Genomic DNA, 114,029 nt, shown 5'->3' on the forward strand with positions numbered 1-114,029 from the left:
CTGGATGGAGTCGCCGGGTTCGGTGACGATGGAAGTGGCGGACACCGATGCCATCGTCGCCGCCGCGCAGGCGCATGGCGTGCTGACGGCGATCGACAACACCTGGTCGGGCGGCGTCTACTTCCGCCCGTTCGACAAGGGCATCGATATCTCGGTGCAGGCGCTGACCAAGTACCAGTCCGGCGGCAGCGATGTGCTGATGGGTGCGGTGATGACGCGCGACGATGCGCTGCACGACCGCCTGCGGCGCACCCGCATGCTGATGGGTTGGGGCGTGTCCGCCGATGACTGCCACCTGGTGCTGCGCGGGCTGCCCAGCCTGCCGGTGCGGCTGGCGGCGCACGACCGCGGCGCGCGCGAAGTCGCCGAATGGCTGTGCCAGCGGCCCGAGGTGGCGCGCGTGCTGCATCCCGCGCTGCCCGACTGCCCGGGCCATGCCAACTGGCGGCGCGACTTCACCGGCGCCACCGGCCTGTTCGCCATCATCCTGCGCGCGCGCTACTCGCGCCAGCAGGTGGATGCCTTTGTCGAGGCGCTGCAGTTGTTCGCGATCGGCTGGTCGTGGGGCGGCGCGCACAGCCTGGCCGTGCCCTATCACGTGCAGGGCATGCGCCCGGCAGGCACCTGGCCGCCGGCCGGCTGGCAGGACACCGGCGAACTGGTGCGGCTCTATATCGGCCTGGAAGACCCGCGCGACCTGATCGCCGACCTGCGCCAGGCGATGGAGGCGAAGCTGGGTGCGGGATAAGGGATGCAGCAGGAAGGAGGCGGGGCGCGCAGGCGCCCCGCGCCGCTTCAGGCAGGCTTGCGCAGCGCCAGGTTGAGCTGGTCGACCACTTCGGCCCAGTCGGCGTCGTCGAGAAGTTCGTCGCGCAGCAGTGCTGACTGCGCCGGCGTCCAGAACGGCGCCTCCGCCAGTTCGACATCGTCTGGCAGCGGCGCGTGCTGGCCGATAAAGCTGCGGATGCCGGCTTCATCGGAAGCCAGGCCGAGTTGCGCGAACAGTTCGGAAAACTGGTGGAAGGTCGGTTCCATGGCGGTCGGGTCGGTTGGTTGGGGGCTCATGTAGTGTAGGCGAGCCCCCGTTCAGGCGCCGGCGCTCAGCGGGCGTCGGCGCCGGACATCGGCTTGGCGCCGGCCGTGGCCGTGGCGGCGGCACGCGGCATCGCCCACACCGACTCTGCCGGTCCGCTGCGCGCACGCCGCCGGGTGGCGCGGGCAACGGCGACGAACCCGGCCGCCAGCGCGATGGCGCCGATATCGAAGCCGGCGATGATCCAGTGCCCGCTGGGGATGCTGTGCAGCAGGTGGTCGCCGGTCAGGATGGCGTTGGACAGCGGCACGGTCAGCGCGGCCAGTGCCGCCACGTACAGCAGTTCGATTGCCCCGCATACCGGCGGGCGCAGCAGCGCCCATGCACAGGCAATGCCGAACACCGTGAAGTAGGTGTAGCTCACCGCGCGTTCGGGCCACAGCAGCGCTGCCGGAAAACACAGCGCCACGCCGATGCAGCAGCCGATGCAGACGCCGACGGTGGCCTGCGCCAGCAGGCGGTGCACGCGCGGCTGTTCGGCCTGGCGCAGCTTGCGCCGCGACTCGATCCACAGCAGGTTGCCCGAGTAGAACAGGAACGCGCCCGCCAGGCCAGCCACAAGGTAGACCAGCCGCACCGGCAGCTCGCCGAAGGTGCCGAAGTGCAGTGCATACAGTGAGCTGTACAGCCCGTGATTGCTGTCGCGCGCGCCGGCAGTCTGGTTGGCGGTGAGCTGGCCCGCGTCGGGTTCGCCCTGCGCGGCGTGGATGCCGACCGAGCCGAGATTGCCGAGCGCCCTGGTGCTGGTGCCGCGCACTTCGACCACGGCATTGGCGTCGCCGAAGCGCTGGAAGCGGAACGATTCCGGCGTGAAGCGTTCGCCGCCATGCTGTTGCGCGATCCGCACCAGGGTCTCGGTGGGCATCGTCGGCACCGCGCGGCCGGCGGCAGCCACCTCCGGTACCGCGGTGGTGGCGCGTGGCACCGCTTCGAACAGGCGGCCGTCGAAGGTCAGCGTGTTGAACACCATCATCAGCACCAGCGACAGGCAGAACAGCGCGCCGGTGATGGCAAAGACCAGGTGGAAGGGCAGGCTGAACAGTCCCAGCACGTTGTGCGCATCCATCCAGAAGCGCTTGAGGTTGCGTCCCGGGCGCACCGCGAACAGATCCTTCCTGAGGCGCGGCAGGTGCAGCAGCACGCCCGACACCAGCGCCAGGCCGTACAGCACCGAGATCGCGCCCATGAAGTAAATCCCGCCGACCGGGATGCCGAGCGAATAGTGCAGGCTGTTCAGGAACGCCGAGAGTTCACCGATTACCTGGTCGCGCGAGGTGTCGCGCCGCATCGCGGCGTCGCCGGCCAGGCGTGCGTCGGTGGTCATCTGCCATTCGCCGGCCTTGTCCTGCCAGTAGGCGGCGATATTGGGCTCGCCTTCGGACGGCATGATCACGTAGGCGCTGGCGGCGGCCTCAGGGTGGATCGCGACCAGCTTGTGCATGAAGCGGTCGACCGCCGCCGGGTCGGCGCTGGCCTCGACCGGCGCACTGCCTTTCAGGCGCGTGGGCGACTGCCACACATGCAGTTCGTGGTGGAACACGGTCACGGCGCCGGCAAAGAAGGCGATAAACAGGGCCCAGCCGGCCATCAGGCCGACCCAGGTATGCAGCGTCTGGTACAGGCGCAGGGTTGCGGTTTTCATGGTTGGCGTTCTCAGGAGACGGGCAGGGCGGCCGGGGCGAGGCCCGCCAGGCGCAGCGCCCACAGCGCGCCGAAACAGAGCAGGTTGGCGCCTCCCAGCCACAGCCAGGCCGAGCGGCTGGTGCGGAACAGCAGGCTGCAGCTGATGATGGTCACCCACACTGGCAGGCAGGCGACGAGAGCCGCGACGATGCCGGTTTCCCAGCCACCTGGCAGCCACAGGATCGACAGCGTGCACAGCGCCACGGCGAGGGGCAGGCCAAGCAGGGCGCCTGCCAGCCACTTCGTACCCATGGTATCGGTGGCGGCGTTCATGCCCGTTGCCCCTTCTGCCCCTGCGCCGCCACGCGCTTGCGGTGGACATAGGTGCCGATGAAGGGCCAGGCCGACAGTGCGCATGGCACCGTCGCCAGGCTGGCGGCAATCGCCACCGGCCATCCATCGGTCGTACTCCAAAGCCAGGTGCTGGCGATCACCAGCGCCAGGCCCAGCCGGCCGAATACGCGCGGCTGCCGCCCGCGTCCGGGGGGCAGCAGGACCTGGTTAGGCGCGGCCAAGTACAGGCAGGCAGCCGCCGCCAGGCCCAGGAGAACGGCCAGAACTTGCATGAGGGGAAATGTCAGTGAATCAAAACGTTAATGGTAATGATTCGTATTTGACTGAGCAAGCGGAATGTTGGAGGTCAACATCCAGATGTGGTGTGCCCGCCACCACTCCGATCCATCCGACCAACGACGGCCCAACCGGATCCCGCCGGCGGCGGGCAGGACTTTAGTGCGGGAACAGTTCCAGCAGCCCGTCCAGCCCGACGTGGTTGAACGCCACGCTGGCCTGCGCGCGCACCACGGGCTTGGCCCGGAAGGCCACCGACAGGCCGGCCACCGCCATCATCTTGAGATCATTGGAGCCGTCGCCCATGACGATGGCCTGGTCCGGCGTGGCGCCGATCTGCGCGCAGACCTCCTGCACCGTGCGGGCCTTGACGTCGGCGTTGACGATCTCGCCGACCACGTTGCCGGTCAGCTTGCCGTCGACGATTTCCAGCGTATTGGCGCGGGTGAAGTCCAGCGTCAGGCGCGGCTTGAGCTGGTCGGTGAAGTGGACGAAGCCGCCCGACACCAGCAGCGTCTTGATACCCAGTGCCTGCACGGCCTGCAGCATGCGTTCGGCACCCGGCGACAGGCGCAGGCGCTCGGCATAGACGCGGTCGAGCACGCTGGCGTCCAGGCCCTTGAGCAGCGCCACGCGGCGCCGCAGGCTTTCGTTGAAGTCGGTGATCTCGCCACGCATCGCCGCTTCGGTGATGGCGGAGACTTCGGCCTTGAGGCCGCAGAAATCCGCGATCTCGTCGATGCACTCGATGGTGATCAGCGTCGAGTCCATGTCCATCGCCACCAGGCGGAAGTCCGACAGCTTGCGGCCGGCCGGGACCACGGCCCAGTCGATCGCGCGCGGACCGCAGAAATCGTCCAGCGCATCGCGCAGCGCCGGCGTCAGCGGCGCGCAGTCTTCGGCAGCGGCCACGGTGTCGCTGCGCGGCACCAGTTCGGAGGCGCGGGCGAGCGTTCGGGCGGTGCCGAGGTCGGCGGCGGAAAGCGGGGCGGTGCTCTGGAGGATCAGGGGCATGGCAGGTGAGGATCGGGCGCGCGCAGCATGGCGGGCAGGCAGGGCGGCAACGCGGAAAAACCGCTATTGTAGCCGCCCTGGCCGGCTGGCTGAGCACTGCCCGGATGCTCAGCGCCGGCTCGTCCACATAGAACTCGGGCGAGTGGTTGGAGGGCGCCTTGGTCACATCCTGGCCCTTGGGCGGCGCCCCCAGGCGAGCCATTGTCGGTTTGATGCTGGGAGAGTGGCGGGGGTGAGGGCCGGCGTATCGACGCAGTGCGGACGACCAAGCCGCGTCGGACCAGGTCAGGCCGTCACCCGCAAGCTGTCGACCACCTTATGCAAAAACCCCTCGCACGCCGCGAGCTGCTCCAGTGCGACGAACTCGTCCGGCTTGTGCGCCTGCTGGATATCGCCGGGTCCGCACACCACCGCCGGAATGCCCGCGCGCTGGAACAGCCCGGCCTCGGTGCCATAGGCGACCTTGTTGGTGTCGCGATCCGCCGTCAGCGCCCGCACCAGTTGCGTGATCGCGGCCTGCTCGGCAACGTCCAGCGACGGAGCGGCGGCGATCTTGCTCAGCGTCAGGCCGGCATCGGCATGCTCGGCGCGCATCTTCGGCAGCAGCACATCGTTGGCATAGGCATGGATGCGCGCGTAGATCGCTTCCGGATCCACCCCGGGCAAATTGCGGAACTCGAACACGAACTCGCACAGCGCCGGGATGGTGTTGAGCGCGATCCCGCCCTGGATGGTGCCGGTCTGCGCGGTGGTGTAGGGCACGTCGAAGGCCTGGTCGTAGGGGCCGTTGGCCTTGAACTCATCGGCGATATCGCGGATGAAGCAGATCAGCCGCGCCGCGTATTCGATCGCATTGACGCCGCGCGGCGTCAGCGACGAGTGCGCGGCCTGCCCTTTGACACAGCAGCGGTAGGCGTTGATGCCCTTGTGCGCGACGATCACGCGCATGCTGGTCGGCTCGCCGACGATGCAGCCGCCAGGCGTCACGCCGCGCTCGCGCAGTTCGGCCAGCAGGTAGGGCGCGCCCATGCAGCCGATCTCTTCATCGAAGGAGAGGGCGTAGTGCACCGGCTCGCGCAGCTTTGCGTCGAGGATGGTCGGCAGCAGCGACAGGCTGGTGCCGATGAAGCCCTTCATGTCGCAGGTGCCGCGGCCATACAGCTTGCCATCGCGGATCACCGGCCTGAACGGATCGGTGCTCCAGTCCTGGCCGTCCACCGGCACCACGTCGGTGTGGCCGGACAGCACGATGCCGCCGTTGGTGTCGCCGTTGGCCGCGGGCACCGTGACGAAGAGGTTGGCCTTGTCCTGCTGCGGGTTGTAGCTCAGATGCGGCTTCAGGCCCTTGGTCAGGAAGTGGTCGCGTACGGTCTCGATCAGGCCGAGGTTGGAGTGGCGGCTGGTGGTATCGTACGCGACCAGCCGCTGGGTCCATTCGAGCGCGCTGCCGCGCGCGGCGTGGTCATTGGCGGTCTGGCGGGGGGCGGCGGCTTGGGCTGGCATGGGGCGCTATCACTGACCGGTCAGGAATCCGATGCTACACCCGGTCGTGTGCCGAGTCCATGCAAGCGGCGCATGGTGCCGACCCGCCGCCCGCAGCGTTACGCCAGTTGCCGCAGCGTATGCTTGATCGTCTGCGCGCGCACCGCCACGTCCGGCATCTTGGCCTCGATACGCAGCTTGTCCTGCCCCGCCAGCTTGATATGCCGGTTCTTCTGCACGAGGTCGATGATGCGCATGGCATCGATCGGCGGGTTGGGCACGAACTGCACGCTGATGGTGGCCTCGCCCGCGTCGATCTTGCGCACGCCCAGCGGCGCCGCGGCGATGCGCAGCCGGTGCGTTTCCACCAGCGCCTGCGCCTGTGCCGGCAGCCTGCCGAAACGGTCGATCAGTTCTTCCTGGATATCGTCGACACGCTCCGCGGTCTCGCAGTTGGCCAGGCGCTTGTACAGCGACAGGCGCTCGTGCACGTCCCCGCAGTAGTCGTTGGGCAGCAGCGCCGGCGTGCCGAGGTTGATCTCGGTGGTCGCCGCCAGCGGCGCCATCAGGTCGGGCTCCTTGCCGGCCTTCAGCGCCTTGACCGCGTGGTTGAGCATGTCGGTGTAGAGCTGGAAGCCGATCTCGTGGATCTCGCCCGACTGCTTGTCGCCCAGCACCTCGCCGGCGCCGCGGATTTCCAGGTCGTGCATGGCCAGGTAGAAGCCCGAGCCCAGTTCCTCCATCTGCTGGATCGCTTCCAGCCGGCGCTGCGCCTGCTTGGTCAGGCCGTCGACATCATGCACCAGCAGGTAGGCATAGGCCTGGTGGTGCGAGCGTCCGACCCGGCCGCGCAGCTGGTGTAGCTGCGCCAGCCCGAACTTGTCGGCGCGGTGGATCAGGATGGTGTTGGCGGTCGGCACGTCGATGCCGGTCTCGATGATGGTGGTGCACAGCAGGATGTTGTCGCGGCGCGAGACAAAGTCGCGCATCACGCGCTCCAGCTCGCGTTCGTGCATCTGGCCGTGCGCCACCGCGATGCGCGCCTCGGGCACCAGCTCGGCGAGCCTGGCGCGCTTGTTCTCGATGGTCTCGACCTCGTTGTGCAGGAAGTAGATCTGGCCGCCGCGCTTGAGTTCGCGCAGGATGGCCTCGCGGATCACGCCGTCTTCCTCGCGGCGCACGAAGGTCTTGATCGCCAGCCGCTTCTGCGGCGCGGTGGCGATCACCGAAAAATCGCGCAGGCCTTCCAGCGCCATACCCAGCGTGCGCGGGATCGGCGTGGCGGTCAGCGTCAGGATGTCGACCTCGGCGCGCAGCGTCTTCAGCGCTTCCTTCTGGCGCACGCCGAAGCGGTGTTCCTCGTCGATGATGACCAGTCCCAGGCGCTGGAACTTCACCTGGTCGGACAGGATCTTGTGCGTGCCGATGACGATGTCGACGCTGCCTTCGTTGATCTGCCTGATGGCCGCATCGATCTCCTTCTTGGTCTTGAAGCGCGACAGCTCGACGATGCGCACCGGCCATTCGGCAAAGCGGTCCGACAGCGTCTGGAAGTGCTGCTCGGCCAGCAGCGTGGTCGGCGCGAGCATCGCCACCTGCTTGCCGCCCAGCACCGCGACGAACGCCGCGCGCAGCGCGACCTCGGTCTTGCCGAAGCCGACGTCGCCGCACACCAGCCGGTCCATCGGCTTGCCCGAGGTCATGTCGGCGATCACCGCGGCGATGGCGGCGGCCTGGTCCGGCGTTTCCTCGAAGCCGAAGCTTTCGGCAAAGGTCTCGTAGTCCTTCGGCGACAGCGGGAAGGCGAAGCCCTCGCGCGCGGCGCGGCGGGCGTAGAGGTTGAGCAACTCGGCAGCGGTATCGCGGATCTGCTGCGCAGCGCGGCGCTTGGCCTTGTCCCACTGGCCCGAGCCCAGGTGGTGCAGCGGCGCGGTGTCCGGATCGGCGCCCGAGTAGCGAGAGATCACGTGCAGCTGGTGCACCGGCACATAGAGCTTGCTGGCCTTGTCGTATTCGAGGTGCAGGAATTCCTCGTCGCCCTGGCCCATGTCGAGCGACACCAGGCCATGGTAGCGGCCGATGCCGTGCTCGCTGTGCACCACCGGGTCGCCGATCTTCAGCTCGGCCAGGTCGCGCACCATCGAGTCGACCGCGGTCGCCTGTTCCTGCTTGCGGCGGCCGGCGCGGCGTGCGGTGCCGGCGTACAGTTCGGCTTCGGTGACGAAGGCGAGCTGACCCTGCGGCAACGCGAAGCCGCTCTGCAACGGCGCCACCGCGATCGAGAAATGCGCTTCGCTCGCAAGGAACGCGGCAAAGTCGTCCACCGGATGCGGGCGCAGGCCGCTTTCGGCGAACAGCTGCAGCAGCGTCTCGCGCCGGCCGGCGGAATCGGCGCACATCAGCACGCGGGTCTGCTTGTCGAGCAGCAGCGATTCCAGGTTGACCAGCGGATCGTCGGCGCGACGGTTGACCGAGACATCGGGCAGGAGCGCCGAGAACGGCGCCTGGTCCGCGCCGGGCTCCGTCTGCAGCACCAGCCGCGCCATCGGCTTGGCGCCGACGAAGAACTGCTCCTCGGACAGGAACAGGTCGGCCGGCGGCAGCAGCGGGCGCTCGCGGTCGTGCCGCATGAAGTTGTAGCGCTGCGTGGTATCGGCCCAGAAGCGGCGGATGGCTTCATCGATGTTGCCCGCGAAGGCGAGTTGCGTATCCGCCGGCAGGTAGTCGAACAGCGTCGCGCTGTCTTCGAAGAACAGCGGCAGGTAGTACTCGATGCCCGCCGACGGCACGCCGTTGCCGATGTCCTTGTAGATCGGCGACTTGGTCGGGTCGCCCTCGAACACCTCGCGCCAGCGGCCGCGGAACGCGGTGCGCGCGGCTTCGTCGAGCGGGAACTCGCGGCCCGGCAGCAGGCGCACTTCCTTGACCGGATACAGGCTGCGCTGCGTGTCCGGGTCAAAGGCGCGGATGGTCTCGATCTCGTCGCCGAACAGGTCGATCCGGTACGGCAGCGCCGAGCCCATCGGGTACAGGTCGATCAGGCCGCCGCGCACGCTGTACTCGCCCGGGCGCATCACGGCGCTGACGTGCTCATAGCCGGCCAGCGTGAACTGCGCCTTCAGCGCGGCCTCGTCCAGGCGCTCGCCCTGCTTGAAGAAGAAGGTGTAGGCCGCCAGGAAGGAGGGCGGGGCCAGCCGGTACAGCGCGGTGCTGGCCGGCACCAGCATCACGTCGCATTGCCCGCCCTGGATGTCGTGCAGCGTGGCCAGGCGTTCGGAGACCAGGTCCTGGTGCGGCGAGAAGCTGTCGTACGGCAGCGTTTCCCAGTCGGGCAGCAGGCGCACGCGCAGCTCGGGCGCGAACCAGGGGATTTCCTCGGCCAGGCGCTGGGCGTCGACGGCATTGGCGCACACCACTGCCAGCATCGGCACGCGCGCGCGGTGCTGGCGCGCGTAGGCGGCAATGGCCAGTGCATCGGCCGAGCCACGCAGGCCGGCCACGGTGTGGCGCAGGCCGGGCTTGACCAGCGGCAGGTTGACGAAGGGCAGGGAGGGTGTAGCGTCAGGCATGTCGGCAACGGGGCGTTCAAAACGACGACGCCCCGCCGGCATTGCGGGCGGGGGTCGGACAGAATGCTGCGGGCACATGGCGGCACCCGCCCACGCCGCCAGGCATGCATGCGCCATGGCGACGGGCAAGGGCCGTATTATAGAATGCGACCCGGCTGTCCCGCTGGCGCCACGACGCTGGCGCCAGCCACTACAGTTTCACTTCGCCATTCACTTCCTGCCCAAGCCGTGTCCGCTCGCCGCTTTGCCCTGATCCCCTGTGCCGGTACCGGCAGCCGCGCCGGCGGCACCGTTCCCAAGCAATACCAGGCCGTGGCCGGCCGGCCGATGATCTGGTACGCGCTGGCGGCGTTCTCGGCGTGCGATGCGATCAACGCCACCGCGCTGGTGCTGGCGCCCGACGACATGCCGCTGGAATCGCGCTTCGGCGCCGCGGCCTTTGCCGGACTGCGCTTCGACACCGCCTTCGTTGGCGGCGATACGCGGCATGCATCGGTGCTGGCGGGACTGCATCACCTGGCCCAGCTCGGCGCCACCGATACCGACTGGGTGCTGGTGCACGACGCGGCGCGCCCGGGTCTGACCCCGGCGATGATCCACGCGCTGGTGCGCGCGGTCGAAAGCGACGGCGACGACGATCCGGATGCGGCCATCGGCGGCATCCTGGCGGTGCCGGTGCCCGATACCCTCAAGCGCGCGCAGGACGATGCCCGCATCGGCGGCACCGTGCCGCGCGAAGGGCTGTGGCAGGCCCAGACCCCGCAGATGTTCCGCCTGGGCGTGCTGCGCCAGGCGCTGCAGGACGCCATGGCGGCCGGCGCGGTGGTGACCGACGAGGCCAGCGCGATCGAGCGGCTGGGGCTGCATCCGCGGCTGGTCAATGGCTCGCTGCGCAATTTCAAGGTGACATACCCGGAAGACTTCGCGCTCGCCGAAGTGCTGCTGGGTACAGGCGCACCAGGAGCAACAGGAGCAACAGGAGCAACAGGAGCAACAGGAGCAACAGGAGCATAAGGAGCGTAACCGCAATGATGCCTTTCGATATCCGCGTGGGCCAGGGCTATGACGTCCACGCGCTGGTGCCCGGCCGCAAGCTGATCCTTGGTGGCGTGGAGATCCCGCACGACCGCGGCCTGCTGGGCCATTCCGATGCCGACGCGCTGCTGCACGCGGTGACTGACGCGCTGTTCGGCGCGGCCGCGCTGGGCGATATCGGCCGCCATTTCCCCGATACCGACGCGCGCTTTGCCGGCGCCGACAGCCGCGTGCTGCTGCGCGAGGCCGCGCGCCGCGTGCGCGAGGCGGGCTACGAGATCGGCAATGTCGATGCCACCGTGATTGCGCAGGCGCCCAGGCTGGCGCCGCATGTCGGCGCGATGGTGGCCAACCTGGCGCAAGACCTCGGGCTGGCGCCGGGACGCTGCAACGTCAAGGCAAAGACCAACGAAAAGCTGGGCTTCGAAGGCCGCCAGGAAGGCATCGTGGCGCAGGCCGCGGTGCTGGTCTGGCGCGCCTCGGTGACGGGCGCGCAGGACTGAGCGCCCTGTGGCGGGTGCCGTGGGCGGGCGCGGCTAGCTGCGCGGCGCGTCCGCCGGGGCGTTTTCCGGCGGGATGGCGTAGGTGTAGTCGATCAGCCGCGCCATGGCGCCCGAGCGCGCACCGGCCTCGGTGCGCTTGGTGAATCCCATCTGCTGCACCAGCCGGTTGGCCGAGGCCATCTCCGGCATGGTCCTGACCAGCAGCGTGGGCGAGCCGATATCGCGCGCGCGCTGGATGCAGATCTGCATCAGCGTGCGGCCCAGCCCCAGGCCGCGCGCCTGCGGGCTGACCGACAGCAGCCGCGCCTCTGGCTGCGTCAGCGTGATGGTGCTGCCGTCGAGCGCGGGCAGCGTCGCCCCGGGATGGCAGAACAGCACTGCGCCCATGATGCCGTGGTCGGTTTCCGCCACCCACCATTCCATGTCGGGATTGCTGGTTGCCAGCACCGCCTGCATGCCGCGCTGGAACGAGGCCCGGCAGTCCTCCATGATTTCCAGCTCATACTGGCCATAGGCTTGCTGCGTGACGGCAGCGATGTCGCCCCAGTCATGCACCGCGGCAAGGCGGTAGTGGAAACGGGGAGAAGTCGGCGAAGGCAGGGTCATGGCAGGCTGAAAGTGCATATCCTGCCTGGATTGTAGGCCGATCACCGCGCCAGCGCAGTGCCGGCGCGGGGGCGGTTGCAAGATGGGAACAGCCGGCATTTCCCGCTGGGAAGCTGCCGGCTGTTGTGCTACAGGGGCCGTGGAACGGCCCCTTGGGGGGGCGGGGGCGCGCTGTCCGCTTACTGGGCGGCGATCACGTTGGCCGCGGCCACGATCACCGCGGCGATGCGGCCCACGTCGCGCAGCTGCTGCGCAGTCATGCCCTGTTCGTTCTTCAGCAGCTGGTAGTGCGACTTCACGCAGAAGTGGCACTTGCCCACGATCGACGCGGCCAGCGCGTACATCTCGAAGCGGCGCTTGTCCACGCCGCCATGGGTGGCGTAGGCGTTCATGCGCAGGCCGGCCGGCTGGGTCGACAGGTCGGTGTCGTCCGCCATCTCGACGTACGGATACCAGGTGTTGTTCATGCCCATCAGCGCCGCGGCGGTCAGCGCGCCGTTGGTTTCCTCGGGCGACAGCACGCCGGCATTGCGGATGGCATCCACCAGCACCTTGCTCTGCGCCGCGAATGCCGCCGCCAGCGCCACGCCGACCGCATCGTTGCCTTCCAGCGAGGAACGGGCGATGGTGCCGTCCACGTTCAGGCGGATGTCCTTGGCGAAATCTGGGATGAGGTTTTTAATCGTGCTGAGGAATTCCATTTATTTCTCCTATCGATCGGGGCCCAAAAAACCCGCGCAAGCGGGTTTCGGAGCGGAGGGCGGTGCCCTCCGCGGATCGCCACGGTGTCTGGCGAAGAATTGCAGATGACAGTGCAAATTACAGCGTTGCGCCACCAACGGCACGGTTGCACGGGCACAGCTCGTCCGTTTGCAGGCCGTCCAGGATACGCAGGACTTCGTCCGGGTTGCGGCCGACGTTCAGGTTGTTCACCGAAACGTGCTGGATCACGTTGTCCGGATCGACGATGAAGGTCGCGCGCAGGGCCACGCCGGCGGCCTGGTCACGCACGCCCAGCTGGTCGATCAGCGAGCCGGTCACGTCGGCGAATTGCCACTGGTCCAGCTTGTTCAGGTCCTTGTGTTCGCGGCGCCATGCCAGCTTGACGAACTCGTTGTCGGTCGAGCCGCCCAGCACGATCGCGTCGCGGTCAGCGAAGTCGCCGTTCAGCTTGGCGAAGGCAACGATTTCGGTCGGGCACACGAAGGTGAAGTCCTTCGGGTAGAAGTAGATGACCTTCCACTTGCCTTCGAACGACTTTTCGGTGATGTCTTCGAAAGCCGACTGGCCGTTCTCTTCGTGATTGTTGAAACCCGGCTTGACACCGACGACGTGGAAGGCTTCGAGCTTTTCACCAACGGTCTTCATAAGACTATCTCCAGATAACGTTGCAATAAGTACAGTGCCGCCGCTGCGGCCCCGGCGTGGATCCTGCCAGGCACTTTGCTGCGGTGCACCGCGACAAAACGTGATTATGCGTGATCATCCTGCGGGGGGCTAATTGATATTCTCAAAGAGCCCGATAGGCACGGCAGGCCATGGTTCAGTGCCGCCTGCTTCGCGCGGCCGGGGCCGGCGATGCGGAGCGGCAAGCATGCCATGCAAGGCAGGCACGCAAATGGCAAGTTGGTGACGATCCGCCGGGATTCAAGCCGGCTGCATCACGGCGCCGCCGGGCGACCGTCACGCGCGGCGGAAGCAGGCGCTGACCACCAGGCCCGAATCCGGCGCGGCGCGGTTGGCCAGCAGCAGCCGCCCGCCGTTGCGCTGCATGATGCGGTTGACGATGGACATGCCCAGCCCCGCGCCCTTGGCCTCGCTGCGCGCGCTGTCGAGCCGGTAGAACGGCCGCGTCAGCAGCGACAACTGGCCTTCGGGCACGCCATTGCCGCGGTCGGCCACGGTCAGCACCGCTTCCTTGTCGTCGACGCGGGTGGAGATCTCGACCACCGCCATGCCGCTCTGCTCGTCCTTGGCATAGCGGCGCGCGTTCTCGACCAGGTTGTCGAGAATGCGCTGGACTTCCATGCGGTTGGCCACGGCCATCACCGGCTCATTGGCGCGCACATGCACGCGCACATCGTCATGCGCGGCGTAGACGCCCACGGCATCGTGCACCAGCGCCGACAGGTCGACCGGTTCGACGGTTTCCAGCGGCGGCCGCGCGTAGTTGAGGAACTGGCCGATGATCGCGTCCATCTGTTCGATATCGGCGATCATGGCGTCGCGCGTGGGCGTGTCCATCGGCGACATCTCGGTTTCCAGGCGCAGCCGCGTCAGCGGCGTGCGCAGGTCGTGCGAGATGCCGGCCAGCATCACCACGCGGTCGTCGTCGAGCTGGCGCAGGTCGCGCACCATCTGGTTGAAGCTGTGGTTGGCCAGCGCCACTTCGCTGGCGCCGTGCTCGGGCAGCGGCGGCGGGTCGCCGCCGGCGCCGATGGCGCGCGCGGCGTTGGCCAGGCGCTTGAGCGGGTAGTTGACGCGCGCGGTGATAAAGGCCGCGCCGATGATCGACAGCAGCAGCGCGGCGATACTCCACCACAGCCACTGGATGCCGGGCACGCGTTCGAAGCGCTCGGGGCTGATCGCCACCCAGTAGTCGTCGCCCTCGATCTCGAAGCTGACCCACACGCCGGGAATGTCGTTGACGGTGGTGGCCAGCACGGTGTCCTCGCCCAGGCGGCCGCGGATTTCCTGCTGGACCAGCGAGGTCAGGAACGGGTTGGCGGTGGGCGCGGCGAAGTCGTCGTCCTGCTCGCGCGGATAGACCTTGATGCCTTCGTTCTGCACCAGGTCGAGCAGCAGGAAGCGGCGCCGCGCGGGGTCGGAGTAGAGCAGCGCGGCGCGCGTGAGCTTGACCACGCTGACCACCTGCATGGCGATCTGCTGCGCGCGCGGGGCGCGTTCGAACAGCCGGTAGCTCTGGAACCAGATGCCCAGCGAGATCGCCAGCAGCAGGGCGATAAGCATGAAGGTTCGCCAGAACAGCGAACCAAAGAACCGCGTCGCGGTTCTGCCGATAACGGTCGCCACGATAGGAACAGCGGCCGTTATCGGTTATTTCACGCCATCGGGAATGAAGACGTAGCCCAGGCCCCAGACCGTCTGAATAAAGCGCGGGTTGCTCGGGTCGGGCTCGATCAGCTTGCGCAGGCGCGAGATCTGTACGTCCAGGCTGCGGTCGAACACTTCATATTCGCGGCCGCGCGCCATTTCCATCAGCTTCTCGCGCGACAGCGGCTGGCGCGGATGGCGGGCGAACACCTTGAGCACCGAGAACTCGCCGGTGGTCAGCGTGATTTCCTCGTCGTTCTTGGTCAGCGTGCGCGTGGCCAGATTCAGCACGAAATCGCCGAAGGCAAAGGTCTCGGGGGTTTCCGACGGGGCGCCGGGCACTTCGGCCGGGCCCTTGCGGCGCAGCACCGCGTGGATGCGCGCGATCAGCTCGCGCGGATTGAACGGCTTGGGCAGGTAATCGTCGGCGCCCATTTCCAGGCCGACGATGCGGTCCACGTCCTCGCCCTTGGCGGTGAGCATGATGATCGGGGTCTGGTCGTTGGCACCGCGCAGCCGGCGGCAGATCGACAGGCCGTCTTCGCCCGGCATCATCAGGTCCAGCACCAGCAGGTCGAAACGCTCGCGCAGCCAGAGCTTGTTCATCGCGGTGGCGTTTTCCGCCACCAGCACGGTGAAACCCTGTTCGCCCAGATAGCGGCGCAGCAGATCGCGCAGACGCGGGTCATCGTCGACGACAAGAATCTTGTGGCTGGTATTTTCCATGGCGGTATCTTAGCGACTATCGCTTTCGCTCAAAATGGCTTAACAAAACGTTACATACTTTACCCCGTGGTATGGCGGTGTGCATCAATCGTGCGATTACACTGCGCCATCCCGTCTTTTTGCGCCCCTTGCGCGCTGATTTTCCGCGCATTTGCACCGCATGATCCACGGCATCGGCCGCCCCCGCCCGCGGGCCCTGGCCCGATGCTTGCAGAGGACAGCAGCGCCAGACGGGGATCGGACGGGGTAACGAAATTTCCCGGCTTCAGACGGTTTCACCGACCGCTTTTCCCGAAGCCAAGACGCCATTATCAATGAAAGTGAACCAAACCCGGCACGGGCATCCGCAGCATGGTATCGCCGGCGCATGCATTGCGCTTGCGGTTGCGGTTGCCGCATGGCTGCTTGTGCCGGCCGGGCCGGCGCGGGCCCAGTCGGCCGGCGTGGCCAACCTGCTCAAGCGCCATCCGTCGGCGCAGGCGAGCGAGCCAGGCAACGGCCAGCGCGAGGCGCGTGCCCGTGCCGAGCGCCATCGCGCCGAGCAGCGCGAGACCGACCGCCGCCGCGTGGACGAGCGCGAGCGCGGCGGCTCGCGGCTGTCGCCGGACGAGCGGCGGCGCCTGCGCAAGAGCCTCTACGATTTCAGGCGGGAGATGTACGACGGCAGCTGAGCGCTGCGGTCTTCTGTCAGCCTAACGGCTGGAAGTGGCGCAGGAAGTCGACGAAGACTTCGGCCGCCAGCTGCGCGTCCTCGGCGGTGATGGTTTCCAGCGGGTTGTGGCTGATGCCGCCATTGCCGCAGCGTACGAACAGCATCGCCACGTCGGTGATGCGGTGCATCATCATGGCGTCATGGCCTGCGCCGGAAGGCAGCTCGAAAGCCTCCATCCCGCGCTTTTTCAGTACCGCGCCGAACTGGTCCATCAGCCAGCGGGCGCAGGGCGCGTTATTGACCGGCGGCACGCGCTCGACCTGAGCCGACAGCCCGCGCCGTGCGGCGATCCGTTCGATGCCGGCAACGATGTCGGCGATGGCTGCCTCGCGGATGTCGTCGGCGCCTGCGCGGATGTCCATCGAGAAGGTGCAGGCCGCCGGGATCACGTTGCTCGATCCATTCGGCACCTGCAGCTGGCCGACGGTGCCGACCAGCGTGGGCGCGGCGGCGCAGCGCTCTTCCACCAGCAGGATCATCTCGGCCGCACCCGCGGCGGCGTCCTTGCGCATGCCCATCGGCGTCGTTCCGGCATGGCTGGCCTGGCCTTCCACCCGGACCTGGAAGCGGCTGCTGCCGGCAATCTGCGTGACCACGCCCAGCGGCAGGTCGTGGTGCAGCAGCACCGGTCCCTGTTCGATATGCACTTCAACAAAGCCCAGCAGCGTCGCCGGATCGAGCGCCGCCGCGCGCAGCGCTTGCGGGTCGCCCGCACCGGGCAGGCCGGAGATGGCCAGCGCCTCGGCCAGCGTGATGCCGTCCGCGTCGACGCGGGCCAGCAGCGCGGGATCGAAGCGGTCCGCCAGCACGCTGCTGGCCAGGAAGCTGGTCTTGAAGCGCAGCCCTTCCTCCTCGGCGAATCCCACCACCTCGAAGTGGTACGGCAGGCGGATCCCGGCCCGGTTCAGCGCGTCCACCACGGCAATCGGCAGCAGGATGCCGAGGCGCCCGTCATAGCGGCCGCCATTGCGCACCGTATCGAAGTGCGAGCCGGTCATCAGCACGCGGGCATCGGTGACGGCGGGGTCGGCGGCGTAGCGGCCGATGACATTGCCGATGGCGTCGATGCGCACCGCCATGCCCGCGGCTTCCATCCACTGCGCCAGCTGGTCCTGCGCGGCACGGTGCGCCGGTGTCAGGTAGGCGCAGGTCAGGCCGCCTTCCATATCGGAGAAGCGGGCGAGCTGGTCGGCGTGGTCGAGGATGGCCTGGCCGAGGGAAGCGGTGGTCTGGGACATAACGGGTGTCGGCGGTTGTCGGCGGATGTCGGCGGATGTCGTGGCTCGCTGCCTGTTTACTATGTGTCAACTATTGCGGATCCAGGTCTTCCAGGCGATCCACAGCTTGCGCAGCGGCGTCAGCGCGATGCGCTGGCTGAGCACCTGGAACTGGCTGGCTTCCAGCTCATCGAGCAGCGCATGGTAGATCGCCCCCATCAGCAGGCCGGCGCGCTGGGCGCGGCGGTCCTGGCGCGGCAGGGCCGCCAGCGCCTCGCGGTACAGCTTGCGGGCGCGTTCGGCATGGTATTGCATCAGTGCCACGAAGCGCTCGGAATGCTGGCCCTTGAGGATTTCGGAAGCCGGCACCTGGAACTGCTGCAGCGTATTGACGGGCAGGTAGATGCGGCCGCGCCGGGCATCCTCGCCCACGTCGCGCAGGATATTGACCAGTTGCAGCGACAGCCCGAGCTTCTCGGCAAATTCCAGTGTCTTCGGGTCGGTATAGCCGAACAGCCGCGCGCTGAGCGTGCCGACCACGCCGGCCACGCAATGGCAGTAGCGGTTCAGGCCGGCTTCATCCAGGTAGCGCGTCTGCGTCAGGTCCATCTCCATGCCGTCGAGCACTTCGGCCATTTCGGCCTGTGGCAGGCCGGCGCCGGCAACATGCGGCTGCAGCGCCTGGGTGGTCGGGTGCGTGGGCGCGCCGTCGAACAGCCGCCGCAGTTCCGCGCGCCACCAGTCCAGTTGCTGGTGCGCCAGGCCCGTGTCATGCGTTTCGTCGACCACGTCGTCGACTTCGCGGCACCAGGCGTACAGCGCGGTGATGGCGCGCCGGCGTTCGGCCGGCAGGAACAGGAAGCTGTAATAGAAGCTGGAGCCGCTCTGGGCGACTTTCTCTTGGCAATACTGATCGGGCGTCACGCCGGTCTCGGTCTGAAGATGGGGGTGGGGAAGGGTGGCAGAAGCGCGGGGCGCCGATTGTAGCATCGCCGATCCGGGCAGTCGGACGCCGCCGGATGGCCGGGCGGCACACATTTAACCACAGCTCATCCGCGGGCAACGGCACCTGAGCAGGCATTCCAGGCGTTTCGTCGCCTGCCGTTTGACGCACCCCCGTGGGGATCGCTATATTACTGACCGGCCAGTTATTTATTGTTCCGCACTGGTCTCCGCGGCCGACGCCTGCCTGGCCAGCTGTTCCATCCGACTCCTAGCTTACCGATGCCAGTGCTTTGCCCAGTGCCGGAAGTTGCGGCCGCAGCGAATCCTTTTGACACAAAATCGTTACCCAGCGCGCGCTTTGGGCGTTTGGGGCATCTGGCGCGCTTTGCAGTGGCCGCGCTGGTGGCCGCCGCCGCGGTCGCGGGCTGCGGCAGGCAGGCCGAGCCGGCGCCCGAGGTCCGTCCGGTGCGCCTGATGCAGCTCAGCCAGCACAGCGGCAGGACCGCCTTCGAGTTTTCCGGAGACGTGCGCCCGCGTGTCGAATCGAGGCTGGGGTTCCGCGTGGGCGGCAAGATCGCCGCGCGCCTGGTGGATGTGGGCGCCATCGTCACCAGGGGCCAGCCGCTGGCCCGGCTGGATCCGACCGACCTTTCCCTCGCCGAAGCGGGCTCGCGTGCCCAGTTCGAGGCCGCGAAGACCGACCGCGACCTCGCCGCGTCGGACCTGAAGCGCTACAACGACCTGTTCGCCAAGGGCTTTATCAGTGCCGCCGAACAGCACCGGCGCCAGGCCAGTTTCGAGGCGGCCGACTCGCGCCTGCGCCAGGCCCAGGCCGGCCTGCGCAGCCAGTCCAACCAGACCGCCTACGCCGTGCTGCATGCCGACGCCGACGGCGTGGTCACGGCCATCGACGCCGAGGTGGGCCAGGTCGTCACCCCGGGCCAGCCGGTGGTGCGCGTGGCCCAGACCGCGGAGAAGGAAGTGGCGATCGGCCTGCCGGAGGACCAGGTCGACCTGCTGCGCGGCATTGCCGACGTCAGTATCCATACCTGGGCCGAGCCGCAGCGCGCGCTGCCCGGCCGGGTGCGGGAGATTGCCGCGGCTGCCGATCCGGTCACCCGCACCTATGCCACCCGCGTCACCATTCCCGATCCGCCCGCCGACCTCAAGCTCGGCATGACCGCCGTGGTGACTTTCGTGCGGACCGGGGCCACGCCCGCGATCCGCGTGCCGCTGACAGCGCTGCTGCAGGAGCAGGGCCGCAACCAGGTGTGGGTCTACGACGCCGCCGCCGGCACGGTCAAGCCGGTCACGGTGACGCTGGGCGAGGCCGTCGGCAACGAGGTGGAGGTGCGCCAGGGGCTGGCGCCGGGCCAGACCATCGTCACCGCAGGCGTACACCTGCTGCGCCCGGGGCAGAAGGTGCGGCCGCTGCAGGCGGTCGCGCCTGCTTCCGCGCCGACCGCGGCCCCCACCGCGGCGGCCCCTAAGCAGGGCTGAAGCCGGCATGGATCATTCCCGCTTCAACCTGTCGCGCTGGGCGCTCGAGCACCAGCCGCTGACCCGTTACCTGCTGGTGGTGCTGCTGCTCGGCGGCCTGCTGGCATTCTTCCAGCTGGGCCAGGACGAGGACCCGCCCTTTACCTTCCGCGTGATGGTGGTGCAGGCGTTCTGGCCGGGCGCCACCGCCGAGCAGATCGCGGTGCAGGTCACCGACAAGATCGAACGCCAGCTGCAGGAAGTGCCTTACGCCGACAAGATCCGCAGCTTCTCCAAGCCCGGCGAGACCACGGTGATCTTCCAGCTCAAGGACACCTCGCCGGCGAAGGAGACCGCGCAGATCTGGTACACCGTGCGCAAGAAGATCGGCGATATCCAGCAGACGCTGCCCGCGGGCGTGCGCGGGCCATTCTTCAACGACGAGTTCGGCGACGTCTACGGCACCATCTATGCGCTGTCGGCAGACGGCTTCAACTACAAGGAACTGCGCGAGTACGCCGACCTGGTGCGGCAAGAGTTGCTGCGCGTGCCGTCGGTGGCCAAGGTGTCGCTGATCGGGCTGCAGGACGAGAAGGTCTATATCGAGTTCAACCAGGCGCGCTTTGCCCAGCTCGGGCTGGACATCAATGCCATCGCCGACCAGATCTCGCAGCAGAACAATCTGACCGGCAGCGGCGTGCTGGTCACGCCGAGCGACAACCTGCAGGTGCGCCTGTCCGGCCAGTTCGCCAGCGTCGGGGACCTGGAGAACCTGGTGCTGCGCGGGCCCAACGGCATCGCCAATATCCGCCTCGGCGACATCGCGCATGTGTACCGCGGCTATGTCGACCCCACCCAGACACGGATGCGCTTCAACGGCAAGGACGTGATCGGCCTGGGCATCTCGATGCAGAAGGGCGGCGACATCATCCAGCTCGGCAAGGACCTGCGCGCGGCGTTCGAGAAGCTGCGCGGCCAGCTGCCGGTTGGCATCGAGATGGACCAGGTGCAGGACCAGCCCAGGGCGGTCAGGCAATCGGTGGGCGAGTTCGTGCGCGTGCTGATCGAGGCCGTGGTGATCGTGCTGGCGGTCAGCTTCGTCGCGCTGGGCCTGCATACGCGGCCGCTGCGGCTGGACGTGCGGCCCGGGCTGGTGGTGGCGCTGACGATTCCGCTGGTGCTGGCGGTGACCTTCCTGTTCATGCACATCTTCGGCATCGGCCTGCACAAGATCTCGCTGGGCGCGCTGATCGTGGCGCTGGGGCTGCTGGTCGACGACGCCATCATCGCGGTCGAGATGATGGTGCGCAAGCTGGAAGAGGGCTTCTCCAAGATGGAGGCGGCCACTTTTGCCTACACCTCGACGGCGATGCCGATGCTGACCGGCACGCTGATCACGGCGGCGGGCTTCCTGCCGGTGGGGCTGGCGCGCTCGACGGTGGGCGAGTACACCTTCGCCATCTTTGCCGTGACCGCGCTGGCGCTGGTGCTGTCGTGGCTGGCGGCGGTGTATTTCACGCCTTACCTCGGCTACCTGCTGCTCAGGACGCGCGGGCCGGGCGCCGGCGAGCATCATGAAGTGTTCGATACCCCGTTCTACGCGCGCTTCCGCCGGCTGGTGGACTGGTGCGTGACCTGGCGCAAGACGGTGATCGCCATCACGCTGGCGATGTTCGTGCTGGGCATCTACGCGTTCAAGTTCGTCGAGAAGCAGTTCTTCCCCGACTCCAGCCGGCCCGAGCTGATGGTGGAGCTGTGGATGCCGGAAGGCACCAGCTTTGTCCAGATGGAAGCCGAAGCCAGGCGCTTCGAGCGCCTGGTGGGCAAGGACAAGCAGGTGGAGAGCCTGACCACCTTCGTCGGCACCGGCGCGCCGCGCTTCTACCTGCCGCTCGACCAGATCTTCCCGCAGAGCAATGTGGCGCAGGTGATCGTGATGCCGGTCAGCACCGAGGTGCGCGATGCCCTGCGCCGTCGCATCATCGCGCTGCTCGACGCCGAGTTCCCGTACCTGCGCGGCCGCGTCAAGCTGCTGCCGAACGGCCCGCCGGTGGCGTATCCGGTGCAGTTCCGCGTGATCGGCCCGGAGGCGGGCGCGGTGCGCCAGCTGGCCGACCAGGTCAAGGCCATGATGCGCGCGAACCCGAACACGGTTGGCGTCAACGACAACTGGAACGAGAACGTCAAGATGCTGCGCCTGGAGATCGACCAGGACAAGGCGCGCGCGCTGGGCGTGACCACCAGCGCGATCGCGCGCGTGACGCAGACCGTGCTGACCGGCGTGCCGGTGGGCCAGTATCGCGACGGCGACAAGCTGATCGAGATCCTGATGCGCACGCCGCGCAACGAGCGCGATGCGATGTCCGACCTGAACAACGTGCTGGTGCCGACCAATACCGGCCGCACCGTGCCGCTGACCCAGGTGGCACGCGTGGCGTTGAGGTCGGAGCCCGGCGTGGTCTGGCGCGAGAACCGCGACTTCGGCGTGACCGTGCAGGCGGACGTGGTCGACGGCATCCAGGGTCCGACCGTGACCGCGCAGATCAACCCGCAGCTGGACCAGTTGCGCGCGCAGCTGCCGGCGGGTTACCGCATCACCGTGGCCGGGGCGGAAGAAGAAAGCGGCAAGGCCGGCGCGTCGATCGCCGCGCAGCTGCCGCTGTGCATCTTCCTGATCTTCACGCTGCTGATGCTGCAGCTGCACAGCTTCTCGCGCGCGCTGATGGTGTTCCTGACCGGCCCGCTGGGCCTGATCGGCGCCGCCGCGACGCTGTTGCTGCTGCGCGCGCCGATGGGGTTTGTGGCGCAGCTGGGCATTACCGCGCTGCTGGGCATGATCATCCGCAACTCGGTGATCCTGGTCGACCAGATCGAGCAGGACATCAGCGCGGGCGTGCCGCCCTGGACCGCCATCGTCGAAGCGGCGGTACGCCGTTTCCGCCCGATCATCCTGACCGCGGCGGCGGCGGTGCTGGCGATGATCCCGCTGTCGCGCTCGATGTTCTGGGGACCGATGGCGGTGGCGATCATGGGCGGGCTGATCATTGCCACCGTGCTGACGCTGCTGTTCCTGCCGGCGCTGTATGCGGCGTGGTTCCGCATCAAGCGGCCCGAGGCAGGGGTTGGGGCGCTGGCAGGCTGACGATCCGGCGACGCCGGCCTCAGGCCGGCGTCGCGGATGCCGCCGCATCCGCGCGCGCAGCGTCACGCTTTTGCCCCAGCATGGCGACGCGGGCGCCAACGTGCTGCTGCAAGCCATGCGGGCGCGGGCCGCCAGGCCTGCGCGCCTAGTTGCAGATCGTGCCGGGGACCGGCTTGCCGGAATTGGTCAGGCCCTGGCAAGCGTCGCCGATGGTCAGGCTGGTGTCGGAGGCAGAGGCCGGCGACAGCTTGAGCTTGCCTGCCACCGTGCAGCAGCCGCGCGGCGGTGGGGGCATCGGTGTGCGCTTGATGGCAGGAGCCGGAACCGGAACCGGCCCGCCGGCTTCGGCCATTTCTTCTGCATCCGGGAACACGCACTGCCCTTGCTGGCAGATCCGGTCCCCTTTGCACTGCATGTCGTACTGGCATCCGGCAGCCTGGGCGAGCGATGACCAGCCAGCGGCCATCGACGCTGCCAACAGCAAGGCAGAAACTTTCATATGCCCTCCGATAGGGCTGAGGTGAAGACTGGAGTGGCCGGCGAAGTGTCTAACACCGCTCCAACACCTTCAGCATAGATCGCGGTGAGGGGCAGCGAAAGCCATTGGCACTCAGGTGTTCTACCACCTCCCGCGAGGCCCGGCCGCGGTGGCGGTCGCGGTCAGTGTGGGATCGGGCGGGAGATCGCATGCGCGCATTCCTGCGCCAGCGGCGTCAATTTTTTTTTGGTGTCGGTCAGCGGCACAAGCCGCTCGGCCAGGAGCGAATCTCGGCCTCAACGCCGCACCGCACGGGGGAAGCTGCGTGCGAAATTTGTGCGATCCGGATAGAAATTCCAAGGGACTGGAACAGGAATCTTGTGGGATTCGCTTCCGTAAGCCCTTGAATTTCTGGGCCTTTTAACCTTCGGAGAGGTCTGGGATGGTGCGAGGGAGGGGACTCGAACCCCTACACCATTGCTGGCGTCAGGACCTAAACCTGGTGCGTCTACCAATTTCGCCACCCTCGCGGTCCTTGCAGCGCAGCCCGGACGGGCGGCCGCGATGCTCGTTGCCTGCGCGGGACACGAAAGCAAAAAAAGGCGGCTGGAATTGCCCGCCTTTCATCGGTCCGCTGCTGCCGGCGCCTGCCGTGGCAGGTCATGCGCCTGCAGCGCAACGAGGCTGCGGATTGTAGCGCAAGGCGCCGGGGGAATCCAGTCCTGCCCGCCGGCGATATATATTGTCGGCATTGCCGACGCGTGCCGCATGGGGCGGCGCGCTCCCTGTCCCATGCCCCCTGGTTTGACTTCCACCCTGAAGGCGCCGCCATGGCGCCTGCTCTTCTGGGTCTGCGCCTGCGCCGTGCTGGCCCTGTCGCTGATGCCGCCATCCCAGCCCCTGCCAAGCACCGGCTGGGACAAGGGCAACCACCTGCTGGCCTTCGGTGTGCTGGCGCTGCTGGGGCGGCGCGCCTTTGCCGGCCACTGGCTGGCCCTGCTGGTGGCGCTGCTCGCTTATGGCGGCGTCATCGAGCTGCTGCAGGGCATGACTGCCTACCGGGAAGCCGACTGGCTCGACCTGGTGGCGGACACCTGCGGCGTGCTCGCCGGCCTGGCGCTGGACTGGCTGTGGCGCGGCCGCGGCCGGCGCTTGCCGCGCTGACTCGCGCTGACTCGCGCTGACTCGCGCTGACTCGCGCTGACTCGCGCGGCGGCGCCTCGCTCTACCGCTCTTCCGCTTCCAGCGTGAATTTCGCGCCGTCGTCCTGGCCGAGCAGGTCGATCAGCAGCGGCATCGCCTCCTGCAGCATTTCCTTCAGCCGCCACGGCGGGTTGACGATGAACATGCCGCTGCCGTGCAGCCCCAGGCCGCCTTCGGCCGGGTTCCTGACGGTCAGCGTCACGTGCAGCCAGCTCTTCAGCGGCAGGGCCTTCAGTTGCGCCGGCAGCTGCAGCGATTCGCGCCGCTGCACCTGCGGGTACCAGACCGCGTAGACGCCCGTGGCAAAGCGCTCCAGGCCATCGCGCACGGTCTGCACGGTGCGGGCGTAGTCCTGCTTGTCTTCGTAGGACGGGTCCACCAGCACCAGCGCGCGCCGCGGCGGCGGCGGCAGGATCGCCTTGATGCCGCCGAAGCCGTCGCCGTCGTACAGCATCACGCGGCGGCCGGCGCCGCGGAAGTTGTCGCGCAGCACCTGGATCTCGGTGCTGTGCAGCTCGAACAGGCGCAGCCGGTCCTGCTCGCGCAGCATCTGCCAGGCCAGCCATGGTGAGCCGGGATAGTGGCGCAGGTTGCCGTCCTGGTTCAGCGCCCGGACCTGGTCCAGGTACTCGGCCAGCAGCGGCGGCAGCGCGGTGCCGCTGGCGGCGGCGCGCCACAGGGGTGCGATGCCGGTCTCGAACTCGGCCTTCTTCTGCGCCCACTCGTGCTCGAGCGCATAGAGCCCGGCGCCGGCGTGGGTGTCGATGTACCAGAACGCCTTGTCCTTCTGCGCAAGGTGCTCGAGCAGCTGCACCACAACGGCATGTTTGAGGACATCGGCATGGTTGCCGGCATGGAAGGCGTGACGATAGCTGAGCATGGCGAAGCGGGGCGCCGCTGAGGCGCAAGATCGGGAGCAGGGCGGCGCGGCCACTGCGGGGAAGGCCGCTATGCTACCATCCGCGGCGAGTCGCCCCCTCCCCATGTCCGGCACGTCCGCCCGGACCCCTAGTATCCGTATCCCATGCCGCGCGCACTCGAGCCCGCCGAGCCCATCCTGTCTGCCGAAGGCACCCCGTATTCCCCCCGCTACGACGACGTCTACCACAGCACCGAAGGCGGGCTGGCGCAGGCCGCCCATGTCTTCCTGGGCGGCAATGGCCTGCCGCAGGCGTGGGCCGGCCAGCGCCAGTTCGTCATCGTCGAGACCGGCTTCGGCCAGGGGCTGAATTTCCTGGCGACCTGGCAGGCGTGGCGCGACGATCCCCGGCGCTGCGGCACGCTGCATTTCGTCTCGATCGAAAAGCATCCCTTCACGCGCGCGGGCCTGGCCCGGCTGCACGCCGGCCTTGATGGCCTGGGGCCGCTGGCGCAGGCACTGCAGGCGCAATGGCCTGACGCCTTGCCGGGGCTGCACCGGCTGGCGTTCGACGGCGGGCAGGTGGTGCTGACGCTCGCACTGGGCGATGCCGAGCAACTGCTGCCCAGGCTGGCTGTGGGCGCCGATGCCTTCTACCTCGACGGCTTTGCGCCGGCGCGCAATGCGGACATGTGGTCGCCGCCGGTGTTCCGCGGGCTGGCGCGGCTGGCCCGGCCGGGCGCGACGCTGGCCACCTACACCGCCGCCGGGTTCGTCCGGCGCGGGCTGAAGGAAGTCGGTTTCGACGTCAGCAAGGCGCCTGGCTTCGGCGGCAAGCGCGATATGACGGTCGCGCGCTTCCGGCCCCTGTGGAAGTCGCGCCGCCATGCACCGCCGCTGGCGGCGCAATGGCCCGACCGGCATGCCATCGTGATCGGCGCCGGCCTGGCCGGCTGCGCCGTAGCCGAGCGCCTGGCCGCGCGCGGCTGGCGCATTACGCTGTTCGATGCGCATGACGGCCCGGCGCGGCAGACCTCGGCGCATCGCGCGGCGGCCATGCATGCTCACCTGTCTGCCGATGACAGCCTGCTGTCGCGCCTTTCGCGTGCCGGCAACCAATACGCACTGCGCGCGTGGGCCGCGCTGCGCGACGCCGGGCATCCGGTGGACTGGCACGGCTGCGGTGTGCTGCAGATCGGCGAGGACGAGGCCGAGGCCGAGGGCGAGGCCCAGCGCGCCGCGCTCGCAGCCATGGGGCTGCCGGAATCGTTCGTGCGCTGGATGAGCGCTGAGGAAGCGGCGTCCGCCCACCGTGCAGGCGTGCCACGAGGGGGGCTGTGGTTCCCGGCGGGTGGCTGGGTTGCGCCGCCCGATGTCTGCATGGCGCAGCTGGCGCGTGCCGGCGATGCAGTCACCGCGCGCTTCGGTTGCCGCGTGGCAAGCATGGCGCGCGAGGGTGAGCGGTGGCACGCGCTGGGCGCCGGCGGCGCGCTGCTGGCGTCGGCGCCGGTATTGGTGCTGGCCAATGCGCACGAGGCGCAGCAACTGCTGCCGCAGCAGCACTGGACCATGCGGCGCGTGCGCGGCCAGCTGACCACGCTGCCGGCCGCGCAGGTCGATGCGATCGGCGGCTGGCCGGACTGCGTGGTCACGGGCGCCGGCTACCTGCTGCCGCGTGCCGCGGACGGCACGGGCCGCGTCGGCTCCAGCTACGACCCCGACGAAGGGCCGCTGGCCGAGCGTGCGGAAGTGCATGCCGCCAACCTGGCGCGCCTGGCCGGCCTGCTGCCGCAGCAGGCCGGCGCGATGGCCGGCATCGACCCCGCTGCGCTGACCGGCTATGTCGGCGTGCGCACGGTCACGCACAACCGGCTGCCGCTGATCGGGCAGGTCGCCGACGAAGCGGCGGCACGTACGCACGCAAATGCGTTGCGCGGCGCGCACCTGCGCGACCTGCCGCGTGTCCCCGGCCTGTACGCGGCCCTTGCCTATGCGTCGCGCGGCCTCACATGGGCGGCCCTGGGGGCAGAGCTGCTGGCCAGCCAGATCGAAGGCGAGCCGCTGCCGCTCGAGGCCGACCTGGCCGATGCCGTCGATCCGGCACGCCTGCTGCTGCGCGCGCTGCGCCACGGCCAGGCGGGCTAGCGGCGAGGTGCCGGAAAGCGGTTCCCGGCCCGCTTCCGGGTAAAAACGCCGGAACCGAACCAAAACCGTGCGATAATCCCCGTTTTCCGTTTGCGCGGAGCCCTCCGTGCGCCGCCGCGCCGCGGCGGCCCCAGGCGGTGCTGCATATGGCGCAGCGCAAGCGGTAGCGCCAACGAACACAACTACATTTCTGGATTGGATCTACGACCATGTCGAACGTGATTGAGAACCTCGGCAAGCTGGACCGCAAGGTGACCCTGGCCATCCCCAAGGCCGAAGTGGAGAAGGAAAAGCAGGAGCGCCTGGTTCGCCTTTCGAAGACCGTGAAGATGTCGGGCTTCCGTCCGGGCAAGGTGCCGATGAAGATGGTCGAGAAGCAATACGGCCAGCAAGTCGAGTTCGAAGTGCGCTTCGACAAGGCCGCGCGCAAGTTCTTCGACATCACCAAGGAACAGGACGTCAAGGTTGCCGGCCAGCCCAAGTTCGAGATCAAGACCGAAGGCGTGGAAGCTGACCAGGTCGCGTTCGATGCCACCTTCGAGGTGTACCCGGAAGTGAAGATCGGCGACCTGTCGGCCGCCGAAGTCACCCGCACCGGCACCGAGATCACCGACGCCGAAGTCGACAAGACCGTCGACATCCTGCGCAAGCAGCGCGTGCACTACCACACCCGCGGCGAAGCCGGCGAGCATGGCGACGGCGGTGCCGACGTCACCGCCCAGAACGGCGACCGCGTGACGCTGGACTTCGTCGGCAAGATCGACGGCGAAGAGTTCGCCGGCGGCAAGGCCGAGGACTTCCCGTTCGTGCTGGGCGAAGGCCGCATGCTGCCCGAGTTCGAGCAGGCCGCGCTGGGCCTGAAGGTCGGCGAAAGCAAGACCTTCCCGCTGGCCTTCCCGGAGGACTACCACGGCAAGGAAGTGGCCGGCAAGACCGCCGAGTTCACCGTGACGCTGAAGAAGATCGAGTGGGCCCACCTGCCGGAAATCAACGAAGCCTTCGCCAAGTCGCTGGGCATCGCCGACGGCAGCGTCGAGAAGATGCGCGCCGACATCCGCGAGAACCTGGAGCGTGAAGTCAAGCGCCGCACGCATTCCATGCTGAAGGACCAGGTCATGGAAGCCCTGCTGAAGGCGAGCGAGCTGGACGTGCCCAAGGCCCTGATCGAGCAGGACCAGGAGCGCCTGGTCGAGATGGCCCGCCGCGACCTGGAACAGCGTGGCATGCCCAACGCCAAGGACATGCCGATTCCGGCCGAGATGTTCGCGCAGCAGGCAGAGCGCCGCGTCAAGCTGGGCCTGATCCTGGCCGAGATCGTCAAGGCCAACGGCCTGGAAGCCAAGGCCGACCAGATCAAGGCCGAGATCGAGGACTTTGCCAAGAGCTACGAAGACCCGAAGGAAGTGATGCGCTGGTACTACGGCGACCAGCAGCGCCTGGCTGAAATGGAAGCCTACGTGCTCGAAAACAACGTGGTAAATTTCGTGTGCGACAAGGCCAAGGTCACCGACAAGAAGGTGTCCTTCGAGGAACTCACCGCCGAAGGCAACCAGCAGCAGGCCTGAGGTCGGGGATAACCCGCAAGCCCGCTTTTTTCCGCGCCACGGCGCGGGGAGCGGGCTCGGTGTCCCGAGCTACCCGATTGCCTTGCGATCCGATGAATCCATGGAGAACCTGCATGACCCGCAATGATTTGCTTGACCGTCTCGCCACCACGCAGGCGTCGGCACTGGAAACCCAGGGCCTGGGGCTGGTGCCGATGGTCGTCGAGCAGTCCGGCCGGGGCGAGCGCGCCTATGACATCTATTCGCGCCTGCTGAAGGAGCGCGTGGTGTTCATGGTGGGCGAGGTCAACGACCAGACCGCCAACCTGGTGGTGGCGCAGCTGCTGTTCCTGGAGAGCGAGAACCCCGACAAGGACGTGTCGCTCTACATCAACTCGCCGGGCGGTTCCGTCTCGGCGGGGCTGGCGATCTACGACACCATGCAGTTCATCAAGCCGGATGTGTCCACGCTGTGCATGGGCATGGCGGCGAGCATGGGCGCCTTCCTGCTGGCGGCCGGCGCCAAGGGCAAGCGTTTCGCGCTGCCCAACTCGCGCATCATGATCCACCAGCCGCTCGGCGGCGCGCGCGGCCAGGCCTCGGATATCGAGATCCAGGCGCGCGAGATCCTGTACCTGCGCGAACGGCTGAACAGCATCCTGTCGGAAGTGACCGGCCAGCCGGTCGAGAAGATTGCGCGCGATACCGATCGCGACAACTTCATGAGCGGCGACCAGGCGGTGGACTACGGCCTGGTGGACAAGGTCATCGCCCGCCGCGGCTGATGCTACGGGCCGTGGCGGCGCAATCCGCAACGGCGGCCCTGGCGTTCGCTGCGTTCTGCCGGGAAACCCGCATTGCGCGGAACGCCCTGGCGCGGCAGCATTGCTGAAATGGCGAAGGCTACACCGGAACGAGGCCTTGTGCCTCGTTTTTTGCTTTTGCCCCACAGCCCGGGGGAGAGCGCCGGTGAGGCCAATTGTTTTGGCGTATGATGCGTTTAAAGCGTATCGCCGGGGAGCCTTTCGCCCCGCGGTGTGCGCAATGCAAAAGTGACTGATTCCTATGGCGGACAAAAAAGGTTCATCCAGCGAAAAGCTTCTTTACTGCTCCTTCTGCGGCAAGAGCCAGCATGAGGTCAAGAAGCTGATCGCGGGCCCCTCGGTGTTCATTTGCGACGAATGCATCGACCTGTGCAACGAGATCATTCGTGACGAAGCCACCGCAACCGAGAAAGACGCCGCCGCGGCTGCGCGCTCGGACCTGCCCACGCCCCACGAAATCCGCGAAAGCCTGGACCAGTATGTGATCGGCCAGGAACAGGCCAAGAAGATCCTGGCCGTCGCGGTCTACAACCACTACAAGCGCCTGAAGCACCTCGGCAAGAAGGACGATGTCGAGCTGTCCAAGAGCAACATCCTGCTGATCGGGCCGACCGGCTCCGGCAAGACGCTGCTCGCGCAGACGCTGGCGCGCCTGCTCAACGTGCCGTTCGTGATCGCCGACGCGACCACGCTGACCGAAGCCGGCTACGTGGGCGAGGATGTCGAGAACATCATCCAGAAGCTGCTGCAGAACTGCAACTACGAAGTCGAGAAGGCGCAGCGCGGCATCGTCTACATCGATGAGATCGACAAGATCTCGCGCAAGTCCGACAACCCGTCGATCACGCGCGACGTGTCGGGCGAGGGCGTGCAGCAGGCCCTGCTGAAGCTGATCGAGGGCACGATGGCCTCGGTGCCGCCGCAGGGTGGCCGCAAGCATCCGAACCAGGACTTCCTGCAGGTCGACACGACCAACATCCTGTTTATCTGCGGCGGCGCGTTCGACGGGCTGGAAAAGGTCATCATGCAGCGCTCGGACAAGACCGGCATCGGCTTCGCCGCGCAGGTCAAGAGCAAGGAAGAGCGCGACGTCAGCGAAGTCCTGCCGCAGACCGAGCCGGAAGACCTGATCAAGTTCGGCCTGATCCCCGAGCTGATCGGCCGCCTGCCGGTGGTTGCCACGCTGGCCAAGCTGGACGAGGCCGCGCTGGTGCAGATCCTGGTCGAGCCCAAGAACGCGCTGGTCAAGCAATACCAGAAGCTGCTGGCGATGGAAGGCGTCGAGCTGGAAATCCGCCCGGGCGCGCTCACGGCAATCGCGCGCAAGGCGATCCGCCGCAAGACCGGCGCCCGCGGCCTGCGTTCGATCCTGGAGCAGTCGCTGATGGACGTCATGTATGACCTGCCGAATTACAAGGGCGTGCAAAAGGTGGTGATCGATGAAAACACGATCACCGGGGACGCGCCGCCGCTGCTGATGTACGAAGAGCAGCAGCCGAAAGTGGCGGGCTCCAACTGACGCGAGGGCTGCCAACGGTGGTAAGTGTTTGGAACCACACCGGCAGCCAGGCGAGAAAGCCGTTCGCGTAGAAGCGAGCGGCTTTTTTTGTTTATTTCGACCGACGAGAAGGAGAAAACGCGGGTATGCTGTTTCAGAGGGGCCTGCAAGTGCAGGAAGCGGCATCTTCCTGTCTTGGTGAATCGATTGGCACGTATCTTGTAATCGAATCAGGCGGCCCAATTTACGCCTTAAATGACTGACTTGGGGAAAATGATGTCCGGAACACAACTCCTCCCGGCCGAGCCGATTCGCCTCCCATTGTTGCCGCTGCGCGACGTGGTGGTGTTTCCGCACATGGTGATCCCGCTGTTCGTGGGACGCCCGAAGTCCATCAAGGCGCTTGAGACTGCGATGGAGGCGGGCAAGAGCATCATGCTCGTAGCCCAGAAGACGGCGGCCAAGGACGAGCCGACCGCCGACGACCTGTACGAGGTCGGCTGCATCGCCAATATCCTGCAAATGCTGAAGCTGCCCGACGGTACCGTGAAGGTGCTGGTCGAGGGTACGCAGCGTGCCAATATCCGCGAGGTGAGCGAGGACGATTCGCACTTCATGTGCGAAGCCGTGCCCGTGCCGCCAGCACCTGGCGAAAGCGCCGAGACCGAGGCCTTGCGCCGCGCGATCGTGTCGCAGTTCGACCAGTACGTAAAGCTCAACAAGAAGATCCCGCCGGAGATCCTGACCTCGCTGTCGGGCATCGACGAGGCAGGGCGCCTGGCCGACACCATCGCCGCGCACCTGCCGATCAAGCTCGAGCAGAAGCAGAAGATCCTGGAGATGGTCAATGTGACCGAGCGCCTGGAAAGCCTGCTGTCGCAGCTCGAGGGCGAGATTGACATCCTGCAGGTGGAAAAGCGTATCCGCGGCCGCGTCAAGCGCCAGATGGAGAAGAGCCAGCGCGAGTACTACCTGAACGAGCAGGTCAAGGCCATCCAGAAGGAACTGGGCGAGGGCGAAGAAGGCGCCGACCTGGAAGAGCTCGACAAGCGCATCAAGGCCGCGCGCATGCCGAAGGAAGCCAAGAAAAAGGCCGACGCCGAGTTCAAGAAGCTCAAGCTGATGTCGCCGATGTCGGCCGAAGCCACCGTCGTGCGCAACTACATCGACACGCTGGTGAACCTGCCGTGGCGCAAGAAGAGCAAGGTCAACAATGACCTCGCCAACGCCGAGCGCGTGCTGGATGAAGACCACTACGGCCTGGAGAAGGTCAAGGAACGCATTCTCGAGTACCTCGCGGTGCAACAGCGCGTGGATAAGGTGAAGGCGCCGATCCTGTGCCTGGTCGGGCCGCCCGGCGTGGGCAAGACCTCGCTCGGCCAGTCGGTGGCGCGCGCGACGAACCGCAAGTTCGTGCGCATGGCGCTGGGTGGCGTGCGTGACGAGGCCGAGATCCGCGGCCACCGCCGTACCTACATCGGTTCGATGCCGGGCAAGATCCTGCAGAGCCTGTCCAAGGTCGGCGTGCGCAATCCGCTCTTCCTGCTCGACGAGATCGACAAGATGGGCATGGACTTCCGCGGCGATCCGTCGTCGGCGCTGCTCGAGGTGCTGGACCCGGAACAGAATCATACGTTCCAGGACCACTACATCGAGGTCGACTTCGACCTGTCCGACGTGATGTTCGTGGCGACGTCGAACTCGCTGAACATCCCGCCGCCGCTGCTCGACCGTATGGAAGTGATCCGCCTGTCGGGTTACACCGAGGACGAGAAGGTCAACATCGCCCAGCGCTACCTGCTGCCCAAGCAGATCAAGAACAATGGTCTGAAGGCGGGCGAGATCGAGGTTGCCGAAGACGCGATCCGCGACATCATCCGCTACTACACGCGTGAGGCGGGTGTGCGTTCGCTGGAACGCGAGGTGTCCAAGATCGCCCGCAAGGTGGTCAAGCTGCTGCTGCTGAAGAAGGAGTCGGGCACGATCCGGGTCGATTCCGAGAACCTGGACAAGTTCCTGGGCGTGCGCAAGTACGACTTCGGCCTGGCCGGCAAGGAAAACCAGGTTGGCCAGGTGACCGGCCTGGCGTGGACCGAGGTGGGCGGCGACCTGCTGACCATCGAAGCCGCGATCATGCCGGGCAAGGGCAACATCACGCGCACCGGCTCGCTGGGCGATGTGATGAAGGAGTCGGTCGAGGCCGCACGTTCGGTGGTGCGCTCGCGGGCACGCCGGCTGGGCATCACGGATGAGATGTTCGAGAAGCGCGACATCCACATCCACGTGCCGGAGGGTGCCACGCCCAAGGACGGTCCGTCGGCAGGCGGCGCGATGACCACGGCACTGGTGTCGGTGCTGACCGGCATCCCGGTGCGCGCGGATGTCGCCATGACCGGCGAGATCACGCTGCGCGGCGAGGTGCTGCCGATCGGTGGCCTCAAGGAGAAGCTGCTGGCGGCCCACCGTGGCGGCATCAAGCTGGTGCTGATCCCGGAGGAAAACGTCAAGGACCTGGCCGAGATCCCCGACAACGTGAAGAACGCCATCGAGATCGTGCCGGTCCGCTGGATCGACAAGGTGCTGGAACTGGCGCTCGAGCGCAAGCCCGAGCCGTTGCCGGAAGAGGATGCCAAGCCCGCTGACGTGGCGGACAAGGCTACGGCCAAGGTGGAGCGTCTGCACCACTGATCATCCAGGCAGCGTGAAATGAACGCCGCGGGGCAGCGATGCCCGGCGGCGTTTTTTTTATGCGCACAGCCTTGGCAAACTGAAATCTCCTGTATTACACTTGCGCCCTCGCAACGCAAACCACGGCAACTGCCGCGAGGTGCGAAGCGAAAGCAACCTGCAGGCAGCCTGCCTGCGATGGTCGGACGGGTGCTTAGCTCAGCTGGTAGAGCGGCGCCCTTACAAGGCGTAGGTCGGGGGTTCGAACCCCTCAGCACCCACCACGTTCCCCATCGCAAGCGCGGCAAACATGCGGCAGGAAGCAACCGACAAAGGAGTGGTAGTTCAGTCGGTTAGAATACCGGCCTGTCACGCCGGGGGTCGCGGGTTCGAGTCCCGTCCACTCCGCCAAGTTTCATGAAACGCCCGCGTATGCGGGCGTTTTTCATTTTGCGGAGTGGAGGAAGCCGCCTGCGCGGCTTCCGGCGGGAATCGAAGGGCTGCGCTTGCAAGCGCAGCCGCGGCCCGCGGGATGTGGGCGAGTCCCGTCCACTCCGCCAAGTTTCATGAAACGCCCGCGTATGCGGGCGTTTTTCATTTCCGGCTGCAAGTTTCCCGCCCTGCACAAAAGGTCCGCCCCCACCGGCTCCTGCTAGAATCGCGGAGTTTGTCTTTCGTGCCAATCCACTACCCGAATCCGCATGCTTGATTTCGTACGCAACAACCGGCGCCTGATGCTCTTGCTGCTGCTGGTGCTTGTTTTCCCGTCGTTCGTGTTTTTCGGCGTGGAGAGCTACTCGCGCTTCATGGACGGCTCGCACGATGCGGCCAAGGTCGATGGCCGGGCCATCAGCGTGCAGGAAGTCGACAACGTCGTGCGTGACCAGAGCGAGCGTGCGCGCCAGGTCCTGGGCAACAGCTACGATCCGCGCCAGTTCGAGGGCCCGGAAGCCCGCAAGGCGGTCCTGGACCAGCTGATCCTGCAGCGCGTGATGGCCAATACCGTGGCGCGCGAGCACCTGACCGTGTCGGATGCCAGGCTGCTCGAGGAAATCAGCAGCCTGCCGGCGATCGCCCAGCTGCCGCGCACGGCGGATGGCAAGATCGACGACAAGGCCTACCTGCAGCTGCTGCAGTCGCAGGGCATGACGCCCGAGCAGTTCGACGCACGCATGCGCTTCGAACTGGCAACGCAGCAACTGGGCGCCTCGGTGGCCGCAACGGCCTTCATGCCCAAGTCGCTGCTCGACCGCCTGATCGCCGTGCGCGACCAGCAGCGCGATGTGCAGGCGCTGCTGTTCAAGCCCGCCAGCTACACCGCCAGGGTGCAGCCCGATGCCGCCGCGCTGAAGGCTTACTATGACAGCCACCAGTCAGCCTTCTCGGTGCCGGAGCAGGCCAAGGTCGAGTACCTGGTGCTGTCGGGCGAAGCGCTTGCCGCGGCGCAGCCGGTCACGCCGGAAGAACTGAAGTCCTACTACGAGAGCAATATCGCGCGCTTCCGTACCGATGAGCAGCGCCGCGCCAGCCATATCCTGATCGCCGCGCCGAAGGACGCGCCGGCTGCCGAGCGCCAGGCTGCCAAGGACAAGGCCGCCAAGCTGCTGGACGAGCTGCGCAAGCATCCCGAGACCTTTGCCGACGTGGCGAAGAAGCAGTCGCAGGACCCGGGTTCGGCGGCGCAGGGCGGCGACCTCGGCTTCATGGGCCGGGGCGCGCTGGTCAAGCCGTTCGAGGACGCGATGTACGCGCTCAAGGATGGCCAGATCAGCAACGTGGTCGAGACCGACTACGGCTATCACCTCATCAAGCTGACCGGCATCAAGCCGTCGGAGACCAGGCCGCTTGAAGCCGTGCGCACCGAACTGGAAGCCGAGCTGCGCAAGCAGTTCGCCGACAAGAAGTTCGCCGAGCAGGCCGACGCCTTCGGCAACACGGTGTACGAACAGGCTGACAGCCTGAAGCCGGCCGCCGACAAGTACAAGCTGGCGATCCAGACCGCAGACAACGTGACGCGCCAGCCGAACCCGGCACTGGGCGCGCAGAACCCGCTCAACAACGAGAAGTTGCTGAAGGCACTGTTCAGCGAAGAGTCGATCCAGAAGAAGCGCAATACCGAAGCCGTCCAGGTCGCGCCGAACACGCTGGTGGCCGCCCGCATCGTCGACTATCGTCCGGCCACCGTGCGCAAGTACGAGGAAGTGGAAGCCAAGGTGCGCGAGGGCTATATCGCCCAGCAGGCCGCGGAGCTGGCCCGCAAGGATGGCGAGGCGCGCGTCGAGGCGCTGAAGAAGGCCGACAGCGCCGATGGCTTCGGCGCGGTGCAGACCGTGTCGCGCGCCAAGACCGATGGCGTGCCGCCGAAGGCGGTCGAGGCAGTGCTGCGGGCCGATGCCACCAAGCTGCCCGCTGTGGTCGGTGTCGACCTGGGCGCCGAGGGCTATGCCGTCTATCGCATCTCCAAGGTCAGCCAGCCGGCGCAGGCCAACCCGGCGCAACGCCAGGCCGAAGCGCAGCAACTGTCGCAGCTCGCCGGCCAGGCCGACCTGCAGGCCTTCTATGAAAGCCTGAAGGCGCGTTCCAAGGTCAAGCTGCTGGCGCCGGTGGGCACGCAGGCGCAGGGCGCGGAGTAAGGCTGGCACGCGCCACGCCACACGCCGTAAGCAAGAAACCCCTGCCATGGCGGCAGGGGTTTTTGTTTCTGGAAGCTTCGCCGCAGGCGTCTACTTGTCAGCGGTGCGCTTGAGCATCGGCTTGAGTTGCGGCCACACCGTCTCCAGCAGCGCCGGTTGCGCCTCGGCAGTGGGGTGGATGCGGTCCGGCTGGAACCAGTCCTGCCGGGCCATCACCCTGTCGAGGAAGAAGGGCACCAGCCGCACCTTGTATTCGCTGGCCAGCTTCGGATACAGCGAGAAGAACTTTTCGGTGTAGTCCTGGCCATAGTTGGGCGGGATGCGCATGCCGACCAGCAGCACGCCGGCACCGGCCTTCTGCGCGCTGCTGACGATCTGGCGCAGGTTGGACTCCGTGGTCTGCAGCGGCAGGCCGCGCAGGGCGTCGTTGGCACCCAGTTCCACCACCACGATGGCCGGCTTGTGCCGCGACAACAGGTCCGGCAAGCGGGTCTTGCCGCCGATGGTGGTCTCGCCGCTGATGCTGGCATTGACGACGTTATAATCGAAGCGCTCTTGCTTGAGCCGGTCTTGCAGCAGCGTGACCCAGCCGGTGCCGCGCGTGATGCCGTATTCGGCGGACAGGCTGTCGCCCAGCACCAGCAGCGCAGGCGCTGCGGCCTGTGCCGGCTGCATCCCGCCCAACATCGTCAGTGCCACCGCGGCTGCCAGCAGCAGCCTGCGCCTATTGCCCCGGATCACTGGGATCACTGGGATCACTCGGATCACTTTATCCATGTCCTCTTCCATTCTTGCCGTCGAGTCCCTTGGAAAGACCGTAGCCGACACGACAGGTTCGCTGACGATTTTGCACGACGTGTCGTTTTCCGTCACGCCGGGCGAAACGCTGGCCATCGTGGGTGCGTCCGGCTCGGGCAAGTCGACGCTGCTGGGGCTGCTGGCCGGGCTGGACCTGCCCAGCGCGGGCACGGTGCGCCTGCATGGGCAGGACCTGTATGCACTGGACGAGGACCAGCGCGCAGCACTGCGGGGCCGGCATGTCGGCTTTGTGTTCCAGTCATTCCAGCTGGTGGGGCACCTGACCGCGCTGGAAAACGTCATGCTGCCGCTGGAGTTGCGTGGTGAAACGTCGCAGGTGCGCGAGCGTGCGGTGGACATGCTGCAGCGCGTCGGCCTGGGTGCGCGCCTGAGTCACTATCCGCGCACGCTGTCGGGCGGCGAGCAGCAGCGCGTGGCGCTGGCACGCGCGTTCGTCGCGCGGCCTGACCTCCTTTTTGCCGACGAGCCGACCGGCAGCCTCGACACGGCCACCGGCGAGGCGGTGATCGCGCTGATGTTCGCGCTCAACCGCGACGCCGGTTCGACGCTGGTACTGGTGACGCATGACCGCTCGGTGGCGGCACGCTGCGGGCGCATCCTGACCATCGACGCCGGCCGGGTAGCCAGCGACGAATGGATGGGCGCAGAAGTCTGATGCCGATGCCTTAGCTGGCAGCGCCTGCCTTCAGGACCGCGCGGGCGCGCTCGATCAGCGCCGCGGTCGAGGCATCGTGCTGGCCGGTGCCGGTGCCGGTGAGCTCGGCTTCGATCGGCCGGGCCAGGATCTTGCCCAGCTCCACGCCCCACTGGTCGAACGAATTGATCTTCCACACCACGCCCTGTACGAAGGTGCGGTGCTCATAGAGCGCAATCAGCGCGCCCAGCACGTGCGGCGTCAGGTTCTCCATCAGCAGGGTATTGCTGGGGCGGTTGCCGTCGAACACCATATGCGCGATGCGCACTGCGTCGGTCAGGCCGGCGGCGCGCAGTTCGTCGGCGCTGCGGCCGCGCATCAGCGCCTCGGCCTGCGCGAAGCAGTTGGCGAGCAGCTTGGCGTGATGGCCCGGCAGCCGGCGCGGCGGCACCAGCGGCGCGACGAAATCCACCGGCACCACTTGCGAGCCCTGGTGAATCTGCTGGAAGTAGGCATGCTGGCCGTTGGTGCCGGCCGTGCCCCACACTACCGGCGAGGTATGCGTGCGCACGCGCTGCCCGTCGAGTTGCACGGACTTGCCGTTGCTCTCCATCTCCAGCTGCTGCAGGAAGGCGGGAAACAGCTCGAGCGAGGTCGAGTAGGGCGCCATGCAGCTGGTCGGCAGGTGCCAGAAATTGCGGTACCAGATGCCGAGCATCCCCAGGATCACCGGCATGTTGCGCTCCAGCGGCGCGGTGCGGAAGTGCTCGTCCATGGCGTGGCCGCCGGCGAGCAGGTCGGCAAAGGCGTTGAAGCCCACCGCCAGCGTGATCGACAGGCCGACCGATGACCACAGCGAGAAGCGCCCGCCGATCCAGTCCCAGAACTCGAACATGTTGGCGGGATCGATGCCGAACTCGCGCACGGCGTCGGTATTGGTCGAGACCGCGACGAAATGCTTGGCCAGGTCGCTCTCGGCCACCCCGCTGGCGATGAACCAGGCCCGCGCGCTGCGCGCATTGGCCATGGTTTCCAGCGTAGTGAAGGTCTTGGAACAGACGATCACCAGCGTGCGCTGCGGGTCGAGCCGCACCAGTGTTTCGGCGAGGTCGGTGCCGTCGACATTGGAGACGAAGTGCATGCGCGGGCCGGACTGGCCTTGCGTATCGGACAGATGCGACAGTGCGCGGCATACCATGCGCGGCCCGAGGTCGGAACCGCCGATGCCGATATTGATCACGTCCGTGATGCGTTCGCCCGTGGCGCCTTTCCACGCGCCGCTGCGCACCCGCCCGGAGAAGTCGCGCATGCGCACCAACACCTGCTGGATCGCCGGCATCACGCGCTCGCCGTCGACCTTGTAGCCATCGCCGGCGGTGGCGCGCAGCGCGACATGCAGCGCCGCGCGGTCCTCGGTGGTGTTGATATGCTCGCCGGCAAACATCGCGTCGCGCCGCTGCGGCACACCGGACTCGGCTGCCAGTTGCACCAGCAGCCGCATGGTCTCGGGCGTGATGCGGTTCTTCGAATAGTCGAGATAGAGGCCGGCGGCTTCCAGTGAAAACTGCGCGACGCGCTGCGTGCCTTCGGCATCGAACCACTCGCGCATCTGTGCATCGCGAATGGTGTCATGGTGCCGAAGCAGGGCGTTCCAGGCGTGAAGGTCTGTGGGCATGCAGGACAAGTCAGGTTGCAGGGGGCGCGAGCCGCGTCGCAGTCCGGAAGTATAGCGTCAGCGATGTGACTTTCCGGGCAGGCCGCCACGGCATATCGTTACCACTTGCAACATAGCAGCCGGCGTGCCAGCCAGCTATCGGACATTGTCTGACGGCCCGCCGGGACGGCTATCCGGCACTCCCTCCAAGCAACTCCCTCCAAGCAGGCGGTTGAACACGGCGCGCGCGGGCAGATACAGCTCGCTGGCGGTCACGCCCGCCGGTCCGGTGCCCTGCGCGACCAACTCGTCCGCAGCCTGGCCGTGGATCCATACCGCCGCCTGCGCGGCCGGCAGCGGCGGCATGCCTTGCGCCAGCAGTGCGCCGATCATGCCGGCCAGTACGTCGCCGGTGCCGGCGCTGGCCAGCGCGGCGTTGCCGGTCGGGTTCAGTGTGGCGGGACTGCCGTCCGGCGCCGCGATCACCGATCCCGAGCCCTTCAGTACGACCACCGCCTGCCACTGCGTGGCCAGCGCGGTGGCCGCCGCGATGCGGTCGCGCTGCACGTCTGCCACCGAGGTGCCTGTCAGGCGCGCCGCTTCAAGCGGGTGCGGCGTCATCACGCAGGGTGCGCGGGCGGCGGCCAGTGCGCCTGCATGGGCAGGATCGGCAGCGAGCAGGTTGAGCGCATCCGCGTCGAGCACAGTCGGCACCGGCGCCGTGGCAAGTGCCTGCAGCAGCCGCGCGAAGTGGCGCTGCGCCGTGGCGTCGGTGCCCAGTCCGGGGCCGATCACCAGTGCCGACATCGCGCCAGGCGCCAGGCCGTCCAGCGCATGCAGCATCAGTTCCGGATGCACCGGGTCGACCAGCGGCGCCGGCTGCGCAAGAAAGCCGATGTGGACCTTGCCCGCGCCCAGAAACTGCGCCGCGCGGGCGCCGAGCAGGGGCGCGCCCGTCATGCCATGGTTGCCGCCGATCACCGCCAGCGAGCCATGCGTGCCCTTGTTGCTGGCATGGTGCCGTCGCGGCAGCGCTGCGCCGAACAGCGCCGTGCCATTGGCCAGTGCATGCGGCGGTTCCGCGGGAGGGTAGTCGAGGCCGATCGGCGCGATGTCGACGGCGCCGGCGCAATCGCGGCCATCCAGCGTCAGCAGGCCGGGCTTGGCGGCAATGAAGGTCAGCGTGCGGCGGGCGCGGATCGCCGGTGCGCCGGCACCGCTGTCGGCGAACAGTCCGCTGGGAATATCGAGCGCGAATACGGGCAGCCCGCTGCGGTTGACCTGATCGATCCACCACGCCATGGCGCCGTTGGCCGCGCGGTTCAGCCCGATGCCGAGCAGGCCGTCGACAATGGCCGCGGCCTGCGGCGGCCAGTCGGGTGCGGGATCTGCCGCGGATGCCGGCATCGCTCCAGCTTCGCGTATCGGCACGCCTGCCGCCTGCGCCTGCTGCCATGCGATCGCCGCATCGGCCGGCAGCCGGGCCGGGTCCGCCGCGATCCATACCTGCACCGAGCGGCCCGCGCCGTGCAGCAGCGTCGCCGCCACCAGTGCGTCGCCACCGTTGTTGCCCGGCCCGGCAAGGAACAGCAATGGACCCGCTGGCGCATGCCGCGCCAGCCAGTCCGCGGCGGCGGCGCCGGCGCGCGACATCAGCGTGAACGAAGGCAGCCGTGCGAATGCGGTGTTCTCGATGCGGCGAATGGCGGCGACGTCGTACAGCGGGACAGGCAATGGCGAGGCGGCGTCGAACTCAAACCAGCCGTCGCCCTGGTCTTGCGGCGCGGCGGTGGAAGCGGCAGGGTGGCTCATGTGTGGCTATCCGGCAAGGCCAAGGCCATGGCGGTCCGGCAGCAGGCCCTCCATGTCGATGTCGGGCCTGCGTGCCGCGCCGGCGCTGGCGGCGATCTGGTCAGCCCCAATCTTGCCTGATCCGCAGCTCATCGCCCAGCCCGTCGAGCCGTGGCCGAGGTCAAGGAACAGGCCGGCGGCGCCTGGCCCATGCTATCTGACCTCCTGCCGCATGACCAGGTCAGGCAGCCACGTCACCACCTGCGGCCAGATCGTGACGATGGCGATGGCGACCACCATCATCATGAAGAACGGCAGCGAGACCCGGGCGATATAGTTGCTGTCCTTGCCGGTCATGCTCTGCAGCACGAACAGGTTGAACCCGACCGGCGGCGTCACCTCGGCGATCTCCACCAGCAGCACGATGAAGATGCCGAACCAGACCAGGTCGAAGCCGGCGGCCTGCACCATCGGCAGCACCGTGGCGGTGGTCAGCGCGATCATCGAGATGCCGTCCAGCGCGGTGCCGAGCACGATGTAGATCACCGTCAGCACCGCGATCAGCGCCCACGGCGACAGCTGCAGCGCGGCCACCCACTCGGCCAGCGCGCGCGGGATGCCGGTAAAGCTCATCGTCACCGACAGGAACGAGGTGGCGCCGAGCACGAACATGATCATCGCCGTCAGGCGCGTCGCCGACATCAGGCTGTCCCAGAACGCTGCACGCGTCAGCGAGCCACCGGCCCACGCCAGCCCCAGCGACGCCACCACGCCATAGGCCGCGGCTTCGGTCGCGGTGGCGTAGCCGGTGACCATGACCCCCGCGATAAAGGCGATCAGCACGATGCACGGCAGCAGCTGCCGGAGCGATACCAGCCGGGCATGCCAGTCGAAGCGGTCGGGCGCCGGGGTCTTGCCCGGGTTGGCCAGGGCCCAGACAACGATATAGCCGGAGAACAGCAGCATCAGCAGCAGCCCGGGGATAAAGCCTGCCAGGAACACGCGGATGATCGACACGTCCGCCGACACCGCATACACCACCATCGTGATCGACGGCGGGATCAGGATGCCCAGCGTGCCCGCGCACGACAGCGAGCCGAGCGTGGTGCCCTCGTCGTAGCCGCGCCGCGTCAGCTCCGGCAACGCGGATTTGGCGATGGTGGCGCACGTTGCCGCAGACGACCCCGACACCGAGCCGAAGATGCCGCAACCCAGGATGTTGACGTGCATCAGCCGCCCCGGCAGCCAGTTCAGCCATGGCGACAGGCCGCTGAACATCTGCTCGGACAGCCTGGTGCGGAACAGGATCTCGCCCATCCAGACAAAGAGCGGCAGCGAGGCCAGCGTGTATGACGCGCTCGACGACCACCACGCGTTGGCCAGGCTCACCAGCGCCTCGCGGTCGGAAAACACCACCAGCCCGATCCACGACGTGACCGCGATCGCCACCGGGATCCACGCGCCGATCGCCAGGAACACGATCATCACCAGCAGCAGGACCAATGCAACCAGGACTGTGCTCATCAGACCGTCTCCCCGAAATCGCCGGCGGCGAGCTTGGCTTCCTGCGCCAGCTGGTAGCGCGGCTTCTGCCGGCGCAGCACGCGCAGCCATTCATCGGCCACCGCCAGCAGGAAGCCGATGATGCCCAGCACCGCGAAGCTCTGCGGCATCCACAACGGGATCACGATCTGTCCCTGCGAGACATCGCCGATGTCCCAGCTTTGCCAGGCGAAGGTGCCCAGCGCCCAGGCCGCGTAGGCGGCAAAGGCCAGGCAGACTGTCAGCGAGACCACCTCCAGCACCCAGCGCCGGCGTGGCCCGACGGCTTCGAGCAGCATTTCCACGCGCACGATGCCGCCGTGCTGGAACGTCTGGCCGAGCACGAGGAAGGCGGAGGCCGCGCACAGCCAGGCGACGATATCGTCGCCGCCCTTGAAGATCACCGCGGTCTCGCGCGACAGCGACATCAGGATCATGATCACGCACACGGCGAGAATGCAGAGCGCGCCGAGCACGGCGAACAGGTCGAGCAGGCGGTCGAGCCAGCGCTTGGGGAGTGGGGCAGTCGGCATGATGGCAGCCTCAGGAAGGAGGGGGGCCCCCGCCATGCCAGCCTGCACGGCGTGGCGGGAGGCTGCGGTGCTGGGTGACTTGCTTACTTGCCTACTTGCCTACTTGCGATAGGCGTTGAGGATGGCCTTGCCGTCATCACCCGCGGTCTTGGCCCAGTCGTCCACCATGGTCTGGCCGACCTTCTGCATGTCGGCCTTGAGCTGCGGCGTGGGCGGCTGCACCGTCATGCCGTTCTTCGACAAGGTGGCCAGGTACTCCCTGGTCTTCTGCTCCGAGACCTGCCAGCCGCGCTTCTCGGCGTCGGCAACGGCCTTGAGCAGGGCGTCCTGCGTGGGCTTGTCCAGCGCCGCGAAGGCCTTCTTGCTGACCACCAGCATGTTCTTGGGCAGCCACGCATCCACGGTGTAGAAGTACTTCACGCTTTCCCACACCTTGGTATCGACCCCGGTGGCGCCCGACGACATGAACGAGTTGACCGTACCGGTGGCCAATGCCTGCGCCAGGTCCGCCGCCTGGATCGTCACCGGCTGGGCGCTGACCAGTTCGGCGATGCGCGAGGTGGCCGGGTTGTAGGCGCGCCACTTCAGCCCCCTCATGTCGGCGGCCGAGTTGATCGGCTTGTTGGCGTAGATGCCCTGGGGCGGCCATGCCACCGCATAGAGCAGCTTCATGCCCTGCTTGTCGAGCACCTTCTCGGTGACCGGGCGCGATGCCTGCCACAGCTTGTAGGCATCGGTGTAGCTGGTGGCCAGGAACGGCACCGCATCGACGCCGAACACGGGGTTCTCGTTGGCCAGCAACGACATCAGGATCTCGCCCATCTGCACCTGGCCGGTCTGCACGCCGCGCTTGATCTCGTTGGCCTTGAGCAGCGAGCCGTTGGGATGCAGCACGATCTTGAGCTTGCCGCCGGTCGCCTTGTCGACGTCGTTGGCCATCTGCTGCAGGTTTTCCGTATGCAGGTTGCCCGCCGGGTAGCCGGTAGGCAAATCCCACTTGGTATCCGCCTGTGCCGTCATGGCGGCCAGCGCCAGGCCGGCTGCAACGATTGCCTTGACTCGCATCTCGATCTCTCCTGGTGCGCGCGCGGGGGCGCGGTTGTACAGCTGGTCTGCGTACTACCTGGTGCCTTCCGCGGCGGGGGCCGCGGTCAGCGCAAGATCAACGGCGCGGCGGTGGTCTCAGTCGTCGCGCGAAGACGGTTGCACGATCCGTTCCAGCGCAAGGGCCGTGCCCAGCAGTCCGGCATCGCGCATCGGGCCGTGCGACAGCATCAGCCCCACTGGCAGCTCGTCCGGCGCGTGGCAGGGCAGCGAGATCGAGCAGCCGTCGAAGAAGTTGAAGGCCGAGGTGTTGCGCAGCAGCAGGGCATTGACGCGGAAGAACTGCGCGTCGTCGGTGCGCAGCGGCGCGATCTCGGGGGCGACCATCGGCACGGTCGGGCACACCACGGCGTCGAAGCTGGCCAGGCGCGCTTCCATGCGGGCGATCCAGTCGAGGCGGGCGCGGCCCAGGTCGATATAGTCGGCCGCGCTGACCGTTGCGCCGCGGTCGATGCGCGAGGCCACGCGCGGGTCGTACAGCTCACGCTTGCCGGCCAGCACATGGCGGTGAATGGCATAGGCCTCGGGCGCGCTGAAGCCGCCCTGTGCGTTCAGGGCAGCGAGTTCGCCGAGCTCGGGCAGGTCGACATGTTCCAGCTGCACGCCGGCGGCGGACAGGCGGCCGAGCGCACGGTCGAAGGCGCGGGCAACGACGGGATCGAGATCGTCCAGCAGGTACTGGCGGGGAATTGCCAGCCGCGTCGCCGACGGGCCGGTGACGCGCGGCAGCACCGCAAGATCGGCGATCACGGCATCGACCGCGACGCAGTCGCCGACCGTGCGCGCCATGGCGCACGCGGTGTCGAGCGTGTACGACAACGGGAAGGCACCGGTCAGCGGCACGCGCCGGGCAGTCGGCTTGAAGCCGGTGATGCCGCACAGCGCGGCGGGGATGCGGATCGAGCCGCCGGTATCGCTGCCAAGCGCCGCGACCGCCAGCCCGAGCGCCACCGACACCGCCGCGCCCGACGACGAACCGCCGGGAATGCGCGGCGTGCCGGGCTCGCTGGCCGGATTGACCGGCGTGCCGTAGTGGGGGTTGATGCCGACGCCGGAGAAGGCGAACTCCGTCATATTGGTGCGGCCGACGATGGCGGCACCCGCCTGGCGCAGGCGCGCCACCACGGTCGCGTCCGCCGTCGCCGGGGCGGCATCCTGGCGCACGACCGAGGCCGCGCGCGTGACTTCGCCCGCGACGTCATAGAGGTCTTTCACCGAGACCGGCAGGCCGGCCAGCGGGTGCAGCGTCTTGCCGGCGCCGCTGGCGGCATCGGCGGCGCGCGCCACCTGCGCGGCGGCCTCGAAGGTGCTGTGCAGGAACACCGCCTCGGCGGCGGGCCCGGCTGCCGCGGCGGCGGCCTGCTCGAGGATCGCCGCGCGGCTGGTGGCGCCCTCGCGCAGGCGGGTGTTCAGGGTATCGAGATCGGGAAGCATGAATGGCATGGGCGCGGGGTTGCGGTACCGGGGGTGGTGACCATGCTCATAATTCGCGAATCAAGTGTCAAGCTAAAAATGCCGAATGGCGCGCATAAGCGCCGCCTGCCGTGCACGGCAGGGGAGCCTCGGGGAGTCTCGGCTCGACGGTTGTGCATGCCGCTTGAGCGATAAATTGCGCAAAGTGATGCATGAGCATTATCACAATTCCATGTAACACGGCGCCGCCGTGATGGCGCAATGCAAAATCCCCCTCCCGGCAAGGTACAATAGCGGTTTCCCGCCAGCCGGACACCCCATGCAGCGTTGCCGGCCAAGCAGCAGCCATTACCCAGGCTTTCCCAGCCTTACTCCACGCCTCCCGACCGCTACGATCATGGCGCATTTCTCGTGCTTCCCCGGCGCTTTGGCGCTTTCCGCCTTCCGTCAGCAACGCCTGCTCACCGCCCTGCGGCAAATCGATGCCGATATCGAATCGGTGCACGGCCAGTTCCTGCATTTTGTTGACGCGCAGACGCCGCTGTCGGCCGACGAGCAGTCGCGCGTGGCGGCGCTGCTGACCTACGGCGCACCGTTCGCCGAGCAGCCCGAGGGCGACCGCTTCGTGGTGATCCCGCGCTTCGGCACGATCTCGCCGTGGGCCAGCAAGGCGACCGACATTGCCCACAATTGCGGCCTGACGCACATCCACCGCATCGAGCGCGGCATCGAGATCACCGTGGTCTGCAAGAAGGGCCTGCTGCGCGGCCGCAAGTCGCTGGACGCGGACACCCGCGCCGCCGTCGCCGCGCACCTGTTCGACCGCATGACCGAGACCGTGGTGGCCTCGCGTGACGATGCCGCCGCCCTGTTCCAGGAACTGCCGGCCAAGCCGCTGCGCTTTATCGACATCTCCGCCGGCCGCAGCGCGCTGGCCGCGGCCAACGTCGAGATGGGCCTGGCGCTGTCCGAGGACGAGATCGACTACCTGGTCGACGCCTACGCCAAGCTCGAGCGCAACCCGACCGACGTCGAGTTGATGATGTTCGCGCAGGCCAACAGCGAACACTGCCGCCACAAGATCTTCAACGCCACCTGGACCATCGACGGCGTGCAGCAGGACAAGTCGCTGTTCGCGATGATCCGCAATACGCACCAGCTCAATCCGCAGGGCTCGATCGTGGCCTACTCGGACAACTCGGCGGTGATGGAAGGCGACGTGGCCGAGCGCTGGTTCCCGCGCGGCAATGACCACAAGTACGGTCGCCACGAGGCGCTCACGCACACGCTGATGAAGGTGGAGACGCACAACCACCCGACCGCGATCTCGCCGTTCCCGGGCGCCTCCACCGGCGCCGGCGGTGAAATCCGCGACGAAGGCGCGACCGGCCGCGGCGCCAAGCCCAAGGCCGGCCTGACCGGCTTCACGGTGTCCAACCTGATGCTGCCGGATGCCGTCGAATCGTGGGAGAACGACCGCGACGCCGCCCAGCCGGTGGCGCACCGCAATCCCGACGACAAGCCCGGCGTGACCGGCAAGCCCGACCGCATCGCCTCGCCGCTGCAGATCATGATCGATGGCCCGCTGGGCGGCGCCGCGTTCAACAATGAATTCGGCCGCGCCAACCTGGGCGGCTACTTCCGCGTCTACGAGCAGAACGTGGGCGGCACCGTGCGCGGCTACCACAAGCCGATCATGATCGCGGGCGGCATCGGCAATATCGATGCCGGGCACACGCACAAGAACCCGCTGCCGGCCGGCACGCTGCTGATCCAGCTGGGTGGCCCGGGCATGCGCATCGGCATGGGCGGCGGCGCCGCCAGCTCGATGGCGACCGGCACCAATACCGCCGACCTGGACTTCGATTCGGTCCAGCGCGGCAACCCCGAGATGGAGCGCCGCGCGCAGGAAGTGATCAATGCCTGCTGGCAGCTCGGCGACGCCAACCCGATCCTGTCGATCCACGACGTCGGCGCGGGCGGCATCTCCAACGCCTTCCCTGAACTGGTCGACGGCGCCGACCGCGGCGCGCGCTTCGACCTGCGCCAGGTGCACCTGGAAGAATCCGGCCTGTCGCCGGCGGAAATCTGGTGCAACGAGTCGCAGGAGCGCTATGTGCTGGCGATCGCGCCGGACAGCTTCCCGCAGTTCCAGGCCATGTGCGAACGCGAGCGTTCGCCGTTCGCCGTGGTCGGCATCGCCACCGAGGAAAAGCAGCTGCAGCTGGTCGACGCCAGCGTCGACGCCGCGCTCAAGGAACATTACGCGGTCAACATGCCGATGGACGTGCTGCTGGGCAAGCCGCCGCGCATGCACCGCGACGTCAAGCGCGTCGAGCAAGAGCTGCCGGCCGTCGATGTGACCGGCATCAGCCTGGAGCAGGCCGTGCGCGACGTGCTGCGTCATCCGACCGTGGCCAGCAAGTCGTTCCTGATCTCGATCGGCGACCGTACCGTGGGCGGCATGAACGCACGCGATCAGATGGTCGGTCCGTGGCAGGTGCCGGTGGCCGACGTGGCCGTGACCACGCTGGACTACAAGGGCAATGCGGGCGAGGCGATGACCATGGGCGAGCGCACGCCGCTGGCCGTGATCGATGCCCCGGCTTCCGGCCGCATGGCGATCGGCGAGGCGCTGACCAACCTGGCCGCCGCGCCGGTCAAGGACCTGGGCAAGGTCAAGCTGTCGGCCAACTGGATGGCCGCCTGCGGCGTCGAAGGTGAAGACGCCAAGCTGTACGACACCGTGCATGCCGTCGGCATGGAGCTGTGCCCGGCGCTGGGCATCAGCATCCCGGTGGGCAAGGATTCGCTGTCGATGCGCACCAAGTGGCAGGACGAGGGCGTCGACAAGGAAGTGGTGGCGCCGGTATCGCTGATCATCTCGGCCTTTGCCGCGGTGGACGACGTCAACCGCACGCTGACGCCGCAACTGCGCACCGACGCCGGCGACACCGTGCTGATCGCCGTCGACCTGAGCCGCGGCAAGAACCGCATGGGCGGCAGCATCCTGGCGCAGGTCACGCAGCAGGTGGGCGACAGCGCGCCGGACGTCGACAACGCCGAAGACCTGAAGAACTTCTTCAACGTGGTCCAGCGCCTGAACCGCGAGGGCAAGCTGCTGGCCTACCACGACCGTTCCGATGGCGGCTTCATCGCCACGCTGGCCGAGATGGCCTTTGCCGGCCACTGTGGCGTGTCGCTGAACGTCGACATGCTGGCGCTCGATCCGCAGCAGGAGCAGGACTACGGCGACGCCAAGAACTGGGCCCAGCAGATCGCCGAGCGCCGCAACGACCAGACCCTGCGCGCGCTGTTCTCGGAAGAACTGGGCGCGGTGGTGCAGGTGCGCCTGCAGGACCGCGATGCGGTCTTCGCGGTGCTGCGCGAGGCTGGCCTTTCCGCATGCAGCCATGTGGTCGGCAAGCCCAACACCACCGACCAGGTGGAGATCTACCGCGATGCCAAGAAGGTGTTCGGTGCGTCGCGTACTGACCTGCAGCGCAACTGGAGCGAAGTCAGCTGGCGTATCGCGCGCCTGCGCGACAACCCGGCCTGCGCGGACAGCGAGTACGACCGCCTGCTGGATGCTGCCGATCCTGGCATCAGCCCGGTGCTGACGTTCGATCCGGCGGAGGACATCGCCGCGCCGTTCATTGCTACCGGCGCGCGTCCGCGCGTGGCGATCCTGCGGGAGCAGGGCGTCAACTCGCAGATCGAGATGGCCTACAGCATGGATCGGGCGGGTTTTGACACGCATGACGTGCATATGAGCGACCTGATCGCCGGTCGCGCCAACCTGGCTGACTTCAGCGGCTTTGTCGCCTGCGGCGGCTTCAGCTACGGCGACGTGCTGGGCGCGGGCGAGGGTTGGGCCAAGACCATCCTGTTCAATGCGCAGATGGCCGAGCAGTTCGCGGCGTTCTTCAATCGCCAGGACACGTTTGCGCTGGGCGTGTGCAATGGTTGCCAGATGATGAGCAACCTGGCGCCGATCATTCCGGGTGCGGGGGCGTGGCCGCAGTTCACGCGCAACCAGTCGGAGCAGTACGAGGCGCGTTACGTCACGGTGGAGGTGCAGTCGTCGCCGTCGATCTTCTTTGCCGGCATGGAAGGCAGCCGCCTTCCTATCGTGGTTGCACATGGTGAAGGGTTTGCGGACTTCTCGCAGCAGGGGGATATCGGGAATACCAAGGTGGCGCTGCGGTTTGTTGATAACTACGGCGCGGTGACGCAGAGCTATCCGTTGAACCCGAATGGTTCGCCTGATGGCATTACCTCGGTGACTACCGTCGATGGCCGCTTTACCGTGCTGATGCCGCATCCGGAGCGGGTGTTCCGTGCTGCGACGATGAGCTGGGCGCCGGATGCCTGGAAGCAGGTTGGCGATGGTGGTAGCCCGTGGATGCGGATGTTCAGGAATGCGAGGAAGTGGGTGGGGTAAGGCTTGGGGTCTGTCTTACGCCTAGGGACCTCGCTATTGGTGACATGCTGTCGGCCGTTGAAGCGCCTGGTTCCGCCCTCCTGGGCGGGTCACTTTTTGGCCGAGCGCCAAAAAGTAACCAAAAAGCGCGTCGCCTGAGCGGCTGGCTATCAAGTTGGCGGTGTGGGTGGTTCGGGCGGCGGTGATTTCCGTTTGGGCTTCTTGGCCGTTCGAGCCTGCTAACGCCAGGTGATTCAGGGCCTGTGCCTAGCGTTAACCGGCTATTGAACGATCCCCATGCCGGGCGTAGGCCGCCTGCTGCATGCCATATCGGTGGGACGCCTTCGGCTGCGCTACGCGCCGGCCCTAATGTGGCAGCGCGACGATCTCACCCTGGCCATCGCCGTCGCCGCCCCAGCGAGCGAAGCGATGCGGATTCGTGCCGGGGCACCTCACCCGCAAGACTGAGCCGCGCGCAGCGCAGCCGTAGGCGATGATGCGATACCGCAGGTAGCAGGCGGCCTACACCCGTCCTGGGGATGGTTCAAAAGTCGGGATTCGTCAGGCACCCACACTCACTCACCTGGCGTAGCAGGCTGGCATCGCGACCACGCCTCACTGAAACCAAAATCGCAATCTAACCAGAAGCGCCAAATTGGCTCAGCCAGCCGCAGGCGACGCGCTTTTTGGTTACTTTTTGGCGCTCGGCCAAAAAGTGACCCGCCCAGGAGGGCGGAACCAGGCGGTTCAACGGCCGACAGCATGCCACCAACTGCGATAGCAAGCGCTAAAACAGCCGACAGCATGTCACCAGCGGCGAGCGCCGTCGACAATCTACAAAAACCAACTCACCCCAAAACCTACGCCATCAACCTAGAACTCCAAGACGCATACGCATAAGTCAACATCCGCCCCGACTCAAAGCCGGGTGCAGGCTTGATTTCACCCCGAGCCTCCTTGTACGCCACCACGGCATGCAGGATCTTCTCGGGCGCATAACGGTCACGCAGGGGAAGGTAAGGGTGGAGCTGGCGCCAGCCTGGGGCGGCGCCGTCCAAGGTCGCCCAGGCCAGCGCGCAATAACACATGCCCCGGGAAGAGAGATGCCACAGTTGCCAGTAGGGGGTGGTCGTCTCCACACGCTGCATCGTTCAACCTTGCAGAACCGGTGGGGGCGACCGGTCCGTGATTACTGGATCTTCGCCTTGTCCTTCAGCGACTTCATCATGGCCTGGAACTGCTCGCGCTGCCAGTTCTGGTCGCCCATCATCATCTGCATCAGCTGCGGCTTGACCTCTTCGAACGACGGGATCTTGGCGTCGCGCACGTCCACCAGTTCGATGATGTGCCAGCCGAACTGGGTTTTGACCGGTGTATCGGTCATCTGGCCCTTCTTCAGGCCGGTCATCGCCGCCGAGAATTCCGGCACGTAGCTGCTGCTGTTGGCCCAGTCCAGGTCGCCGCCATTGGCGGCCGAGCCCGGGTCCTTCGAGGCGGCCTTGGCCTGGTCTTCGAACTTGGCGCCGCCCTTGATCTTGGCGATGATGGCCTTGGCGTCGGCCTCCTTCTCAACCAGGATATGGCGGGCGTGATATTCCTTGCCATTGCCGAACTGCGACTTGATCTTTTCGTACTGCTTGCGCAGCTCGTCGTCGCTGGCGCCGTGGGTCTTGACGTAGTCCTCGAACACCGCGCCGGCGAGCACGTTCAGGCGTGCCTGCTCCAGTTGCTCCTGCACGTCGTCGCGCTGGGTCAGGCCGCGCTTGTTGGCTTCCTGCACGAGCAGTTCGCGGTCGATCAGCATGTCGCGGCCACGCTTGCGCAGCTCCGGATTGTCGGGCTGGCCGGTGCCGGCGATCAACTTGTCCAGCTTTGTCGACGGAATGGCCTTGCCATTCACGACGGCGGCATTCTGGGCGATGGCCGGCAGGCTGCCAGCTGCAAGCACAGCCGCCAGGCTGAACGAGAGGACGGTGGTCTTCATGGAATCAGGTCTGAGAGTTGCTGGAAGAAGCGCGCTCCTGGGCGCGCGATTGGTACTCTTGGTCGGTGTACGCACTCACGGCCAGGGCGTGGATCTGCGTGGGGAACAGACTGCGCAGCGCATCATACACCATGCGGTGTCGCGCAACCCGGCTGTGACCTGCAAAGCGCTCGCTGACGATTGTCACGTCATAATGTCCGCCGCCGGATGCGGCGCCGGCGTGTCCGGCGTGCAATGCGCTATCGTCGCGCACCGCGAGGTGGCTGGGGGCGAGCGCTTCATGCAGCAGCGCCTCGATCGTGGCGGGATTGGCTGCCATCGGTAGTTTCCTTCTCGGGAATAAGATGGTCGGGGAGCGTCAGTCCTGGCTGTTCTCAGGCATGTGGCGCGACAGCCAGACGCTCTGCGCGACGATGAAGACCAGCATCAGCCCCATGCTGCCGAACAGCTTGAAGTTGACCCAGACATCGGTGGAAAACTGGTAGGCCACGTAGAGATTCAGCACGCCCATGGCGGCGAAGAAACCGGCCCAGGCGGCATTCAGGCGCGTCCATACCGGATCGGGCAGGGTGACCTGCTTTTCCATCATGGCGCGGATCAGGTTCTTGCGCCAGACCATCACCGAGCCCAGCAGCGCCACGGCGAACATCCAGTAGAGCACGGTCGGCTTCCACTTGATGAAGGTCTCGTTGTGCAGCACCAGCGTGGCGCCGCCAAAGACCGCGATGATCAGCAGGCTGACCCACTGCATCGGCTCGACCTTGCGGTGGCGAAACCAGACCCAGCCGATCTGCACCACCGTGGCGGCAATGGCCACGGCGGTGGCGGTGTAGATGTCGGCCAGCTTGAAGGCGGCGAAAAACAGGATGACCGGGAACAGGTCGAACAGGAATTTCATGCGATACCAGGTTGTTGCCGGCGCGATGGCCGGGGCTTGTCAGCGCTGCGGGTCGCGCCGGGGCTCGTTGCCGCTGCCGGCGTCGTGGGCATGATCCGCCTCACGCTGCGCCGGGTCGCGGTCATCGAATTTTAGCGCAGCCGAGTTGATGCAATAGCGCAGGCCGGTCGGGGCCGGTCCGTCCTCGAACACATGGCCCAGATGGCTGCCGCATTCCTTGCAGCGGACTTCCACCCGCACCATGCCATGCGTGTGGTCGGCGTGTTCGGCAATGACCTCGCCGTTGATGGGACGGAAATAGCTGGGCCAGCCGCAGCCCGCGTCGAATTTCGTGGCGGACTCGAACAGCGGCGTGCCGCAGCCGACGCAATTGTAGATGCCGCGCTCCCAGTGGTCCCAGTAGCGGCCGGTGAAGGGGCGCTCGGTGGCGGCTTCGCGCGTCACGCGGTATTCGATGTCGGAGAGCTGGTCGCGCCACTCGGCGTCGGTCTTGGTGGTGGTCATTGTCGTTTCCTCATGGTCTTGCCGGGGATAATGGCCTCGGACATCTGGCCCCGGAACCTTCGTTGGTCGGCGCACTGGCGCGAACCTTACACCGTATGGCGCCGGCGTGCAGGCTCGGACACATGCGCAATCCGGTCATGACGAGCAGCTGACTTCCAGCCCGGCGGCCCAGTCGGGCGGCAGCGCGGCGTAGTGCTCCGCCTCGGGCTGCTCGTCGAAGGGGCGCGACAGCACCGCCAGCAGGCGCCCGGTTTCGCTGAAATCCTTTTCGCGCGCATGCCGGATCGCGGTCTCGGCCAGGTGGTTGCGCAGCACGTATTTGGGGTTCACCGCCAGCATTTCCAGCTCGCGCGCGGCGTCGTCCGATTGCTCCGCACGCAGCCGCGCGCGGTAGTCGGTGGCCCAGGCGTCGAAGGTGGCGCGATCCAGGAACAGGTCGCGCACCGGCGCATCGCGCGAGGCATCCTGCGACGAGATGCCGCACAGCTTGCGCCAGAACAGCGTGTAGTCGACGCGCTGACCGTGCAGCAGCTGGAACAGGCTGGTCAGCAGGGGCTCGTCAACCTTGTCATCGCCGCCGGCCGGCGGACGCAGGCCCAGCTTGGCGCGGTAGTGGCGGAAGAAGGCCGCGGCATAGCGGTCGCGGAACGGGTCGATGGCCGCGCGCGCTGCCTCAATAGCGGCATCGCGGGCGCCTTCCTTCCCGGCATCCTCCGCCGGCAGCCACAGCGGCAGCAGCGCCTGCGCCAGGCAGTGCAGGTTCCAGAACGCGACTTGCGGCTGCTGGCTGTAGGCGTAGCGGCCCTGCGTATCGGAGTGGTTGCAGATATGGTTGGCGTCGAACGCATCGAGGAAGCCAAACGGGCCATAGTCGATGGTCAGGCCCAGGATCGACATATTGTCGGTGTTCATCACGCCGTGGCAGAAGCCGATGGCCTGCCAGTGCGCGACCAGGTCGGCGGTGCGCAGCGAGACTTCGCGCAGCAGCGCCTGGTAGGGCTGGGCCTCGTCGCGCAACGCCGGCATGAAGTTGTCGATGACGAAGTCCGCCAGCTGGCGCAGCGAGGCCACGTCGTCATGCGCGGCGAAATGCTCGAAATGCCCGAAGCGGACAAAGGTCGGCGCCAGGCGCGTGACGACCGCCGAGGTCTCGATGGTTTCGCGCCGCACCGGCGCGTCCGAGCCGACGATGCTGAGTGCGCGCGTGGTCGGCACGCCCAGTGCGGCCATCGCTTCCGAACACAGGTACTCGCGGATCGATGAGCGCAGCACCGCGCGGCCATCGGCCATGCGCGAGTAGGGCGTCAGTCCGGCGCCCTTGAGCTGGATTTCCCAAGGGCCCGTGGCCGTGTCGGCCTGCGCCAGCCGGATCGCGCGGCCGTCGCCGAGTTGCCCGGCCCAGATGCCGAACTGGTGTCCGGAATAGACCGTGGCGATCGGGTCGGCCCAGTGGGGCACCTGGTTGCCGACAAAGGTCTCGACAAAGCCGGGCTCGGCACCGACGCCGGCGTCCCAGCCGAGCAGCGCCGCGGCGGCTGGCGCCACGCCGACCAGGTAGGGCGAGGGCAGGGGCGTTGGCTGCAGGCGCGTAAAGAATTTCTCGCCAAGCGTGGAGAAGCCGGGTGTGGTGGTGAAGGGTACGGCGAGCGCCGCGGCACCGCTGGTATCGGAGTCGTGCAAGGCGTTGGGCAGGGGCGTATGTGGCATCGCGAAAGAGGGCGCACGGCAAGCGCAGTCCGCGGGTCCGGGCGCGGTGCGCAGGGCGCTTCCGGGGCGGTGCAGCGCCGCATGACGCGGGCACGGGAATGCGTGGATGGCTAGGGAAAACGACATGTTGAGGTGCAACATGCCACGCAGTATTGTACGTCCTCAACGGCTCACATCTGGTGAGACCGCCAGGCACCGCGCAGTTATTTCCCTCCTTCAGTGCGCACATGAATCCGGTGCATGGATTTCGCAGAATTGCGGCCCCGATGACCACGGCTTGACTTCGGCTTCACCTCACGGCTTAAACACGGCTTAAACACGGCTTCACCCCCGGCAGTAGGGCAGTGCACAACAGAATCGCAGTAACGCTGTTTCGAGGCACGCGGACAACCGCCCAAAAATAGTACGGTTGTTCGTTTTTTGACGAATCCACCAGACTTCAGGAGGCAGTTTCATGGCATTGATGGGTCAAATGATGAGCGCGCCGCTGCTCATTTCCTCCATCATCAAGCACGCCGCCCGTTATTACGGGTCTACGGAAATCGTTTCGCGCCGCACCGAGGGCGACCTGCACCGCTATACCTACCGCGATTGCGAACTGCGCGCCCGCAAGGTGGCGCAGGCGCTCGGCGCGCTGGGCGTGCAACAGGGCGAGCGCGTCGGCACGCTGGCGTGGAACGGCTACCGCCACCTTGAGGTCTACTATGGCGTGTCGGGCATGGGCGCCGTCTGCCATACCATCAACCCGCGCCTGTTCCCCGAGCAGATCGCCTATATCGTCAACCACGCCGAAGACAGCTACGTCTTCTTCGACCTGACCTTCCTGCCGCTGGTGGAGGGTGTCGCGCCGCATTGCCCCAATGTGAAAGGCTGGGTCGCGATGACCGATCGCGCCCACATGCCGGCCGAGTCCAAGGTGCCGCTGCTGTGCTACGAGGAACTGGTCGAGGCGCAGGACGGCAACTACGAATGGCCGCAGTTCGACGAGCACCTCGCGTCGAGCCTGTGCTACACCTCGGGCACCACCGGCAATCCCAAGGGCGCGCTGTATTCGCACCGCTCCACCGTGCTGCACTCGTACGCATCGGCGCTGCCCGACGCGCTCGGCTGCTCGGCGCGCGACGTGATCCTGCCCGTGGTGCCGATGTTCCACGTCAACGCCTGGGGCCTGCCGTACTCGGTGCCGCTGGTCGGCGCCAAGCTGGTGCTCCCGGGCGCCAAGCTGGATGGCGCCTCGCTCTATGAGTTGTTCGAGCAGGAGAAGGTGACCTTTTCCGCAGGCGTGCCGACGGTGTGGCTTGGCCTGCTGCAATACGTGCAGTCGAACAAGCTGAAGTTCTCCACCTTCCGCCGCACCGTGATCGGCGGCTCGGCCGCGCCGCCGGCGATGATCCGCGCGCTCGAGGCGCTGGACGTGGACGTCATCCACGCCTGGGGCATGACCGAGATGTCGCCGCTGGGCACCTCGTGCAAGCTGCTGGCCAGGCATGAGGAGCTGTCCGATGCCGAGCGCCACAAGATCCAGGAAAAGCAGGGCCGCGTGATCTTCGGCGTCGACATGAAGATCGTCGACGGCGAAGGCAAGGAACTGCCGTGGGACGGCAAGGCCTTCGGCGACCTGATGGTGCGCGGGCCATGGATCATCGACCAGTATTACCGCAACGGCAGCAACCCGCTGGTCGACGGCTGGTTCCCGACCGGCGACGTTGCCACCATCGATGAAGACGGCTTCATGCAGATCACGGACCGCAGCAAGGACGTGATCAAGTCTGGCGGCGAATGGATTTCGTCGATCGACATCGAGAACGTCGCCGCCGCGCACCCCGCGGTGCATATGGCGGCCTGCATCTCGGCCTACCACCCCAAGTGGGACGAGCGCCCGCTGCTGGTGGTGGTGAAGAAGCCCGGCGCCGAGGTCACGCGCGAGGAACTGCTGCAGTTCTTCGAGGGCAAGGTCGCCAAGTGGTGGATCCCGGACGATGTGGCCTTTGTCACCGAGATTCCGCTGACGGCCACCGGCAAGATGCAGAAGCTCAGGCTGCGCGAGCAGTTCAAGGACTACAAGCTGCCGGCGGCCTGAGGCCGGCAGGGCAGCATCCGGTGCGCCGTGCCTGCTTGCGGCACGGCGCTGCCGGGGTCAGGCTGCATGGCGCGAACAGGAGGGCGCCACGCCGCCGGCCGCAATCAACGACTGCAATCAACGACAAGCCAACGACAAGAGTGAAGGAGACAGTATGACCAAGATGCGTCCGCTGGTGGCTGGTGTGGCCATGTTCGCCGCAATGGGTTCTGCGCTGGTTTCGGGTTCGGCACTCGCGGATACGGTGAAGATCGCCTTCATCGATCCGCTTTCGGGGCTGATGGCCCCCGTTGGGCAGAACCAGCTCAAGAGCTGGCAGTACGTGGCCGATGTGGCCAACCAGAAGGGCTGGGCCGGCGCACACAAGTTCGAGGTGGTGGGCTTCGACAACAAGCTGTCGCCGCAGGAAAGCCTGACCATCCTGAAGCAGGCGATCGACCAGAACATCCGCTATATCGTGCAGGGCAACGGCTCGTCGGTCGGGCTGGCGCTGCAGGATGCGGTGGCCAAGCACAACGAGCGCAACCCCGGCAAGGAAATCATCTACCTGAACTACGCCGCGGTGGACCCGGACATGACCAATGCCAAGTGCAACTACTGGCATTTCCGGCTCGATGCCAACTCGGACATGAAGATGGAGGCGCTGACCACCTTCCTGGCCAAGGATCCCAACGTCAAGAAGGTTTACCTGATCAACCAGAACTACTCGTTCGGGCACCAGGTGGCCAAGGCGGCCAAGGACTACCTGAAGCGCAAGCGCCCGGATATCCAGATCGTGGGTGAAGACCTGCACCCGCTGGCGCAGGTGAAGGACTTTGCGCCGTATGCGGCCAAGATCAAGGCCTCGGGCGCCGATACCGTGATCACCGGCAACTGGGGCAGCGACCTGGCGCTGCTGATCAAGGCGGGCAAGGACGCCGGCCTGGCCACCAACTACTACACCTACTACGCCGGCACCACCGGCGTGCCGACTGCCATGGGCGCGGCCGGTGCCGAGCACGTCAAGTACGTGGGCTACTACAACCCCAACAACAAGGGCTTCAAGGGGGCCGACGTCATCGAAGGCTTCAAGAAGAAGTACAACGATGATTTCTACGTGATGGCGTCCTATACCGGCATCGCCATGCTGTCCAAGGCGTTCAAGGACGCCAACTCGACCGACCCGGTCAAGGTGGCCAAGGCGCTGGAGGGCATCAAGGTCGAGAGCATGAACGGCCTGGTCGAGATGCGCAATACCGACCACCAGGCCCAGCAGCCGCTGGTGGTGGCCACCTGGACCAAGATCGACGGCAAGGACATCAAGTACGACCAGGAGAACACCGGGTACGGCTGGAAGACCAACGCGCAGATGGACCAGTACGTGTCCGCGCAGCCGACGTCCTGCCAGATGAAGCGGCCGGGCTGATCCTGTCCATGTCGGGCCGGCCACGGTTGCACGGAACGTGACAACGTGGTCGCCCGGTCTGCATACTCTCGGTCTTTCTGGGGCGCCGCGGTGAGCGTCCGGGGGCGCCATGCGCGCTGCGCCATGTGCAGAGGGACGCTCTACCTTTACCGTCATTCCCGCGCAGGCGGGAATCCAGCGTCTTCAGAAGTCACTGGGTTCCCGCCTGCGCGGGAACGACAAGGGCTCAATCCAACCGGACGGATGCCGGCCAAACGTGACTGTGGCCACTGCGGCGGCACCAGCTTGAAGGACACGCTGTGGAATTCTTTGTCATCTCCCTGCTCAACGGCATCAGCTACGGGCTGCTGCTGTTCATGCTGTCGTCGGGCCTGACCCTGATCTTCAGCATGATGGGCGTGCTCAATTTCGCGCACGCAAGCTTCTACATGCTGGGCGCGTATTTCGCCTACACCATCGCCAGCAAGGTCGGCTTCTGGCCGGCGCTGATCTTCGCGCCGCTGCTGGTCGCGGGCGCGGGCGCGCTGGTAGAGCGCTTCGGCCTGCGCACGGTGCACAAGTACGGACACGTGGCCGAGCTGCTGTTCACCTTCGGCCTGGCCTACCTGATCGAGGAGGGCGTCAAGCTGGTGTGGGGACTGGCCGCGGTGCCATACCGCATCCCGGCCGAGCTGGAAGGGCCGCTGTTCCAGGTGTTCACCTCGACGTTCCCCAAATACCGCGCCTTCATGATGCTGGTGTCGCTGGGCATGCTGGTGGCGATCTACCTGGTGCTGACGCGCACCCGCATCGGCCTGGTGATCCAGGCCGCGCTGACCCATCCGGAGATGGTCGAGGCGCTGGGCCACAACGTGCCGCGCGTGTTCATGATGGTGTTCGGCGGCGGCGCCGCGCTGGCGGGGCTGGCCGGCGTGATCGGCGGCAATGCCTTTGTCACCGAGCCGTCGATGGCGGCGGCGGTGGGGTCGATCGTGTTCGTGGTGGCGGTGGTCGGCGGCATGGGGTCGCTGGTGGGGGCCTTCATTGCGTCGATCCTGATCGGCGTGCTGCAGACCTTTGCGGTCACGATCGACGCTTCGCTCGCGGGGCTGTTGCGCAGCCTTGGCATGGCCGTCGGCGAAGCCACGCCGTTCTACGCCTTGTGGAAGCTCACGGTGGCCCAGGTGGCGCCGGTGCTGCCGTACCTGTTGCTGGTGGTGATGCTGATCTTCCGCCCGCGTGGACTGATGGGAACCCGGGAGAGCTGACACCATGGAACAAGCGATGCAACAACCGCGCGGGCCGGCGGCGACCGGCCGCACCCTGCGCTACCGCCCGCTGAACCTGGCGCGCTGGGTGATCTGGAGCCTGACCATCCTCACCATGCTGGTGCTGCCGCTGGTGTTTACCGGGGGCTTCGCCATCACGCTGATGTCGCAGATGGGCATCATGATCATCTTCGCGCTGTCGTACAACATGCTGCTCGGGCAGACCGGCATGCTGTCGTTCGGCCACGCGGTGTATTCCGGGCTGGGCGCCTTCATTGCCGTGCACGTGCTGAACATGGTCGGCGCCGGCACGGCATGGCTGCCGGTGTCGATGCTGCCGCTGGTGGGCGGGCTGGCCGGCGCGTTCTTCGGCGTGATCTTCGGCTATGTCACCACCAAGAAGGCCGGCACCACCTTTGCCATGATCACCATGGGCATTGGCGAGATGGTGTTCGCCAGCTCGCTGATGTTCCCCGAGTTCTTTGGCGGCGAGGGCGGCATCTCCACCAACCGCGTGGTCGGCGACCCGTTCCTGGGCATCACCTTCGGCCCCGGGCGACAGGTCTACTACCTGATCGCGGTGTGGTGCCTGGTGTCGATGGTGGCCATGTACGCGTGGACGCAGACGCCGCTGGGCCGTATCGCCAACGCGGTGCGCGACAACCCCGAGCGGGTCGAGTTCATCGGCTACAACACCCAGCGCGTGCGCTACCTGGTGCTGGTGCTGTCGGCGTTCTTCGCCGGGATTTCCGGCGCGCTGGCGGCAATCAACTTCGAGATCGTCTCGGCCGAGAACGTCAGCGCGGTGCGCTCCGGTGGCGTGCTGCTGGCGGTATTCATCGGCGGCGCCGGCGTGTTCTTCGGGCCGATTATCGGCGCGGTGGTGTTCATGCTGTTCGCCGTGGCCTTGTCGGACCTGACCAAGGCGTGGCTGCTGTACCTGGGCCTGTTCTTCGTGCTGATGGTGATGTTCGTGCCGGGCGGCCTGGCCAGCCTGCTGCTGATGCAACTGCCGCTGGCGGCGAAGGGCAAGCTGCGCCGCATGCTGCCGTCCTATGCCAAGGCCGGCGCGGCCGGCGTGGTGCTGCTGCTGGCGATGATCGTGACGGTCGAGCTGGTCTACAAGGTGCAGGTCGACAGCGCCAATGGCACGGCCATGAAGCTGTTCGGTGTCGGCTTCGATGCCGCAACGTGGGCGCCATGGCTGGTGGCGGCGGTGCTGTGGGCGGTGGGGCTGGCCGCATGGCGGCTGACGGTGCGCGCGTCGCGCGCCGAATGGGACAAGGTGCAGGCGGAAATCGCGGGAGGCACGGCATGACGGCGGCACTGGAACTGACCGAGGTACGCAAGAAATTCGGCCAGACGGAGATCATCCGCGGCGTGAACCTGAGCATCCCGAAGGGCGAGCGCCACGCGCTGATCGGGCCCAACGGGGCGGGCAAGTCCACCACCTTCAACCTGATCTCGGGCCGCTTTGCGCCCACCAGCGGCACGGTGCGCCTGAACGGGCAGGAGATCGGCGGGCTGCAGCCGTTCGTGATCAACCGCATGGGGCTGTCGCGCAGCTTCCAGATCACCAATATCTTCCACCGGCTGTCGGTGTTCGAGAACCTGCGCTGCGCGGTGCTGTGGTCGCTCGGGTACAAATACTCGTTCTGGCACCGGCTGACGGGCTTGCGCGATGCGCGCGAGCGGGCCGACGAGGTGCTGGAGCTGATCGGCATGCAGCACCGGCGCAATACGCAGGCGGGCCTGCTGACCTATGCCGAGCAGCGCGCACTGGAGATCGGCATCACCATCGCCGGCGGTGCCGAGGTGATCCTGCTGGACGAGCCCACCGCGGGCATGAGCCGCTCCGAGTCCGACCATGCGGTCGAGCTGATCCGCAAGGTCACCGTGGGCAAGACGCTGGTGATGGTGGAGCACGACATGAGCGTGGTATTCGGGCTGGCTGACCGGATTTCGGTGCTGGTCTACGGCGAGGTGATCGCGACCGATACCCCGCAGGCGATCCGCAGCAACCGCAAGGTCAAGGAAGCCTACCTGGGAACCACGCTGGACGAAGACACTACCGAAGGAGTGCACTGATGGGCAAGCGGATGCTGGAAGTCACGGGCCTGCATGCCTACTACGGCAAGAGCCATATCCTGCATGGTGTCGATGCGCATATCGGTGAAGGCGAGATCGTCGCGCTGCTGGGGCGCAATGGCGTCGGGCGCTCGACCATGGCCAAGGCCATCCTCGGCATGGTCAAGGCAGAGGGCTCGGTGAAGTTCCGCGGCGAGGAGATCCTGGGACGGCGCACGTTCGAGATCGCGCACCTCGGCATCGGCTATGTGCCGGAGAACCGGGATATCTTCCCGACGCTGACGGTGCGGCAGAACCTGCTGCTGGGCGAGAAGCGCAATCCGCGGCAGCCCAGGCCGCGCTGGTCGGTGGAGGACATGTTCAACATGTTCCCCCGGCTCAGGGAGCGCGAGAACACCGCCGCGGGCGTGTTGTCCGGCGGCGAGCAGCAGATGCTGACGCTGTGCCGCACGCTGATGGGCGATCCGGACCTGGTGCTGATCGACGAGCCCACCGAAGGACTGGCGCCGATGATCGTGGCGCTGGTGGGGGACTACCTGAAGACGCTGAAGGAGCGGGGCGTTTCCGTGCTGCTGATCGAGCAGAAGCTGGCGATCGCGCTGGATATCTCGCAGCGGGTCTACGTCATGGGCCATGGGCATATCGTGTTCGAGGGGACGCCCGGCGAGCTCAAGGCGAATTCCCAGATCCGGAAGGAGTGGCTGGAGGTATAGCGCTGTCCTTGGCTGCTGGCGGGAGGGGGTGGGCGGCGTCGGCGTCACTTTAAGCTGCTGTAGCACCTCGCGGCGCAGTCGCTGCTTCATGCGCCGCCCCCTTCGCTCGGTTGAATCCTCAACTTCAGGCTGCTGACAAGTCTCTTTGTAACACTGTTGTAAATTTGCCTTAATTCCGAACTAGGAATGATTCGCATTTGTACTTCGATTCCTACATCCCTATAATCGCCCGCCGGGGATGGATGACTTGATTCACGGGCGACAGCGGTAGCGCTCCCTTGGGCTTGTCTTCATTGACCACGCTTGTTCGCGTCAAGAACTACAAGACAACACAGGGAAGGCAAGACCGTGAAAGGAAACCAGAAGTCGTTTGAATTGACCCCGCTCGCCGCTGCACTGGCAGGTGCGGTTGCCGCGTTTGCCATGCAGGGTGCGTCGGCGCAGGAGAGCCAGCCTGCCGCCGCCCCCACCGGCCAGGCTGCGCCGGTGACGCTGGAACGGGTCACCGTGACCGGCAAGCGCGAGGACGGCTACAAGGTGGAAGAGGCGCAGTCGCCCAAGTTCACCGCGCCGCTGCTCGATACGCCCAAGTCCGTGACCGTGGTGCCAGCCGAGGTGATCCAGCAATCCGGGTCCAACTCCCTGCAGGACGCGCTGCGCACCACGCCGGGCATCACCTTCGGCGCCGGCGAAGGCGGCAACCCGATCGGCGACCGTCCTTTCATCCGCGGTTTTGACTCGATGTCGAGCATCTATGTCGACGGCGTGCGCGACACCGCTTCGCAGACCCGCGACACCTTCAACATCGAGAACATCGAAGTCATCAAGGGCCCGAGTTCGGCGTTTGGCGGCAAGGGCTCGGCGGGCGGCATGATCAATATCGTGTCGAAGCTGCCCCAGGCGGAGAACTTCGCGCAGGGCTCGATCGGCGTGGGCACGGATTCTTACTTCCGCGCCACGGCCGACGGCAACTACGTGATCAATGACAATACCGCCGTGCGCCTGAACGCGCTGGGCTATACCGCCAACGTGCCGGGCCGCGACGAAGTCGACCAGAACTCGTGGGGCTTTGCGCCGTCGGTGACGTTCGGCATGAAGTCCGATACGAAGGTCACGCTGTCGTACTACCATCTGCAAGGCAACGGCATGCCGGACTACAGCATTCCGTATTCGCGTCCGGCCAGCCAGTCGACCAAGGCCAACCCGTCGCAGCCCGTAAACGTTGACCGCAACAACTTCTACGGCCTGACCGCTCGCGATTTCCAGAAGACGCAGAGCGATATCGCCACGGCCACGGTCCAGCATGATTTCCGCAACGGCCTGGTGTTCAGCAACACCACGCGCTGGGGCCGCGCGACCAACGACTACGTCGTCACCAACCCCGACGACAGCCGCGGCAATGTGCCGCGCGGCTTTGTCTGGCGCAATACCAAGAACCGCGACTCCGCCACCGAGACGCTGACCAACCAGACCGACCTGACCGCCAAGTTCGAGACCGGCAGCCTCAAGCACAGCGTGCTGTTCGGCTTCGAATTCAGCCGCGACGATACCGACAACACGCCGTACAACGTCGTCTCGGCCAACCCTGCCGCCGCTGCCGGCACCTGCAACGCATCGCTGGTAGCCAGCTTCGACTGTACGCCGCTGGCCAATCCGAACCCGAATGACCCGTGGCGCGGCAGCATCACCAAGATGCCGTTCACCACCACCACCACCACCAACACGCGCTCGGTCTACCTGTTCGATACGGTAGAGATCACCAAGCAGTGGATGGTCAACGGTGGCGTTCGCTACGACAGCTACGACACGCACGCCTTCGCCAACGCCTATACCAACCCGAATACCGGGGCCGCCGTGGCGCAGCTCGATATTCGCAACAAGTCGAATTTCTTCAACTACCAGGCTGGCGTGGTCTACAAGCCGGTCGAGTTCGGCAGCATCTACGTGTCGTACGGCACCTCGTCGACGCCGCCAGGTTCGACCAACGGTGATGGCGCCGACAACATCACGGCGGCGCAGCGCAACCTGGAGCCGGAAACCGCACGCTCGGTGGAAATCGGCACCAAGTGGGATCTGTTGGCCAAGCGCCTGTCGCTGACCGGTGCGATCTTCCAGATCGAGAAGAACAATGCGCGCGTGGCGGTTGATGCCAACACGACGGTCAATGCGGGCAAGCAGCGCGTCAAGGGCTTCGAGCTGGGCTTTGCCGGCAACCTGACCGACAAGTGGGGCCTGTTCGGGGGCTATACGTACCTGAACAGCGAACTGATCGACAACGGCCCGCAGGCTGCCAACGCGGCCAACAACGGCAACCAGTTCCCCAATACGCCCAAGAGCAGCTTCAGCCTGTGGACTACCTACCAGGTGCTGCCGGCGCTGACGGTTGGTGGTGGTGCTTACTACGTCGACAAGGTCTATGCCAACCCGGCCAACTCGCTGTATGTGCCGTCTTACTGGCGCTTTGACCTGATGGCGGCTTACCGCGTCAACAAGAACCTGTCGTTGCAGCTGAACGTGCAGAACCTGTTTGACAAGACCTACTACACCAAGGCGCATAACCACTATGGTGCGCTGGGTGCTGGGCGGTTTGGGATGTTGACGGCTAACTTCAAGTTCTAAGCTGTTTTTTTGTGATTGGCCGTGCGGCCCGTTTTCCCGGGGTGGGGAGGCGGGTCGTTTTTGTTGGCTTGTTGGCTTGTTGGCCGTTGAAGCGTCGCTGTCGCGGTTGGTGACATGCTGTCGGCCGTTGAAGCGCCTGGTTCCGCCCTCCTGGGCGGGTCACTTTTTGGCCGAGCGCCAAAAAGTAACCAAAAAGCGCGTCGCCTGAGCGGCTGGCTATCAAGTTGGCGGTGTGGGTGGTTCGGGCGGTGGTGATTTCCGTTCGATGTGGGTAGTGGTTCGAAGCTGCTACGCCAGGTGAGTTTGGGATCGTGGCTGCGTTAATCCACTATTGGACGATCCCCATGCCGGGCGTAGGCCGCCTGCTGCATGCCATATCGGTGGGACGCCTTCGGCTGCGCTACGCGCCGGCCCGAACGTGGCAGCGCGACCGATCTCGTCCTGGCCATCGCCGTCGCCGCCCAGCGAGCGAAGCGATGCGGGTTCGTGCCGGGGCGCCTCACCCGCGAGACTGAGCCGCGCGTAGCGCAGCCGTAGGCGATGATGCGATACCGCAGGGAGCAGGCGGCCTACGCCCCTCCTGGGGATGGTTCAAAAGTCGGGATTCGCCAGGCACCCACACTCACTCACCTGGCGTAGCAGGCTGGCATCGCGACCACGCCTCACTGAGACCAAAATCGCAATCTAACCAGAAGCGCCAAATTGGCTCAGCCAGCCGCAGGCGACGCGCTTTTTGGTTACTTATATGAACGCGCCCCGGTTTGCAAGGTAACGCCAACATCAGGCTTGGACAGGATTGGCTGCAGACTTATATCCGGCCTTGCGATGCAGGCCATGCCTGCGGGCCCTGATGGATTTCACCGGGAGTGTCCCTATCTTTTTGCCGTGCTTTGAGCACCAGTAACCAATTGAGCTTGCACTCCCGCGGTCCAACCTGTTTTGCCATCACGCTGACATTACCGTCGCAACCTGTGGACGGGTTCCTTCCTTGCTAGCTCAGCCTGCCGTCAGGCAGGCCTGATCGAGACGTAGTCTCGGTCATAGGCCCGATCGTGGGTCAACAGGGCCCAGATGGTACGCACCGTCTTGTTGGCCAAGGCAACCGCCGCGACGTTCTTCGGCCGTCGCTGCGCGAGCAGCAGGCTCCAGCCCGGCTGGTTCTTTCTGCGCAGGTGACTCAGCACGACCCGAGCGCCATGAATCAGCAAGGTGCGCAGGTAGGGGTCGCCGCGTTTGCTGATGCCGCTCAGCCAGACCTTGCCGCCGGTGCCGGTCTGTTTGGGCACCAGGCCAAGATACGCCGCCAGTTGCCGCCCGGACTTGAAGGTGCGCGCGTCGCCAATGGTGGCGACCATGGCCGTGGCGGTCAGCATGCCGATGCCAGGAATGGCCAGAATCGTTTTGCAGGCCCGATTCTGCCGACCCCAGGCATCAATGCGTTGATCCAGGCGAGCTATCTCTCGATCGAGCCCTTCGATGCTTTGCAATTGCTCATGCACGAACTCGAACAGCAGGGGCGGCACGCCCCGTTCGATTTCGTCCATCCCTTGTACGATTTCCTTCAGGCCAGCTCGTAGCCCGGGACGGATCCGGATCCCGAATTCGAACAACATGCCGCGCAGCTGGTTGACCAGCATGGTGCGCATCTTCACGCGCAGTTGGCGCATGGCGTGCAGGCCGAGCACACATTGTTGGGACTCGGTCTTTGCTGCCACGACCGGCATGCCCGGCTGCTGGACTGCGGTCCAGATAGCACGGGCGTCGGCCGCATCGGTCTTGTTCGTCTGCACGAACGGTCGCACGTACCGGGCGTGCAGCAGCACCGGCTCATGACCCAAGGCTCGCACTTGGCGGGCCCACCAGTGCGCACTGCCACACGCCTCCAGCGCGATGCGTCCAGGCTCGCGATTCGCGAGGAACTCCAGCAGCTTGGACCGACTGAAGCGACGATTGAAACACTTGCCCGAAGGCTCGACCCAATAGAGCTGGAAGACAGTCTTTGCAATGTCCAGACCGTAAGTCGTAGTATTCATCTCGGGTCCCTCCATCCTCGCGTGGTTGGTCACACTCCCACTCTGGCACATCGATGCCGTTTCGTGAGGGGGGGGCCCGCCTACCCTGTCACGTTTCCCGGATGCATAACCGACTACCGGCACCTTTGATCGCAGGCCGGGGCGCGTTCATTCCATCTTTTTGGCGCTCGGCCAAAAAGTGACCCGCCCAGGAGGGCGGAACCAGGCGGTTCAACGGCCGACAGCATGTCACCAACAGCGACAGGCCAGCGCTTCAACGGCCAACAGCATGTCACCAACAGCGACAGGCCAACGCTTCAACGGCCAACAGCATGTCACCCGCAGCCCCCCAGCCCCCAACCCCCAAATCCCATCCTAATCTAGAGCCACCCCTCACCCCATTCACCAATGTGCCTGATGCGCCATCAGCAAACGGTCTCCCGCACGCCCAAGCTCCAGCCTCCATGCACCACGCTACAGGCCGAAATTCGCCCCACGCATGCCACACAGAAACCCGTGAAATTGAAATTGAACGACCGTGCTATTTTGTGTATGCTTGTTTCGCCCAAGCCCCGGAAGGCTTGTGGCAAGCGGTAACCGCGGCGGGTTAACCCTGTGCCAATCACCCCTGCACCCAGCAGCAAAACAATAATTCGAGAATTCGAATCCCGAGACAAACTTTTGTAAAAGGAACCAGCATGACAGCGCAGTATCAGGTTCAGGACGGCGTAGCCGTCATCACGCTCGACAATCCCCCTGTCAACGGCCTGGGTCACAGCACCCGTCTTGGCATCGTCGAAGGCATGACCCGTGCGCTGGACGATGCCGCCGTCAAGGCCATCGTCATCACCGGCGCCGGCAAGGCATTCTCGGGCGGCGCCGATATCCGTGAATTCAATACCCCCAAGGCCATGCAGGAGCCGACGCTGCACTCGGTGATCCGCGTGCTGGAAGCGTCGTCCAAGCCGGTGGTCGCCGCCGTGCACTCGGTCGCCATGGGCGGCGGCCTGGAACTGGCGCTGGGCTGCAACTACCGCGTGGCGTCCAAAGGCGCGCAGATCGCGCTGCCGGAAGTGAAGCTGGGCCTGCTGCCCGGCGCCGGCGGCACGCAGCGCCTGCCGCGCGTGATCGGCCTGGAAGCTGCCGCCAACATGATCGTGTCGGGCACGCCGGTGCTGTCTGAAAAGTTTGCCGGCACCAAGCTGTTCGATGAAATCGTCGAGGGTGACGTGCTGCCCGCGGCAGTCAAGTTCGCGCAGAACGTCGGCGCCGCCAGCGGCCCGCACCCGAAGGTGCGCGACCTGAAGGTGCGCCACGAGAACCCCGAAGGCTACCTCGGCTTTGCCCGCAACACCGTGGCCGCGATGGCCAAGAACTTCCCGGCGCCGCTGAAGTGCCTGGAAGCGGTGGCCGGCTCGCTCAAGCCGTTCGAGCAGGGCCTGAAGGAAGAGCGCGAGGGCTTCCTGTTCCTGGTGACCACGCCGGAATCGCGCGCGCTGCGCCATGCCTTCTTTGGCGAGCGTGCCGCCAGCAAGATCCCCGACGTGCCCGAAGGCACCCCGGTGCGCAAGATCGAGAAGGTTGCCGTGATCGGCGCCGGCACCATGGGCGGCGGCATCAGCATGAACTTCCTGAATGCGGGCATTCCGGTCACCATCCTGGAAACCAAGCAGGAAGCGCTGGACCGCGGTGTCGGCATCATCCGCAAGAACTACGAGAACAGCGCCAAGAAGGGCAAGCTCACGCAGGAGAAGGTCGAGCAGCGCATGGGCCTGCTGAGCACCACGCTGTCCTATGACGACATCAAGGACGCCGACATGGTCATCGAGGCCGTGTTCGAGGAAATGGGCGTCAAGGAAATCGTCTTCAAGAAGCTGGACGAAGTGATGAAGCAGGGCGCGATCCTGGCTTCGAACACCTCCACGCTCGACGTGAACAAGATCGCCTCGTTCACCAAGCGTCCGCAGGACGTGGTCGGCATGCACTTCTTCAGCCCGGCCAACGTGATGAAGCTGCTCGAAGTGGTGCGCGGCGAGAAGACCGGCAAGGACGTGCTGGCCACGGTCATGCAGATCGGCAAGAAGATCAAGAAGACCGCGGTGGTGTCGGGCGTGTGCGATGGCTTTATCGGCAACCGCATGATCGAGCAGTACAGCCGCCAGGCCGGCTACCTGCTGGACGAAGGCGCGCTGCCGGAGCAGGTCGACAAGGCCATCGAGAAGTTCGGCTTTGCCATGGGCCCGTTCCGCATGGGCGACCTGGCCGGCAACGACATCGGCTGGGCCATCCGCAAGCGCCGCGCCGTGGACAAGCCGGACATCCAGTACTCCAAGACCGCCGACCTGCTGTGCGAGATGGGCCGTTACGGCCAGAAGACCGGCGCGGGCTGGTACGACTACAAGGCGGGCGACCGCAAGCCGTACCCGAACCAGCAGGTCAACGACATGATCGTGCAGCACTCCAAGGACTTGGGGCTGACGCGCCGCAAGATCTCTGACGAAGAGATCGTCGAGCGCCTGGTGTTCGCCTTGGTCAACGAAGGCGCCAAGATCCTGGAAGAAGGCATTGCTTCCAAGGCCTCGGATATCGACATGGTGTACCTGACCGGTTACGGCTTCCCGCTGTTCCGTGGCGGCCCGATGCTGTACGCCGATCAGGTCGGCCTCTACAACGTGGCGCTGGCCATGAAGAAGTACGCCAAGGGCTACCACGGCGAAGCCTGGCAGGTCGCGCCGCTGCTGCAGAAGCTGGCGGACGAAGGCAAGGGCTTCAACGGTTAATTTGCCAAGAGGGTTCAGCCAGGAGCGGCCATGAACACCATCATCGGACCGGACGATTGCCTGCTGGTGATCGACGTGCAGAACGACTTCATGCCGGGCGGCGCGCTTGCCGTGCCCAACGGCGATGAAGTGGTGCCCGTCATCAACCGGCTGGCGCGCGCGTTCGGGCATGTGGTGGTGACGCAGGACTGGCATCCGGCCGCGCACGTCTCGTTCGCGGCCAACCATGCCGGCACGCAGCCGTTCCAGATGCTCACGCTGCCGTATGGCGAGCAGGTGCTGTGGCCGGTGCACTGCGTGCAGGACACGCCCGGCGCAGCGCTGCATGCGGGCCTGCACGTGCCGCACGCGCGGCTGGTGATCCGCAAGGGCCACCACGCCGACGTGGACAGCTACTCCGCCTTCCTTGAAGCGGACCGCACCACGCGCACCGGGCTGGCCGGCTACCTGCGCGAGCATGGCGTCAGGCGCGTGTTCTGCGCCGGGCTGGCGACGGACTATTGCGTGGCCTGGAGCGCGCTCGATGCGCGCGCTGCGGGCTTCGAGGCCGCGGTGATCGAGGATGCGTGCCGTGCCATCGACCTGCAAGGGTCGCTGGCCAGGGCATGGCAGGACCTCGGCGCCGCCGGCGTCGCGCGCGTGATGTCCGCGGATGTGCTGAACGGCTGAAGGGCCAGGGCTGAACCGAACCACCGAACTGAACGACACAAGATTCCGAGGAGTAACACATGAACGAAGCAGTCATCGTATCCACCGCACGGACCGGCCTGGCCAAGAGCTGGAAGGGCGCCTTCAACATGACTCACGGCGCCACGCTGGGCGGTCACGCCGTGCAGCACGCCATCGCCCGCGCCAAGATCGACGCCGCGGAGGTGGAAGACGTGCTGATGGGCTGCGCCAACCCGGAAGGCGCCACCGGCGCCAATATCGCGCGCCAGATCGCGCTGCGCGCCGGCTGCCCGGTCACCGTGCCCGGTGCCACCGTCAACCGCTTCTGCTCGTCGGGCCTGCAGACCATCGCCATGGCCGCGCAGCGCGTGATCGCCGATGAGGGCGACATCTTCGTCGCCGGCGGCGTGGAGTCCATCTCCTGCGTGCAGCAGGAAATGAACCGCCACATGATCCAGGAAAGCTGGCTGGTCAAGAACAAGCCGGAAATCTACTGGAACATGCTGCAGACCGCCGAGAACGTGGCCAAGCGCTACAACATCTCGAAGGATCGCCAGGACGAATACGGCGTGCGCAGCCAGCAACGCGCCGCCGCCGCGCAGGAAGCCGGCAAGTTCAAGGACGAGATCGTGCCGATCACGGTGCTCGCCGGCGTCGCCGACAAGTCCACCGGTCAGCTGGTGACGAAGGAAGTCACCCTCGACCGTGACGAAGGCATCCGTGCCGACACCACGCTGGAAGGCGTGGCCAAGATCCGCAGCGCGGTGCCGGGTGGCGTGATCACCGCCGGCAATGCCTCGCAGTTCTCGGACGGCGCATCGGCGGCCGTGGTGATGAACGCGCGCGTGGCCGAGGCCAAGGGCCTGCAGCCGCTGGGCGTGTTCCGCGGCTTTGCCGTCGCGGGTTGCGAGCCGGACGAGATGGGCATCGGTCCCGTCTTCGCGGTGCCCAAGCTGCTGAAGAAGGCCGGCCTGAAGGTCGACGACATCGGCCTGTGGGAGCTGAACGAAGCCTTCGCAGTGCAGGTGCTGTACTGCGCCGACAAGCTCGGCATCCCAATGGACCGCCTCAACGTCAACGGCGGTGCCATCGCGGTGGGCCACCCGTACGGCGTGTCGGGCGCGCGCCTGGTCGGCCATGCGCTGATCGAAGGCAAGCGCCGCGGCGTGAAGTACGTGGTGGTGACCATGTGCATCGGCGGCGGCCAGGGCGCGGCTGGGTTGTTCGAGGTGCTGTAATTGCCAGCAACGCCGGCACGCTGCTGGTTTGCTCCCCTCTCCCGCTCGCGGGAGAGGGGCAGGGGGTGAGGGCAGGCGGTGGCATACCGCCGGCCTGGACTTCGTAGTACCTCCCGGCCCTCACCCCAACCCTCTCCCGCAAGCGGGAGAGGGAGCACCCACGCGGTGTATTCCAGGGTTGCGGCGGTTCGGGCAAGAAAGCTACATGAATTCGCGAGCGCCCCACGCAGTGCGCCGCCTGGAGACACCATGTCGATGATCCTTTCCCGTCGCGACCTGAACTTCATTCTGTACGAATGGCTCAAGGTCGACGAGCTGACCCGCATTCCGCGCTACGCTGACCACTCGCGCGAGACCTTCGATGCCGCGCTGGACACCTGCGAGAAGATCGCCACCGACCTGTTCGCGCCGCACAACAAGAAGAACGACCAGCACGAACCCGAATTCGACGGCGAGACCGTCAGCATCATCCCCGAGGTCAGCACCGCGCTGAAGGCCTTTTGCGAGGCCGGCCTGATGGCCGCCGGCCAGGACTACGAGCTGGGCGGCATGCAGCTGCCGGTGGTGGTGGAGAAAGCCGGCTTCGCCTATTTCAAGGGCGCCAACGTCGGCACCAGCTCCTACCCGTTCCTGACCATCGGCAACGCCAATCTGCTGCTGGCGCACGGCACGCCGGCGCAGGTCGAGACCTTCGTCAAGCCGGAGATGGAAGGGCGCTTCTTCGGCACCATGTGCCTGTCGGAGCCGCAGGCCGGCTCGTCGCTGTCGGATATCACGACGCGCGCCGAGTATGAGGGCGAATCGCCGCTGGGCGCGCAATACCGCCTGCGCGGCAACAAGATGTGGATTTCCGCGGGCGAGCACGAGCTGTCGGACAACATCGTCCACCTGGTGCTGGCCAAGATCCCCGGCCCGGACGGCAAGCTGATCCCGGGCGTGAAGGGCATCTCCCTGTTCATCGTGCCCAAGTACCTGGTCAACGACGACGGCTCGCTGGGCGAGCACAACGACGTGGTGCTGGCCGGCCTGAACCACAAGATGGGCTATCGCGGCACCACCAACTGCCTGCTGAATTTCGGCGAGGGCATGAAGTACAAGCCGGGCGGCAGGGCCGGTGCGATCGGCTACCTGGTGGGCGAGCCGCACAAGGGCCTGGCCTGCATGTTCCACATGATGAATGAGGCGCGCATCGGCGTGGGCCTGGGCGCGGTGATGCTCGGCTATACCGGCTACCTGCACGCGCTGGACTATGCGCGCAACCGTCCGCAAGGCCGCCCCGTCGGCCCCGGCGGCAAGGACGCCGCCAGCCCGCAGGTGAAGCTGGTCGAGCACGCCGATATCCGCCGCATGCTGCTGGCTCAGAAGAGCTATGTCGAGGGCGGCCTGGCGCTGAACCTGTATTGCGCGCGGCTGGTGGACGAGGAAGAAGCCGCTGCCGCCGCGGGCGACCAGGAAGCGCATGCGCGCCTGGCGCTGCTGCTCGACATCCTGACCCCGATCGCCAAAAGCTGGCCGTCGCAATGGTGCCTGGAGGCCAACAACCTTGCGATCCAGGTGCATGGCGGCTATGGCTACACCCGCGAATACAACGTCGAGCAGTTCTACCGCGACAACCGCCTGAACCCCATCCATGAAGGCACGCACGGCATCCAGGGCCTGGACCTGCTGGGCCGCAAGGTGGTGATGAAGGATGGCGCCGCGTTCAGGCTGCTTGGCGAGCGCGTGCAGGCCGCCATCGGCCGCGCGCTGGCCGCGGACGACGCCGAACTGGCGCAACAGGCGCGCGCGCTTGGCGCCGCAACCAAGCGCCTGGCCGACGTGACCCAGACGCTGTGGAGCGCCGGCGATTCGAACGTGACGCTGGCCAATGCCTCGGTCTACCTGGAAGCCTTCGGGCACGTGGTGGTCGCGTGGATCTGGCTGGAGCAGGCGCTGCTGGCGCAGGCCGCGCTGGCGCAGGCGAGCGGCAAGGAGGACCAGGACTTCTATCGCGGCAAGCTGGCCGCGGCGGCGTACTTCTTCCGCTTCGAATTGCCCAGGGTCGGCCCTCAGCTCGACCTGCTGGCATCGCTCGACCGCACCACGCTGGACATGCAGGACGCTTGGTTCTGACCGCTGACTACATCATTCAAAGACAACCAAGGAAGAGACAACATGCGCACCATCCAGCAACTGTTTGACCTGAAGGGCAAGACCGCGCTGATCACCGGCGGCTCGCGCGGCCTTGGCCTGCAGATCGCCGAGGCACTGGGCGAGCAGGGCGCGCGTATCGTGCTGTCGGCCCGCAAGGCCGACGAGCTGCGCGCGGCGCAGGAACACCTGAAGGGCCTCGGCATCGAGGCCGACTGGATCGCCGCCGATGGCTCGCAGGAGTCCGAGATTGCCCGCCTGGCCGACGAAGCCATCGCCAGGCTTGGCCACGTCGACATCCTGGTCAACAACGCCGGCGCCACCTGGGGCGCCCCGGCGGAAGACCATCCGGTGGAGGCCTGGGACAAGGTGATGAACCTGAATATCCGCGGCCTGTTCCTGCTGAGCCAGCGCATCGGCAAGCTGTCGATGATTCCGCGCCGCTACGGCCGCATCATCAACGTGGCGTCGATCGCTGGCCTGGCCGGCAACCCGCCGGGCTCGATGGACACCATCGCCTACAACACCTCCAAGGGCGCCGTGGTCAACTTCACCCGCACGCTCGCGGGCGAGTGGGGCGAGCACAATATCACCGTCAACGCGCTGGCGCCGGGCTTCTTCCCGTCGAAGATGACCAAGGGCTCGCTGGAGCGCATGGGTGTCGAAGCGATGTGCGCCGGCGTGCCGCTGCACCGCCTGGGTGACGATGAAGACCTCAAGGGCGCGGCGCTGCTGTTCGCCAGCGATGCCGGCAAGCACATTACCGGGCAGATCCTGGCGGTCGACGGTGGTGTCAGCGCAGTGTGAGCGCGATGTGAGCGCGGTCTGCGCGACAGCCGGCGATTGCGGCAATAATGCGGGATCGGCGCCGGCGGGCTAGCTGCCGCAGGCGCCTCTCCAGCCCCCACTTCGACTCGCATTGCCATGAACCAGTACACCGGCTCCCTGAGCCATATCCCGTTCCTTGCCGACCTCGGCGTGACCTGCACCGTCGCGGAGGGCGGCCGCAGCGAGCTCTCGCTGCCGATCGAAAAGCGCCACCAGAACAGCTGGGACATGGCCCACGGCGGCGTGATCATGACGCTGCTCGACGTGGCCATGGCGGTGGCCGGCCGCAGCAGCGATGCCGATGGCCGCGGCGTGGTCACCATCGAGATGAAGAGCAGCTTCATGGCGCCGGGCCGCGGCCACCTGACCGCGCGCGGCACCACCGTGCACCGCACCACCACCATGGTGTTCTGCGAGGCCGAGATCGTCGATGCCGACGGCAAGACCGTGGCGCGCGGCTCGGGCACGTTCAAGTACATCCGGCGCATGCCGCCGCAGCGCCCGGGCGAGACCGATACCGGCGCCGACGGCTGAGCGCCGGCGCCAGGACAGCGCGGGGCGGCTGGTGCCCCGCATAGCAGCTCCTTGCAGTTTCCACGCAGTTTCCATCTCCCATTGGAAGGAACCCGACCATGTCCAACACGTTCAAGCGCATCGTCCTGGCCTCGCGTCCCGAAGGCGCGGTGACGCCGGCCAATTTCCGGCTGGAAGACGTGCCCGTGCCGCAGATCGCCGACGGCCAGGTGCTGGTGCGCAACCACTACCTGTCGCTCGATCCGTACATGCGCGGCCGCATGAACGACAGCAAGTCGTATGCCGCACCGCAGCCGCTCAACGAGGTGATGATCGGCGGCACCGTCGGCGAAGTGGTGGAAAGCAAGAACAGCAAGTTCAAGCCGGGCGACAAGGTGGTCGGCATGTTCGGCTGGCAGGAGATGGGCGTCAGCGACGGCACCGGCCTGCAGCCGGTCGATACCACGCATATCCCGCTGTCGGCCTATCTCGGCTCGGTCGGCATGCCAGGCGTGACCGCGTGGTATGGGCTGAACAAGATCATCCAGCCCAAGGCGGGCCAGACCATCGCGGTCAGCGCCGCGTCGGGCGCGGTCGGCAGCGTGGTGGGCCAGCTGGCCAAGCTGGCGGGCTGCCGCGCGGTGGGCTTTGCCGGCGGCAAGGACAAGTGCGACTACGTGGTCAATGAGCTGGGCTTCGACGCCTGTATCGACTACAAGGCGGCAAAAGACCCGAAAGAGCTCTACACCATGCTCAAGGAAGCCACGCCCGACGGCATCGACGGCTATTTCGAGAACGTCGGCGGCGAGATCTTCGACGCAGTGCTGTCGCGCATGAACGCCTTCGGCCGCATCGCCCTGTGCGGCATGATCGCCGGCTATGACGGCAACCCGCTGCCGCTGAAGAACCCGCAGCTGATCCTGATCTCGCGCCTGACCATCGAGGGCTTTATCGTCTCCGAGCACATGGAAGTGTGGCCGCAGGCGCTGAAGGAGCTGGGCACCGCGGTCGCGCAGGGCAAGCTGAAGTTCCGCGAGAGCATTGCCGAAGGCCTGGCGAGCGCGCCGGAAGCCTTCATGGGCCTGCTCAAGGGCAAGAACTTCGGCAAGCAGCTGGTCAAGCTGGTCTGAGCCCAGCACCGGGCACGCCGCGACCCCACGGGCGTGCCGCGCAGCGATCGCAGGCAAGACAGTGCAGGCAAGACAGCGCAGGCAAGACAAGAGGAGGAGACACCCATGAATGCCCCGCAAGTTCCGCAAGTCCAGCAAGCCACCGATGACGATATCGGCGCCGGCCTGCCCGAAGAGGTCAGGGCCCGCTACCGCAACCTGCCGCGGCCGCCGCAGTTCGCCACCGTGGGCGAGGAGCGCCTGCACCGCAAGCAGCGCCTCGCCGCCGCCTTCCGGCTGTTCTCGAAATTCGGCTTCGACGAAGGCGTGGCCGGCCATATCACCGCGCGCGATCCCGAGTTCCCCGATACCTTCTGGGTCAATCCCTTCGGCGTGCATTTCAGCCAGGTCCGGGTCTCCAACCTGATTCGCTGCGACCACCACGGCGACGTGGTGGAGGGCGACTACCCGGTCAATGCCGCGGCCTTCGCGATCCATTCGCGCGTGCACCAGACCCGCCCCGACGCGGTCGCCGCCGCGCACTCGCACAGCACCTATGGCCGCGCCTGGTCGACGCTCGGCCGCCCGCTCGATGCGCTGACGCAGGACGTGTGCGCGTTCTACAACGACCATGCGGTCTATGACGATTTCGGCGGCGTGGTGGTGGAGCTGGATGAGGGCCAGCGCATCGCCAATGCGCTCGGGCAGAACAAGGCCGCGATCCTGCAGAACCACGGCCTGCTGACGGTCGGCAAGACCGTGGACGAAGCGGCGTGGTGGTTCATCACCATGGAACGCTCCTGCCAGGTGCAGCTGCTGGCTGAAGCCGCTGCCGCGCGCACGCAGGCGCCGCTGAAGGTGATTGCCGACGCTGCCGCGCGGCAGGCGTATTCGATCGTCGGCACCGCGCAGGCGGGCTGGTTCCAGTTCCAGCCGCTGTATGCGCGTATCGTCAAGGAACAGCCGGACCTGCTGGACTGAGCGGCCGCCGCATGGCGGCCATCCCTGCAGTCGATCCACAACCGTGAGGTGGCCCGCATGGCAGACATCATCCTTCACCAGTACGCAACCTCGCCGTTCTCGGAAAAAGTACGGCTGCTGCTGGGCGCCAAGGGGCTGGCGTGGCAGGCGGTGGAAATCCCCGCCATCCTGCCCAAGCCGGATTTGCTGGCGCTGACCGGCGGCTATCGTCGCACGCCGGTGATGCAGGTCGGCGCCGACATTTATTGCGACACGGCACTGATCTGCGAAGTCATCGACACGCTGGCGCCGTCACCGCCGCTGTATCCACCCGCGCAGGCCGCGGTGGCACGCGTGATGGCGGCCTGGTTCGACAGTGCGTTGTTTACCGCTGCGGCGACCTACGTGTTCCAGCCAGACGGCGTTGCCAGCATGCTGGGCCATCTGTCGCCGGCGCAGGTCCAGGCGTTTGTCGCCGACCGCAAGGCCATGCGCGGCGACACCAACGCGCTGCGCATGCCGCCGCCCGAGGCCACCGCGCAGCTGCACGAAACCTTCGGCAGGCTCGAAACGCAGTTTGCCGCGGGCGTGGAGCATGTCGCCGGGCCCTTGCTGTCCGTGGCGGACTTTTCGCTGTACCACAACCTCTGGTTTATCCGCCGCGCCGGCGCGCTGGCGCAGATGCTGGAGGCCTATCCCAGGCTGCAGGCCTGGTATGCGCGCATGAATACCTTCGGCCACGGGCGTCCGCGCGTGGTCGGCGGCGAGCAGGCCATTGGCGTGGCGCTCAGCGCGGACCCGGTTGCGCTCGATGAAGGCGTGCGCGAGGGCGAAGGCCTGCAGCCGGGCGACGCAGTCACCATCACGCCGACCGACTACGCACGTGATCCCGTGGCCGGCGTGTTGCTGGCACTGGGCCCGCACCGCGTCACGCTGCGCCGGCAGGACCCGCGCGCCGGCGCGCTCAACGTGCATTTCCCGCGGCAGGGCTACCAGGTGCGGCGCGCCGCCTGAACCGGTGCGCCGCCGCGCCGCTGCATGGGGTCATCCTCCTACTGATTTCACGCGACAGGACAGACGACATGAAGGATTTTTCCAACAAGGTAGCCGTCATCACCGGCGGTGCATCGGGGTTTGGCAAGGAATTCGCCCGCATCGGCGCCGATCTCGGCATGAAGCTGGTGCTGGCCGACGTGCAGGAGGACGCGCTGGACGCGACCGTGGCCGAATTCAAGGCGCGCAATGTACCGGTGATCGGGCTGCGCACCGACGTGTCGCGCGCCGAGCAGGTGCAGGCGCTGGCCGATGCGGCAATGGAGGCATTCGGGCAGGTCAACCTGCTCTTCAACAATGCCGGCGTGGGTGCCGGCGGACTGCTCTGGGAAAACTCGCTGCAGGACTGGGAATGGGTGCTCGGCGTCAATCTCTACGGCGTGATCCACGGCGTGCGCATCTTTACGCCGCTGATGCTGGCGGCCGCGGAGAAGGATCCTTCGTACCAGGGCCATATCGTCAACACCGCGTCGATGGCAGGGTTGCTCAACCCGCCCGCGATGGGCGTGTACAACGTGTCCAAGCACGCGGTGGTGTCGCTGTCGGAAACGCTGTACCAGGACCTGGGCCTGGTCACCGGGCAGGTGCGCTGCTCGGTACTGTGCCCGTACTTCGTGCCCACCGGCATCAGCCAGTCGCAGCGCAACCGGCCCGCGGAGCTGGCCAACCAAACGCCGCCGACGCGCTCGCAGCTGGTGTCGCAGGCGCTGTCGGACAAGGCCGTCGGCTCCGGCAAGGTGACTGCCGCCGAGGTCGCGCACAAAACCTTCGATGCCATCCGCGCCGATAGCTTCTATATTTATTCGCATCCGCAGGCGCTGGAACCTGTACGCCAGCGCTTCGAGGACATCGTCGGGCCGCGCAATCCCGGCGATCCCTTTGCCGACAAGCCCGAAGTCCGTGCGGGCCTCGTGGCCGCGCTGCGCGGCTGACACGCCAACGCCACCAACGAGGAGCCACGCACATGGAGACCACCATGGCCGCCCCCGCCGTGATCCGGCACCTGCAGTACGCCAGCCTGTCCAACGGCACCCGGCTGCACTACGCCAGCGCTGGCGAGCGCGGCAAGCCGCTGATGCTGTTCGTGCACGGATTCCCCGAGTTCTGGTACGAATGGGAAGCCCAGCTGGCCGAGTTCGGGCACACGCACTTCGCCGTCGCGCCGGACCTGCGCGGCTTCAACCTGTCGAGCAAGCCCGGCGACGTGGAGTCCTACCGGCCGCGCCATATCGTCGAAGACCTGGTGCAGTTCATCGGTGCGCTGGGCTATGACCAGGCCATCGTTGTCGCGCACGACTGGGGCGGCGCGATCTGCTGGAACCTGGCGATCCAGTTCCCGCAACTCGTGCGCCAGCTCGTCATCATCAACTCGCCGCACCCGTACCTGTTCGCGCGTGCGCTGGCCACCGATCCGGAGCAGCAGGCCGCTTCCGCCTACATGAACTGGCTGCGCAAGTCCGGTTCAGAGAAGGCATTGGCCGCCAACGACTTTGCGCTGCTGGACCGCATGCTGGCCGACGCCGACGGCAAGCCGGCCGCGTGGTACACGCCGCAGACGCGCGAGCGCTATCACGCCGCGTGGTCGCAGCCTGGCGAGGGGGGCGTGCATCCGCTGACCGGCGGCGTCAATTTCTACCGCGCCTCGCCGATGCGGCCGCCGGGCGACGGCGAAGCCGGGCCGGACCTGTCGCAGCTCGATCCGGCCAGGTTCGTGGTCCGCGTGCCGACGCTGGTGATCTGGGGCGAACGCGATCGCGCCTTGCCGAAATCCCTGCTCAATGGCCTGGAGGACTTTGTCACGGACCTGCGCCTGGAGCGCATTCCGGACGGCACCCACTGGGTCATCCACGAGCAGCCGGAGCATGTCAACCTGCTGATCCGCAGCGCATTGCCGGCGGGTTAGCCGCGCCCTGGCGGCATTCAGTTAACCGCTGTCGTTCCCGCCTGCGCGGGAACGACGGTGGAACTTGATCTCTGACTGAACGGCGGCAGGCCCCGGGCGGCCAGCGTCAGGCCAGGCGATCGCGGTACAGGCGATAGTTCTCATCATCGAAGCAGACAAAAGTCACCTGCTCGATCTCGGGCGCTGACGCCAGCGCTTCGCGCACCGCGGCGATGGCGATATCCGCCGCGCGCTCGCGCGGAAAGGCGTAGATGCCCGTGCTGATGTTGGGGAAGGCGAGCGTGCGCAGATGGTGCTGCGCGGCTACACGGATGCTGTTGCGGTAGGCGTTGGCGAGCTGTTCGTCCTCGCCCTGGCCGCCGCCATGCCAGACCGGGCCGACGGCGTGGATCACGTACGGCGCAGGCAGGCGCCCGCCCGTGGTGAGCACCGCCTCGCCGGTGGGGCAGCCGCCCTGCGCGTCGCGGATCGCGCGGCAGGCCTCCATGATGGCGGGGCCGCCGGCCCCGTGGATGGCGCCGTCGACGCCGCCGCCGCCCAGCAGCCCGCTGTTGGCCGCGTTGACGATGGCGTCGACTTCCATCCGGGTGATGTCGCCATGGACTACCTGCAGGTGCTCGCCGGTCATGTCGTCTCCTGGTTTGAGAGCGCGCCCGCCGCGGTGCCGGCGGGCCACCTTGCTGCTATGCACTACATGGATTGCTCAAGCATACGCCGATAATCCGCCGCGCTGGCCTCTTTCGGGTTGGTCTTGTGGCAATGGTCCGCCAGCGCGCCGGCGATCACCTTGTCGAACATGTCCTCGGTGACGCCCATCTGGCGCAGGCCGGTGGGCAGGCCCAGGCGTGCCGTCATGTCGTGCACGGCCTGCGCGATATCGGCGCCGTCGGGCAGATGCATGGCGCGGCGCAGGCGCGCGTAGCGGTCGTCGCGCACCACGGTGGGCGCGTCGGCGTTGAAGCGCAGCACCGCCGGCATCACCACCGCGTTGAGCGTGCCGTGATGCAGGCCGGTGCGGCCGTCGATCTTCAGCCCGCCCAGCGGGTGCGACAGCGAATGCACGCAGCCCAGCCCTTTCTGGAACGCCATCGCACCCTGCATCGATGCGCTCATCATGTTCAGCCGCGCGTCGCGGTCCTGGCTGTCGCGGGTGGCGCGCTCGATATGGGTCCAGCCGCGCTCCAGCCCGTCCAGCGCGATACCGTCGGCGGGCGGGTTGAAGGCGGGGGCGAGGTAGGTCTCGATGCAGTGCGCGATCGCGTCCATGCCGGTGGCCGCGGTCAAGCCGGCCGGCAGGCCCAGCGTCAGGTCCGGATCGCAGATGGCCGACCTGGGCAGCAGGTGCCACGAGTGGAAGCCCAGCTTGCGCCCGTCGTCCAGGATGATGATGGCGCCGCGCGCCACTTCGCTGCCGGTGCCCGAGGTGGTCGGCACGGCGATCAGCGGCGCGGCCTGGTCGGTGATCTTGCCGCTGCCGCCTTCGATGGTGGCATAGGTGGTCAGCTCGCCCGGGTGCGTGGCCAGGATGGCGATGCCCTTGGCCAGGTCGATCGACGATCCGCCGCCCACCGCCACCAGCCCGTCACAGTTGGCCTCGCGGTATTGCGCGGCGGCCTTGCGCACCATCGCCTCGGTCGGGTTCGACGGGGTCTCGTCGAACACCGCCACTGGCAAGCCCTGCATCGCGTCGATGGCGCGCTGTGCCACGCCGGCTGCGACCACGCCCTTGTCGGTGACCAGCAGCGGACGGCGGATGCCGATGCGCTCGCATTCCGACTTGAGCAGGCTGACCGCGCCGAAATCCAGGTGGATGTGGGTCAGATAGTAGATAAACGCCATATTTGCTTGTCTCCTGCAGGGATCTGCCGCGAACCGGGGTCAGGGTAAGGCACTGGCCAGGCGCGCCGCCTTCGGTTTCAATGGGTTGTCGGGGCCCGCGCCGCGCGTCAGCCGATCATCGCGCAAAAACTGGCCGCGTGGCAGGCTGACGTGAGGCTGTCGGGGTTATCTCGTACTGCCTCGTCTCAGAAACATCTGGCATCATACTGAAAACGAACGATCGTTCACTATTCGAACTTCCACCGATGCGGGCGGCGTCCACCACACGCTGGCCGCTGCAGCCGAAGCTCAGATTTAACTGATTTTTCATGTCCGCCGTACCATCCTCCGTCAACCAGGCTCCCGGCCTGCCGTCGGCTCCGCTCGACCCGCAGGTGTCGCAGCTGCTGGAACTGATCGCCCGTGCCAAGCGGCCGCCGATCCACGCACTGGACCCCGAGGACGCCAGGATCGCCTACGAGAAGAGCGCGCCGATCCTCGACATCAGCCCGCCCGCCGTGCACGCGACCGAAGACCTGCACGTGCCCGCGCGTGACGGCCATGCCATCCCGGCGCGGCTGTACACGCCGCGCGAGGCCAGCTGGGCCGAGCCGCTGCCGCTGCTGGCGTACTTCCACGGTGGCGGCTTCACGGTTGGCAGCGTCAATTCGCACGATGCGCTGTGCCGGCTGCTGTGCGGCCAGGCCGATTGCATGGTGCTGTCGGTGGATTACCGCCTTGGGCCGCAATGGCGCTTTCCGACCGCGGTCAACGACGCCTTCGACGCGCTGCACTGGGTCTTTGCCGAAGCCGGAAGGCTGGGTGCCGACCCCGCCCGCATCGCGCTGGGCGGCGATAGCGCCGGCGGCACGCTGGCCGCTGCCAGCGCTGTGGAGGCGCGCAACGCCGGGCTCGCGCCGGTGCTGCAGATGCTGCTGTATCCCGGCACCTGCGCGCGCCAGGACACGCCATCGCACCGCGCGCTGGCCGAGGGCTACCTGCTGACCGCCGAGATGATCCGCTGGTTCTTTGCGCAGTACCTGGACCAGGAAGCCAGCCGCGACGACTGGCGCTTCGCCCCGCTCGACGGCGGCGGCAGCGGCGCCGACGTGCGCAATGTGTGCCCGGCCTGGGTCGCCGTGGCGGGCTATGACCCGCTGCATGACGAAGGCGTCGCCTACGCCGCCAAGCTGCGCGCCGCCGGCGTGCCGGCCACGCTGGCGAACTACCCCGGCATGATCCATGATTTCTTCAAGCTGGGCCGGTTCGTGCCGGCGGTGGCGCAGGCGCATGCCGAGGCCGCCGCCGCGCTGCGTGCCGCGTTCGGCCAATCCTGACAACACGCAGCACCGATTTTTCAGCAGTGACTTGCAGCACAAGGAGACCTAGTCAAATGCAACGCCGCCAATTTATCGCCCGCGCGGGCCTCGCCGCCGCCACCGCCGCCATCGGCCTGGCCGCCATGCCTGCCCAGGCCCAGGCAGACAAGTTTCCGCAGCGTCCGATCCGTCTGGTGATCGGCTATACCGCCGGCGGCTCCACCGACATCCCATTCCGGGTCCTGGCCGAGAACGCGTCCAAGATCCTGGGCCAGCCGGTGATCGTCGAGAACAAGCCCGGCGCGGGCGGCGTGCTGCCCGCGCAGATGATGCAGGCCACCGCGCCCGACGGCTACACGCTGGCGCAGGTCGCCATGCCCGTCTATCGCCTGCCGTACACCACCAAGATCAACTGGGACCCGGTCAAGGACCTGAGCTACATCATCAACCTGGCCGGCTATTCGTTCGGCCTGGTGGTGCCGGCGGATTCGCCGATCAAGACCATGCAGGATTACGTCGCCTACGCCAAGGCCAATCCGGGCAAGCTGACCTACGGCTCGCCGGGCAGCATGACCACGCTGCACCTGACCATGGAAGAGCTGGCGCTGAAGCAGGGCGTGCAGTTCTCGCACATCCCGTACAAGGGCAATGCGGAATCGATGCAGGCGCTGCTGGGCGGGCACGTGATGTCGGTGGCCGATACGCCGGCCTGGGCGCCGTACGTGGAGCAGGGCAAGCTGCGCCTGCTGTCGACATGGGGCGAGAAGCGCTCGGCGCGCTTCCCCAACGTGCCGACGCTGAAGGAACTGGGCATGGGCATCGTGCAGACCTCGCCGTTCGGCCTGGTCGCGCCCAAGGGCACCGACCCGAAGATCGTGCAGAAGCTGCATGACGCCTTCAAGAAGGCGATGGAAATGCCCAACTACCGCGAATCGCTGGCCAAGTTCGACATGGAGCCGTTCTACATGAACAGCCAGCAGTACGCGCAGTTCGCCGCCGAAACCGTCAAGAAGGAAAAGGCGATCATCGAGAAGCTGGGGCTGGCCAAGCCGCAGTAAGCCAGCGCCGATTGCGTTCAACCAGGCCGCCGCGCCTGCCGGCCCTGTGCCGGCGGGGCGGCGGCCTGATGCTTTGCATCGCCCCGACAAACAACCAGGGAGACCATGTCAATGGCCAAAGAAGAGTTCCGCCATACCATCCCGCTGCGCGTGCGCTGGTCCGAAGTCGATCCGCAGTCGATCGTCTTCAATGCGCACTACCTGACTTACTGCGATATCTGCGTGACCGAGTACTGGCGTGCGCTGGGAATCCGCTATCCGGAGGATGTACTGCACGCGCACGGCGTCGATATCTTCGTGGTCAAGTCCACGCTCGAGTATCACGCCTCGGCGCGCTTTGACGACGAGCTGGAACTGCGCGGGCGCATGGCGCGGCTGGGGCGGTCCAGCATGCTGTTCCGGGTCGAGATGTACCGGGGCGACGAACACCTGATCACCGGTGAAATCGTCTATGTGTGCGCGGATCCGGCGACGCAGAAGTCGGCGGCGATCCCGGGGGTGGTGCGGGAGATTATCGAGGGGTATGAGGTGGTGAAGCCGGCGGGGTGACTCGGCCCACGCCTTGGTTTCAATTCTCTGTAAACGTCACTGCAAATAGGACGTTTCCGATTGCTTCTCGTCGTCGATTTCGGCTCACTGATACCTCGGTAAGTCCGATTTCGCACGAGGAGCAATGATGCCAGACACTCGCTATATGATTTTCTTGTTTCCCACCGTTTGCCGGATAGCAAAGGAAGGTATGTCGCACTGCTCGAGGTAACGATGTGAGATGGTTTTTTCTGCTGTGCCTGATTGCCGCCCTTGGAAATGCAAAGGCGTCAGAAGATGCAGCGCCGCCTCTTGGCTGCGGCGACTTCATGCGCCAACTCGGCTTGCAACGCCCAGACGTAAAATTCGTCAGTTGTGAGCAGGTCAAGAGTAGCGATCTGGGTATGGATAGACTGGAGGCAGTGTACCGCGTCGAAGGAAAGGATATTGCGAAGGTGGAGAATTGGCTGATCCATTTCGCTCACGTGACGCCCCTGAAATTCGCATGCTGTGGCTGGGAATCAAGCGAGGGAGATTTCAAGGGCCGCGATGGTGTCATGTATACGATTGGCATGGGCGGAGAAGCGTCCGTGAGCACGCGTAAAGCCTTCGCCAAGATTCCATTCCTGAAATTGCGCATAAAGCGCTATTTCGAGAGGCCATGAGGAGACTCGCGACCTGCGACCCTCCCGCCCTTTACCTAACCCTCTCCCGCAAGGGGAGAGGGAACAGGCTCTCAGTAGCTGAGGAGGCCGTCGTCATAGCGAAGGCGGCAAATTCTTACTTGCCCACCCCCGCATCCTCCATATAAGCCCGGATCACCGCATCAAAGCTGGCATCGCTCTCGAACCCCAGCGACAGCGCCCGTTCCGCATTCCATGCAGCTGGCCAGGTGCCGACGATCTTCTCGACGCGCTCTTCGCGTTCCCACGTGACAAGATCCGCCACCGCATGGCCCGCCACGCGGCGCAGCGCATCGACCATGCCCGCGGCCGTCACCGACAGCCCCGGCAGGTTGATCACGCGGCGGTTGCCCAGCCGTTCGCCGGCCAGTTCGATGCCATTGACCAGCGCGGCCACCGCCGCGCGCGGCGACAGCAGCCACAGTTTGGTCTGCGGCGCCACCGGGCAGTTGGCCGCCACGCCCGACAACGGCTCGCGGATGATGCCGCTGGCGAACGACGAGGCCGCCGCGTTGGGCTTGCCCGGGCGCACGCTGATGGTCGGCAGGCGCAGCACGCGGCCGTCGACGAAGCCGCGGCGGCTGTAGTCCGACAGCAGCAGCTCGCCGATGGCCTTCTGCACGCCGTACGACGATTGCGGGTTCAGCGCGGTGTCGTCCTGCACCACCGGCGGCAGCTCGCCGCCATAGACCGCGACCGAGCTGGTGAACAGCACGCGCGGCTTGTGGCCCAGTTCGCGGCAGGTTTCGAGCAGCGCGCGCGAGGCGTCGAGGTTGACGCGCATGCCCAGCTCGAAATCCGCCTCGGCCTGGCCGCTGACCACGGCGGCGAGGTGGAACACCGCGCCGGTGTCATGGTCGATGGCCTGGCGCAGCACCGCCGGGTCGGACAGGTCGCCGGTCACCACGCGCACGCGCGCATCGTCAAGTCCTTGCGGCGCGACCACGTCGAGCAGCGTCAGGCGGTCGAAGGCAACGGCCTTGCCGTCCAGGTTCAGGGTGCCGCGTTGCAGCAGCAGGCGGGCGAGTTGCAGGCCGAGGAAGCCGGCGCCGCCGGTAATCAGTACGTTCATGGCAAGAGATCAGTGGTTGTTCTGTAATCAGCGGCCGAGGTAAGGCTTGAGCCAGCCCAGTCCTGCGGACGTGCCGGCGCGCGGACGGTATTCGCAGCCGATCCAGCCCTGGTAGCCGAGCGTGTCGATCAGGTCGAACAGGTACGGGTAGTTCAGCTCGCCCAGGTCCGGCTCATGGCGCTCGGGCACGCCGGCGATCTGGATATGGCCGATGCCGGGCATGTCGCGCTTGAGCTTCATCGCGATATCGCCCTCGACGATCTGGCAGTGGTAGCAGTCGAACTGCACCTTCAGGTTGGCCACGCCGACTTCCTTGCAGATCGCCTGCGCGTCGTCCTGGCGGTTCAGGAAATAGCCCGGCATGTCGCGCGTGTTGATCGGCTCCAGCACGATGGTCACGCCTTGCGCGGCGGCCGCCTGCGCGGCAAAAGCGACGTTTTCCAGGTAGGTGGCACGGTAGCGCGCGCGGTCGGCGTCGGCAGGCACCAGGCCTGCCATCACGTGCACGCGGTCATTGCCGATCACGCCGGCGTATTCCAGCGCGCGGCCGACGGCGTCGCGGAATTCCGCCTCGCGCCCCGGCAGCGATGCCAGGCCGCGCTCGCCGGCTGCCCAGTCGCCCGGCGGGGCGTTGAACAGCGCCTGGGTGAGACCGTTCGCGTCGAGGCGGGCGCGCAGCTCGGCGGCGGGGTGCTCGTACGGGAACAGGTACTCCACCGCCTGGAAGCCGTCCGCCGCGGCAGCGGCGAAGCGGTCCAGGAAAGCGTGCTCGTTGTACATCATCGAGAGATTTGCGGCGAAGCGCGGCATGGGGACTCCAGAGCGTAGGACGAAGCCGGCCCGGTCGCGGTCAGCGCGACGGGACCGGCCGGATTTCAGCGGTTGACCAGTTTAGCCGGCGTCAGCCACACCAGCACGGCGCCGAGCACCAGGATCGCGGACAGCACGTACATCGGCAGCTGCGTGCTCTGCGTCAGGTCCTTGAGCGCGCCGACCATGTACGGCGACACGAAGCCGGCCAGGTTGCCGACCGAGTTCACCACGGCGATGCCGGACGCGGCGGCAATGCCCGACAGGAACGCGGTGGGCAGCGACCAGAACAGCGGCGCGCAGGTCAGCACCCCGGCGGCGGCGAGCGACAGCGCAGCGATGGACACGGTCGTATTGTTGGTGAACGAGGCGGCAATGGCAAAGCCCACCGCACCCATCAGCGCCGGCACGATCAGGTGCCAGCGGCGTTCCTGGCGCGCATCGGCGCTGTGGCCGAGGATGTTCATGACGACGATGGCGCAGAGGAACGGGATCGCCGACAGCAGGCCGATCTTCAGGTTGCCGGTGACGCCGCTGGCCTTGACCAGCGTGGGCATCCAGAACGTCAGCGCGTACTGGCCGGTGACGAAGCAGAAGTAGATCAGGCACATCCACCACACGCGGCGGTCGCTGAACACGGCGCCCAGCGAATGGCCGTGCGCCTGGCCGGCGGCGGCGCCGGCCTTCTGCTGGTCTTCCTCGATATTGCGCTTGAGCACGCGCTTTTCATCGGCGCTGAGCCACGGTGCCTTGTCGATGCTGTCGCGCAGCACAAAGATCGTCACCACGCCGATGACCAGCGCGGGCAGGGCTTCCAGCAGGAACATCCACTGCCAGCCGCTCATGCCATGCGTGCCGTTGAAGGCGTCCATGATCCAGCCCGACAGCGGGTTGCCGAACATGCCGGCGACCGGGATGCCCGACATGAACAGCGCGATCATCTTGGCGCGGCGGTTGGCCGGGTACCAGTAGGTCAGGTACAGGATCACGCCGGGGTAGAAGCCCGCCTCGGCCAGGCCGAGCAGGAAGCGCATCACGTAGAACTGCGTCGGCGTCTGCACGAACAGGAACAGCGCCGAGATGATGCCCCACGTGATCATGATGCGCGCGATCCAGATGCGCGCGCCGATCTTGTGCATCAGCAGGTTGCTGGGCACCTCGAACAGGAAGTAGCCGATGAAGAACAGGCCGGCGCCCAGGCCGAACACGGTCTCGGAAAAGGCCAGGTCCTGGCCCATCTGCAGCTTGGCGAAGCCGACGTTGACGCGATCGAGGTAGGCGATCACGTAGCACAGCATCAGGAACGGCATGATGCGCCAGAACACCTTGTTGTAGGCGCGCTTCTCGATCTGGGTGTCGGTGTCGAGCCGGGCGTTGCCGCCCAGGCTGTCGAAGGCGGGCACGCTGGCCGCCGGTTGATTGGATGGCATCGGTGGTCTCCGGGTAGAGTGAGTCTGGTCTAGTAATGTGTGCCGGCCAGGCAAATCGCAGGCATGCGCGTGCCCCGCACGGTGGCCGCAAGGCAACCGCGCCGCTCAAATCCGTATGGCCGTGTCAGTCGGAAAAAACGGGTGGTTGGGCTACCAGCGCGCCTGGAAGGCGTCGCGCAACTCAGCCAGTGCGCCGTCGGGCAGCGCCGCGCGGGCGGCGAAGCCCGGCGTGTCCTTCATCATCATCCATAGCTTGGCGGTTTCCTCCAGTTCTTCCAGCGCGAACGCCGCGCGCGAGACGCTGGACTCCCACACCACCGGGCCGAGGCGTTCCAGCAGCACGCCGCGCACCTGCGCGGCCAGCGTGGCCACGCGCGCGGCGACCGCGGGATCGCCGGGCCGGTGATAGGGAATCAGCGGGATATGGCCGACCTTCATCACGTAGTACGGCGTGAGCGGCGGCAGTACGTCGTCCGGTTGCCAGGCACCGGCCAGCGTCAGGGCCACGAGGTGCGTCGAGTGCGTGTGCACCACGGCGTGCGCCCCGGGATTGTTGTCATAGATCGCGCGATGCAGCGTGAGCGTCTTGGACGGCTTGTCGCCCGACACCCAGGTGCCGTCGGTGGCGACCTTGGCGACCGCGGCCGGGTCCATCATGCCCAGGCAGGCATCGGTCGGGGTGATCAGCCAGCCGTCGTCCAGCCGCGCGCTGATGTTGCCGGCCGAGCCGACGGTATAGCCGCGCTGGTAGAGGCTGGCGCCGATGCGGCAGATCTCTTCGCGCAGCTGGCTTTCGGTGCTCATCATTGGCCTCCGAGCTGGCGCAGCGCTTCGTCAAAGAAGGCCGGGCCGCCGAAGTTGCCCGACTTGAGCGCCAGCGCCAGCGGCGTGGCGCCGAGCGTGACCGTGGCCGGCACGCCGGGGGCGATCTGCGTGCCGATGCGCAGCGCTCGCACGTTCAGCGCCTGCACCACGGCACCAGAGGTTTCGCCGCCGGCGACGACGAAGCGGCGCGTGCCGCGTGCGAGCAGGCCGGCGGCGACGGTGGCCAGGCATTGCTCGACCAGGTGGCCGGCGCGCTCTACGCCCAGTTCGGCCTGCACGGCCTTGACTTCGTCGGGGCTGGAAGTGGCGTAGACCAGCACCGGCTCGTCGTGCGAGGCGGCGAAGTCCAGCGCGGCGTCGGCCACGGCTTCGCCGCGCGCCAGCGCGAGCGGGTCGATGCGCAGCGCCGGGCGGCCTTGCTCCAGCCAGTGCGCCACTTGCCCGTTGGTCGCGCGCGAGGCGCTGCCGGCCAGCACCACGCCCGGGCCGTCGACGGCGGGGACCGCGTCGGCATCGCCACGCTGCGGCAGCAGGCCGGCGCGGCGGAAATTCTCCGGCAGGCCCAGCGCGATGCCGGAGCCGCCGGTGATCAGCGGCAGGCCGGCGCAGGCTTCGCCCAGCGTAAACAGGTCGGCGTCAGACACCGCATCGGCGATCGCCAGCCGAACGCCGTCGTGGCGCAGCGACGCAATGCGGTCGGCCGTGGCCTGCGCGCCGCGCGCGACGGCGTCGTAGCGCAGCAGCCCGACCTTGCTCTGGCTCTGGCGCTGCAGCACGCGCACCAGGCTGGCGTCGGTCATCGGCGTCAGCGGATGGTGCTCCATGCCCGACTCGTTCAGCAGCGCATCGCCCACGAACAGGTGCCCGCGGAAGATGGTGCGGCCGTTCTCGGGGAAGGCGGGGCAGGCGATGGTGAAATCGCTGTCCAGCGCGTTCAGCAGCGCTTCGGCGACCTGGCCGATATTGCCGGCGTCGGTCGAATCGAAGGTCGAGCAGTACTTGAACACGAACTGGCGGCAGCCCTGCGCGCGCAGCCATTGCAGCGCGGCCAGCGACTGCGCCACGGCTTCGGCGGCGGGAATGGTGCGTGACTTCAGCGCGACCACCAGTGCGTCGGCCGCGCCGGTATCGGCCGCGGATTCAGGCACGCCGATGGTCTGCACGGTGCGCATGCCATTGCGCACCAGCGTGTTGGCGAGGTCGGTGGCGCCGGTAAAGTCGTCGGCGATACAGCCCAGGAGCGCGGTCATCGTCGGTGCTCCTTATTCGGCCTTGCCCGGCAGCTCGATGCCCGGGAAGATCTTGATCACGGCCGAATCGTCTTCGCCGCCATGGCCGGCGGTAGAAGCCATCATGAACATCTGGTGCGCGGCGGCCGACAGCGGCAGCGGGAATTTGCTGGTGCGCGCGGTGTCGAGCACCATGCCCAGGTCCTTGACGAAGATGTCGACCGCCGACAGCGGGGTGTAGTCGCCCTTCAGGATATGGGGCACGCGGTTCTCGAACATCCACGAGTTGCCGGCGCTGTGCGTGATCACGTCATAGAGCGCGTCCGGGTCCACGCCTTCGCGCAGGCCGAGCGCCATGGCCTCGGCCGCGGCAGCGATATGCACGCCGGCCAGCAGCTGGTTGATGATCTTCACCTTGGAGCCGGCGCCGTGCGCGGCGCCCAGGCGGTAGACCTTGCCGGCGATGGCGGCCAGCACGTCCTCGGCCAGCGCGTAGGCTTCGGCGGGGCCCGAGGTCATCATGGTCATCTCGCCGCTGGCGGCGCGCGCGGCGCCGCCGGAGACCGGCGCGTCCAGCATCAGCAGGCCCTTTTCAGCAAGGCGGCGGCCCAGGGTCTCGGCAAAGCCCGGCGGCACCGTGGCGCTGGCGATCACCAGCTTGCCCGGCTGCATCCCGGCCACGGCGCCGTTGGCGCCGAACAGCACGGCCTCGGTCTGCTGCGCGTTGACGACCAGCGTCAGCACCACGTCGCAGCGGCTGCCCAGCTCGGCGGGCGACGCGCACGGCACGCCGCCTTCATCGGCAAAGCGCTGCAGCACTTCGGGACGCAGGTCGCAGGCGTGCACGTTGAAACCGGCACGCAGCAGCGACTGCGCGACACCAAAGCCCATGGCACCAAGGCCGATGACGCCGATATTCCTGGACATAGAGAGACTCCTGAATCTGATACGGGAAAGGCTTGAAGGGTGCGGACGGCGTCAGTTCGACACGCCCCGCGTGCCGGCGGCTTCGTCGTCGGCGGCGCCGTTCTCATCGGCGCCCAGCTGGGCCAGCCGGCGGGCGGCGTTGTACATGTGGTTCTGCGCGGCATTGCGCGCGGCCAGCGGGTCGCCGGCGCGGATCGCCGCGACGATGGCCTGGTGTTCCTCGCGCACCTGGCGCGAGAAGTCGGCGCGGCGCGCCTCGTTGGTCCGGGTCACGCGGGTGGCCGTTTCCAGGTACTGGCTGAGGAATTCCAGCGTCTTCAGGAAGTAGGGGTTGCCGGTGGCGCCGGCGATGGCGCGATGGAAGGCCACGTCTGCGGCCACGCCGTCGCCGCCTTGCTCGACTTCCTCGTCGATGCGGGCCAGCGCGGCATCGATGGCGGCCATCGACGCATCGGTGCGGCGGCGCGCGGCCTGCGCGGCCACCTCGGCCTCGATCGCGCGGCGCAGCTCGACGATCTGCAGCACCGATTCCAGCGTGCCGGTGTCGGTGTAGTCGATGCGCAGCGGCCGGATGCCGGCCTGCAGCGTCACGAACACGCCGCTGCCCTGGCGCGACTCGACCACGCCTTCGTACTTCAGCCGGGAAATCGCCTCACGCACCACGGTGCGGCTGACGCCGAATTCTTCGGACAGCACCGCTTCGGTTGGCAGCTTGTCGCCGCGGGCAAAGGCGCCGTTCTGGATCTTGTCCAGCAGTTGTTCGGCGACGTTGTCGGTCAGGGCGCGGGCAGGGACTTTCTGGAACATGCGGATTCCCCGGGTTATTCGGTAATCAGGTCATCATACAAATTTGCTAAGGCGATGCCGACCCCGCGTAAACCCTGATATGGTGCGATAAGAGTTGCGCATGCTCCATTTCGGTGCTTCGCTACTTGCCCGGGGCTGGCGTATCATGGGCGCCCGCCCGGGTCTGGAAGCCGGGACACCTTGCTGCCTAAGACACCAACCACCATGCCAGTCTCCGTCCTGATCTGCCCCTGGTCCGAAGCGCGCGAACGCGCCCGCGCGATCCGCTATACCGTGTTTGTCGAAGAGCAGAACGTGCCGGTGGAACTGGAATGGGACGAATGGGACGAGCCCAGCTGGCACGCGCTGGCGCTGGCCGAGGATGGCACGCCAGTGGCCACCGGCCGGCTGCTGCCCGACGGCCATATCGGCCGCATGGCGGTGCTGAAGGCAGCGCGCGGCACCGGCGTCGGCGCGCAGGTGCTGCAGGCGCTGATGGAGAAGGCGGCGCAGCTCGGCTACCCGGAACTGGTGCTCAATGCCCAGACCCATGCCGCGCCGTTTTACCTGCGTGCGGGGTTTGCCCAGTCAGGGGAGGAATTCGAAGAGGCCGGCATCCCGCATATCGAGATGCGCAAGCGGCTGGCGGGCTGAGGCGTCGTTGTTTGTCGTTCCCGCGGAGGCGGGAACGACGCTTTCGGAAATCAGCGCGGCGCCTGCACGATGCCGGTAGCCCGCGGCAGGTTCAGCTTGCCGTGGTAGGACACCTCGCCGATGCGGCCACTGGCGTCGAAGCTGCGTTCGCTCAGGTCGAAGCGGCCATCGTGCCGCACGCGCAGCACCGTGCTGGCGCGGGTGCCGTATGACGCCGAGCGGATAAATGCCGACGACAGCAGCTTCTCCCACTCCGGCGCGACGCCGGTGGACGGCAGCTCGAAATCCGCCGCCTGGCGCTCGTCGGCCAGCATCTGAAGGTAGGGCTCGGCGCTGGCATCGGCCCGCCCGCTGTCGGCCGCCAGCACCTCGGCAAGCGCGCCCACGCGGCTGCGCACCTTGGGCCAGGGAGTGTCGAGCAGTGCATTGGACAACCCGTACAGTCCCGGGCGCAGCTTCTGCGGCTGGCGCGTGGCCGAGCGGTTGCTGTACCACCAGAGTTCGCGCAGGTCGCAGGCAAGCAGGTTGAAGCCGTTGTAGCAGCCATCCTCGCCGGCCAGCCCGTCGAGATAATCGAACGGCGCGTCATGGCCGCGCAGGAAGCCGGCCACCAGTTCGCCGCGCGAGCGCGCGTCGGTGCGTTTCTCGGAAGGGGCGCGGTAATTGGTGAGCGCGGCAAAGCGCCCGTCGGCGTTGACGCCCATCCAGGTGCCGGCCTCGCCGATGACCTCCGCGAGGTCGCGTCCGGCCAGCACCTGCGGCGCATCCTGCCACCAGTGCACGGCCGCCGCGGGGCGGACATAGAATTCATCGCGGTTGCCGGCGACGACCAGGGCATAGTCCGGGTGGGATTGCCAGGCAACCAGGATCAGGCACATCGTTCGACTTCCTTTGCCGCCGGGGGCGCTGGGGGCGCGGGGATTCCGGCGTACTTCGCGTTTCTGCAGTTCCTGGACGCTACAGCACGTCCAGGTCGATAAAGTGTTCGGCCTGCCGCTCGCCGTCCACCCACTGGTCCAGCCCGCTCTGTCGCCACAGGCCGGCCAGCGTGACATCGAAGGCGGGCGGCACGTCGGCGTAGCATTCCATCCAGGTCTGCACGCCGGCTCGGGTCTCGGGCCTGCGCATCAGCGTACCACCAATTCCGGTCGCCTCGGCAACCGTCTCCATCCAGCGGTGCCAGAGCGGCAGCGCTTCGGCGGCAACGGCCTCGGGCACGCGGAAATAGACGAACAGGTGGTCGCTCATGGCAGGTCCCGGTTCCGAAATGTCAGCCCGCCGCCTGGGCAGCTTCGCCCAGTGGCACGTCGTAGGGCAGGGTGGCGGTCGCCAGCGCAGGGCCTTCGGCGCTGCCCAGCCGCAGCGCGCTGCCGGCGGCGTCGATCTTCAGCTCGGCCAGCCCGGCCCAGCCGCCCTGCGGCGCGGGCGCGGCGTTGACGATCATGCCGCACGGCTGGCCGGGGTCTTCCGGCCGGTAGATCTCCGCCGCGGGCGCCGGCACCTCGCCATCGCCCTGCACCAGCCACATGCGGCGCTTGAGCGTGCCGCGGTACTGGCTGCGCGCGACGATTTCCTGGCCCGGGTAGCAGCCCTTGCGGAAGTTCACGCCGCCGACCAGCTCGAAATTGATCATCTGCGGCACGAACTGTTCCTGCGTCGCGGCGACGATGCGGGGCAGGCCGGACTGCACTTCCAGCCAGTCCCACAGCGCCTGCGGCGACGCTTGCAGCGTGCCGGCCAGCGCCGCGCGCACGGCGTCGGCGCGCTCGGCGGGCAGCACCAGTTGCCAGCGTGGCTGTCCCGCGGCGTCCGGCAGGCGGATCACGGTGACGCCGTCGGCCTCGGCCACGGCAAAGGCCGCTTCCGGCGCCGGCAGGTTCGCGGCGGCCAGTGCGTCGGCGGCACCGGCACCGGCGACGCCGACGATGGCGCTGGCGGGCGTGATATCGGCCAGCTTGGCCTTGGCGCGCAGCACGAACATCGACAGCCGCTTCTGCACCGCGGCCTGGATATCGGCGGACAGCTGCAGCACGATGCCTTCGGCATCGCGCCACATCAGGAAGGAGGCGAGCAGGCGCCCCTTGGGCGAACAGTAGCCGGCCAGGCGCGCGGAGCCCGGCTTCAGGTCCTCGACCGCATTGGTGAGCTGGGTGTGCAGGAAGCTGGCGGCATCGTCGCCGGCCACGCGGATCAGTCCGAGCCCGGCGGGGGCGCAGACGATTCCGCTTGCCTGCAGGGATTCAAGGCTGGCGGCGAGTTCCGGGGCTTGGGCATTCATCACTGGCATTGCGAAATCGTGGCGATCGTCGGGACAGGTGGTCGGGACGGATCGGGTTGGAAAGGCACCGGTGGCGGCGCGCGCGGCCGGGGTACGCAAGAGGCGCCGGAGCCGCCGCGCATGGTCGGTGCGAGGCTGCCGGTTATTATATGGGGCTACGAGATTTTCGGCCGGTGCGCCGCAGTCTCACCCCGACCCTGATACATGAAACGTTTTTTCCTTCGCCTGGGCCTGGCGGTCCTGGTAATCGCGCTGGCGGCCGCCGGCGGCTTTGCGTGGTGGGCCAATCACCCGCTGGCGCTGAACCGTTCGCCGGTCGAAGTGGTGATCAAGCCCAATTCCGGCGTGGCCAGCGTCGGCCGCCAGATCCAGCGCGGCGGCGTCGCCATGGACCCGCGGCTGTTCGCCCTGCTGGTGCGCCTGACCGGCCACGGAGGCGACCTGAAGGCCGGCGGCTATGAATTCGAGACCGGCGCCACGCCGCTGTCGGTGATGGGCAAGCTGGTGCGCGGCGAAGTCACGCACTACGTGGTCACGGTGATCGAGGGTTGGGAATTCCGCAAGATGCGCGCGGCGGTCGACGCCAGCCCGGCGCTGCGCCACGATACGCGCGATATGTCCGACGCGGAACTGATGAAGGCGATCGGCGCCGCCGAGACTTCGCCCGAGGGGCTGTTTTTCCCGGACACCTACCTGTTTGCGCGCGGCAGCAGCGATATCGAGCTGTACAAGCACGCCTATCGCGCCATGCAGCGCCGCCTCAATGAAGCCTGGATCGCACGCGCGCCCGACCTGCCGTACAAGTCCCCATACGAGGCGCTGGTGATGGCATCGATCGTGGAGAAAGAAACCGGGCAGGCCACGGAACGCCCGATGATCGCCGCGGTGTTTATCAACCGCCTGCGCAGGAACATGATGCTGCAGACCGACCCGACCGTGATCTACGGCCTGGGCCAGGCCTTCGACGGCGACCTGCGCAAGCGCGACCTGCAGGCCGACACCCCGTACAATACGTACACCCGCACCGGCCTGCCGCCCACGCCGATCGCGCTGCCGGGCCTGGCCTCGCTGGCGGCGGCCACCGCGCCGGCGCCGTCCGATGCGCTGTACTTCGTCGCCCGCGGCGACGGCAGCAGCCACTTCTCCAACTCGCTACCCGAACACAACCGCGCGGTCGACAAGTACCAGCGCGGCAAATAAGCATTCCATGCGCGGAAAATTCATCACCTTCGAAGGCATCGACGGCGCCGGCAAGAGCACCCATATCGACTGGGTGGCGGCGCGGCTGCGCGCGCGCGCCGGCATTCCCGCCGTGGTCACCACCCGCGAGCCGGGCGGCACGCCGCTGGGCGAAGACCTGCGCCAGCTGCTGCTGCACCGGACAATGCACCTCGAGACCGAGGCGCTGCTGATGTTCGCCGCGCGGCGCGAGCATATCGCCGAGGTCATCGACCCCGCGCTGGCGCGCGGCGAATGGGTGATCTCCGACCGCTTCACGGATGCCACCTTTGCCTATCAGGGCGGGGGCAGGGGCCTGCCGACGCAGCGGCTCGAAGTGCTGGAAGACTGGGTGCAGGCTGGCCTGCAGCCGGACCTGACGCTGCTGTTCGACGTGCCGCTGGAAACCGCCAGCGAGCGGCTGGCCGGGGCGCGTGCGCCGGACAAGTTCGAGGCCGAATCGCGTGCGTTCTTCCAGCGCACCCGCGATGAGTACCTGCGCCGCGCTGCCGCAGCGCCGGGACGCTTCCGCGTGATCGACGCCACGCGCAGCATCGACGCAATTCGAGAAGAACTCGAGCAGATTATCGCAACCCTTTGATCTGACGGCACTATATTCCCTGATTCACATGCTCTATCCCTGGCAGAAGGAAGACTGGCAACGACTCGGCATCCTGCGCGAACGGCTCCCGCATGCGTTGCTGATCCATGGCCAGCAAGGCATCGGCAAGCGCGATCTTGCGCTGCATTTCGCGCAAGGCCTGCTGTGCGAGGCGCCGCTGCCCGATGGCCAGCCATGCGGCCAGTGTTCCGCATGCCACTGGTTCAGCCAGGGCAATCACCCCGACTTCACCGTGGTGCGCCCCGAGGCGCTGGACGCCTCGGCCGAGCCCGATACCGACGAAGGCGGCAAGAAAAAGGCGCCGAGCAAGATCATCCGCATGGAGCAGGTGCGCGCGCTGATCGATGCGGTGGGCGTCGGCACGCACCGCGCGGGCCTGCGCGTGGTGGTCGTGTATCCGCTCGATGCGCTGCAGACCGAGGGCGCCAACGCACTGCTGAAGACGCTGGAGGAACCGCCGCCGTCGACCGTATTCCTGCTGGTGACCGACCGGCTCGACCGTATCCTGCCGACCATCCTGTCGCGCTGCCGCCAGTTCTCCGTGCAACGCCCGACGCCGGAGGCCGCGCTCGCGTGGCTGCAAGGCCAGGGGGTTGCCGATGCCGAGGCCCAGCTGGCGCAGGCGGGGGGGGCGCCGCTGACCGCGCTGCACGCGGCCGAGGCCGAGGAGCAGCCGCTGCAGCGCCTGCTGGTCAGCCAGCTGGGGGCGGGCGCCGCGTTTGACGCCTCCGCCGCCGCCGAACAACTGCAGAAGCTGCCGGTGCCTGCCGTGCTTGGCATCCTGCAGCGCTGGACGTACGATCTGCTGAAGCTGCGGCTGGATGCCGCCGGCAGCACCGCGCCGCACTACTTCCCAAAGGAGCGCGCCGCGCTGGCCCGCTGTGCGGGGGCTACCGACGCGCACCGGCTGCAGGCGTATGCAGCGCGGCTGACCGCGCATCGCCGCAGCGAGAATCATCCGCTGGCGGCAAGGCTGGTGATGGAGGCAGTATTCCTGGAGTACCGGCAGCTGTTCCGATAAAGCAGCGCCATTGCAGCACAAAGCCATAACAACAAGCAGCATCGTCATTCAGGGGGTCAACCATGAACACTGCAGCGACCGGGGCACCACCGACCGCCCCGCTGGGCGCGCCGACCGGCAGCGGCGCGGCATCGCGCCCCAATGTGCTGTCCTTGTCGATCAAGGACCAGGCCGGGCTGTACGCGGCCTATATGCCGTTCCTGGCCCGCGGCGGCATTTTCGTGCCGTCGAACCGGCCGTTCAGGCTGGGCGAGCAGGTGTTCCTGGTGTTGTCCCTGCTGGACCGGCCGCAGAAGTACCAGATCGCGGGCCAGGTGGCCTGGATCACCCCGCCGGGCACGCCGATGAAGACCCCGGGCGTCGGCGTACACTTCCCCGACGACGACAACGGGCGCAACCTGCGCCGCGCGGTGGAGGAGATCCTGGGCAAGCTGCTGGAGTCCGGGCGCCCCACGCAAACCTTATGAAGATTGCGAAGATGGTTTCGCAATCCGTTGATTTTTAATGAATTCTTCCCGTTTTTCACTGCGTATTGCCGAGCCCCGCGACCTGCCGGGCATCGTGGCGATCTATAACAGCACCGTGCCCTCGCGCATGGTTACCGCCGACACCGAAGCCGTCACCGTGGCCTCGCGCCAGGCGTGGTTCGACGCCCACCAGCCCGGGCGCCGCCCGCTATGGGTTTGCGAAGACGCTGACGGCCGCATGGCCGGCTGGATGAGCTTTTCCGATTTCTACGGCCGCCCGGCCTATGGCGGCACCGCCGAGGTCTCGATCTACCTGGACGCCGAGCGCCGCGGCCAGGGGCTGGGCCGCTACCTGCTGCAGCAGGCCATCGACCATGCGCCCGCGGTCGGCGTAAATACGCTGCTCGGCTTCATCTTTGGCCACAACGCCCCCAGCCTGGGCCTGTTCGCCGCGATGGGCTTTACCCGCTGGGGCGACCTGCCGCGCGTGGCCGTGCTCGACGGCGTCGAGCGCGACCTGATCATCCTCGGCCTCCGCGTGGATGGCGGGCAGCCGGCCTGAGCGGCCGAAGACAAGAGATTCCCCATGTTTGTCGATTCCCATTGCCATATCGATTTCCCCGAGCTGGCCGCGCGCCTGCCGGAACTGCTGGAAAACATGCGCGCCAACCAGGTCACGCATGCGCTGTGCATCTCGGTGACGCTGGAGGACTTCCCGCGCGTGCTGGCGCTGGCCGAGCAGCATCCCAACCTGTATGCCTCGGTCGGCGTGCATCCCGACTATGAGGAGGGGGAGGACCCGTCCGTCGAGCGCCTGGTCGAGCTGTCGGCGCACCCGCGCGTGGTCGGCACCGGCGAGACCGGGCTGGATTACTACCGCCTGAACGGCCGCAGCATTGCCGACATGGAATGGCAGCGCGAACGCTTCCGCACCCATATCCGCGCGGCGCGCCAGACCGGCAAGCCGCTGATCATCCATACCCGGTCGTCCGCCGACGACACGCTGCGCCTGATGCGTGAAGAGAACGCAGGCGAAGCCGGCGGCGTGATGCATTGCTTTACCGAGACGTGGGATGTCGCCCGGCAGGCGCTGGACCAGGGCTTCCATATCTCGTTTTCCGGCATCGTTACCTTCAAGAGCGCCGCCGATCTGCAGGAGACCGCGCGCAAGGTGCCGCTGGACCGCATGCTGATCGAGACCGATTCACCCTACCTGGCACCTGTGCCGTACCGCGGCAAGACCAACGAGCCGGCCTGGGTGCGCCACGTAGGCGAGTTCATTGCGCAACTGAGGGGCGTGCCGGTGGCGCAGGTGGCTGAGCAAACCACGGAAAATTTCTTCAATCTATTCAAGCATATCGACAGGAATGCTCATGTTTGACCTGAAGTTTTTCCGCCGCGCCGCCGGCGCCATGGTGCTGGCGGCGGCCACGCTGGCGCAGGCCGCGCCCATCGACGACATGCGCAAGGCGGTCGAGTTCGACGACGCCAATACCATCAAGAAGCTGCTGGCCAAGGGCGTCGATCCCAATATCGTCGACAGCCGCGGCAACCCGGTGCTGGTGCTGGCGCTGCGCGAGAAGTCGCTCAAGGCGGCAACGGTGCTGATCCGCGCCAAGGACATCGATTTCGACAAGGCCAATCCCGCCGGGGAGACGCCGCTGATGATGGCGGCGCTGCACGGCCAGCTCGACATGGTCAAGCTGATGGTCGACGAGATGGAGGCCGAGATCAACAAGACCGGCTGGACCCCGCTGCACTATGCCGCCGCCAATGGCCATAACGACGTGGTCAAGTACCTGGTCGACCATGCCGCGTACATCGACGCCGAGTCGCCCAACGGCACCACCCCGCTGATGATGGCCGCGCGCGCCGGCCATATCGAGACCGTCAAGCTGCTGTTGGACGAAGGCGCCGACATGCGCCTGAAGAACCAGCAGGGCATGACTGTGATCGACTTTGCCGAGCGCTACAACCAGCCCGAGATCGCCAATGGCCTGAAGTCGCGCTGGCAGAAGCTCTATCCGCAGACGCCGATCGTGCCGGCGCCGCCGCTGAAGGCGCCCACGGGCACCCCCGGCGGCCAGCGTCCCGCCAACGCGCCGGCCGCGCCGCAGACCAAGGGCTGGTAAGGCACGCCGGCATGGATGCGGCGCCAACCCCGGCCGCGCCAGGCCGCCTGCGCCAGTGGGCGCGGCGGCTCAAGGCCAGCCTGCTGACGCTGTGGTTCTGCAGCCGCCACCCCGGCACGCCGTGGGGCGCGCGGCTGCTGGCGGTGCTGGTGGTCGGCTATGCCTTCAGCCCGATCGACCTGATTCCCGATTTCATCCCGGTGCTGGGCTACCTTGACGATGTCGTGCTGGTGCCGGTGGGCATCTGGCTCGCCTTGCGGATGATTCCGCCCGCGGTCACCGAGGAATGCCGCGGCCGCGCCGAGGCCTGGCAGGCCACCCATGCGCAACGGCCGCGCAATCGCGCGGCCGCCGTGGTCATCGTGCTGCTGTGGGTCTTGCTGGCGTGGCTGGCCTGGCACTGGCTGACGCCGCGCTGACACCCTGGTCAGCGCCTAGACGTCGTCCGCCAGCCGCACGCCGGTAAACTGCCAGCGCTGGTGCGGATAGAAGAAATTGCGGTAGGTCGCCCGGATATGCGATTCGGGCGTGACGCACGACCCGCCGCGCAGCACCATCTGGCTGCTCATGAACTTGCCGTTGTACTCGCCTACCGCGCCGGCGTTGGGACGGAACCCAGGATAAGGCAGGAAGGCGCTCCCGGTCCATTCCCAGACATCGCCGAACATCTGGCGCAGCACGCCCGAGGTGTTCTGCCTGTCCGGCAGCGGCCGCAGCGCGCGCCCTTCGACAAAATTCCCCGTGGCCGGCAGGCTGCGCGCGGCGTGCTCCCATTCCGCCTCGGTCGGCAGCCGCCGCTCGGCCCAGCGTGCGAACGCGTCGGCCTCGAAGAAGCTGATATGCGTGACCGGGCTGTCCGGATCGACCGGATGCATGCCGCGCAGCGTCATCTGCCACCACGTGCCTTCGCGCGCTTCCCAGTACAGCGGCGCCTGGATGCCTTGCTCGCCGACCCAGCGCCAGCCGTCGGACAGCCACAGGCCGGCGGTCTGGTAGCCGCCGTCGTCGATGAACTCGAACCACTGGCGGTTGGTGACCGGGTGCGAGCACAGCGTGAACGGCTGCAGGTAAACCTTGTGGCGCGGCCCTTCGCAGTCAAAGGCAAAGCTCTCGCCGCGATGGCCGATCTCGACCACGCCGCCGTCGAAGCCGATCCAGTCGGGCGCCGGGCGCGGGTCCGCGATCACCGGCTCGGGCAGCTCCGGCGCAAAGGCCGGCCGCAGCGGATTCTGCGCGAACAGGTGCAGGATGTCGGTCAGCAACAGTTCCTGGTGCTGCTGCTCGTGCTGCAGGCCGAGCGTGATCAGCGCGGCCTCGGCGTCGGTCTGGGCGCTGCCGAGCAGCGCCATCATCGACTCGTCCACGGCCTCGCGGTAGGCCAGCACCTCGTCCAGCGACGGGCGCGTCAGCAAACCGCGCCACGGGCGCGGATGGCGCGGGCCAACCGCTTCGTAATAGGAGTTGAACAGGTAGCGGTAGTCCGGATCCACCGGCTCGTAGCCGGGGAGGCGCGCGGCCAGCACGAATTCCTCGAAGAACCAGGTGGTGTGCGCCAGGTGCCATTTTGCCGGGCTGGCGTCGTCCATCGACTGCACGGTGGCATCGGCATCGGACAGGTCGGCCACCAGCGTCTCGGTGCTGGCGCGGACGTGGCGATACTGCGAAAGCAGGGCGGGTTCGTGCGGAGGATGGAGGGCGGCGGCGGGCAACAGGGCTGAAGTCATGCGGGCTCCCGGGGATGGATCGATCGATGACTGCAGGCGGCCGGCGGGCGCGCCCTTGCGGGCTGCGCCAGCGTGCCGCCCATGGCACGCGGGGCGCCGCAGCGCCCCGATCCATCATAGACCCGATCCGTTGCCGGGGCGAGCAGGCGCCGTCCTACACGGTGCGCCGCGGCCCGCCGGCTTCAGTCAGCCATTCCCGCAAGCCATTCAGGCGGCCAGCCGGGTGGCGTCGTTCAGCGCCGCGACTTCGGTGCGGGCGTTGGCCAGCCCGGCTTCGCGGAACTGCGGACCCATGGCCAGGCCGTGGGCGCGCACGTAGGTGATGTCGGTGATGCCCAGGAAGCGCAGCACCACGTCGACGGTGACTTCATGCAGGTCCAGCGCATTCGCATCCTGGCGCACGCCGCCGCGCGACGACACCACGATCACGCGCTTGCCGCCGGCCAGGCCGACCGGGCCGTTCTCGGTGTACTTGAAGGTGCGGCCAGCCTGCGCGATGCGGTCGAACCAGGCCTTGAGCTGGCTCGGGATGCCGAAGTTGTACTGCGGCACGCCCAGCACCAGCACGTCGGCGGCGAGGAATTCGGCCAGGAACTGCTCGGTGCGCTCCAGCTCGGCTTGCTGCACGGCGCTCAGGCCATCCTTGGGACCGCCCAGCACCGGCAGCAGGTTGCCCGACAGGTGCGCCGGCGCATCCTGGTCCAGGTCGCGGACGGTGACCTTTGCCTCCGGGTTGGCGGCGACCAGGTCGGCCACCACGCTGGCGGTCAGGTTGCGGGAAACGGAGTTGTCGCCGAGGACGCTGGAATCGATCTGCAGGATGTTCATGTCTTTCTCCACGAAGGTGCGGTTGCGATGGAGGAAAGATACTGGCTGGCCATTGGTATCGGTAGTGAGGCAAAATGCAAATGATTGTTCTATCGATGCAACGCACCGCCAAACCATCATGCAAGACCTCAATGACCTGTCCCTGTTCGCGCAGGTGGTGGAACACGGCAGCTTCTCGGCGGCCAGCCGTGCCACCGGCGTGCCCAAGTCGCGCCTGAGCCGGCGCATCGCCCAGCTGGAGCGCGACCTGGGCGTGCAGCTGTTGCGCCGGACCACGCGGCAGGTGCGCGTGACGCCGCTCGGCGAGTCGTTCTACGAACGTTGCCGGGCCATGCTCAACGAAGCCGAGGCCGCGCGCGAAGTGATCGAGCAGGCGCGCGAGCAGCCCGGCGGCACACTGCGCGTGAGCTGCCCGGTGGCGATCGCGCAGATCCTGCTGGCGCCGGCCATCGGGCATTTCATGCGCGCCAATCCGGCGGTGCGGATCGAGCTGGAGGCGACCAACCGGCGTGTCGACGTGATCGCCGAGGGTTTTGACCTTGCATTGCGCGTGCGCGAGGTGATGGAAGACTCGAGCCTGGCCGTGCGCACCTTCGGCGAGAGCCAGCTGATGCTGGTGGCCAGCCCGGGGCTGCTCGACAGCATCGGCCGGCCGCGTACGCCGCAGGCGCTTGACGGCATGCCCGGCGTGGGCCAGCACCCGCATGACGGCAAGCACGTCTGGACACTGCGCTGCAAGCCCGGCGAGACCACCCAGATCGCCTACGACCCGCGCCTGGTCACCGATGAATTCGCGCTGCTGCGCGAGGCCGCGATCGCCGGCGTGGGCGTGGCCATGCTGCCGCGCATGTACTGCCGCGACGCCATCGACAGCGGCCAGCTGGAACTGCTGCTGCCCCAGTATGAGATGCCGGTCGGCACGCTGCACGCGGTGTTCCCGTCGCGCAAGGGCGTCACGCCGGCGACCCGGCGCTTTCTCGATTTCCTGGGAGAGATCCTGCCGGAGTGCGCGCGCAAGGTTGGCATGGTTGAACCGAGGCAGCCCGCCATGCACAGGGTGGTCTGAGCAGCGCGCGTAAGTTCGACAATTGCGGCTTTACCTTCACGCCGGCTCGCACTAAGGTACAGGGGCGGCACCCGCGCGTGAGGGTAAAGGCGCATGGGAGCCAGACCGTTCCCGTACAACTCGGCAAGGAGAATGGCCATGGGTGGCTCTCAGGGTTCCCAGGACTTGGGCAAGGCGCTGCTGCGCATCGTGCTTGGCGTGCTGATCCTGCTGCACGGCATCGCCAAGGTGACCGGCGAATCCGGCATCGGTTTCGTGTCGAAGGTGGTCGCGGATGCGGGATTGCCGGCCTGGGTCGCCTATGGTGTCTATATCGGCGAGGTGGTGGCGCCGATCCTGCTGATCATCGGGTTGTGGAGCCGGCTGGCGGCGATCGTCGTCGCGATCAACATGCTGTTTGCGCTGTTCCTGGTGCACAGCAACGAGTTCGGCATGCTATCCAAGACGGGCGGCTGGGCGCTGGAGCTGCAGGGCATGTTCCTGGCTGCGGCGCTGGCGGTGGCGTTGCTGGGCGCCGGCAGGTTCAGCGTGGGCGGCATCAACGGGAAGCTCAACTAGCTTCCGCGGGCTGGTGCCGCGCGGCACCGTGGCGTTCCGGTGCCGTGGATGGACAAGGGTGCGGCGCGGACGCGTGACCGTGGCCTCTGGAGACGTATCGTGAAATCCTTCCACCTGTCCTTTCCGCTGGTGGCGGTGGCGCTGACCGTGGCAGGCTGCGCCAGCGCCCCCGACATCAAGACCGACTACAACCGCTCGACCAACTTCAGCGCCTACCGCAGTTTCGGCTTCGTCGAGCATCCGGGCACCGACCGGCAGGGATACGAGAGCCTGACCACCCAGTACCTGAAGGGCGCGGTACAGCGCGAGATGACCGCGCGCGGCTACCGCTACGCGCAGCAGTCGCCGGACCTGCTGGTCAACTTCAACGCCCGGTTTCAGGAAAAGGTCCAGGTCAGCCCGGCGCCGGCGCCGATGATGGGCTATTACGGCTATCGCGGCGGCCTCTATGCGCCGTGGCCCGGCTATGGTTTCTACAACGACGTCTATACCTACACCGAAGGCACGCTCAATATCGACCTGGTCGATGCCCGCGAGAAGAAGCTGGTATGGGAAGGCGTGGCGGTGGGCAGCGTGGATACCGGCGACAAGGCCGATGCGCAGCAGCGGATCGACAAGGTCGTGGGGCAGATCTTCGCCAAATACCCGTTCCGCGCGGGGCAGTAGGCCGCGTTAGGTTGTGTCAGGCCGATGCTTTAGGCCGCCGCTTTAGGCCGCCGCTTTAGGCCGCCGCTTTAGGCCGCTTTAGGCCGCTTTAGGCCGCGCTAGCCGGAGGCGGCGCGCGCTCGATCGCTTCGGCGACAAAGGCGTCGACAGGCTTGGGCGCCGACCACAGGTAGCCCTGGCCAAGCGGGCAGTGCAGCGCTCGCAGCGCGGCGCGCTGCGCTTCCGTTTCCACCCCTTCGGCAACGCATTCCAGCCCCAGGTCGCGCGCCATTGCGATCATGTGGCGGCAAATGGCTTCGCGCTGGCCGTGGCCGTCGATCTGCGCGACGAAATAGCGGTCCAGCTTGAGCTGGGTAAAGGGCAGGTCCGCCAGCAGCTTGAGCGTGGCGATGCCGATGCCGAAATCGTCGATCGCCACGCCGTAGCCCTTCAGCCGAAGCCGGTTCAGCGCGACCGACAGCGCCACCGTGTCGGGCACGGGATAGCCTTCGGTCAGTTCCACCGTCAACAAGCGCGGCGGCACGCCGCTGGCTGCCACCAGCGTATCCAGCTGTTCCAGCACGCCCGGCCGGCACAGGGTTTGCGCCGAGGCGTTGATGCCCAGCGCGATGTCGATGCCTGCGGCTTGCAGCTGCTGCTGTGCCGCCAGGCACTGGCGCACGACGAATTCAAACACCAGGTGGGCGGCATCCAGCGCTTCCAGGCGCGGGATAAAGGCATCGGGCTGCAGCAGCCCGTGGAGCGGATGGCGCCAGCGCACCAGGGCTTCGGCGCCGGCCAGCCGGCCGCTGGCAAGATCGTGCTGAGGCTGCAGCATCACCAGCAGGCCGTCGCCCGAGCGCGCCGCGGCGGTCAGCTCCACATCGCCGGGCAACCAGGCGGGCGCCTGTGCGTCGTCGTCCGGGCCGGAGGCCAGCGCGGCGGCCAGGACTTCTTCCAGGGCATCGCGCGACAGCGGCTTGCGCAATGCCTGCACGCGCGCAATACCCGCGGCATGCGCCAGGCTCCGGTTCGATTCCAGGATGTCTTCGGCCAGCGCGGTAACCCAGACCCAGACCGGCGGTGCCCCGGCAAACGCGTGCGCGCCGCGGCGATGCAGTTCGGCGATCAGTTCCGGGCCATTGCCGCCGGGCATTTCGATGTCGCACAGCACGGCGTCGAACGGCTGGCGCGCCAGCAACTCGGCGGCCTGCATGCCGCTCTGCGCCGACACCACGGTCTGCACTCCCAATTGCCGCAGCAGTCCCTCGGCCGCGAGCCGCTGGAACGGGTGGTCTTCGACAACGAGGATGCGCAGGGTAGCGTAACGGATCGGCATGGGAGGGGAGGGCGCACGAGCGCATCCGGGCATGGTAGCGCGGCATCGGGGCGCCGGCCAGCGTGGGGCGAGCATACCAAGCGGCGCTGCGGATTTGTCGCCATGAAGCAGCGAAACCAGCGATAAAAACCGGTGAAACGCGCTGCGTTACGAATATTTGCGCTTTCCGATTCAATGACCCGCTGCCATACCCGCTACAATCGCTGCCCGTAGTTTTGAACATGGCATGTCGATAATGGGTTTGGGCTGGTTCGGATTCTCGACTTTCTGGGTGGTGCCGCTGGTATGGCGGACGGCCGGGCGCTGGCTTGCCGGCGATCGCCGGCTGGCCGGGCCGGGCTCGCTGCGTACGTGGCTCGGTACGCTGGCCGTGCTGTGTGCCAGCGCCTGCCTGGAGGCGCTCACCGGCGGGGCCGACCCGGAGTCCACCGCGGGCGGTTCCGCCGGCCGCGCGCTTGCCGGCATGTCCGGCAACCTGTTTGGCTGGACCGGCGCCTTGCTGCTGATGCTGGGCGTGCTGGCGCTGGCGGCGCCGATGGTGTTCGGCGAAACCTGGCGCAGCCTGTTCGCGCGCAAGCCGCGCCGCGCGGCGGCCCCTGATGCGCCGGCAGACGAGCCGGCGCCTGCCTTCACCAACCCGTTCGCCAATACCTTCACGCCGCAGGCGCCGCGCGACGCCGAACGCCGCGAGGCCGCCGCCGGCGCCCAGGGCAACTGGAGCGCGCCGCCCCAGCGCCACCGCAGCTTCGAAGCGGTTTCGGCGCGGCGCCAGCCCGCCTGGCAGCCGCCACGGCGTACCCGTGAATCGCCGCCGCAGCCGGGCGAGATCTGGCTGCATGCTGCCGATGCGCCGGCGGCGGGCAAGACCGTGCGCGCCGCGGCAACCTCCGGCGCGGCGGGCGCGGCCCAGGCAGTTGCGCAGGCGGCGCCGGGGCCACGGCCCGCACCGGCTCCGCGCAAGCCCGCTGCGGCTGCAGCACCGGCAGCGGCTGCCGCGCGTCCTGCGCAATCCCCGCGTGCGACCGTGGTCAGCAGCCCGTTCCGACCACCGCAGCCACTGGTGCGCTCGTCAATTACGACATTGCCGGAGTCGCAGGCCAAGGCGGCGGCAACTGCAACAGCGGCGCCGTCGGCGTCCCTCGCGCCGACCGGCGTGGCTGCGCCTGCCGCTGCGGCCAGCGTTGTCCAGGCAGCGGTCGAGCCGGCGATTGCCATCGCCGAGCCAGCAGTGCTGGACACGCCGGTGGTCGAGGCCAACACGACTGTCGCAGCTGACGCGGTTGTGGGCGAGTCCGACGCCGCGACGCTGGCTGCCGCGCCGGAGGAGCCGGCTGCGCTGCCAGCCATCGACAAGGACATTGCCGACACCGTCACGCTGGCATCGATCCGGCAGGAAGCGCTGGACCTCCTGGCCGAACTTCAGGCGCTGGCGGGCAAGGCTGGCGCACAGCCCGCGTCCGCCCCGGAAGTCGCCGAAGTCCCTGAAGGCCCCGCAATCACGCCGGCGGCAGGCGACGTTGCCGACGCGGTGGCTGCTGCGGCCGAAATCGACGTTGCGCCGACGGCCGAGGCAGACGGCCTGGTCCAGGCAGACGAAACACTGCCGGAAAGCCAACCCGTGGGCGCAGTGCCGTCCGACGACACTCGCGATACCGGTGCCGTGGCACAGGCCGTCGCTACTTCGGCGATGGAGGAGGGGCGCGTGGCTGTACCGGTTTCGGCCGAACCTGCCGCTCACCGGGACACGGAAACGCTGATGGACGGTAACGGTCTGGTCGGCGAAGCCGTTGCCGATATGGATGCAGGCGAATCTGCTGCCGAGGCGGCTGAAACTGTTGAGGCTGTCGAACCTGCTGAGGTTGTCGAAACTGCTGAGGTTGTCGAAACTGCTGAGGCCGTCGAGTCGGCTGAGGTCGTCGAGCCAACCGAAGCCACCGAGCCCGGGGAAGAAGTAGCGGCCGCCGCGCTCGAGGCGGCAGAACCTGCGCAAGCAACCGTCGCGTTCGAGCCGGCACCGTCCGTGATCGCCGCGCCCGTGGCCAAGCCCCGCATCGTGCTGCCGGCCGTGGTCGGCCGTACGGTGCCCCTGGCCACGAGCCAGCCCGCTCCCGCACCCGCACCGGTTCCCGAACCGCCCGCGCCGCGCCCCCCGGTCGACTACCGCCTGCCGCCCGCCGACCTGCTGGAAAACCAGCTCGACAGTGGCGAACAGGTGTCGGAGCAGGTGTCGGAAGAGCGCCTTCGTGAAACCGGCGAACTGATCGCGCAGCGCCTGGCCGAGTTCAAGGTGCCCGTCGCCGTGGTCGGCGCCGATGCCGGCCCGGTCATCACGCGCTTCGAGGTAGAGCCCGCCATGGGCGTGCGCGGTGCGCAAGTCGTGGGCCTGATGAAGGATCTCGCCCGCGCGCTCGGCGTGACCTCGATCCGCGTGGTCGAGACCATCCCCGGCAAGACCTGCATGGGCCTGGAGCTGCCCAATGCGCGCCGGCAGATGATCCGGCTGTCCGAGATCGTCCAGGCGGCCTCGTTCCAGGCGCACCATTCGCGCCTGGTGCTGGCGATGGGCAAGGACATCACCGGCAACCCGGTGGTCACCGACCTGGCGCGCGCGCCGCACCTGCTGGTGGCCGGCACCACCGGCTCGGGCAAGTCGGTCGCGGTCAACGCCATGATTCTGTCGATGCTGTACAAGGCCACGCCGGAAGATGTGCGCCTGATCATGATCGACCCCAAGATGCTCGAGCTCTCGGTCTACGAGGGCATCCCGCACCTGCTGTCGCCGGTGGTCACCGACATGAAGCAGGCCGCGCACGCGCTCAACTGGTGCGTCGGCGAGATGGAAAAGCGCTACAAGCTGATGTCGGCGCTGGGCGTGCGCAACCTGGCCGGATACAACCAGAAAATCCGTGCCGCCGAAGCTGCCGAACGCAAGGTGCCCAACCCGTTCTCGCTGACGCCGGACGCGCCCGAACCGCTGTCGCGGCTGCCGATGATCGTGGTGGTGATCGACGAACTGGCCGACCTGATGATGGTCGCCGGCAAGAAGATCGAAGAACTGATCGCGCGCCTGGCCCAGAAGGCCCGCGCCGCCGGCATTCACCTGATCCTGGCGACGCAGCGCCCGTCGGTCGACGTGATCACCGGGCTGATCAAGGCCAATATCCCGACGCGGGTGGCGTTCCAGGTCTCGTCCAAGATTGACTCGCGCACCATCCTCGACCAGATGGGCGCCGAGAGCCTGCTCGGCCAGGGCGACATGCTGTTCCTGCCGCCGGGCACCGGCTACCCGCAGCGCGTGCATGGCGCCTTCGTCGCCGACGAGGAAGTGCACCGCGTGGTGGAGCACTGGAAGCAATTCGGCGAGCCGGACTACGATGAAGCCATCCTGGCCGGCGACCCGGCCGAGGCCGGCGGCGCCGACCTGTTTGGCGAAGGCGGCGGCGATGGCGAAGCCGATCCGCTGTATGACGAAGCCGCGTCCTTCGTGCTGACCAGCCGGCGCGCCTCGATCTCGGCAGTGCAGCGCCAGCTGCGCATCGGCTACAACCGCGCGGCGCGCCTGATCGAGCAGATGGAAGTCGCCGGGCTGGTGTCGCCGATGGGGCGCAACGGCGCCCGCGACGTGCTGGCGCCGGGGCCGGCGGACTGAGGCGACGTGACCTTCCGGAGGCAGTGATGGCGCTCGAGCATGGAAGCTTGCTGGCCGATGTGCCGGTGAACCTGGCGGAAGAAGTGTTCCAGCCGCTGCTGGCGCGGCCTGGCCTGAAGATCGAGCGGATCGTCTCCAACGGGCAGGCCAGTCCGGAGGGGTTCTGGTATGACAGCGCGGACGGCGAGTGGGTGCTGGTCGTCAGCGGCAGTGCCGCGCTGGAGATTGAGGGTGAGGCAGGCCAGCATGTGATTCGGCCTGGCGACTGGCTGCACTTGCCGGCGCATTGCCGGCATCGCGTGGCATGGACTGACGAAGCGCAGCCGACGGTTTGGTTGGCGGTGCATTACGGGGGCGGTGACAGCTAGGCTGTGTCCTGCGACAGCGCAAGTTGCAGGCCATCGAGCCCGGTGTACGCTCCCCTCTCCCGCGCGCGCGGGAGAGGGGTGGGGGAGAGGGCGGGAGTCTCCACGGAGTGAACCGCATCAGCACTGCCGCCGCCGGCCCTCACCCCCGGCCCCTCTCCCGCAAGCGGGAGAGGGGAGCAAACACTCAGCCTTCAGCCCTCAGCCTGATCCGGAAACACCGGCTCCCCCAGATTCAGCATCAACCGGTTCGCCCACGCGAAAATCGCAACCGAGTGGATCAGGTCGAGGATCTCCGCATCCGTCACCCCCGCATCGCGCAGCGGCTTGAGCTGTGCCGCGGTCACCTCCGCCGGCCGCTCCGTCAGCGCGATCGAAAACTGCGCGATCGCCTTTTCCCGCTCGGTAGTGCCCGCCGTGCGCGGATCCTCGAACACTTCCCTGATCACGTCATTGCGCTTGGCCAGCTGCTCGAAGCGCTGCGCATGCACCGATGCGCAGTACACGCAGCCATTGATGCGCGACACCACCGTGGTCGCCAGTTCGCGCTCGGCGCGCGGCATGCCGCCGGGCGCGTACATGATGGCGTTGAAGGCCGTGGAACGCTGGCGCAGGATCTCGGGCTGGTGCACCAGGAAGCGGTAGTAGTCCTGCACCTTGGCCTGCGGATGGCTTTCCTCGAGCACGGCGATCTGCTCGGGCGTGGCCTGGTCCAGTTCGACGATATCGAGCCAGGCCTTCCAGTCGAGCACTTCATTGGTAAAGCCGTGGGATTTGATGATCTCGCTCATGCCTGGGCTCCTGCGGTGTCGTTCAAGGCCTTCAAGGCATCCAGGCCGGCGACGAGGCGGACCTGGTACGACAGGAAGGCAATCAGCTGTGCCAGCGTGACCACGGCGGGCGTGCTCAGGCCCGCGGCGGGCAGCGCCTGCAGCGCGGCCTTGTCGCCTTCGACGGGCTTTTCGATCAGTGTGCGGGTGAAGGCGAGCATCGCGCGCAGGCGCGGCTCGGCGATGTCCTGCGGCTGCCCTGCGGCGGCGGCGCGCACGTGCGCGGCATCGGCGCCGAGTTGCTCCAGCCGCGCGCGGTAGTGCGCCGCCAGCGCCGCGGACGGCGTCAGGCGCGCCGCGTACAGCGCGACCAGCAGGCGTTCCTCGAGCGACAGGCCGGGCAGGGCCGGGTCGAACAGGGCATCATGGCTGCCCTGGGTGGCGGCCACGACCTTGTTGCGCTGGTGGCGCAGCGCATGGGTGGCGCTGCCGGGCGCCAGGCCGGTAAGCTGGTCGATCAGGTCGACCGCGGGGGCGGAGGTCTGTGTCATCGGACTCTCTTGGTTCGGGTATCGGTTCAAGGGTTTTACGGTCAGGCCAGCGCCGTGCGCTGCGCCGGCGGCAACGCCGGGGTCCACTCGTCGCCGAAGACTTCCGGTTCGGCAAAGGCCTGCAGCGCGGCGTAGTGCAGCTCGACGTCTTCCTGGTACAGCAGTGCGGCGATGCCCTGGCCAAGCCGGCGCGCGCCATCGCTGATCGCCGGGATATCGCCGGAAATGGTGCCGTGGGACAGCGCCGCCGGGTAGCAGAAGCAGTGGATGCGCGACAGCCCGGGGCACACGCCCGGGGTCTTTTCCTGGAATTCAAACGATTCGCCCAGATCCGGCGAATCGGACAGTTCACGGTCTTCCTGCCCTGCCGGCGGCACGTAGCGGTCGCGCCAGTAGCGGATCTGCGGGGCAAAGGCGGCAAATTCCGCGCGGGTTTCCAGGTCGATGCGGAACCCGGTCGAGAAGATCAGGAAATCCAGCTCGAAAGTGCCCCGCGGCGTGCCGATGTGCAGCACGTCGCCACGCACTTCGACCGACTCCAGCGCCGCGCCCAGATTGAAATGCGCATTGGCGTGGCGCGACACCCGCAGCGTGCTGCCGCGCGGCGGTGGCACCTGCTCGGT

General features: G+C 67.0%; 96 protein-coding genes, 3 tRNA genes and 2 pseudogenes (2 of these 101 cut by a window edge). 53 read left to right on the top strand and 48 right to left on the bottom strand.

Annotation, left to right across the window (positions count from 1 at the left end; translation table 11 throughout):
* Positions 1-748 carry the 3' portion of a cystathionine beta-lyase gene (locus JTE92_RS18925; RefSeq protein ID WP_063238724.1) on the top strand. The gene continues 488 nt to the left of window position 1, outside the view, so only the last 748 of its 1,236 coding nucleotides appear in the window; its start codon lies beyond the left edge, outside the window; it ends in the stop codon at positions 746-748.
* 47 nt (positions 749-795) lie between these two features.
* On the opposite strand, the gene JTE92_RS18930 is transcribed toward JTE92_RS18925, so the two are convergent.
* From JTE92_RS18930 to mfd, 7 genes are all read right to left on the bottom strand, one after another.
* Complete coding sequence (locus tag JTE92_RS18930; protein ID WP_063238657.1) at positions 796-1,035, bottom strand: DUF2789 domain-containing protein; 240 nt, start codon at positions 1,033-1,035, stop codon at positions 796-798.
* Between the two features lie 65 nt (positions 1,036-1,100).
* Positions 1,101-2,735 (bottom strand): PepSY-associated TM helix domain-containing protein, encoded by a 1,635-nt coding sequence (locus JTE92_RS18935; protein WP_063238658.1) that lies wholly within the window; start codon positions 2,733-2,735, stop codon positions 1,101-1,103.
* 11 nt (positions 2,736-2,746) lie between these two features.
* Positions 2,747-3,049 (bottom strand): hypothetical protein, encoded by a 303-nt coding sequence (locus tag JTE92_RS18940; RefSeq protein ID WP_063238659.1) that lies wholly within the window; start codon positions 3,047-3,049, stop codon positions 2,747-2,749.
* Complete coding sequence (locus JTE92_RS18945; protein ID WP_063238660.1) at positions 3,046-3,342, bottom strand: hypothetical protein; 297 nt, start codon at positions 3,340-3,342, stop codon at positions 3,046-3,048. The genes JTE92_RS18940 and JTE92_RS18945 overlap by 4 nt, the downstream gene beginning before the upstream one ends.
* A 163-nt stretch (positions 3,343-3,505) precedes the next feature.
* Entirely contained in the window at positions 3,506-4,360 is an 855-nt protein-coding gene (gene serB / locus JTE92_RS18950) for a phosphoserine phosphatase SerB (protein ID WP_063238661.1), read from the bottom strand.
* Positions 4,361-4,645: 285 nt separating this feature from the next.
* Positions 4,646-5,863, bottom strand: a complete 1,218-nt coding sequence (argE, locus tag JTE92_RS18955) for an acetylornithine deacetylase (protein ID WP_063238662.1) — start codon at positions 5,861-5,863, stop codon at positions 4,646-4,648.
* A gap of 98 nt (positions 5,864-5,961) precedes the next feature.
* Entirely contained in the window at positions 5,962-9,411 is a 3,450-nt protein-coding gene (gene mfd, locus JTE92_RS18960; protein ID WP_063238663.1) for a transcription-repair coupling factor, read from the bottom strand.
* 228 nt (positions 9,412-9,639) lie between these two features.
* Between mfd and ispD the strand changes: the two genes are divergently transcribed.
* Positions 9,640-10,425 (top strand): 2-C-methyl-D-erythritol 4-phosphate cytidylyltransferase, encoded by a 786-nt coding sequence (ispD, locus tag JTE92_RS18965; RefSeq protein WP_063238664.1) that lies wholly within the window; start codon positions 9,640-9,642, stop codon positions 10,423-10,425.
* A 14-nt stretch (positions 10,426-10,439) separates the two neighbouring features.
* Positions 10,440-10,949 (top strand): 2-C-methyl-D-erythritol 2,4-cyclodiphosphate synthase, encoded by a 510-nt coding sequence (gene ispF, locus JTE92_RS18970; RefSeq protein WP_063238665.1) that lies wholly within the window; start codon positions 10,440-10,442, stop codon positions 10,947-10,949.
* Positions 10,950-10,982: 33 nt separating this feature from the next.
* On the opposite strand, the gene JTE92_RS18975 is transcribed toward ispF, so the two are convergent.
* The 5 genes from JTE92_RS18975 to ompR all read right to left on the bottom strand — a co-directional run bounded on the left by JTE92_RS18975 (position 10,983) and on the right by ompR (position 15,335).
* A complete protein-coding gene (locus JTE92_RS18975; RefSeq protein WP_063238666.1) occupies positions 10,983-11,555 on the bottom strand; it encodes a GNAT family N-acetyltransferase in 573 nt (190 codons plus the stop codon).
* A gap of 179 nt (positions 11,556-11,734) precedes the next feature.
* On the bottom strand, positions 11,735-12,256 hold the full coding sequence (locus JTE92_RS18980; protein WP_063238667.1) for a carboxymuconolactone decarboxylase family protein: 522 nt from the start codon (positions 12,254-12,256) through the stop codon (positions 11,735-11,737).
* Positions 12,257-12,374: 118 nt separating this feature from the next.
* Positions 12,375-12,923, bottom strand: coding sequence for a peroxiredoxin (locus JTE92_RS18985; RefSeq protein ID WP_063238668.1), 549 nt, complete (start codon positions 12,921-12,923; stop codon positions 12,375-12,377).
* Positions 12,924-13,238: 315 nt separating this feature from the next.
* The gene (locus JTE92_RS18990) at positions 13,239-14,588 is read right to left on the bottom strand and encodes an ATP-binding protein (protein ID WP_063238669.1); all 1,350 of its coding nucleotides are present in this window, start codon (positions 14,586-14,588) and stop codon (positions 13,239-13,241) included.
* A 24-nt stretch (positions 14,589-14,612) separates the two neighbouring features.
* Entirely contained in the window at positions 14,613-15,335 is a 723-nt protein-coding gene (ompR, locus tag JTE92_RS18995) for an osmolarity response regulator transcription factor OmpR (RefSeq protein WP_010810107.1), read from the bottom strand.
* Between the two features lie 314 nt (positions 15,336-15,649).
* Here ompR and JTE92_RS19000 point away from each other — a divergent pair, with 314 nt between their 5' ends.
* On the top strand, positions 15,650-16,006 hold the full coding sequence (locus tag JTE92_RS19000) for a hypothetical protein (protein WP_063238670.1): 357 nt from the start codon (positions 15,650-15,652) through the stop codon (positions 16,004-16,006).
* Between the two features lie 16 nt (positions 16,007-16,022).
* On the opposite strand, the gene JTE92_RS19005 is transcribed toward JTE92_RS19000, so the two are convergent.
* Both JTE92_RS19005 and hpnD read right to left on the bottom strand, forming a co-directional pair.
* Positions 16,023-17,285 carry a Zn-dependent hydrolase gene (locus tag JTE92_RS19005; protein WP_063238671.1) on the bottom strand — a complete coding sequence of 421 codons (1,263 nt, stop codon included), beginning with the start codon at positions 17,283-17,285 and terminating at the stop codon, positions 16,023-16,025.
* A gap of 66 nt (positions 17,286-17,351) precedes the next feature.
* A complete protein-coding gene (gene hpnD / locus JTE92_RS19010) occupies positions 17,352-18,188 on the bottom strand; it encodes a presqualene diphosphate synthase HpnD (protein ID WP_063238672.1) in 837 nt (278 codons plus the stop codon).
* A gap of 300 nt (positions 18,189-18,488) precedes the next feature.
* Here hpnD and JTE92_RS19015 point away from each other — a divergent pair, with 300 nt between their 5' ends.
* On the top strand, positions 18,489-19,709 hold the full coding sequence (locus tag JTE92_RS19015) for an efflux RND transporter periplasmic adaptor subunit (protein ID WP_063238673.1): 1,221 nt from the start codon (positions 18,489-18,491) through the stop codon (positions 19,707-19,709).
* A gap of 7 nt (positions 19,710-19,716) precedes the next feature.
* A complete protein-coding gene (locus JTE92_RS19020) occupies positions 19,717-22,830 on the top strand; it encodes an efflux RND transporter permease subunit (protein ID WP_063238674.1) in 3,114 nt (1,037 codons plus the stop codon).
* Positions 22,831-22,975: 145 nt separating this feature from the next.
* Here JTE92_RS19020 and JTE92_RS19025 read toward each other — a convergent pair whose 3' ends face one another.
* On the bottom strand, positions 22,976-23,329 hold the full coding sequence (locus JTE92_RS19025; protein WP_063238675.1) for a hypothetical protein: 354 nt from the start codon (positions 23,327-23,329) through the stop codon (positions 22,976-22,978).
* A 422-nt stretch (positions 23,330-23,751) separates the two neighbouring features.
* A tRNA-Leu gene (locus JTE92_RS19030) sits at positions 23,752-23,838 on the bottom strand.
* Positions 23,839-24,190: 352 nt separating this feature from the next.
* On the opposite strand from JTE92_RS19030, the gene JTE92_RS19035 reads away from it, so the two are divergent.
* The gene (locus tag JTE92_RS19035) at positions 24,191-24,472 is read left to right on the top strand and encodes a VanZ family protein (RefSeq protein WP_232353352.1); all 282 of its coding nucleotides are present in this window, start codon (positions 24,191-24,193) and stop codon (positions 24,470-24,472) included.
* 61 nt (positions 24,473-24,533) lie between these two features.
* On the opposite strand, the gene JTE92_RS19040 is transcribed toward JTE92_RS19035, so the two are convergent.
* Positions 24,534-25,391 (bottom strand): 23S rRNA (adenine(2030)-N(6))-methyltransferase RlmJ, encoded by an 858-nt coding sequence (locus tag JTE92_RS19040; protein WP_063238677.1) that lies wholly within the window; start codon positions 25,389-25,391, stop codon positions 24,534-24,536.
* 144 nt (positions 25,392-25,535) lie between these two features.
* Here JTE92_RS19040 and mnmC point away from each other — a divergent pair, with 144 nt between their 5' ends.
* The 8 genes from mnmC (at position 25,536) to JTE92_RS19080 (ending at position 36,681) form a co-directional block, all read left to right on the top strand.
* Complete coding sequence (mnmC, locus tag JTE92_RS19045) at positions 25,536-27,515, top strand: bifunctional tRNA (5-methylaminomethyl-2-thiouridine)(34)-methyltransferase MnmC2/FAD-dependent 5-carboxymethylaminomethyl-2-thiouridine(34) oxidoreductase MnmC1 (RefSeq protein ID WP_063238678.1); 1,980 nt, start codon at positions 25,536-25,538, stop codon at positions 27,513-27,515.
* A 209-nt stretch (positions 27,516-27,724) separates the two neighbouring features.
* Positions 27,725-29,080, top strand: a complete 1,356-nt coding sequence (gene tig / locus JTE92_RS19050; RefSeq protein WP_063238679.1) for a trigger factor — start codon at positions 27,725-27,727, stop codon at positions 29,078-29,080.
* A gap of 113 nt (positions 29,081-29,193) precedes the next feature.
* Complete coding sequence (gene clpP, locus JTE92_RS19055) at positions 29,194-29,844, top strand: ATP-dependent Clp endopeptidase proteolytic subunit ClpP (RefSeq protein ID WP_029049269.1); 651 nt, start codon at positions 29,194-29,196, stop codon at positions 29,842-29,844.
* 280 nt (positions 29,845-30,124) lie between these two features.
* Positions 30,125-31,402, top strand: coding sequence for an ATP-dependent Clp protease ATP-binding subunit ClpX (clpX, locus tag JTE92_RS19060; protein WP_029049268.1), 1,278 nt, complete (start codon positions 30,125-30,127; stop codon positions 31,400-31,402).
* A 255-nt stretch (positions 31,403-31,657) separates the two neighbouring features.
* A complete protein-coding gene (lon, locus tag JTE92_RS19065; protein WP_063238680.1) occupies positions 31,658-34,069 on the top strand; it encodes an endopeptidase La in 2,412 nt (803 codons plus the stop codon).
* A gap of 187 nt (positions 34,070-34,256) precedes the next feature.
* A tRNA-Val gene (locus tag JTE92_RS19070) sits at positions 34,257-34,332 on the top strand.
* 50 nt (positions 34,333-34,382) lie between these two features.
* Positions 34,383-34,459 (top strand) — tRNA-Asp (locus JTE92_RS19075).
* A 290-nt stretch (positions 34,460-34,749) separates the two neighbouring features.
* Positions 34,750-36,681 (top strand): SurA N-terminal domain-containing protein, encoded by a 1,932-nt coding sequence (locus tag JTE92_RS19080; protein WP_063238681.1) that lies wholly within the window; start codon positions 34,750-34,752, stop codon positions 36,679-36,681.
* A gap of 90 nt (positions 36,682-36,771) precedes the next feature.
* Here JTE92_RS19080 and JTE92_RS19085 read toward each other — a convergent pair whose 3' ends face one another.
* Entirely contained in the window at positions 36,772-37,458 is a 687-nt protein-coding gene (locus JTE92_RS19085) for an arylesterase (RefSeq protein WP_167525692.1), read from the bottom strand.
* On the opposite strand from JTE92_RS19085, the gene JTE92_RS19090 reads away from it, so the two are divergent.
* Entirely contained in the window at positions 37,457-38,155 is a 699-nt protein-coding gene (locus tag JTE92_RS19090) for an ABC transporter ATP-binding protein (protein WP_063238725.1), read from the top strand. The two genes, JTE92_RS19085 and JTE92_RS19090, sit on opposite strands and share 2 nt — an antisense overlap.
* 10 nt (positions 38,156-38,165) lie before the next feature.
* On the opposite strand, the gene pgi is transcribed toward JTE92_RS19090, so the two are convergent.
* The 7 genes and pseudogenes from pgi to JTE92_RS19120 all read right to left on the bottom strand — a co-directional run bounded on the left by pgi (position 38,166) and on the right by JTE92_RS19120 (position 46,201).
* A complete protein-coding gene (pgi, locus tag JTE92_RS19095) occupies positions 38,166-39,809 on the bottom strand; it encodes a glucose-6-phosphate isomerase (protein ID WP_063238683.1) in 1,644 nt (547 codons plus the stop codon).
* 135 nt (positions 39,810-39,944) lie between these two features.
* Complete coding sequence (locus JTE92_RS19100) at positions 39,945-41,600, bottom strand: NAD(P)H-hydrate dehydratase (protein ID WP_063238684.1); 1,656 nt, start codon at positions 41,598-41,600, stop codon at positions 39,945-39,947.
* A gap of 6 nt (positions 41,601-41,606) precedes the next feature.
* Positions 41,607-41,789: pseudogene (locus JTE92_RS30475) on the bottom strand (D-amino acid dehydrogenase); the annotation flags it as partial.
* A 3-nt stretch (positions 41,790-41,792) separates the two neighbouring features.
* Complete coding sequence (locus JTE92_RS19105; RefSeq protein ID WP_063238685.1) at positions 41,793-43,103, bottom strand: TRAP transporter large permease; 1,311 nt, start codon at positions 43,101-43,103, stop codon at positions 41,793-41,795.
* Positions 43,103-43,654 carry a TRAP transporter small permease subunit gene (locus tag JTE92_RS19110; protein WP_063238686.1) on the bottom strand — a complete coding sequence of 184 codons (552 nt, stop codon included), beginning with the start codon at positions 43,652-43,654 and terminating at the stop codon, positions 43,103-43,105. Before JTE92_RS19110 ends, JTE92_RS19105 begins: the two co-directional genes overlap by 1 nt.
* Positions 43,655-43,753: 99 nt before the next feature.
* Positions 43,754-44,719, bottom strand: a complete 966-nt coding sequence (locus JTE92_RS19115; protein WP_063238687.1) for a TRAP transporter substrate-binding protein — start codon at positions 44,717-44,719, stop codon at positions 43,754-43,756.
* A 117-nt stretch (positions 44,720-44,836) separates the two neighbouring features.
* Complete coding sequence (locus tag JTE92_RS19120) at positions 44,837-46,201, bottom strand: amidase (protein WP_063238688.1); 1,365 nt, start codon at positions 46,199-46,201, stop codon at positions 44,837-44,839.
* A 367-nt stretch (positions 46,202-46,568) separates the two neighbouring features.
* Here JTE92_RS19120 and purL point away from each other — a divergent pair, with 367 nt between their 5' ends.
* Positions 46,569-50,615: a phosphoribosylformylglycinamidine synthase gene (gene purL / locus JTE92_RS19125; protein WP_063238689.1), complete on the top strand. Its 4,047-nt coding sequence runs from the start codon at positions 46,569-46,571 to the stop codon at positions 50,613-50,615.
* Positions 50,616-51,783: 1,168 nt separating this feature from the next.
* Here the strand turns inward: purL and JTE92_RS19130 are convergent.
* From JTE92_RS19130 to JTE92_RS19150, 5 genes are all read right to left on the bottom strand, one after another.
* Positions 51,784-52,578 (bottom strand): peptidylprolyl isomerase, encoded by a 795-nt coding sequence (locus JTE92_RS19130; protein ID WP_063242132.1) that lies wholly within the window; start codon positions 52,576-52,578, stop codon positions 51,784-51,786.
* 4 nt (positions 52,579-52,582) lie between these two features.
* Positions 52,583-52,897 (bottom strand): BolA family protein, encoded by a 315-nt coding sequence (locus JTE92_RS19135; protein WP_063242133.1) that lies wholly within the window; start codon positions 52,895-52,897, stop codon positions 52,583-52,585.
* Between the two features lie 39 nt (positions 52,898-52,936).
* Positions 52,937-53,476, bottom strand: coding sequence for a septation protein A (locus tag JTE92_RS19140; protein WP_063242134.1), 540 nt, complete (start codon positions 53,474-53,476; stop codon positions 52,937-52,939).
* Positions 53,477-53,515: 39 nt separating this feature from the next.
* Complete coding sequence (gene msrB, locus JTE92_RS19145) at positions 53,516-53,980, bottom strand: peptide-methionine (R)-S-oxide reductase MsrB (RefSeq protein WP_063242135.1); 465 nt, start codon at positions 53,978-53,980, stop codon at positions 53,516-53,518.
* Between the two features lie 135 nt (positions 53,981-54,115).
* Positions 54,116-55,687, bottom strand: a complete 1,572-nt coding sequence (locus tag JTE92_RS19150; protein WP_084254818.1) for a protein adenylyltransferase SelO — start codon at positions 55,685-55,687, stop codon at positions 54,116-54,118.
* A 454-nt stretch (positions 55,688-56,141) separates the two neighbouring features.
* On the opposite strand from JTE92_RS19150, the gene JTE92_RS19155 reads away from it, so the two are divergent.
* From JTE92_RS19155 to JTE92_RS19185, 7 genes are all read left to right on the top strand, one after another.
* Entirely contained in the window at positions 56,142-57,767 is a 1,626-nt protein-coding gene (locus tag JTE92_RS19155; RefSeq protein WP_063242136.1) for a 3-(methylthio)propionyl-CoA ligase, read from the top strand.
* A gap of 154 nt (positions 57,768-57,921) precedes the next feature.
* Entirely contained in the window at positions 57,922-59,172 is a 1,251-nt protein-coding gene (locus JTE92_RS19160; protein ID WP_063242137.1) for a branched-chain amino acid ABC transporter substrate-binding protein, read from the top strand.
* A gap of 299 nt (positions 59,173-59,471) precedes the next feature.
* Positions 59,472-60,419, top strand: a complete 948-nt coding sequence (locus JTE92_RS19165; protein ID WP_063242138.1) for a branched-chain amino acid ABC transporter permease — start codon at positions 59,472-59,474, stop codon at positions 60,417-60,419.
* A gap of 4 nt (positions 60,420-60,423) precedes the next feature.
* Positions 60,424-61,737, top strand: a complete 1,314-nt coding sequence (locus JTE92_RS19170; RefSeq protein WP_063242139.1) for a branched-chain amino acid ABC transporter permease — start codon at positions 60,424-60,426, stop codon at positions 61,735-61,737.
* Positions 61,734-62,507, top strand: coding sequence for an ABC transporter ATP-binding protein (locus JTE92_RS19175; RefSeq protein ID WP_063242140.1), 774 nt, complete (start codon positions 61,734-61,736; stop codon positions 62,505-62,507). The genes JTE92_RS19170 and JTE92_RS19175 overlap by 4 nt, the downstream gene beginning before the upstream one ends.
* A complete protein-coding gene (locus JTE92_RS19180; RefSeq protein ID WP_063242141.1) occupies positions 62,507-63,220 on the top strand; it encodes an ABC transporter ATP-binding protein in 714 nt (237 codons plus the stop codon). Before JTE92_RS19175 ends, JTE92_RS19180 begins: the two co-directional genes overlap by 1 nt.
* Before the next feature lie 423 nt (positions 63,221-63,643).
* Positions 63,644-65,839 (top strand): TonB-dependent receptor, encoded by a 2,196-nt coding sequence (locus JTE92_RS19185; protein WP_198065756.1) that lies wholly within the window; start codon positions 63,644-63,646, stop codon positions 65,837-65,839.
* A 1,007-nt stretch (positions 65,840-66,846) separates the two neighbouring features.
* Here the strand turns inward: JTE92_RS19185 and JTE92_RS19190 are convergent.
* Positions 66,847-67,872, bottom strand: coding sequence for an IS110 family RNA-guided transposase (locus JTE92_RS19190; protein ID WP_204620460.1), 1,026 nt, complete (start codon positions 67,870-67,872; stop codon positions 66,847-66,849).
* A 677-nt stretch (positions 67,873-68,549) separates the two neighbouring features.
* Here JTE92_RS19190 and JTE92_RS19195 point away from each other — a divergent pair.
* From JTE92_RS19195 to JTE92_RS19245, 11 genes are all read left to right on the top strand, one after another.
* Positions 68,550-70,631 carry a 3-hydroxyacyl-CoA dehydrogenase NAD-binding domain-containing protein gene (locus tag JTE92_RS19195; RefSeq protein ID WP_063241873.1) on the top strand — a complete coding sequence of 694 codons (2,082 nt, stop codon included), beginning with the start codon at positions 68,550-68,552 and terminating at the stop codon, positions 70,629-70,631.
* Positions 70,632-70,661: 30 nt separating this feature from the next.
* Entirely contained in the window at positions 70,662-71,300 is a 639-nt protein-coding gene (gene pncA, locus JTE92_RS19200; RefSeq protein WP_063241872.1) for a bifunctional nicotinamidase/pyrazinamidase, read from the top strand.
* A 59-nt stretch (positions 71,301-71,359) separates the two neighbouring features.
* Positions 71,360-72,538: an acetyl-CoA C-acyltransferase gene (locus JTE92_RS19205; RefSeq protein ID WP_063241871.1), complete on the top strand. Its 1,179-nt coding sequence runs from the start codon at positions 71,360-71,362 to the stop codon at positions 72,536-72,538.
* Between the two features lie 249 nt (positions 72,539-72,787).
* The gene (locus JTE92_RS19210; RefSeq protein ID WP_063241870.1) at positions 72,788-74,650 is read left to right on the top strand and encodes an acyl-CoA dehydrogenase; all 1,863 of its coding nucleotides are present in this window, start codon (positions 72,788-72,790) and stop codon (positions 74,648-74,650) included.
* A 42-nt stretch (positions 74,651-74,692) separates the two neighbouring features.
* On the top strand, positions 74,693-75,475 hold the full coding sequence (locus tag JTE92_RS19215; protein ID WP_063241869.1) for an SDR family oxidoreductase: 783 nt from the start codon (positions 74,693-74,695) through the stop codon (positions 75,473-75,475).
* Positions 75,476-75,592: 117 nt separating this feature from the next.
* Positions 75,593-76,030: a PaaI family thioesterase gene (locus JTE92_RS19220; RefSeq protein WP_063241868.1), complete on the top strand. Its 438-nt coding sequence runs from the start codon at positions 75,593-75,595 to the stop codon at positions 76,028-76,030.
* Between the two features lie 98 nt (positions 76,031-76,128).
* Complete coding sequence (locus JTE92_RS19225) at positions 76,129-77,139, top strand: NADP-dependent oxidoreductase (RefSeq protein ID WP_063241867.1); 1,011 nt, start codon at positions 76,129-76,131, stop codon at positions 77,137-77,139.
* A gap of 105 nt (positions 77,140-77,244) precedes the next feature.
* On the top strand, positions 77,245-78,099 hold the full coding sequence (locus JTE92_RS19230) for a class II aldolase/adducin family protein (protein WP_063241866.1): 855 nt from the start codon (positions 77,245-77,247) through the stop codon (positions 78,097-78,099).
* Positions 78,100-78,156: 57 nt separating this feature from the next.
* Positions 78,157-79,092 carry a glutathione S-transferase family protein gene (locus tag JTE92_RS19235; protein WP_063241865.1) on the top strand — a complete coding sequence of 312 codons (936 nt, stop codon included), beginning with the start codon at positions 78,157-78,159 and terminating at the stop codon, positions 79,090-79,092.
* Between the two features lie 68 nt (positions 79,093-79,160).
* Positions 79,161-80,063: an SDR family oxidoreductase gene (locus JTE92_RS19240; protein WP_063241864.1), complete on the top strand. Its 903-nt coding sequence runs from the start codon at positions 79,161-79,163 to the stop codon at positions 80,061-80,063.
* A 32-nt stretch (positions 80,064-80,095) separates the two neighbouring features.
* The gene (locus JTE92_RS19245; RefSeq protein WP_063241863.1) at positions 80,096-81,034 is read left to right on the top strand and encodes an alpha/beta fold hydrolase; all 939 of its coding nucleotides are present in this window, start codon (positions 80,096-80,098) and stop codon (positions 81,032-81,034) included.
* 106 nt (positions 81,035-81,140) lie between these two features.
* Here the strand turns inward: JTE92_RS19245 and JTE92_RS19250 are convergent, their stop codons facing one another.
* Both JTE92_RS19250 and gbd read right to left on the bottom strand, forming a co-directional pair.
* Positions 81,141-81,662 carry an O-acetyl-ADP-ribose deacetylase gene (locus tag JTE92_RS19250; protein ID WP_063241862.1) on the bottom strand — a complete coding sequence of 174 codons (522 nt, stop codon included), beginning with the start codon at positions 81,660-81,662 and terminating at the stop codon, positions 81,141-81,143.
* A gap of 62 nt (positions 81,663-81,724) precedes the next feature.
* Positions 81,725-82,873 (bottom strand): 4-hydroxybutyrate dehydrogenase, encoded by a 1,149-nt coding sequence (gbd, locus tag JTE92_RS19255; RefSeq protein WP_063241861.1) that lies wholly within the window; start codon positions 82,871-82,873, stop codon positions 81,725-81,727.
* A 308-nt stretch (positions 82,874-83,181) separates the two neighbouring features.
* Between gbd and JTE92_RS19260 the strand changes: the two genes are divergently transcribed.
* From JTE92_RS19260 to JTE92_RS19275, 4 genes are all read left to right on the top strand, one after another.
* Positions 83,182-84,189 carry an alpha/beta hydrolase gene (locus tag JTE92_RS19260; RefSeq protein ID WP_063241860.1) on the top strand — a complete coding sequence of 336 codons (1,008 nt, stop codon included), beginning with the start codon at positions 83,182-83,184 and terminating at the stop codon, positions 84,187-84,189.
* A 56-nt stretch (positions 84,190-84,245) separates the two neighbouring features.
* Complete coding sequence (locus tag JTE92_RS19265) at positions 84,246-85,229, top strand: tripartite tricarboxylate transporter substrate binding protein (protein ID WP_063241859.1); 984 nt, start codon at positions 84,246-84,248, stop codon at positions 85,227-85,229.
* 111 nt (positions 85,230-85,340) lie between these two features.
* Entirely contained in the window at positions 85,341-85,778 is a 438-nt protein-coding gene (locus JTE92_RS19270; protein WP_063241858.1) for a YbgC/FadM family acyl-CoA thioesterase, read from the top strand.
* A gap of 215 nt (positions 85,779-85,993) precedes the next feature.
* Positions 85,994-86,422 carry a DUF4952 domain-containing protein gene (locus tag JTE92_RS19275; RefSeq protein ID WP_147318560.1) on the top strand — a complete coding sequence of 143 codons (429 nt, stop codon included), beginning with the start codon at positions 85,994-85,996 and terminating at the stop codon, positions 86,420-86,422.
* Between the two features lie 115 nt (positions 86,423-86,537).
* On the opposite strand, the gene denD is transcribed toward JTE92_RS19275, so the two are convergent.
* The 7 genes from denD to JTE92_RS19310 form a co-directional block, all read right to left on the bottom strand.
* Positions 86,538-87,512: a D-erythronate dehydrogenase gene (gene denD, locus JTE92_RS19280; protein ID WP_063241856.1), complete on the bottom strand. Its 975-nt coding sequence runs from the start codon at positions 87,510-87,512 to the stop codon at positions 86,538-86,540.
* Between the two features lie 27 nt (positions 87,513-87,539).
* Positions 87,540-88,322, bottom strand: coding sequence for a 2-oxo-tetronate isomerase (gene otnI, locus JTE92_RS19285; RefSeq protein WP_063241855.1), 783 nt, complete (start codon positions 88,320-88,322; stop codon positions 87,540-87,542).
* Between the two features lie 65 nt (positions 88,323-88,387).
* A complete protein-coding gene (locus JTE92_RS19290; RefSeq protein ID WP_116386774.1) occupies positions 88,388-89,752 on the bottom strand; it encodes an MFS transporter in 1,365 nt (454 codons plus the stop codon).
* Positions 89,753-89,902: 150 nt separating this feature from the next.
* Positions 89,903-90,556, bottom strand: coding sequence for a 3-oxo-tetronate 4-phosphate decarboxylase (gene otnC, locus JTE92_RS19295; RefSeq protein WP_063241854.1), 654 nt, complete (start codon positions 90,554-90,556; stop codon positions 89,903-89,905).
* Positions 90,556-91,827, bottom strand: a complete 1,272-nt coding sequence (otnK, locus tag JTE92_RS19300; protein WP_063241853.1) for a 3-oxo-tetronate kinase — start codon at positions 91,825-91,827, stop codon at positions 90,556-90,558. Before otnK ends, otnC begins: the two co-directional genes overlap by 1 nt.
* Before the next feature lie 12 nt (positions 91,828-91,839).
* Entirely contained in the window at positions 91,840-92,733 is an 894-nt protein-coding gene (gene ltnD, locus JTE92_RS19305) for an L-threonate dehydrogenase (protein ID WP_063241852.1), read from the bottom strand.
* A 51-nt stretch (positions 92,734-92,784) separates the two neighbouring features.
* The gene (locus JTE92_RS19310; protein WP_063241851.1) at positions 92,785-93,540 is read right to left on the bottom strand and encodes a FadR/GntR family transcriptional regulator; all 756 of its coding nucleotides are present in this window, start codon (positions 93,538-93,540) and stop codon (positions 92,785-92,787) included.
* A 204-nt stretch (positions 93,541-93,744) separates the two neighbouring features.
* Between JTE92_RS19310 and JTE92_RS19315 the strand changes: the two genes are divergently transcribed.
* Entirely contained in the window at positions 93,745-94,173 is a 429-nt protein-coding gene (locus JTE92_RS19315; protein ID WP_063241850.1) for a GNAT family N-acetyltransferase, read from the top strand.
* A 50-nt stretch (positions 94,174-94,223) separates the two neighbouring features.
* Here the strand turns inward: JTE92_RS19315 and JTE92_RS19320 are convergent, their stop codons facing one another.
* The 3 genes from JTE92_RS19320 to ygfZ form a co-directional block, all read right to left on the bottom strand.
* Positions 94,224-95,051, bottom strand: coding sequence for an NRDE family protein (locus JTE92_RS19320; RefSeq protein ID WP_063241849.1), 828 nt, complete (start codon positions 95,049-95,051; stop codon positions 94,224-94,226).
* 79 nt (positions 95,052-95,130) lie between these two features.
* Positions 95,131-95,421, bottom strand: coding sequence for a DUF4936 family protein (locus tag JTE92_RS19325; protein ID WP_029048215.1), 291 nt, complete (start codon positions 95,419-95,421; stop codon positions 95,131-95,133).
* A gap of 22 nt (positions 95,422-95,443) precedes the next feature.
* Positions 95,444-96,460 (bottom strand): CAF17-like 4Fe-4S cluster assembly/insertion protein YgfZ, encoded by a 1,017-nt coding sequence (gene ygfZ, locus JTE92_RS19330; RefSeq protein ID WP_116386776.1) that lies wholly within the window; start codon positions 96,458-96,460, stop codon positions 95,444-95,446.
* Between the two features lie 195 nt (positions 96,461-96,655).
* On the opposite strand from ygfZ, the gene mltG reads away from it, so the two are divergent.
* The 8 genes from mltG to JTE92_RS19370 all read left to right on the top strand — a co-directional run bounded on the left by mltG (position 96,656) and on the right by JTE92_RS19370 (position 102,330).
* Positions 96,656-97,651, top strand: a complete 996-nt coding sequence (gene mltG / locus JTE92_RS19335) for an endolytic transglycosylase MltG (protein WP_063241847.1) — start codon at positions 96,656-96,658, stop codon at positions 97,649-97,651.
* Positions 97,652-97,658: 7 nt separating this feature from the next.
* Positions 97,659-98,270 (top strand): dTMP kinase, encoded by a 612-nt coding sequence (tmk, locus tag JTE92_RS19340; RefSeq protein WP_063241846.1) that lies wholly within the window; start codon positions 97,659-97,661, stop codon positions 98,268-98,270.
* Positions 98,271-98,298: 28 nt separating this feature from the next.
* Complete coding sequence (locus JTE92_RS19345; RefSeq protein ID WP_063241845.1) at positions 98,299-99,312, top strand: DNA polymerase III subunit delta'; 1,014 nt, start codon at positions 98,299-98,301, stop codon at positions 99,310-99,312.
* Positions 99,313-99,374: 62 nt separating this feature from the next.
* Positions 99,375-99,779 (top strand): PilZ domain-containing protein, encoded by a 405-nt coding sequence (locus JTE92_RS19350; protein WP_063241844.1) that lies wholly within the window; start codon positions 99,375-99,377, stop codon positions 99,777-99,779.
* 37 nt (positions 99,780-99,816) lie between these two features.
* A complete protein-coding gene (locus JTE92_RS19355) occupies positions 99,817-100,341 on the top strand; it encodes a GNAT family N-acetyltransferase (protein ID WP_063241843.1) in 525 nt (174 codons plus the stop codon).
* A 24-nt stretch (positions 100,342-100,365) separates the two neighbouring features.
* Positions 100,366-101,160 carry a TatD family hydrolase gene (locus JTE92_RS19360; RefSeq protein ID WP_063241842.1) on the top strand — a complete coding sequence of 265 codons (795 nt, stop codon included), beginning with the start codon at positions 100,366-100,368 and terminating at the stop codon, positions 101,158-101,160.
* Positions 101,153-101,911 carry an ankyrin repeat domain-containing protein gene (locus tag JTE92_RS19365; RefSeq protein WP_063241841.1) on the top strand — a complete coding sequence of 253 codons (759 nt, stop codon included), beginning with the start codon at positions 101,153-101,155 and terminating at the stop codon, positions 101,909-101,911. Before JTE92_RS19360 ends, JTE92_RS19365 begins: the two co-directional genes overlap by 8 nt.
* 11 nt (positions 101,912-101,922) lie before the next feature.
* Positions 101,923-102,330: a YkvA family protein gene (locus tag JTE92_RS19370; protein WP_063241840.1), complete on the top strand. Its 408-nt coding sequence runs from the start codon at positions 101,923-101,925 to the stop codon at positions 102,328-102,330.
* Between the two features lie 15 nt (positions 102,331-102,345).
* Here the strand turns inward: JTE92_RS19370 and egtB are convergent, their stop codons facing one another.
* Positions 102,346-103,635, bottom strand: a complete 1,290-nt coding sequence (gene egtB, locus JTE92_RS19375; RefSeq protein WP_063241839.1) for an ergothioneine biosynthesis protein EgtB — start codon at positions 103,633-103,635, stop codon at positions 102,346-102,348.
* Between the two features lie 207 nt (positions 103,636-103,842).
* Positions 103,843-104,463, bottom strand: coding sequence for an FMN-dependent NADH-azoreductase (locus JTE92_RS19380; RefSeq protein ID WP_063241838.1), 621 nt, complete (start codon positions 104,461-104,463; stop codon positions 103,843-103,845).
* Between the two features lie 118 nt (positions 104,464-104,581).
* Here JTE92_RS19380 and JTE92_RS19385 point away from each other — a divergent pair, with 118 nt between their 5' ends.
* The 3 genes from JTE92_RS19385 (at position 104,582) to JTE92_RS19395 (ending at position 106,753) form a co-directional block, all read left to right on the top strand.
* On the top strand, positions 104,582-105,529 hold the full coding sequence (locus JTE92_RS19385) for a LysR family transcriptional regulator (protein WP_063241837.1): 948 nt from the start codon (positions 104,582-104,584) through the stop codon (positions 105,527-105,529).
* 138 nt (positions 105,530-105,667) lie between these two features.
* Positions 105,668-106,087, top strand: coding sequence for a DoxX family protein (locus tag JTE92_RS19390; protein WP_063241836.1), 420 nt, complete (start codon positions 105,668-105,670; stop codon positions 106,085-106,087).
* A gap of 48 nt (positions 106,088-106,135) precedes the next feature.
* Positions 106,136-106,753, top strand: a complete 618-nt coding sequence (locus JTE92_RS19395; protein ID WP_084254805.1) for a DUF4136 domain-containing protein — start codon at positions 106,136-106,138, stop codon at positions 106,751-106,753.
* An 88-nt stretch (positions 106,754-106,841) separates the two neighbouring features.
* Here JTE92_RS19395 and JTE92_RS19400 read toward each other — a convergent pair whose 3' ends face one another.
* Positions 106,842-108,071, bottom strand: a complete 1,230-nt coding sequence (locus JTE92_RS19400) for an EAL domain-containing response regulator (RefSeq protein ID WP_063241834.1) — start codon at positions 108,069-108,071, stop codon at positions 106,842-106,844.
* 235 nt (positions 108,072-108,306) lie between these two features.
* Between JTE92_RS19400 and JTE92_RS19405 the strand changes: the two genes are divergently transcribed.
* Positions 108,307-111,720 (top strand): DNA translocase FtsK 4TM domain-containing protein, encoded by a 3,414-nt coding sequence (locus JTE92_RS19405; protein WP_063241833.1) that lies wholly within the window; start codon positions 108,307-108,309, stop codon positions 111,718-111,720.
* 26 nt (positions 111,721-111,746) lie between these two features.
* Entirely contained in the window at positions 111,747-112,088 is a 342-nt protein-coding gene (locus JTE92_RS19410) for a cupin domain-containing protein (RefSeq protein ID WP_063241832.1), read from the top strand.
* A gap of 191 nt (positions 112,089-112,279) precedes the next feature.
* Here the strand turns inward: JTE92_RS19410 and JTE92_RS30840 are convergent.
* A pseudogene (locus tag JTE92_RS30840) lies at positions 112,280-113,406 on the bottom strand (CMD domain protein).
* A gap of 41 nt (positions 113,407-113,447) precedes the next feature.
* A protein-coding gene (locus JTE92_RS19425) for a flavin-containing monooxygenase (RefSeq protein ID WP_063241829.1) crosses the window boundary here: on the bottom strand, positions 113,448-114,029 show its 3' end. 885 nt of this gene lie beyond the right edge of the window; 582 of the gene's 1,467 nt are visible here — the last part of the coding sequence; its start codon lies off the right edge, out of view; its stop codon occupies positions 113,448-113,450.

This window comes from Cupriavidus oxalaticus (genome assembly GCF_016894385.1).
GTDB lineage: Bacteria > Pseudomonadota > Gammaproteobacteria > Burkholderiales > Burkholderiaceae > Cupriavidus > Cupriavidus oxalaticus.

What these genes read in the sequence shown, in the direction of transcription:
- JTE92_RS18930 (WP_063238657.1), bottom strand. Translation starts at nt 1,035, where the DNA reads ATGGAACCGACCTTCCACCAGTTTTCCGAACTGTTCGCGCAACTCGGC.
- JTE92_RS18935 (WP_063238658.1), bottom strand. Translation starts at nt 2,735, where the DNA reads ATGAAAACCGCAACCCTGCGCCTGTACCAGACGCTGCATACCTGGGTC.
- JTE92_RS18940 (WP_063238659.1), bottom strand. Translation starts at nt 3,049, where the DNA reads ATGAACGCCGCCACCGATACCATGGGTACGAAGTGGCTGGCAGGCGCC.
- JTE92_RS18945 (WP_063238660.1), bottom strand. Translation starts at nt 3,342, where the DNA reads ATGCAAGTTCTGGCCGTTCTCCTGGGCCTGGCGGCGGCTGCCTGCCTG.
- serB (WP_063238661.1), bottom strand. Translation starts at nt 4,360, where the DNA reads ATGCCCCTGATCCTCCAGAGCACCGCCCCGCTTTCCGCCGCCGACCTC.
- argE (WP_063238662.1), bottom strand. Translation starts at nt 5,863, where the DNA reads ATGCCAGCCCAAGCCGCCGCCCCCCGCCAGACCGCCAATGACCACGCC.
- mfd (WP_063238663.1), bottom strand. Translation starts at nt 9,411, where the DNA reads ATGCCTGACGCTACACCCTCCCTGCCCTTCGTCAACCTGCCGCTGGTC.
- ispF (WP_063238665.1), top strand. Translation starts at nt 10,440, where the DNA reads ATGATGCCTTTCGATATCCGCGTGGGCCAGGGCTATGACGTCCACGCG.
- JTE92_RS18975 (WP_063238666.1), bottom strand. Translation starts at nt 11,555, where the DNA reads ATGACCCTGCCTTCGCCGACTTCTCCCCGTTTCCACTACCGCCTTGCC.
- JTE92_RS18980 (WP_063238667.1), bottom strand. Translation starts at nt 12,256, where the DNA reads ATGGAATTCCTCAGCACGATTAAAAACCTCATCCCAGATTTCGCCAAG.
- JTE92_RS18985 (WP_063238668.1), bottom strand. Translation starts at nt 12,923, where the DNA reads ATGAAGACCGTTGGTGAAAAGCTCGAAGCCTTCCACGTCGTCGGTGTC.
- ompR (WP_010810107.1), bottom strand. Translation starts at nt 15,335, where the DNA reads ATGGAAAATACCAGCCACAAGATTCTTGTCGTCGACGATGACCCGCGT.
- JTE92_RS19000 (WP_063238670.1), top strand. Translation starts at nt 15,650, where the DNA reads ATGAAAGTGAACCAAACCCGGCACGGGCATCCGCAGCATGGTATCGCC.
- JTE92_RS19005 (WP_063238671.1), bottom strand. Translation starts at nt 17,285, where the DNA reads ATGTCCCAGACCACCGCTTCCCTCGGCCAGGCCATCCTCGACCACGCC.
- JTE92_RS19015 (WP_063238673.1), top strand. Translation starts at nt 18,489, where the DNA reads ATGCCAGTGCTTTGCCCAGTGCCGGAAGTTGCGGCCGCAGCGAATCCT.
- JTE92_RS19020 (WP_063238674.1), top strand. Translation starts at nt 19,717, where the DNA reads ATGGATCATTCCCGCTTCAACCTGTCGCGCTGGGCGCTCGAGCACCAG.
- JTE92_RS19025 (WP_063238675.1), bottom strand. Translation starts at nt 23,329, where the DNA reads ATGAAAGTTTCTGCCTTGCTGTTGGCAGCGTCGATGGCCGCTGGCTGG.
- JTE92_RS19035 (WP_232353352.1), top strand. Translation starts at nt 24,191, where the DNA reads ATGCCGCCATCCCAGCCCCTGCCAAGCACCGGCTGGGACAAGGGCAAC.
- JTE92_RS19040 (WP_063238677.1), bottom strand. Translation starts at nt 25,391, where the DNA reads ATGCTCAGCTATCGTCACGCCTTCCATGCCGGCAACCATGCCGATGTC.
- mnmC (WP_063238678.1), top strand. Translation starts at nt 25,536, where the DNA reads ATGCCGCGCGCACTCGAGCCCGCCGAGCCCATCCTGTCTGCCGAAGGC.
- tig (WP_063238679.1), top strand. Translation starts at nt 27,725, where the DNA reads ATGTCGAACGTGATTGAGAACCTCGGCAAGCTGGACCGCAAGGTGACC.
- clpP (WP_029049269.1), top strand. Translation starts at nt 29,194, where the DNA reads ATGACCCGCAATGATTTGCTTGACCGTCTCGCCACCACGCAGGCGTCG.
- clpX (WP_029049268.1), top strand. Translation starts at nt 30,125, where the DNA reads ATGGCGGACAAAAAAGGTTCATCCAGCGAAAAGCTTCTTTACTGCTCC.
- lon (WP_063238680.1), top strand. Translation starts at nt 31,658, where the DNA reads ATGTCCGGAACACAACTCCTCCCGGCCGAGCCGATTCGCCTCCCATTG.
- JTE92_RS19080 (WP_063238681.1), top strand. Translation starts at nt 34,750, where the DNA reads ATGCTTGATTTCGTACGCAACAACCGGCGCCTGATGCTCTTGCTGCTG.
- JTE92_RS19090 (WP_063238725.1), top strand. Translation starts at nt 37,457, where the DNA reads ATGTCCTCTTCCATTCTTGCCGTCGAGTCCCTTGGAAAGACCGTAGCC.
- JTE92_RS19085 (WP_167525692.1), bottom strand. Translation starts at nt 37,458, where the DNA reads ATGGATAAAGTGATCCGAGTGATCCCAGTGATCCCAGTGATCCGGGGC.
- pgi (WP_063238683.1), bottom strand. Translation starts at nt 39,809, where the DNA reads ATGCCCACAGACCTTCACGCCTGGAACGCCCTGCTTCGGCACCATGAC.
- JTE92_RS19100 (WP_063238684.1), bottom strand. Translation starts at nt 41,600, where the DNA reads ATGAGCCACCCTGCCGCTTCCACCGCCGCGCCGCAAGACCAGGGCGAC.
- JTE92_RS19105 (WP_063238685.1), bottom strand. Translation starts at nt 43,103, where the DNA reads ATGAGCACAGTCCTGGTTGCATTGGTCCTGCTGCTGGTGATGATCGTG.
- JTE92_RS19110 (WP_063238686.1), bottom strand. Translation starts at nt 43,654, where the DNA reads ATGCCGACTGCCCCACTCCCCAAGCGCTGGCTCGACCGCCTGCTCGAC.
- JTE92_RS19115 (WP_063238687.1), bottom strand. Translation starts at nt 44,719, where the DNA reads ATGCGAGTCAAGGCAATCGTTGCAGCCGGCCTGGCGCTGGCCGCCATG.
- JTE92_RS19120 (WP_063238688.1), bottom strand. Translation starts at nt 46,201, where the DNA reads ATGCCATTCATGCTTCCCGATCTCGATACCCTGAACACCCGCCTGCGC.
- purL (WP_063238689.1), top strand. Translation starts at nt 46,569, where the DNA reads ATGGCGCATTTCTCGTGCTTCCCCGGCGCTTTGGCGCTTTCCGCCTTC.
- JTE92_RS19130 (WP_063242132.1), bottom strand. Translation starts at nt 52,578, where the DNA reads ATGAAGACCACCGTCCTCTCGTTCAGCCTGGCGGCTGTGCTTGCAGCT.
- JTE92_RS19135 (WP_063242133.1), bottom strand. Translation starts at nt 52,897, where the DNA reads ATGGCAGCCAATCCCGCCACGATCGAGGCGCTGCTGCATGAAGCGCTC.
- JTE92_RS19140 (WP_063242134.1), bottom strand. Translation starts at nt 53,476, where the DNA reads ATGAAATTCCTGTTCGACCTGTTCCCGGTCATCCTGTTTTTCGCCGCC.
- msrB (WP_063242135.1), bottom strand. Translation starts at nt 53,980, where the DNA reads ATGACCACCACCAAGACCGACGCCGAGTGGCGCGACCAGCTCTCCGAC.
- JTE92_RS19150 (WP_084254818.1), bottom strand. Translation starts at nt 55,687, where the DNA reads ATGCCACATACGCCCCTGCCCAACGCCTTGCACGACTCCGATACCAGC.
- JTE92_RS19155 (WP_063242136.1), top strand. Translation starts at nt 56,142, where the DNA reads ATGGCATTGATGGGTCAAATGATGAGCGCGCCGCTGCTCATTTCCTCC.
- JTE92_RS19160 (WP_063242137.1), top strand. Translation starts at nt 57,922, where the DNA reads ATGACCAAGATGCGTCCGCTGGTGGCTGGTGTGGCCATGTTCGCCGCA.
- JTE92_RS19170 (WP_063242139.1), top strand. Translation starts at nt 60,424, where the DNA reads ATGGAACAAGCGATGCAACAACCGCGCGGGCCGGCGGCGACCGGCCGC.
- JTE92_RS19175 (WP_063242140.1), top strand. Translation starts at nt 61,734, where the DNA reads ATGACGGCGGCACTGGAACTGACCGAGGTACGCAAGAAATTCGGCCAG.
- JTE92_RS19180 (WP_063242141.1), top strand. Translation starts at nt 62,507, where the DNA reads ATGGGCAAGCGGATGCTGGAAGTCACGGGCCTGCATGCCTACTACGGC.
- JTE92_RS19185 (WP_198065756.1), top strand. Translation starts at nt 63,644, where the DNA reads ATGCAGGGTGCGTCGGCGCAGGAGAGCCAGCCTGCCGCCGCCCCCACC.
- JTE92_RS19190 (WP_204620460.1), bottom strand. Translation starts at nt 67,872, where the DNA reads ATGAATACTACGACTTACGGTCTGGACATTGCAAAGACTGTCTTCCAG.
- JTE92_RS19195 (WP_063241873.1), top strand. Translation starts at nt 68,550, where the DNA reads ATGACAGCGCAGTATCAGGTTCAGGACGGCGTAGCCGTCATCACGCTC.
- pncA (WP_063241872.1), top strand. Translation starts at nt 70,662, where the DNA reads ATGAACACCATCATCGGACCGGACGATTGCCTGCTGGTGATCGACGTG.
- JTE92_RS19205 (WP_063241871.1), top strand. Translation starts at nt 71,360, where the DNA reads ATGAACGAAGCAGTCATCGTATCCACCGCACGGACCGGCCTGGCCAAG.
- JTE92_RS19210 (WP_063241870.1), top strand. Translation starts at nt 72,788, where the DNA reads ATGTCGATGATCCTTTCCCGTCGCGACCTGAACTTCATTCTGTACGAA.
- JTE92_RS19215 (WP_063241869.1), top strand. Translation starts at nt 74,693, where the DNA reads ATGCGCACCATCCAGCAACTGTTTGACCTGAAGGGCAAGACCGCGCTG.
- JTE92_RS19220 (WP_063241868.1), top strand. Translation starts at nt 75,593, where the DNA reads ATGAACCAGTACACCGGCTCCCTGAGCCATATCCCGTTCCTTGCCGAC.
- JTE92_RS19225 (WP_063241867.1), top strand. Translation starts at nt 76,129, where the DNA reads ATGTCCAACACGTTCAAGCGCATCGTCCTGGCCTCGCGTCCCGAAGGC.
- JTE92_RS19230 (WP_063241866.1), top strand. Translation starts at nt 77,245, where the DNA reads ATGAATGCCCCGCAAGTTCCGCAAGTCCAGCAAGCCACCGATGACGAT.
- JTE92_RS19235 (WP_063241865.1), top strand. Translation starts at nt 78,157, where the DNA reads ATGGCAGACATCATCCTTCACCAGTACGCAACCTCGCCGTTCTCGGAA.
- JTE92_RS19240 (WP_063241864.1), top strand. Translation starts at nt 79,161, where the DNA reads ATGAAGGATTTTTCCAACAAGGTAGCCGTCATCACCGGCGGTGCATCG.
- JTE92_RS19245 (WP_063241863.1), top strand. Translation starts at nt 80,096, where the DNA reads ATGGAGACCACCATGGCCGCCCCCGCCGTGATCCGGCACCTGCAGTAC.
- JTE92_RS19250 (WP_063241862.1), bottom strand. Translation starts at nt 81,662, where the DNA reads ATGACCGGCGAGCACCTGCAGGTAGTCCATGGCGACATCACCCGGATG.
- gbd (WP_063241861.1), bottom strand. Translation starts at nt 82,873, where the DNA reads ATGGCGTTTATCTACTATCTGACCCACATCCACCTGGATTTCGGCGCG.
- JTE92_RS19260 (WP_063241860.1), top strand. Translation starts at nt 83,182, where the DNA reads ATGTCCGCCGTACCATCCTCCGTCAACCAGGCTCCCGGCCTGCCGTCG.
- JTE92_RS19265 (WP_063241859.1), top strand. Translation starts at nt 84,246, where the DNA reads ATGCAACGCCGCCAATTTATCGCCCGCGCGGGCCTCGCCGCCGCCACC.
- JTE92_RS19270 (WP_063241858.1), top strand. Translation starts at nt 85,341, where the DNA reads ATGGCCAAAGAAGAGTTCCGCCATACCATCCCGCTGCGCGTGCGCTGG.
- denD (WP_063241856.1), bottom strand. Translation starts at nt 87,512, where the DNA reads ATGAACGTACTGATTACCGGCGGCGCCGGCTTCCTCGGCCTGCAACTC.
- otnI (WP_063241855.1), bottom strand. Translation starts at nt 88,322, where the DNA reads ATGCCGCGCTTCGCCGCAAATCTCTCGATGATGTACAACGAGCACGCT.
- JTE92_RS19290 (WP_116386774.1), bottom strand. Translation starts at nt 89,752, where the DNA reads ATGCCATCCAATCAACCGGCGGCCAGCGTGCCCGCCTTCGACAGCCTG.
- otnC (WP_063241854.1), bottom strand. Translation starts at nt 90,556, where the DNA reads ATGAGCACCGAAAGCCAGCTGCGCGAAGAGATCTGCCGCATCGGCGCC.
- otnK (WP_063241853.1), bottom strand. Translation starts at nt 91,827, where the DNA reads ATGACCGCGCTCCTGGGCTGTATCGCCGACGACTTTACCGGCGCCACC.
- ltnD (WP_063241852.1), bottom strand. Translation starts at nt 92,733, where the DNA reads ATGTCCAGGAATATCGGCGTCATCGGCCTTGGTGCCATGGGCTTTGGT.
- JTE92_RS19310 (WP_063241851.1), bottom strand. Translation starts at nt 93,540, where the DNA reads ATGTTCCAGAAAGTCCCTGCCCGCGCCCTGACCGACAACGTCGCCGAA.
- JTE92_RS19315 (WP_063241850.1), top strand. Translation starts at nt 93,745, where the DNA reads ATGCCAGTCTCCGTCCTGATCTGCCCCTGGTCCGAAGCGCGCGAACGC.
- JTE92_RS19320 (WP_063241849.1), bottom strand. Translation starts at nt 95,051, where the DNA reads ATGTGCCTGATCCTGGTTGCCTGGCAATCCCACCCGGACTATGCCCTG.
- JTE92_RS19325 (WP_029048215.1), bottom strand. Translation starts at nt 95,421, where the DNA reads ATGAGCGACCACCTGTTCGTCTATTTCCGCGTGCCCGAGGCCGTTGCC.
- ygfZ (WP_116386776.1), bottom strand. Translation starts at nt 96,460, where the DNA reads ATGCCAGTGATGAATGCCCAAGCCCCGGAACTCGCCGCCAGCCTTGAA.
- mltG (WP_063241847.1), top strand. Translation starts at nt 96,656, where the DNA reads ATGAAACGTTTTTTCCTTCGCCTGGGCCTGGCGGTCCTGGTAATCGCG.
- tmk (WP_063241846.1), top strand. Translation starts at nt 97,659, where the DNA reads ATGCGCGGAAAATTCATCACCTTCGAAGGCATCGACGGCGCCGGCAAG.
- JTE92_RS19345 (WP_063241845.1), top strand. Translation starts at nt 98,299, where the DNA reads ATGCTCTATCCCTGGCAGAAGGAAGACTGGCAACGACTCGGCATCCTG.
- JTE92_RS19350 (WP_063241844.1), top strand. Translation starts at nt 99,375, where the DNA reads ATGAACACTGCAGCGACCGGGGCACCACCGACCGCCCCGCTGGGCGCG.
- JTE92_RS19355 (WP_063241843.1), top strand. Translation starts at nt 99,817, where the DNA reads ATGAATTCTTCCCGTTTTTCACTGCGTATTGCCGAGCCCCGCGACCTG.
- JTE92_RS19360 (WP_063241842.1), top strand. Translation starts at nt 100,366, where the DNA reads ATGTTTGTCGATTCCCATTGCCATATCGATTTCCCCGAGCTGGCCGCG.
- JTE92_RS19365 (WP_063241841.1), top strand. Translation starts at nt 101,153, where the DNA reads ATGTTTGACCTGAAGTTTTTCCGCCGCGCCGCCGGCGCCATGGTGCTG.
- JTE92_RS19370 (WP_063241840.1), top strand. Translation starts at nt 101,923, where the DNA reads ATGGATGCGGCGCCAACCCCGGCCGCGCCAGGCCGCCTGCGCCAGTGG.
- egtB (WP_063241839.1), bottom strand. Translation starts at nt 103,635, where the DNA reads ATGACTTCAGCCCTGTTGCCCGCCGCCGCCCTCCATCCTCCGCACGAA.
- JTE92_RS19380 (WP_063241838.1), bottom strand. Translation starts at nt 104,463, where the DNA reads ATGAACATCCTGCAGATCGATTCCAGCGTCCTCGGCGACAACTCCGTT.
- JTE92_RS19385 (WP_063241837.1), top strand. Translation starts at nt 104,582, where the DNA reads ATGCAAGACCTCAATGACCTGTCCCTGTTCGCGCAGGTGGTGGAACAC.
- JTE92_RS19390 (WP_063241836.1), top strand. Translation starts at nt 105,668, where the DNA reads ATGGGTGGCTCTCAGGGTTCCCAGGACTTGGGCAAGGCGCTGCTGCGC.
- JTE92_RS19395 (WP_084254805.1), top strand. Translation starts at nt 106,136, where the DNA reads ATGGACAAGGGTGCGGCGCGGACGCGTGACCGTGGCCTCTGGAGACGT.
- JTE92_RS19400 (WP_063241834.1), bottom strand. Translation starts at nt 108,071, where the DNA reads ATGCCGATCCGTTACGCTACCCTGCGCATCCTCGTTGTCGAAGACCAC.
- JTE92_RS19405 (WP_063241833.1), top strand. Translation starts at nt 108,307, where the DNA reads ATGGGTTTGGGCTGGTTCGGATTCTCGACTTTCTGGGTGGTGCCGCTG.
- JTE92_RS19410 (WP_063241832.1), top strand. Translation starts at nt 111,747, where the DNA reads ATGGCGCTCGAGCATGGAAGCTTGCTGGCCGATGTGCCGGTGAACCTG.